Here is a 115343-nt window from a genome sequence, read left to right as displayed (position 1 = left end):
CAATCCGGATGCTCCGGATGAGCGTTGGGTAACGGACATCACCTACATCAGGACCCACGAAGGCTGGCTGTATCTTGCCGTGGTTGTTGATCTGTTCTCACGCAAAATTATCGGCTGGTCCATGCAATCCCGGATGACAAAGGACATTGTCCTGAACGCACTGCTGATGGCTGTATGGCGGCGTAATCCCCAAAAACAGGTGCTGGTTCATTCGGATCAGGGCAGTCAGTACACAAGCCATGAGTGGCAGTCGTTCCTGAAATCACACGGCCTGGAGGGCAGCATGAGCCGTCGCGGTAACTGCCACGATAATGCGGTTGCAGAAAGCTTTTTCCAGTTGTTGAAACGCGAACGGATAAAGAAAAAGATCTACGGAACGCGGGAGGAAGCCCGCAGCGATATTTTTGATTACATCGAAATGTTTTATAACTGTAGGCGTCGGCATGGTTCGAGTGATCAGATGCCACCGGCTGAATATGAAAACCTATATTATCAACGGCTCGGAAGTGTCTAGATTATCCGTGGCGATTCAAGGTTTTTAAATAACTGAAGTGGTGTTAGTTGCAACATTTCCCTCTCCTTTGTAGAAAACAAGTATCCCTCTACTCTGATATTAAGTCAAACAACATATAACCAAAAACACATATGATAAATTTCACTATTACCTTAAGGTAGGTGTGCTAACTCGGAGGTCAGATGCAAGATTGAACACCAGAGACTTCTTATCTGTTTCCGCTGGGGTGGGAACACATCATATCTGAGGGGGGAGGAGATAACGTCTGGAGTTCCAATATTTAATCGAGGGTTTTAAGATTAATTTTTAACCTTAACGTACAATAATTTTCGATATCCAAACTGACCCCTTACTGAAGCCCTGCCCATCACACCCGAGGATTTGCAACTTGATGGTCCACGCCCCTGCATCCGGTTACGCACACTGAAACAACGCCAGCGGGGAAGGGGACGACCGTCAGCGGATGAGAAGATAGCCCGGATAGTGCCGCTGCTCGATGCCGCATATGTCGATCAGCTTCGCCGCTATCTGGCCACGTTCAGAACCGGCCGTCGTCGCCCCTTGTTTGCCGTCAGCAGGAAAACAGCCTGGCTGTGGATGCAACAGGCGATCGACAGAGCCCGGGAGGAGGGGATTGAATTTGCACTCCCGGCCATCAATCCAAAGACGCTGCGGCACAGTTTTGCCATGCATCTGTTTTTCAACCACGTGCCGCCGAAAGTCGCCCAGGCCTATATGGGGCATGAACGCTATGAAAGCACGGAGGTGTATCTGAAGGTTTTTGCACTGGACGTTGCACCACAGCTGGGTGTCACATTTTCGCTGGATCACCGCGATTACAGCCATCTTCTGACACGAAAATAGAATACTTATGTATTACATAAGTCATTCATTTAGTGTTCTGCCGTCAAAAAAGGGTGGTGGCCATTACTTGCTGGTTAGGAAAAAATGCACCACACTTGTAATTACATTTGTAGTGCATGTATAATAACTGTACACGATATAACCGGAGTACGAGCAATGAGCACAATTCAAATCCGCGTTGATGACGAACTGAAAAAAGACGCCTATCAGGCCTTTGAAAAACTGAATCTGTCGCCTTCGGACGCACTTCGTCTGTTCCTGCGGTATGTTGCAGAGAACAAAAAACTCCCCTTTGCTGAAGTCTCAGTGATGGTGAGCGAAGATGATGAAGACGCTGATATTCTGGCAGTTGTTCGGGAAAGACTGAAAAATCCGGCAAGACGGATCAGGGTTAACGTTGATGACCTTTAATGTTGAATTTGACGAAAGGGCGTTTAAGGAATGGAATAAGCTCGAAAAGACGATCCGTGAGCAATTCAAAAAGAAGCTAAAAAAGCTTCAGCAAAACCCTTATGTGGAATCAGCCCGACTGCATGGTGATCTGGCTGGCTGCTTTAAAATAAAGCTGAGAGCATCTGGTTTTCGTTTGATTTACAAGGTAATCGATGACGAGATTGTTATATGGGTGGTCGCAGTAGGTAAACGGGAAGACGAAAAAGCCTATGAAACGGCCAGAAAGCGTCTTTTATAAAAGAAATACAAACGTATTGCATTTGTATTCATGATATCAGAAAAAATAACTATCACGCTCATACATAACAAAACCCACCTTGAGGTGGGTTTCGCCAGAAATATAGTTGCACGAGGAATCTTTATGGATTTGTGGTGGCTCGCTAATGACAAAAGCTGTCTGCGCCATCAGGCCTTCTGGCATAGCTGGCAGGGGCCGCTTCTTGAAGGGCAACAAAGTAACAACATCACTCTGATTGATGTGTTAGAAGGCGTACATGCATACCTGGAAGGGCATCTTGATCACTTTGAAATACCAGAAGCCTTTGTCACCAAAGAATTACCGCTAAATGTAGCGGCTCGCAATCAGCGCCGATTTGGGCTCACAATAACTGCAAATCAACTTCGTCATATCGGCAGACCGACCGCCAGCATTCTGTTGCACTGTTCATCTCAACAGGCAGTGTTTATCCGGCGTTACAGCTCTATCAGTTAGCATTGAAAAGTGTCTGAGTTCAGCGGCCTTCGATAGTGTTTGCAGGTCTAAGACAGGTAGTTTAACGTTGCACTTCGGACTTGAACCCATCGTTTGCTATGAATGGCGAAAATAAACGGTGATTTCAATGACATTTAATAAACAAAAATACAAGGTGTTATTATGTTGAAAATTTATACATCACTAATTCTGGTATACGCCTCTCTATCAATTTCGGTAGTCAATGCTGCCTCGATTCAGAAAGCATACTCAGCTAATGAAATTGCAAAAATATATTATTCTGGTGATATGAATACATCATCAATCAGTCGACTGGTCAGTGTTTTTGATGAAATTAATAAAAGTTCAGACATTAAGATAATTTATATATATATTAATAGCTATGGGGGGGATATGGACGCAGGGTTAATGGCGTCAGCGGTAATTAAAAGCTCAAGAATCCCTGTGACCACTGTAGCCATGTCAACAGTTGGCTCATCAGCGACCATCATGCTTTGCGCAGCAGACGACAGACGTTCCCTACCCGATGGATATATTTACCTTCATCCATCATATATTAATTACAATGGGGATGTAAGGCCAAATGATATTCAGGAGATGAGTAATGAGATCAGAAGGTTTAATAACATGTTCAAAAAAACATATAAAACATGCACTAATTTAACTGATGATATGATCAATAACATTCTTTATAGTGAGTCTAATAGAGTTACTTACACCCCTGAAGAGGCAAAAAAAATAAATCTTATATCTGTCATCGATAGTAACATCGTTGAGGCGGAGAAAAATTATTATGTTACCAATAATGGAACTGATGGGTAACTAAATTTTCGCCAGTAGTAAACGGCGGGCGTCCAGTTAGGGTTAACCCAAAAAGCCAATCCGGTGAGACAGTTTTTCTGTCTCATTTGACTTGTTTTATCCCATTCCGGTGTTACGTTTTCGTCATCTAAATAGCTGCGCCTAATACCGCTGCACTTTTGCCAGACCATGTTTTCCTCCGGGGAATGGACTGGCGGTTTCCATAAAATGTCTTACCTTACTCAGCAACTGCCACATTGAACGGCATTGATGGCTACGGGTTATCGTGTCATGAAGTGCCTGCCATAGCCGCTCTACGTGATTCACCCACGGCGAGTAGACTGGCTGGTAAATTATCCTGAACTTCGGATTTTGCTTCAGCCAGTGCTGCGTTTCCCGGCTTTTATAGATTATTCACCATGCCCCACCTGCTGTGGCCCTTCTTCAACAACAACTAGCCCCTGCTCAATGCCCTATTCCGGGCAACAACCCGCGCCATGCCTCGATGGGCCCGCAAACAGGGTGTGGAGGTCGGCATCTTCTGCGCCCTGCACACCTGTGGCCGCCAGCTAAACCAGCATCCGCACATTCACCTTTCTGTCACCCGCAGCTGGCTCGATATAAAACACGGCGTCTGGCGCGATATCTTCTTTAAGAAGCACGCCGTGGAGGAAATCTGGCGCGGGGCGGTTATCCGGCTCCTGGGCCTGAGCTATGATCTGATTAATCCCGGCAGCCTGTCGGGGCTGGGGCATATCCGCGATAAAAACAGTGGGAGCGCTATCTGCAGGCCCAGTACGGACGCCGCTGGAAGGTGCACTTCGCGAAGAAGACCCGGGGGGCCTGGCGAAGCGTCAAATACCTCGACCGGTATCTGAAACGACCGCCGGTGTCGGCGGCGAAGCTCAGGCACTACAGCGGCGGTGCCGTGGTGCATCACTATTACGACCACCGTACGCAGCATTACCGGAAGCAGACGCTGTCGCAGGAAGAGATGATCGGGCGCTATATCAGTCATATCCCAGCGAAGCACTTTAAAATGGTGCGCTACTACGGTTTTTTGTCTAACCGGAAACGGGGCGAGCTGCTGGCGAAGGTGTACGAAGCCCTGCAGATGGAGGCGCGGGAAAAACCGGATCAGCCGGGCTTCGCAGCGCTGATGAAGGGGTTCCTGGGTACGGACCAGTACAAATGTATCCTGTGCGGCAACCGGCTGCGATTTACCGGTGCGCAGGCTGGCAGGCATGCGTCGGAATTAGTAGCAGAAAGGCAACATAACATCGACCGGAAACGATGCCTTCTGGGACAGACTGCAGGATAAGTGCGCCTGGAAAATGGGTTTCAGGTTCAAAATACACCGGAAACGGCATTTTATTACCATAACTCACCTGTCATCACGTCATCACTGCGTTTCTGACAGGGGTTTTCATGCTCAGATTATTTTTGAAGCGCTTTTCCAGTTTCCTAACCATCAAGGGGAAAATATGGTTCGCCGGTCGGGGGATTGCCTCAGAGTGGCATATGAAAAGGGAACTACTTTCGCCAGCTTATACGACACGCTGGGCAGATATTCCTGCAGCCAAATTGACTTGAAATTGTGGCGATTTCAACTTGAAATTCTCAACATAAATAAATTAATTACAATAAGTTAGACATGAAATCGCCGTGGCGAAATTATTGACTCAAATTTCTATCAAGGACCTCGTTGATAGCTTTGTCCAGTTCATCCTGAACCACTTTTGACATACGGCTAAACTCATAAGTCAGCGTACGCCCTTTAACACGCTTGCGCGCGAACTTATCCTTTTCTTCAAAGGTCCAGAGTGCGGAAATTACTGACTTTTCCTTAGGAGGTGGAGCTATCAATGCCTGAGAGGCCTGAGATATCAATTTCAGTATACTGGCTTTCTGTTCGTCTTCTGGTCGCTCGCAGTCGCTCAAAATTGCATCATGCTGATCTGAGACAGCCTGAATGAGCCCTTCAGACGTTAAACCATTTTCACTGAGTGTTTCATTAACCTCTAACAGAATTTTATAGTCACTAAACGACAGCTCAGACTGAACCGGGAACAGAGAAATCAATTCTTGCGGTACTGCTGCCGCCTGCAGTGCCCTGGTGACCTTAGCCTGGGATAACCCCTCCAGTTCAGCAATTTCCTTTTGATTGAATCCAGATTCTTTCAGAGCCATCAATCTTAAGCCGATCTCTCGAAGGTTATGTTCTTTAGCTGTCTGGATATCTTTAGCCAGCTGGCGAGCTTCATCAGCTGATAAAAGTTCATCGGTAACCATTACATCAAGGCCTGTACGGACAAAAATCGCTGAGGCTCGCCGTCTTGAACCATCCAGTATCTCAATCCTTTCACCTTGCTGAATGCCAATACAGGGGAAGAACTGCTGAAACTTAATCGTCTGGATAATAGATTTCAGGGACTCCCTAGTCAGAGCAAGTTGATCTCTTCCGTTGGTTTCCTGGTTTACGAATGTCTTACTTTCAACGTCCGATGCAGGTACCCGAACAAACCTGAACGTTATCTTCCTGCCGGTTTTTAGGGTAAATACCTGATTTCTTTGGGTGTCAGTCATTTCGACCATTGACGCCTGGGTATTTAACTGTCTGCCAATGGTTTTTCTTTTCTCATTCGACATCACATACCTCCGTTAGTACGAATGAACTCAATACGATCAAATACGGCCTTCGCAAAATCTTCCGCTGCTGATTTTGCGCTTTTAAGCGCCTCGGTGCTTCCATCATAGGTTGTTGGATTTGCGGAAATAACTGTGTCAAAAGTCTCCCCGCAGCGCTCGAAGCCATCCAGCCTCGGCAGAACCATGTCGAGCATATCGGCACCGAATACCTCTTTGGCCTGACTATGGCAAATCTTGTGATCAGACTTGTTCAGGATTTTAGACATAAAACCGACATTTCCGATGAGATTGCAGGTGTGTCCATCCTGTTCTATCGAATCAATAAGCGCAGGAAGGCTGGCTACAAACTTCAGGGAAGAATGAAAATCAACCGTTGCCGGTGGAAGAGGGGTCAACATCAAGTCTGCCGCTCCGATGCAGTTTTTCAGGAACGCATCGAGGTGAGGTCCACTATCAAGGAAGATAAAGTCGTAGTCATACCGGAGCTTGTCGATAATGTTTTCTTTAAGCACTGCATGAATATTTTGCCCGGACAGATGTTCCTCACACAATCCCTTCCAGCCTTCAGCAAGGAATGCATCGTCAATGGAAGCAGGAATAACATCAACGCCCGGGATAATTGACGGCACGATGAAATCGGACAGTAATTCTTCACGAGACACGTTCTGGAGCATGGCCTGAGCAGCCGTATTTTCAACCAGGCCCACTGAATTCTCATGGCTCAGGAACATTGTCAGAGATGCCTGCGGATCGAAATCGATGGCCAGAATACGCAGGTCTTCGAACAGAAGCTGAGGATGAGCCCGAAAAGCATGGGATAATGAAGCGGTAGAAACTGTCTTGGAACCGCCACCTTTAAGGTTACATACAAAAATAGTGAAGGCTTTATCGAAGCGATCTCTGTACTTGGGTACTTTACGATGGAAATACAGGTCGATGACGTTCTGAATCGTCATCGCGTACTTCATCGTATTGCCGGAAGGTTTCTTTTTAAAAATGTAGCCACTGGCTTCCATTTCGGCCACAGCATACTCAACACTCCCTTTGCTGAGCTTAGGCAGCTTATACAGGGCGGCTTTGCTGTATTCCTGATAGAACTCGGTAAGATTCAATTCCTCTTTTTGCTGGCGGATACTTTCGCTCAATGATGTCAGAAGTTTACCTGCACGTGTGGCGACTTTCCGTAACTGCTCAATACTTTCCATTTATCACCTCATGACGTTTTTTGTCATTTTGAACAAAAATCATCACTTTTCAAGAGATAATTCATAATATTTTGATTTTGCTCTCACAGGAGCCGCCGAAGATTAAATGGAGAAGAGGGCACTACGTCCACAATCATTTTGTTGACCCACAGCGCAAACCGTGAGTCTGTTCAGAGCTTGCATCTGAGCAGGCGAGAGGTTGGACAAGCCCGACGGGCACGTCAGCGTGTCACGTTGGGGTATACCTCTGAGTATTAGGCGACAATTACCCCGTCCGCCGTGTTGCCTCACCAGTTAATGTTACTTTCTTTCTTCAACTAAAATGTTACCATCAGCACGAGTTCCGTAGACCAGTTCTCTGACCACCCTGACCCGCCATTCCTGTAATCTGCGCTGCAGTGTTCTGCGATGGCCTTCGGTGAATTTGCCCGGATGTGCGTCTTCAAGCTTGAGAAGTAATTCGGTGCTGCCCAGATGCGGCTCATCTTTCAGCCAGCATTCTATTTCGTTCCAGACGTCAGCAAAGGGATCTGCCCGGGTTCGCCAGTGGCGGGGTTTTGATGGAGCTGGATGATGTAAAGGATTCACTGCACCCTCCTGCCAGGCTACGGAGAGCCCCTGCAAAAACGCGGTTAAATCGCTGTTTTGTCTCCGATGGGATCCCCGACAGCTATTCGTACCAGCTGATGCTGATAGAGTCGAATGGTTTCCAGCAATTTCAAAGGGTCAAGTGCGTGGATGATATCGTCAAAATGGGCTCGAAGCTCAGCACGCAGGGTATGCAATTCTATCAGGCGGTTATAGGGCGTTTTGGGAGCGTCATGCCTGCGAACCGTTTTCCCGCCAATACGTTGCGTCTCCAGAAGCTTGAACGATGGCTGAAAGAAGTTAATAAACAATCGATTAGCCATGTACATCTGGTTCATCGCTTTTACTGCATGCTCACCGTCAAGACGACCATATCCCGCCAGCTTTCTGACCACTGAGCCATTTTTTTGCTCTATACAGGCCTGCTCGTTTTCCGGTATGGTCGGGAACGCGTTAGTGCTATACATCTGGCAGAACAGTATTCAAATAAGGCTTCGTTGATAAATTCGGCACCGTTATCAACATCAAGGCCTAGAAGCGGGAATGGCAGGATCTTTTGAACCTTATCAACGGCCCGGATGATCAATTCTGCGTTACGTGCCGGCAGCGCCACACATTCTGTCCACCCGCTGGCGATATCGGTCAGCGACAACGTCCACAAAAAGGTACCGGAGAGATGCCCGCCACAGTGCGCCACGAGGTCCATCTCCATAAACCCTGGTGAATGTCGCTCATGCTCGGTGAACATCCTGACCGGGATACTTTTGCTGACGCGGTTAACCACCCGGCTGCGTTTTTTAGCTGCGGTGGTATGTGCTTCTTTCAGCAAGCGATCGATGGAGGACGCACTGATTTTCATAAGTTGCTCGCGGAGTGCCGGATTCAGACTGATTTGCCCATGTTTCTCCATCGCCGGAATAAGCTGGGGCAGTAACGCTCTGAGCCGCTTGCCGCATAAGCGATCTGAAGCTTCCCAAAGGACAATCAGAGCCTGTTTTGGTGAGGCAACAGTGCGCGCTCGGTAACAAAAATGCTGATTCAATGCGCCGGCCAAGGTAGTTGACGTCTAATAATCCACTACACTCCCATGTTGCTCGTTTGCATGGCATTCAGCCCAGCCAGCTATTTAAGTGGAAAAACAGTATCTGGAAGGCAGCCTGACTGCCGTTGCTGCCGGAGAAGATGTCGTTCCGGCATCAGAGCTGTCCGCCGCAAACAAGCAGATCCGTGAGCTTCAGCGCCTTCTGGGTAAGAAGACGATGGAAGTAGAGATCCTGAAAGAAGCAGTGGAGTACGGACAGGCCCGAAAATGGATAGCGCATGCGCCCTTGTTGCCAAAGGACAAGGAATAGCACAGGTCAGCAGCATTATGGGCGTGTCGCGTGCGCAATTATCACTGCGGGTTCACCGTTCTGCCGACTGGCAGGACGGTCGCACTCTCCGGCGAGACGAGTAAGCGGACGCAGAGGTCCTGTCGCGCATCCTCGGTATCATCAGCGATATGCCCAGTTATGGCTATCGCCGGGTGTGGGGGATAATGCGTAGACAGCTTCGCGATGAAGGTCTGCCTCCGGTGAATGCCAAACGGGTTTACCGTGTGATGAGCGAGCATAATCTGTTATTGCTGCATGACAAACCACAACGGCCTCAGCGCGAGCATAACGGTAAAATCGCGGTAGCGAAGAGCAACCAGCGCTGGTGCTCAGACGGCTTCGAGTTCGGATGTGACGACGGCGGAAAACTGCGCGTGACGTTCGCGCTGGACTGCTGCGACAGAGAGGCCATAGACTGGGCCGCGAGCACCGGCGGCTATGACAGCATGACCGTACAGGATGTTTTAGTGCTAATACCTATGTAGATATGAGCTTCTTCAGGACTTTTATAAGCTTCAAAATCAGTAAGAAAACTGCGACATATCTCAGGGTGTTGCTCAAAATAAGACCAGATATAAGACCAGGTTTGAATCATCGCATCGGGCATAGCCCCTCTTGCTTCAAAAACGAGATATTCCCCAGCTTCAATGACAATATTTTCAAAATCGCTGTTTGATTTATCAACAGATACACCAACGGTTAAATCATAGAAGCCGGTAGCGTCAGTTTCATATGCTGAGTAAACGCCAAAAATTGGAGTATTTGGTAACTGTGTTGAGATCTGCTCTGCCACCCCCTCTGAATAGAATTTTGCCCATAGTCTAGGGATTCTTGCACTTTCAGAATTGAACTCATCAATGTTTTTCGTACGTACGCAAAGCCCCGCCACGCAGAAGCTTTTTATATGTTCAGTCTTTGGTTTCATAATGATTGTCTCTCTATGTAAATTTGAATTTGATCTTGACCCGCCATCTCCGGACAGCTTTTGTATCTTAAGTTAACGATGCCCGCTGCCGCCGGTATTCCCTCGGATATCCCAGCGCGCTGTGCGGGTGGTTTTCATTGTAATGCGTGAACTATTAGACGTCAACTAGTTTTGCCGACTGGCGCCAACTACTCTGGCCGCATCCATTGAGCGAGGTTTTAAGCCACGCTGGTTACTGCCTTCGATGTCTTCTTCCGGTAACTTTCTCCTTTTAGCTCGAACATATATCCGTGATGGATCAGCCTGTCCGCTGCCGCCACCGCCATCGTTTCATCCACGAAGATGCTGCCCCACGTGCTGAACGGATGATTGCTGGTTATGACCAGACTGCCGCGCTCATAACGATGGGCGATCAGCTCGAACAGCACACCCGTTTCCGCGTTGTCGCGTTTGACATACCCGAGGTCGTCTATCACTATCACCCGGTAGCGATCCAGTTTCAGCAGAAGCTCGTTCAGTTTCAGTTGTGTCCGCGCTTTTCGCAGCTCCTGCAGCAGCTCTCCGGCACTGTAGAACCGGGCCCGGTAGCCCAGTCCTACAACGCCATCCACGATCGCTGCCGCCAGATGGCTTTTCCCCAGGCCGCTGGCACCGAACAACAGGACATTTTCTCCGGCATCAACCCAGTCTGTCGTTTCGCAGAGCTGCCGGAACTGAGCGTTATTCAGTTCCGGCACCTGGCTGAAGTCATACTCACCCAGCGTTTTCGCCACCGGCAACCGGGCTTCCTTTTTATAGCGGCGCAGTTTTTCGCTCTCGCGCCACAGGAGTTCTTCATTGCACAGCGTCAGCAGATAGCGTGACGGGGTCCAGCCCTCTGCCAGAGCCCGTTTCTCCAGCGCATGCCATTCAGCGCTGACGCGGGTCAGACGCAGTTTGCGCAGACTACGCTCAAGGTGGTGGATATTGCTCACTGCAGACCTCCTTTGCCGCGCAACAGCTGTTCATAACTACTCAGGTTGTGCTGAACCACACTGACTGTCGGCAGCTCCTTTTCCTTTATCCCCAGGAACCGCATCAGGCGGTGCAGATCCAGCTCACCCGGGGTATTCAGCATCTGTTCCATCCCCCGTGCCACGATCGAGATATCGTCATAGCCCGCCGCCAGTTTCAGGGCGTGTACCATCAGGCGACCAGCCATCTCTGGCTCCAGATGATTGCACAGGCGACGCCACAGTTTTCGCCATTCATCGTCCGGCAGGATGTCATTTCTCAGCGTGGCATGGCAGAACGCACCAGGCTTTTTCGCCAGACTGTCGATCACATGCCGGAAGTCGATGCACCTGGCCCGGGTTTTCCCTTTTTCTGGCCTGACGCGGGCGCAGCTCATCACTTCACTGCTACCCACGTAACAGCTCAGGCGATCATCCCACAAGCGGACGCGTAACAGCTGACCGACAAGTCTGGAAGGGACGCTGTAGACGACGTGCCTGACGTTGATGGTACTGCTGCTACTGACCCTCACCGTCAGTTCGTCATAGTCGGCGCTGCGACGCAGCGGCAGTGGTTTCAGATGGGGGCGCTCTTCTTTCACCAGATCCTGGTTGTTGCGGTTGTGGCGCATGACCTGCTGAGTGATGAAGGCCTGGTATTCTTCCACGGTGCTGAAGTCGTTACTGCCCCTAAGCATCAGCGCCTGGCGGATCCGTCTTTTCAGATGCCCGTGGGCGCTTTCAACTGAACCATTTTCGTGGCCACGACCGGCGTTATTGTGCACGCCCTGCATACCGTAGTGCTGGCAGAGGGCAGCATAGCGCTCAGTCAGCTCGCGGCGACCGTCTTCACCCTGGTGTTTCCATGCTGCCCGCAGGCTGTCCGTTTTATGCTCTGTTGGTACGCCACCCAGTTGCCCGAGGGCTTCCTGCAGGCCTTCAGCCAGGGCAGAGAAGCTCTCACCACCCAGTACAACCCGCATCCAGCTCCAGTGGCTCCACTCCAGGCGGAAGTGATACAGCTTATGCGTCAATAACTTGCCACCGATGGTGACAACTACACCTTTCAGCTCGGTAAAGTCCGACAGGCCGCGCAGGCCAGGCTGATGAAGTTGCCGGAACATCACTTCCTGCTCGGCACCATACTGCAGCTTCCACTCGCGCACCCGCCGTTGCATCGTCCTGCGAAGGCTGCTGGGGTACTGACCGGGATATTTATCCTGCAGCATTTCCAGCAGGGTCGTGGGCATCAGAGCAGGTCTTTCCTTCAACAGGGGAACAAGCTCGCTGTCCCAGACGGCCTCAAGCGGATCTTTACGTGTCCGCCAGTGACGATTACCGGTTTTAGACCACTGATCTTTTTCGATCCTGCGACCTGAGCGAACAGAGATACCGGCCTTCATGGCCGAGATATGCTGGGTTACACCTTTTTTACGCTGAGTCATGTAATAACTGACCTGATGAGTATTGAGCGTCACGCCATTTCCTGTGGGATCATGAACATGGTGCTCAGATTACAAAATCGGCCAGAATAATCAGCGCTAACCGGACTGAGTTATTGTCGCCTAATACGTGAACGCTGCTGCAAGGTTTCGCAGGGCTGTTCTCACATCCGGTTTGGGCATGAACGCGATATAGTCTTCCTTCATCGTTTTCACGAACCGTTCGGCCATGCCATTACTCTGCGGGCTGCTCACCGCTGTTGTGCAGGGCTCCAGATTCAGTTCTATCGCGAACTTCCGCGTTTCATGCGCGGTATACGCTGAACCGTTATCCGTCAGCCACTGCACCGGTGTGTCGGGCAACCTGTCGCCGAAGCGTTTTTCCACCGATCTCAGCATCACATCCTGCACGGTCGAACTGTCATAGCATCCCGTGCTTGCTACCCAGTCTATGGCCTCGCGGTCGCAGCAGTCCAGCGCGAACGTTACACGCAGTTTTCCGCCGTTGTCACAGTCGAACTCGAAGCCATCTGAACACCAGCGCATATTGCTGTCTGCAACTGCGATTTTACCCTTATGTTCACGCTTCGGGCGCTCTGGTTTGTCATGCAACAACAACAGGTTATGCTGGCTCATTATCCTGTAAAGACGTTTGGCATTCACAGGTGGATGTCCCTCTGAGCGACGTTGCTTGGGCAGGATGCCCCACACGCGTCGATAACCATAACTCGGCATATCGCTGATAATGTTGAGGATAGCCGACAGTATTTCAGCGTCAGCTTCGTTATTACGCCGGTTACCGCGCCTGTCCAGCCAGTCGGCAGAACGGTTCATCCGCAGTGACAGCTGCGCACGCGACACGCCCATGGTGCGGCTGACCAGGGCTATTCCCCGTCCTTTTGCAGCAAGGGCGCGTGCGCTATCCATTTTCGCGACTGACCGTACTCCACTGCTTCTTTCAGGATCTCAACTTCCATTGTCTTCTTGCCCAGAAGGCGCTGGAGTTCCCGAACATGTTTCAGTGCTGCTGCAAGCTCAGAGGCAGGAACGACTTCCTCCCCGGCCGCAACGCCAGTGAGGCTGCCTTCCTGGTATTGTTTCTTCCACTTGAACAGCAGGCTGGGCTGGATACCATGCAGACGAGCGACGTGGGAGACATTCATTCCTGGCTCCATCGTCTGCTGGATAAAAGCGATTTTCTCCTGAGGAGTCTTACGTTTGCGGGCTTCTTGCCCTAACAGGATCCCGGTCATCTCAAAATTGGCGTTAGTGTTAGACATATATTCAAGCCTATCTCTTATCTGGAGATACAGCTACTGTCTGGTGTTTCAGGGGGCTACATCAGTACTTAAATCCTAATCTCTGCAAAAGATATATCAATGCTTATTATTTAAGTAATCGGTGATGCCTCCAATTAGTAGAGCATGTATTTTCCGATAAAAGCACCGATGACTTTTTCATGTAGCTCAACAGAGCGGGAGAAGCAGATGGTTCTGCGAGCCAGACACTTGATTCGGGTTCTCAGTGTCAGGTTGTTGCACTCAATACGCTGAGTAAAGATTTTGCCGGTCAGGTGCTTCGCTTTCGTGAGCTCTCTGACATAGCTGCCCCATTCATCTGTGGTCAGCATACCGATGTTAAAGGGGGTGAGCAGTGCCAGTAATTCGCGGCAGGTTGCATCGGTTCGTGGACCAAACGTGTATGCCAGTACACTGCCTGTTTTGGGGTCGAGTCCGTCAAGGTGGTGTAAATTCAGTTACAGCTTTCCGGTCCGGCAATGAGCCTGTTATGCGCTGATTGGCAGCGCGTCGATTACTTCGGTTTCAGCGAGCTGGTCTATCTCCGCCATGCTGTGTTGCGGCAGGTAGCGGTTCTGCAGCAACCATTCTTCATTCTGCTCCGTCAGGACCGCACCCAGAAGCCGTATGATGCTGTCTTCGTTGGGGAAGATGCCCACTACGTCGGCACGCCGTTTCACCTCTTTGTTCAGGCGCTCCAGCGTGTTGGTCGAGTGGATTTTCACCCGGTGCGCTTTCGGGAAGCCGAAGTACGCCAGCACGTCCTATTCCGCTTCGTCCATCATCTCCGTAACCGCCGGGAAGGTTTTCTCCAGTTGGGCCGCAACCTCGCGCCAGGTGGCATGAGCGCTCTTCTCCTCTGTCTGTACGAACACCTGCTGCAGAGCGGCGCGGACCACCGACTGGCTGGCCCTGCTGACCCGGCCCAGCACGTTGCGCATGAAGTGGACCCGGCAGCGCTGCCAGCTGGCAGAGAACACCTGCCGTATCGCCGCCTTCAGGCCGCTGTGCGAGTCGGAGATAACCAGCTTCACGCCTTCCAGACCGCGCTCCTTCAGGCTCAGCAGGAAGGCAAGCCAGAACGCTTTGGCTTATGACTCACCAATGCCCATCCCGATTATCTCCCGGCGACCGTCCGAGCTGACCGCGCAGGCGATTATTACCGCCACGCTGACCACCCGACCGTTCTTGCGGACCTTCACATAGGTCGCATCCAGCCACAGATAGGGCCATTCTCCTTCCAGTGGTCGCTGCAGGAAGGCCTGCACGCGCTCATCGATACCGCGGCAGATGGACGACACCTGGCTGCGGGAGATACCGGTCATCCCCATCGACTGGACCAGCGCATCGACCTTGCGGGTGGAGACGCCATTTATCCATGCTTCCTGGATAACCGCATTGAGCGCCTTCTCCGACAGCCTGCGGGCCTCGAGAAAGGGTGGGAAGTAGGTGCCTTCCCGCAGCTTCGGGATACGCAGGTCCAGCGTGCCGAGCCGGGTGTTGTACTGCCGGTCACGGTAGCCGTTGCGGTAGGTCTCGCGCTCATCGCTGCGCTCGTGAGGCTCTGCGTTGATGCGCTGAGTGACGTCGGCTTCCATGATGCGGTTGAGCATAATCTACCCTGTTTTGGTGTTATACGCATACCAGAGCCAGTGTTGCCGGGCCTTACTGCCAACAAAACTCCATTGCTCGTCGAGTTCACAGATAAGCGCCACATCAGCATGGGCCACTGGCGATGACGTTATTCGTCGTGGCGAGAGTTTTTTAAAGTCCGGATGACGGTATTGATATCCACTTTCAGCGTCCGGGAGGTATCGCGAACTCCGGCACCGTTGAAGGCCATTTCGGTGATCTGCTCTTTAACCCCCGGCTTACGGGCCTCGTATGAGTAAGTGAGCTGAAACACGCAGTGGCAGTCCTGGCAGCGGAACCGGTCGTGTCCGTTCGGGTTCTGCACGTGACGATAAACCTGAGCAGACTGACAACGGGGGCAATTAACGGTAACGCTGGCCATGAGTAAACCTCAAAGGCGAGCATTATACATCGAATTCAACCAATTAGAGGCATTACCGGCTATTTTTATCTTGCAGAGTTCATTTTCTTCTGTGCATTTTAATCCACATGTTTTGTTTTATTTGCACATTGGGGTGTTTTTTCTGCTTCCCTGCCGGCACGTAAAATAGGCAAAGGCTTGCTTTAATGTGTTTTCAGGGTGTCTATTCCATCGGTTTCTCTATAGATTACGCGACAAATTATTTTTTATTAAGTATTATTAGCTTTAACGTAGTTTTAAACTTGCTAATTGCTGATGGTGGAAGAAAATGAATAACGTCTCTTCATGGAGTGGAAAAGTTTACACAGATAATCCCTTGGGAACCTCAACAGAGATTGAGGTACAGGCAGGACAGTACCTGACAGTGCTTGCAAAAGGATGGGCGAAATATGGCAAGGAAGAGTACGCTATTATTTCACCGCAAGGGCGGATTCCAAGGTATTCAACAGACCTGAGATTATCAAAATCATCGTTGTTAGTAGTTATTAATGATATTTTTCAGCCTGTTGAGGGTTATCTCTACAAGTGGCTGGTTCCGGTATCTGGAGTGGTTAAAATTGTTTTCTCAGATAATCCTGACATGTACACAGATAACACCGGCTTCTTTGATGTTGAGATTTATATAGAAGACTGACATACCACATACCAGAAACATCTGTTTAGCCCAGCCTGATGAGGTTAAGTCTATGATAAAAATGAATATTTTGGTTTTTACTTTTTATGCATTTTGCTTTGCTACTCCAAATATTACTTTGGCAAAGGATTTTTCTCTTGGCTACAGTTTAACAAGTGCTAACGGCTATAAGATGACGGGATATAATGTCGTTATATCTCCGATTGATTCTTTTCCGGTTTCAGTATCAGGAACATTTTCACATAATGAAAGCCGATACAAACAAAAATATGCATCTCTTATGCTTGGTACTTCATTGACAAACGGTCTGGAGTTTACTCCATTTATAGGTGTTGCTGCCACATCTAATGTAAGTTATAACCAACGCCATGAGTTATATGGTCCCGCAGCAGGGTTTACTTTAGCCCATAAATTTTTAGAGAATATGATTTTATACACCGGATGTGAATTCGCTTATGTCTATTCCGATTCAGTACGGACATGTTCAGTTGGCGTTGGAATAAGCATGTGAAAATATCTGAACAAGGCAAGTAATACAGTAAACACGCTCATGCTAAAACCTTTTGATAATTAGAACTGCCACTGAATGTTGGGGTGGGATTGTTCGGAACTGCAGGTGGTGTTTGACTACCAACCGCTGTGTGCTGCCCAAGTACTTATAAAGTAACACTTCATTAGGCTTAAAATCTACATTGTTGGTAACCCAGACCGCCAAACTGAAATTTTGCTTAAAGTTCAATTTAACGTTGAAGAGAATAATTATGTGACCAAAGACTGAGTATATAAAAAGTTTCTGTGTGACGGGCTTTCCCTTCGTACGAGAAACATTGATGAGTCCAGTTCTAAAACCGCAAGAATTCCAGGTCTTTGGATTCGCTTTTACTCAGAGAGAGTGACAGAGAAGATAAACAAACTGTTACCTCATGCTCAAGTTTTTGGTGTTTACTCCGCTTATGAAACTGACGCTTCCAGCTTTTATGATTTAACCATTGGTGTCTCTGTTGATAAGACAAATTTAAATGATTCATTTTAAAATAATCCAATATGCGAAATGGAATTTATTTGCGCGTATACTCATTTATATTTTTATCTGCGGTGAATCCTCCTACGCGGAGGGGCTAATACTGCAGTTGTACTGAACCGTTATACTAGCGAGTCACGGTTGCTGACCAACGACTTACTGTGAGGCACCTGGCGCCGAACTCCTTCTTAATCAATGTTTACATACTTTGCACTTTCAGATGCGATGACGTGAAATCCAGCGTTACCCAGCAACATCGTATTTTCCTGATAGCCCATCCCTTGGGCTTTTTCCTGTAGCATGTTGGCTTTTCATTTTTAAACATTTATTTGTTTTTATTTCAGTATTTATGATTCCATCAGCACGCTAAGCTTATATTGTGTGGTAAATGCTTCTTGTACGGAAGGGCGGAAAATTAAAGTGCTATCTGCAGGTATCCTCACGATTTCTAAGCTGGTGAGACATCATCGGGAGGCACCCGGCACCACATGCTCCAGTATCTAACTAATACGTACATAGTGTTTTCAGATGCAATGATGTGAAATCCTGCATTAGCCATAAGCATCATATTTGTCTGATAGTCCCGGGCCTTATTAGCTTGGAATACTCATTTATTGAAAAGAATTCCATTATTTTAATCGGGCGTACAGCGGTAACGGATGTGCGATAAAGGTGGCTCAATATGTATCAATTATTATTGACATTAGTTTTTATTGTTGTGATTTACGTTCTGCTTGAAATACCCTTTACATCTCTGACTGATGCCAGGAAAATTACCATGTTCAATGGTGAGAAACTCCACCGAAGGTACAGGAAAATCAAAGAGATGGTGAATCGCAAAAAATAGTTTCGTGATTAAAATCGCTTTTCCGTTCAACTGGTACGTTGGAAATGCTTCGTTCTATCACTGCATAACTTAAAACCGCATGACTGTTGACCCATATCAGTTATGTGGTTTTTATTTTACAAATCTATTTATTAAAATGTATCTTTGAAAAAGTAGACTCTCTGCGGTACGCTTTGGCGTATACTTTTCCCCGATTTTTCAAGCAGCGCGCCGGACGCTTTCCGGCCCGGACGGAGCCCTGGATGACACTGATGCCTGACGATGAACCAGAGCTGATCCCTCCTTCGGCGGTCATTCCGCCGGATGAGGATTTCCTCCCGGCGCTTGCCGGTGGTGAAGTCCCGATCAGTCCCGCCCGGGCCTACCTGCTTTCCCTGAATTCGCCCCGCAGCCGGCAGACCATGGCCTCGTTCCTTTGTATTGTCGCCGGCATGCTTGGCGCTTCATCCCTGGAGTCCTGCAGCTGGGGCAGCCTGCGACGCCATCACGTGATGGCCGTTACTGAGCTGCTGCGCGACACCGGCCGGGCCACGGCAACCGTTAACACCTATCTTTCGGCGCTGAAGGGAGTGGCAAAGGAAGCGTGGATGCTGAAGCTGATGGATGTAGAGAGTTTTCAGCATATTAGGGCGGTGCGCAATCTGCGTGGAAGTCGTCTCCCGCGAGGGCGGGCCCTGCCGCCTGAGGAGATCAGGGCGCTGTTTGGTGCCTGTGAGGCTGATGACTCCAGTATCGGGGTTCGTGATGCGGCGATGCTGGCCGTGATTCTTGGCTGCGGCCTGCGACGCTCGGAGGCCGTGGGGCTGGATTTGCGTGACGTTGTCACATATGAGCGGGCACTACGTGTGCTGGGTAAGGGCAACAAGGAGCGCCAGGCCTACATGCCGGCAGGCACCTGGCAGCGGCTCAGGATATGGATCGATGATGTGCGCGGGGAAAAAGACGGACCGCTGTTCACCCGCATCCGCCGGTTTGATACCCTGACTAACGACCGGCTGACCGACCAGGCGGTGTACCATGTCCTGCAGGTGCGCCAGCGCCAGGCCGGAATAGCGAAATGCGCCCCGCACGATTTAAGGCGCACTTTTGCCACGGCCATGCTGGATAATGGTGAGGATTTAATCACGGTGAAGGATGCGATGGGCCACGCCAGCGTCACCACCACCCAGCAGTACGATCGGCGAGGGGAAGCGCGCCTGCGTACTGCGCGCGACCGTCTGGATCTGATATGAACTTAACAAGGTATCAAGATGTTAAGTTAACAAGATACCAGATTATGATGCTCGCAGGCAGCGCAATTTTCTGGAATGGTGCCGCAGCGGAACTTCCGTTAAAGTAGTTCTGTCGGCTATCCTGCTTCCCCTTCTGAACCGGGGTGGTTTGGATATGCGGGATGGCCGGTCCTTTTCGTTCTTTCGCCTGGTACCAGATGCGATTATGAGGATTATGAAGCGTGAAAATCTTCTGCAACTTCAGGTTTAAATCGTGGTGTGCCCATACGCTCCTCCTTCTATCTCAAAAGTGGATTACTATGAACTGGCTTAGATTTGGCAAGGCCTGTGTAGTCCGATTCCTCCCGGCGTTATTGAAGCCCGCAGCAAAGCGATTGACGTACAAACTGAGCCGTTCATCAGAAGCCCGAACAGTTGTCCGAACTTCAAATCGTATTTGCAAGGAGGGGTATAGATGAGCGTGTCAAATCAACGTTGTGCAGGCATAGATGTTTCAAAAGGTACTCTGGATATTGCAATCAGCAATATTGCCAGCCAGTTCACTGCTCCATATGGAACTGATGGTTTTACTCAAGTTCTCAGAGAGTTAAAGAGAAATGAAACAAGGTTGATCCTCATGTAAGCGACAGGGGTCTGGAGTTAGGTGTGGCTTGTTATCTTCAATCAGAAGGCTTTGACGTTGTCGTCATTAATCCCCGCCAGGCTCGAGATTTTGCCCGTGCAATGGGCTATCTGGCGAAGACTGATCGTATAGATGCCAGAGTATTGCTTCAGATGTCGGAAGTTATTAACCAGCACCCGGAACGGAAACAGTACATTCGTCCCTTGCCTGATGCTCACAGGTAGATTCTGGCTGCGATGGTGCTTAGACGCAGACAGCTAACAGCTATGCTTACAGCCGAGCGAAACCGATGGCATCCCTCGCATCCTCTGAGCCATGCAAGCATTAGATCAATTATTTCGGCTCTGAAGGGCGAGCTGGCACGTATTGAAGGTGAAATGGCGATTCACATCAAGGAGCATTTCAGTGCATTATCCGAGCGTTCTGAACGCAGTTAAAAGCGTTGGAACTGCCACAGTCGCCGTGCTACTGGCAGAAGTTCCGGAACTTGGCTCACTGTCACGACGAGAAATTAGCGCCCTTATTGGGGTTGCTCCAGTAAACAGAGATTCCGTTTTGCTTACTGCCGGGTCTCAACTCTGGAGCAAACAACAGAGAACCAGCGCAGAGAAATTGAAGTGGCGGGTTTTGCCATCAGACCCCAGAGATTTGTGGAAGAACATATCAGTGGTTCGGTTGCGGCATCTGAGCGGCCAGGATTTATCCGTTTGCTTGATCGCATGGAAAGTGGTGACGTGCTGATAGTCACCAAACTTGACCGACTGGGCCGCAATGCGATGGATATAAGAAAAACAGTTGAGCAACTGGCCGCTTCTGATATACGAGTGCATTGCCTTGCGCTGGGCGGTGTTGATCTCACCAGTCCTGCCGGGAAAATGACCATGCAGATCATCTCGGCTGTGGCAGAGTTTGAGAGAGACTTATTACTTGAGCGCACATACTCGGGTATAGCAAGGGCAAAAGCAGACGGAAAAAGGTTTGGCCGCCCTTCAAGCCTAAATGAAGAACAGCAACGGGCAGTGATTGATCGTTTAAACGCCGGAACCACCATCAGCGCAGTTGCTCGGGAGTTTAATACATCCCGGCAAACAATAATCCGGGTTAGAGAGGGTAATCAGAAACGCAATGCTGTATTACCGGATTACTGAATGCTTATAATTAAGATACCGACCTGAATCAGATGTAAACACAACCGATGGAGTAAAAATGAAAATACCTGCAATTTTTCCGGTCTTAGTGATGGGGCTGTCCTCATTCTTTGTATCCCAGCAAGCGATGGCGCATGCTCATCTTAAGACTGCTGTCCCCGGCGATAAAGCTGAACTAACAGAGTCCCCTAAACAGCTGGCATTGAGCTTTACAGAATCTCTTGAGCCCTCTTTTTCCAAAGCGGAATTAAAAAATGCAGACCGCGATATTATTCCGACCGTAAGCGTCACAATTAGACCGTCTGTGCAGCAGGCTCCGGTTCCGGGAAAATAGTGTCCATCATTTTTTAATGGACACTATCGCTTGAAACACCGGACATGGCTTCTTGAGGTACTTCGCCTCCACTTTGAAGAAAAACTGCCGCGCATTGAGGCCGGACGCCGGTTAGGCATCCCCAAAACCACGGCCTGCGATCTCTTTGTTCGCTTCAGGAAAGCCGGTCTCTCCTGGCCTTTGCCGCCACGGATCAACGCAAAAAACCCGGATAAACGCCTTTACCGGCAGAACTCCCGAAAATCGTCCATTCTTCCCGTAGTCCCTGCGCTCTGCGAAATCCCTGTCGCCCGCAAACGACCACGACGTCCCAACTTCCCCCGCGACTTCAAAATCGCACTGGTGGCGCAGTCGATGCAGCCCGGCGTCAGCGTGGCACAACTGGCCCGTGAAAATAACATTAACGACAATCTCCTGTTCAACTGGCGACGTCGTTATCAGCAGGAGCTGTCAGGGACTCCGGCCAGCACGCCAGCACTGCTCCCCGTGACGCTGACCGCTACCGAAAGGCAGGTCAGCCCGCTGACACCCTCTGCGGAAGAGTCTCCCTGCTGCGAACTGGTTCTGCCCGCCGGTACGCTGCGTATTAGTGGAAAGCTGACGCCAGAGCTGCTGCAGATGCTTATCCGGGAAATGCAGGGAGGATGCCGGTGATATCACTCCCTGCGGGCTCCCGCATCTGGCTGGTCGCCGGCGTGACGGACATGCGCAACGGCTTCAATGGCCTTGCTTCCATAGTGCAGAACACGTTACGGGATGACCCCTTCAGCGGTCATCTGTTCATCTTCCGGGGGCGTCGCGGCGACATGATAAAGGTGCTGTGGGCGGACCGGGACGGCCTGTGCCTGTTCACCAAACGCCTGGAACGGGGGCGCTTCGTCTGGCCGGTGACCCGCGACGGCAAAATCCACCTGACGCCGGCGCAGCTGTCCATGCTGCTGGAAGGCATTAACTGGAAGCATCCGCAGCGAACGGAACGCCCTGGAATACGCCTGTAACCTGCTGTAAAGTGGGGTTATGGAGACCTCATACCCTGATGAAAACGCCCGGCTCAGGGCGCTGCTGCAGGAGCAGCAGACCACCATCCGCAAAATGGCGGAGTATAACCGCCTGCTCTCACAGCGGGTGGCGGCGTACGCCAGCGAAATTAACCGGCTGAAGGCGCTGGTCGCTAAGCTGCAGCGGATGCAGTTCGGCAAAAGCTCCGAAAAGCTGCGTGAGAAAACGCAGCGCCAGGTGCGCGAGGCAGAGGAGCGCATCAGCGCCCTGCAGGAGGAGATGGCGGAGGTGCTGGGAGAGCAGCATGACCCGGTACTGCCCCAGCCGCTGCGCCAGTCTTCCTCTCGCAAACCGCTGCCGGCATCGCTTCCCCGAGAAACCCGCACGCTGTCGCCGGCAGAAACCGCCTGTCCGGAATGCGGTGGCGAGCTCACTGCGCTGGGCTGCGACGTATCGGAGCAGCTCGAGCTTATCAGCAGCGCCTTTAAGGTTATCGAAACGCAGCGGCCGAAGCTGGCCTGCTGCAGCTGCGACCACATCGTTCAGACACCCATGCCTTCAAAACCCATTGAGCGCAGCTATGCGGGGCCCGGCCTGCTGGCGCGCATCGTCACGGCGAAGTTCGCCGAACATGTGCCTCACTATCGTCAGTCAGAGATATACCGTCGTCAGGGTGTTGAACTGAGTCGTGCCACGCTGGGGCGCTGGTCCGGCGCGGTCAGCGAACTGATGGAGCCGCTGTACGACCTGCTTCGCCAGTACGTGCTGATGCCGGGTAAGGTGCATACCGACGATATCCCTGTGCCGGTGCAGGAGCCGGGCAGCGGCAAAACCCGCACGGCCCGGCTGTGGGTCTACGTCCGGGATGACCGTAACGCGGGGTCACAACTTCCACCGGCGGTATGGTTCGCGTACTCGCCGGACCGGAAAGGCGTGCATCCACAGCAACATCTTGCCGGGTACAGCGGTATCCTGCAGGCGGACGCGTACGGTGGCTACAACGCGCTGTACGAAGACGGCCGCATCACCGAAGCGGCGTGTATGGCACACGCCCGCCGAAAAATCCACGACGTCCACGTCCGCCTCCCAACAGATATCACAACCGAAGCACTGAGGCGCATCGGCGAACTGTACGCCATCGAGGCGGAGATACGCGGCAGTCCGGCAGAGGAAAGGCTGGCGACCAGAAAAGCCAAAGCCATACCGCGGATGCAGTCGTTGTATGACTGGATACAGGAACAGATGAAGGTGCTGTCGCGCCACTCGGATACGGCGAAGGCGTTCGCCTACCTGCTGAAGCAGTGGGACGCGTTAAACCTGTACTGCAGCAACGGGTGGGCGGAGATCGACAACAACATCGCGGAGAACGCACTACGTGGCGTAGCCCTGGGCCGGAAGAACTGGCTGTTCGCGGGTTCAGACGCGGGCGGTGAACGTGCTGCGATCCTGTACTCGCTGATCGGCACCTGCCGGCTGAATGGTGTGGAGCCGGAGGCGTGGCTGCGCTATGTCCTGGGACATATCCAGGACTGGCCGGTAAACCGGCTGCGCGACCTGCTGCCGTGGAAAAGCGATCTCACATCTGCATAAGCGTCAATACGGTCTGGATGTGACGCTTACGCATAAGCGTCAATACGGTCTGGATGTGACGCTTACTTCCGACCGGTAAACCAGCCCTTGATCCAAAAGACAAAGCGACGTTAATAGTGCCTGTGAGCACGACGCTCGATAAAGGACAATATGAAGTCGACTGGACAGCTCTTTCAGTAGATGGTCATAAAACACAGGGAAAATAGGGGGTTGGGGAGCAACGGAGCAGTAAACGCCGTTAAGAGGTCAATTTAAATGGCCATTAATTTATTAATCAATAAATTATGTATTTTCATTGAAAGCTCTCAATTCACCCTTGCTGACGGATTCCGGCACTGTAAATGAATAGCGCCCCTGCATATTGATATGCCCACACTGTAACGGTGAAAGTTTCTCAACGTCTGAATCCAGAACCGGATAGCCCTCATGCCTGAGCTGCTGAATTGCTGCATCCATGTATATCGTGTTCCACAGAACAATAATATTGAGCACCAGACCTAACGATCCAAGCTGGTCTTCCTGGCCTTCACGGTAAGCCTGCCTCAGTTCTCCCCGCTTACCATGAAAGACATTTCTGGCCACTGCGTGGCGACCCTCTCCACGGTTGAGTTGTTGCAACGTTCTTCGCCGTTTGTTTTCATCGTCGAGGTAAGTCAACATATGGATAGTTTTATCCGCGCGGCCTATTTCGGCTATAGCCTGCGCCAGACTGGTTGGCCTGTCGCCCGTTTGCAGTGTTTTCATTATGGACATTACGTTCAGTCGTCCAAGTTTGAGGGACGCAATCAGCCGCAGAATATCATCCCAGTGTGGCTCTGTTTTTTTAACAAAATTAAGCCGATGCGAAGATATCGCGTTAAACGGGCCGTAATCTGCTTTAGGATCGGTGCGCCAGAATCTGGCTCCCCCCGTGTCCGCGATCCTTGGACAAAAACGATATCCCAGCAGGCGGAAAAGCCCGAAAATAACATCGCTGTATGCACCCGTATCGGTCATTATCTGGTATGGCATTTGATCCGTTTGTTGATCCAGCACGACAGCCAGGATGACCAGGCTATCCCTGAGCGTTCCAGGAACAACGATGTCGTTTATCCCCGAATACTGATCAGATATCAGGTTGTACCATGTAACCCCACGTCCTTCTTTGAAGTATTTAGGGTTGGGGCCGGCATGTACCGTGCGCACAGGAACAACAAATCGCATACCATCGGCTGATGCCACCTCACCACCACCCCAGATATTCGCTAGGGGAACGCCACTTTGTGCTGCGACAAGAATGGCGTTGGCTGCCAGAATCGTTTCGTCCCTGATGTAATTGCTGTCTGTCCAGGTCAGACGGTCACGCTTCAGTGCCGCGACATCATTGCGTATGAAGGGCTCCGGACCGGTGTTACAGGCTTCTGCCATCAGCATGGCGCAGATGCTGATATTCAGGTCAGAGACGCGGGAACTTTGCTCAGATGAATGGGTAAAGGCACCGGTGAAATGTGTCCGGGCATCGATTTCCAGTATCAGTTCAGGCAAATCAACGCGTGGCAACATGTCGGCCACCCGCTGCCGCAATGCGATCAGTGATGGTGTTTCTTCAATGGCATCCAGAGGACTCAGGATAAGCTCAGTTTTATCGCCATTTTCCGCAAATCTGACTGCCGGGTTTTCCGGTAGTCGGTCCAGCACAGCGCGATATGTTGAATCCAGCTCTGTTACAATAGCCGACAGAGTGGCACCTGGTGCTGATGATAATCCCAGAGAGCGGCAGATTATTGGACGCAGAGCTTCCCATTCCTTACCTTCGATGAGCCCTGTCCGCGGATCTGCATAACGCCAGCTGGGATTGACATAAATATCCCGTTTTTTCAGTGTAAGCTGAAGTTCCTTGAGTGCACAAAATGTATAGGCGTGAAAATCAATACTGCCATCTTTTCTTATCACATGTTGTTGCCACGGTTTATTGATTATTTCGCGAGGTGCATCATTATCTGTTTTTTTCTTTTTTAGATTAACTTCAATCCAGCAAAGTGCTTCAATTAATGTTTCAGCTGAAGTATTGCCTTCAAAATGTATCCTGGAAAGTAAATCAGGTAAAAAACGCCGTACCGTTTTGAATTTAGCATCAAGCTCATTGAAGTAAACGTTATTAGCTGGTCGAATAATTGATGTCACATTATTTACAGCATGTTTCAGTACATCTTCAGGAATAATATTGAAAATATTATCACGAACATCAGTATCAGGTAACTTGTCGTCAAGGACCATCCGACATGCTTTTGCCAGTATTTCTGCTGCGCGATCCAGATCTTTAAGCGTTCGCTGGCGGTTCCGTTTATCTGCCTGAACAGCTTCATTGAACAGATCCCGGAGTAGTGCTTCAAGTAATTCAAGTGCATCATCCTGAGCCGTCGCCTCCATACAGCAGGAGAATGCAACAAGCGTAGCCAGTTTTCTTTTTTCTGGTAAGCGCTGAAGCGCTGTTGTTTTAGCTGTTGAGGCATAACGGGCCAGGGCAGCAATACGGGTATCCGAAACTGGCGTAATTGCTGGTAATGTCACTCCCAGGTTACGTATTGTCTGAAGGCGGCCTATCGCCTGCACCAGTGATGTGGCATTCACTTTAGTGGGGCCGGTACGTAACTGATCGAGTAACGAATAGCGGCTTCCGGCTGGAACCGAAAGAAGCTCCAGAAGCCGTTGAGCCTGAGAGTCATCAATGCAGGCCGCCAGTGAATACCAGAGCCGGTTTTCAACCCTGTTGCGTAACCGGGCTATATAGCGTTCGAGCAACGAATATCCGGGTAATAATACTTTATGTGATAAAAGCCATCCGGTACATCTTTCAAAAAGAATACCCGGACGGCTCGTTCCGGCCCAGCATAAAGAATATAACCAGCGGGTCAGTGAAAACGCCACGCGGGTGTCGGTAAACTCCGTGTAACCATATATTTTTGTAATTTCATCTATATGTTGTCGACGTTGCTTTCCTGAGTTATATATATTAACCTGCTTACTACCACTCTCAATATGTAGTTGCTCTGCCAGAAAATCAATAACAGCAACCGGAATTATTGTCGTTAAATCGGGGAAGCGACCGAGGTAACGGACTGTACATAATAATATGGCATAGCCCAACCGGTTATGGTCTCCCCGTTTTTCTGAAATATTCATCCGGTCAAAATCATCAAGGTGAAAATAGCGAGCCAGTGTTTCCTTTGTCAGTTCGCCATGATAGTTACCGTAACCTGCTTTTTGATCTTCGGAAAGAAAATTAACCGGCATCGTAAACCATCCTTAGTTCAGGGGCATCTCACGAATTTTTTTGCGATTGATGGATTGCCCAGACACGCTTGACCTGACTGATGCTGCATCCGGCCAGCGTGGCTGTGCGCTCAATGGTTAATCCGGACTGCCGAAGGGTAATGATACGCTCATGGGTCACGAGATCGGCCTTCCTGCCTGCGTATTTGCCTGCAACTTTGGCGAGCTGAACACCCTGACGCTGTCTTTCCCGCCGTATTTCGTAGTCATCTCGTGCGGTCTGAAGGGCAAGTTTCAGCAATAACTCCTGAACAGATTCAAGGACAATGCGGGAGACACCATCATTTTCTGCTACCACTTCTGACAAATCCACTATGCCTGGAATAGCCAGCCGGGCACCTTTGTCTCTGATGGAAGCAATCAGTTTTTCAGCTTCAGGAAGAGGGAGACGACTGATACGGTCAATTTTTTCGGCTATCACCACATCACCTGGCTGAAGGTCGGCGATCATGCGGAGAAGCTCAGGTCTGTCAGCTCTGGCACCCGATGCTTTTTCCCGATAAATACCGGCGATATAAAAACCACTGGCAATGGCCGTTTTTTCGATGTCAGCCTGGCGTGTCAGATCCTGCTCTGATGTACTGACCCTTTCATAGATGCGAGCAATTTTCATTTACGATAGCCAAAATGAGTATAGTTGATTTGGCTATCGTAAAAGAGGGGGCTAAAAATGGCAATCTTCGATGTAAATTGGCTGGTTAATTTTTGGCTATTTATAATAACTAGCTTCTGCAGATAAACGCTGTCCTCACTCTTGAGGAGAATCAGTAGTTAGCATTCAGAAAAATACACGGTGATTGCATAGCAGTGGCAGCCACCGCCCGCATAGCATTTAACTAACCATTATGCTTAAGCCTGACTATCCTGAAAGAATAAGCGCGTCAGTAAAGGCTGTAGTCTTATATATTAGAAACTTAAATTTACCAATAATTACAAAGCCTTAATTGGTTGTAATCACGATTGAAGAACAGGAATTATAACTATGACAATACCCGGAAAAACCTCTCTCCTTTCTACATGTGTTTACCTGGCTCTTTCTTCTGCCAGCCAGTCTTATGCTGCCTGTGACAATTATCTCCCCGACACGGGGCAAACCGTGGAGTGCGATGTATCCCCCCCCAATCCCGATCCCACCGCGATTGTCAGCGCCAGCGGCGTGACAGACGTCATCGTGAATATAACCTCCGGCAGCGAACTTAATGTCGCCGGCGCTGAAGCTATTTATCTTGGTGATGGCAGCAATATCACTAACGCCGGACAGCTGACAGGCACAACCGGCGTGCTGCTCCGGGAAGGGACAAGCGTGCTCAATAACAGCGGCGCTATCACCGGTACTACCGGGCCAGGGGTTCAGTTTAACGGCAGCGGAAATAATCAACTGACAAACAGCGGGACTATCCAGGGCAGCGCCGGTAGCAATGCGGTTGTCTTTGGCAGCGGCAATGATTCACTCATCATGAACGGTGGCACCATTACCGGCGATGTCGATTCTGGCGACGGGGCCGACAGTGTCAACATCAGCAACGGCACTATCACCGGCACCCTCCAGCAGGGCAATGGCATTGACGATTTTGTCATGAGTGGGGGCTCACTGGGCGCGCTTCAGCAGGGAGATAACAGGGATACGTTCACCATGACGGGCGGCACCATCGTGGGCGCTTTCGAAGATGGCGACGTGGCAAAGATGACCGGAGGAACCATTGGCCGTGTCAATATGAAGCTCGATAACAATATTTTTGATATGTCCGGTGGCGAGATAATCGGTAACCTGGTTACCGGCTTCGGCAATGACACCATTCTTGTCAGCGGCGACAGCGTAATCGGCGGAAACATTAGCGTCAGCGGTGGCACAGACAGCGTGACGGTCACCGGCGGCACGGTCAAAGGCGAAATAAGAATGAGCACCGGGAATGACCTGTTCCACTGGGAGAAAGGCACCATTCTGGGCAATATTATGATGGAGGCCGATAACGACCGGATCGAGTTGACGAACCTGGATGCCGTCTCTGCGGCCTCCTCCCCTCTTATAGACGGAGGTGCGGGCAATGATAATTTAGTTATGGACAACAGCGCATATGTTCACAGTACGGCAAACGTTCTGCAAGGTATTGAGCTCATTACTCTCAATAACGGTTCCACGCTGACGCTCAATAACAGTCCATTGCCGCTGGGCGATGCCAAAGACGATAACGCCAGCACCGGTTATACACTCGACGGTACCAGCACCCTCGCGATTCAAAACGCCAGCCAGACAGCGTTTAACAGTCACGTCAGCGGAACAGGTACGATAAGTACGGACACAAACGGCAGCGCCTTTAGCTTTACCGGCAACAATGCCGGGGATAATTTTGCCGGAACTCTGGCGCTGGGTGACAGTACCTTCGATCTCAATGGTCTGAATACGCAAGCGCTCAGCCAGGCCACGTTGCGGGCAGGAACTGACAGCATGACAACCGTAGGCGCTGGTGAACAGCATATCGGCGGCCTGACGTTTGCAGGCGGGACCGTCGATTTTGGTAGCGTCGCGCCGGGTAATACCCTGGCGGAAAACACCATTCAGACCAGCCGCGATCTCGATTTGAACGGCAGCGGTACGGTGAAAGTTGGCATCGACAATATGGTGAATGAATATCCGGCCGCCGCGAATAATTTGCCACTGCTCTCTCAGGATGACGCAAACACGACCATCAAACTGGCCGGTTCAGACGGCACAGTCACCGGCAACGGCGGCAGCCTGACGCTGGCCGACGCCAGTGGCAACATAATTACCGACAGTATTACCGATGCCATTCTTCAGAATGGCAATGCGGTTGCTCAGGGTACCTGGGACTGGCGTTTAAGCTCAGGTGAAAACCAGGACGGGCTGTATATCGCTTACGCCCTGAAGGAGGTGGAACTCCAGGGTACCGGCGCCGATGCCCTGATCCTCAACGGCCAGAACGCCTCAGGCAATGCGGCAGACCTGAGTGCAAAAATTACCGGCAACGGTGATTTGGCATTTGAGAATGCTGCAACCGATACGGTTTCTCTCTCTAATAAAGATAATGACTACACCGGAATAACTAATGTTCGCAGCGGTAATTTGCTAATGAATAACAACAGCGTTCTCGGCAAAACATTCCTTCTGAAAATGGCCAGCGACACCGCGCTAAATATGAATGGGTTTTCCCAGACGATTGGCAGCGTTGATACCGCCGAAAATTCGCAGATTGAAATTGCCGGCGGCAGCCTGACGGTTGACCAGGGTGGCACAATAAACGGCAGCCTGCTGGGCGCCGGAAACCTGACGCTTAATAGCGGCACGCTGGACATCAACGGCGCAAACGCCGCGCTGAGCGCCAGCACGCAAATCCGGAATGCCGGCACGGTCAATCTGACCAGCGCGGAGGGTCTGGGAAGCGGCGATATCGATAACGCCGGTCGGCTTAACCTCAATGGAGCCAGCGGCACGCTGCTCAACAGCCTGAGCAACAGCGGCGACGTGGATTTAGATACCAGCCAGATTACCCTGGTCGGGGATAACTCACAGTTCAGCGGTACGTTTAATATTAATGCAGACAGCCAGCTGACGGCGGGAGAAGCACGACATCTTGGCACTGCGGTCATCAACGATGCGGGCACATTAAATCTGACTACCGGCACCGACTGGACGCTGGCTAACAGCGTAACGGGAGCAGGCAACCTCGTTAAAAACGGAGCGGGCGTTGTCACCCTGACGCAGGCGAGCGCCGCCTATACGGGAACAACGGATATTAACCAGGGCGGCATTACCTTTGGTAGCCGCGGCCAGCCGATTACGCTGGCAACCTCAGAAGTTAATATTAATGATGGTTTCCTCGCGGGCAACGGCGCGATTGCCGGGGATGTAAATAATAAAAGCCTGCTTCAGGTCGGGAATAGCACAGCTTCGCAGGACAATGCAGCGCAGAATATCGCGACCTTTGCCGCCGTTCTGGCTGAGCCAACAACTGATGCGCTGACAATAGGCGGCAATCTGACCAACAGCGGCCAGATTCAGGTAGGCCAGACCGGGAGCGATGCCCTGGCTGGGAATACGCTCACTGTCAACGGCAACTATACAGGTAACGGCGCTCACATCGCCTTTAATACGGTACTTGGAAACGACGCCTCCACCACCGACCATATGACCGTCAACGGCGACACTGGCGGGACAACTTACGTAGCCGTGGCTAACGCCGGGGGTAGCGGGGCCAGAACTCTCAACGGAATTGAGTTGATTAATGTCGGCGGAAGTTCTGACGGCCAGTTCTTACAGGATGGACGCATTGTTGCAGGAGCCTATGATTACCGGTTGGGGCGCGGTGCGGGCGCTAACCAAAAAAACTGGTATCTGACTAATGACGCTGATGGCCCGCAAGGAGAAGTGGACCCAACCGATCCAACTAACCCTACAGAGCCGGGTATCCCTGAACCGCCTACAGGTAATAATGTCATGCTGCGCCCTGAAGCGGGCAGTTATACAGCAAACCTGATTGCGGCAAATACCATGTTTAATACGCGGTTGCACGACAGACTGGGGGAAACGCAGTACACCGACTCGCTTACTGGAGAGAAAAACGTCACCAGCCTCTGGCTCCGCCAGGTTGGCACGCATAACTCCTCCCGCTCAAATATCGGCTCGCTGAAAACTACCAGCAATCAGTACGTTGTGATGCTTGGTGGGGATCTGGCGCAATGGAGTAGCGATGGACTGGATCGCGGTCATCTTGGCATTATGGGCGGTTACGGCAACAACCAGAGCAACACTCGTTCCAGCGTGACAGGTTATTCAGCCAAAGGCCAGGTCAATGGCTACAGCGTCGGCCTGTACGGCACATGGTATGCAAACGATGCGGACAAAACAGGTCTGTATATAGACAGCTGGGCACAGTACGGCTGGTTTAAAAACACCGTTAAGGGTGAAGGCCTTCCCCAGGAAAAATACGATTCAAGTGGACTGAGCGCCTCTCTGGAGAGCGGCTATACATGGAAAGTCGGCGAATTCAGCGGCAGCAAGCAAAGCCTTAATTCAGTTTATATCCAGCCGCAGGCGCAGATAACTTGGATGGGCGTCAAGGCAGACAACCATACGGAGGGTAATGGAACCCGAATCGACAGCGACGGTGACGGAAATATCCAGACCCGCCTGGGGACCCGCGTTTTCCTGAAAGGCCACAGCAATATTGACGAAGGCAAAGACCGGGAGTTTGAACCCTTTGTTGAGGCGAACTGGCTGCATAATACCCGCAGCTATTCAACCAGTATGAACAGCGTCAGAATTAGTCAGGACGGTGCCCGAAATATTGGCGAGCTGAAAACCGGCGTCGAAGGCCAGCTTTTACGCAACCTTACGGCGTGGGGTAACGTTGGTCAGCAGGTGGGGGATAAAGGTTATTTCAATACGGAGGCTATGCTGGGAGTTAAATATAGTTGGTGATCCCAGTATTCAGCATTGAATGTCCGGGCTCATTTTGATATCGGCCCGGCAATATGTTTACTGCCCACTTTTCGGTGGGCTTTTGCTTTTCACTCAACGCAGCATACAATCAATTTGCTTGCACCTGTCCAAGAGTGACCATCGATTCGTTTACCTGATGGTATCGAATAAGTGGTTGATTTATTTTTAGCCACTTTAAATGACCGCTTAACAGCGTTTACTGTTCCGTTGCTCCCCAAACCCCAAATATACCTTTACTGTTAAGTAAAAGGCCGAAGTAGACATGTATCGTGCCAGTTTAAATGACACGATACATTTTTGAATGCGCTTGCGTTCCGGTTGTGAACAACAAACGCGCATTCAGTTATTCTGAATCATCTTTAGGGCCGAGAAAGTAAAACCCAAAAGGCAGCGACCCCACAATGGTGAACATAAGGCTGTAAATGGCCACCCATGCGCCCTGGATGATAAAGAGGGATATGTCCCAGGTTTCCATCGGCAGATTGTACTGGTCTTCTACGCCCTGGAACGCGGCTTGCGACACCACGCATACCGCAACGATAAACACACAAGCCACAGCAATAAGAAACTTTTTCCCCTCCGGGGTTTTGAGAATTTTAAACATAACAATTTCCTCATATTTTCTGAATAAACAACCCGGCCCTTTCGAACCGGGACCGGTCAGAATGTCACATTAATTTTGCCCCAGAATGTTCTTCCTGGTTCGTTAACGGAGGTATTGGCGGAGTAGCCAAAGCTACTGTTACCCGCTAGGTTGAGATGCTCGCTGTAATCCTTGTCCAGAAGATTATCGACACCGGCGCTCACTTTAAAGTACTTGTTCACGCGGTAAGCGGCGTTGGCGGAAACCACGGCAAAACCGGCGCTGCTGTCAAAATCTTTACCCACCACATTACCTTCATTAATCGCCACCCGATGCTGGCTACTGACCAGACGTATCAGCCCGGTACTGCTCCAGTTACCACTTTCCCAGGATAATCCCAGACGGGCTTCGAGAGGAGGCATTTGCGGAAGGGGTTTACCATCTTCTGTGTTCCTGCCCCAGGAATAGGCCAGACTGGCGTCGGTTTTCCAGCTGTCGGTCAGCTTATAGCTGACACCGGCTTCGCCTCCCATGATGGTGGCGTTGATGTTATCGACCTGGCTGATATATGCATCGTTGGGATCGTAGCGGAAAAGGATAAAATCATTTACGCGACCGACATAAGCAGAAACCCAGGCGTTTGTACGTTTGCCGGAATACTGTGCGCCAATATCAAGCTGGGTCGTTTTTTCGGTTTTCACTTTATCAAACGCGTCTGAGGTGCCGTCAGGCCCGAAGGTGGGGGAAAACAGTTCCCAGTAGTCCGGGAAACGTTCTGTATACCCAAGCCCGGCATACAGCATTAGCTGCATTTCTGCGAGGGTATGCTCGAAACGTACAAACCCGGCAGGAAGGGTGTCCGTTCGCTCTGAGGAGCCTTTCCCGGAAAAATTATCCACGAGGACACGATCAAGGCGAGCGCCCCCCACTAACTTGCTTGAATCAGAGGTATTCCAGGTGAGTTCACTGAAGAGACCATAATCATGGAAACGGGCATCTTTGACCCAGCTGTTATCCATTTTATTACGATGGGTATTCAGCTGGGTATCGGCGCCGCTTTTCAGCTCCACATCCGCCCACTCCCACGTGCCCATCATACGACCGCCAACAGTACGTCTGTCGACCTCCATCGCCATTGGCATATTCATATCCATTGACATGCCTGCATCCATTGAGTCACCCATGCCGCTTTCTGCCATTCCTTCCGACATACCTCCTGACATACCACCGCCGGGTGAACGAAGTGAATAGTTATCCATAATGTGGTCGGCGTAGTTGTAATAGACATTCGCTTCAAATTTCTGGAATACCTCCCCGATATTTGATTTTCCGAACCTGGCACCCAGGCTTTCTCGACTGAACTGGGAGCCGTCCATACTGCGCCCCGCATAACGCGATTCCCCGTCCCCTTTCCCTGCCGTCAGTTCAATCAGGGTATCTTTATCGGGCGTCCAGCCGAGCGCCATATCGCCGTTCCATTTATCCCATTTTGAGGGGACGCGATCGCCATTACCATCCTTATAGTCATCGGAACGCGATTTGTTACCCATGAGGCGCAAATATCCATCTTCGCTACCCAGGCTGATATCCGCATTCTCATCCCAGCGATTGTTCGAGGCAGCAAGCAGGCTGGCATTTCCCTGTACGCCGGGTTTATCAAAACGCGGCTGCTCGCGATCGAAACGAATTGTCCCTGCAGAGTTACCTGGCCCCCACAGGACCGTTTGCGGTCCTTTGGTCAACGTCAGAAGGTCAAAACTTTCCGGGGAGATATAAGAGCTGGGGGCATCCATTCGGGCCGGGCAGGCACCCAGCATTTCGCCATTATTGGTCAGGATACGCAGACGAGATCCGAACATTCCGCGGAAAACCGGATCGCCATTTGTACCACCGGCCCGTATTTGTGAAAAGCCGGGGATGGTTTTCAGGTAATCGGAACCATCACTTGCCGGGACAGGCTGACGCGGTCGTTTTGGGGACGTGACAACTTCCAGCGGCGATAAGGCGGGAGCCGTAACAACCATGACGGAATCATCCTCCATCGTTGCGTGATCGTGACTCTCCTGGGCATTAACGGCATTCGTCTGGAATGCCATCATAATCAGAACTGCAAGAGGAGTACGTACAAAGCGTTGAGTTTTCATTATTTGCCTTACTGTTTTTCTGGCGTAAGCAACCTTGCCTGTCCTGAGACAGCCAGCAGATTACGTCTGTTTTTGTGAGGAATTAATTCGCAGAAAGAAAAGCAGCAGGAGGGGCGCGGGCACGCTGAGGCGCCCAGGCGCGGAAAATCGGTGAGAAAATGGCCTGTAGATGAAGAGACAGACGAACGCAGAGTAACATCAGCCAGAGCATTACCGTCAGCACGAACTGGACGAAAGGCAGATGAATCAGTAATTGACAGTACCCACAGGCAATTTCTTCCATCGGGGACATAGCGTGTCCAGCCATTATGGGATGAACCATGGTGAGGTTTTGTTCGCAGTGTTCCGGCATAGCCATACCATGATGCTCAGGCATGGCAGTCGTAATCGCTGAACTCACACAGTCGGAATGGTGAACTAAAGATTTAGATATGACAGGCGCAATGAACAACATGGCTACTGAGAGCAATGCTATACATGCTGCAATGAAGAAGAAACGATTGCGCCCGTACAAAATGTTACCCGGTCATGACTATATGGGCGCTAGTGTATCTTATTTGATTTGCAAATGTTAACAGAACTCACCTTTTAGCTCATGATTGAAAAATCTGCTGACATGGTATGTTTAAGAGCTGCCAGTATGTCAAAAGAGTATTGAACAGCGGTAAATTTGATCTTGACCCGCCATCTCCAGACAGCTTTTGTATCTTAAGTTAACGATGCCCGCAGGCGCCGGTATTCTCTCGGGGAGTGATATCCCAGTGCGCTGTGCGGATGGTTTTCATTGTAATGATTGAACGCCTCAGCAAGGTTCTGCAACGCCGTTCGCACATTCGGTTTTGGCATGAACGCGATGTAGTCTTCCTTCATCGTCTTTACGAACCGTTCGGCCATGCCGTTACTCTGTGGACTGCTCACTGCCGTTGTGCAGGCTTCCAGATTCAGATCTGCGGCGAACTTGCGCGTGTCATGCGCCGTATACGCCGAACCGTTGTCCGTCAGCCACTGCACCGGCTTGTCCGGGAGCATCGCTCCGAAGCGCTTCTCCACGGCTCCCAGCATCACGTCCTGTACGGTCATGCTGTCATAGCCGCCGGTGCTCGCGGCCCAGTCTATGGCCTCTCTGTCGCAGCAGTCCAGCGCGAACGTCACGCGCAGTTTTTCGCCGTCGTCACATCCGAACTCGAAGCCGTCTGAGCACCAGCGCTGGTTGCTCTCTGCTACCGCGATTTTACCGTTATGCTCGCGCTGAGGCCGTTGTGGTTTGTCATGCAGCAGCAACAGATTATGCTCGCTCATCACACGGTAAACCCGTTTGGCATTCACCGGGGGAAGACCTTCATCGCGAAGCTGTCTCCGCATTATTCCCCACACCCGGCGATAGCCATAGCTGGGCATATCGCTGATGATACCGAGGATGCGCGACAGGACCTCTGCGTCTGCTTCCTCGTCTCGCCGGAGAGTGCGCCCGTCCTGCCAGTCGGCAGAACGGTGAACCCGCAGTGATAATTGCGCACGCGACACGCCCATGATGCTGCTTACCTGGGCTATTCCTTGTCCTTTGGCAACAAGGGCGCATGCGCTATCCATTTTCGGGCCTGTCCGTACTCCACTGCTTCTTTCAGGATCTCTACTTCCATCGTCTTCTTACCCAGAAGGCGCTGAAGCTCACGGATCTGCTTGTTTGCGGCGGACAGCTCTGATGCCGGAACGACATCTTCTCCGGCAGCAACGGCAGTCAGGCTGCCTTCCAGATACTGTTTTTCCACTTAAATAGCTGGCTGGGCTGAATGCCATGCAAACGAGCAACATGGGAGACGGTCATCCCCGGCTCCATGGTCTGCCGGATAATGGCAATTTTTTCCTGCGGAGTCTTACGCTTGCGGAGCTCCTGCCCCAACAGTATTCCTGTCATCTCAAAATTAGAACCAGTATTAGACATATGTTTAAGCCTATCTCTTATTTTAAGATACATCTACTGTCTGGTGTTTCTCGGGGCCGCCCCAGAACAGTAGACTGGCCCCATGAATCTCCAGACAGTTGGTATCACTTAAGTTAGTGATAGTCTTAATACTAGTTTTTAGACTAGTCGTTGGAGTTCGGATGATTGATGTTTTAGGTCCTGAGAAGCGCAGACGGCGCAGCGTTCAGGAAAAATCGCCATTGTTCAGCAGAGTTTTGAACCCGGAATGACCGTGTCGCTGGTCGCCCGTCAGCATGGTGTTGCTGCCAGTCAGCTGTTCCTGTGGCGTAAACAATATCAGGAAGGCAGCCTCACAGCCGTTGCTGTCACCAACGGTGCAAAACTGATCCACCCCAGCGGTTGAAAATTGATCCAGGGGTTAATCTGCTCCTCTGAATACAGGGGAGCTTATGATCACTTTTGAGATTCGTATGGAAATTAAAGTCCTGCACAAGCGGGGAATGAGTATCCGGGCCATTGCCAGGGAGCTGGGTATTTCGCGCAATACTGTCCGCAGCCACCTGAAAGCTAAATCTGAAAAGCCGCAGTATTCACCACGCCCGGCACCATCATCACTGCTCGATGAATACCGTGATTACATCTCTAAGCGGATCAGCGATGCGCATCCCTACAAAATTCCGGCGACCGTTATTGCCAGGGAAATCATGGAGCTGGGCTATCGTGGAGGGCTTACTATCCTGAGAGAGTTCATCCGCAAACAGACCCTGCCAGCACAGGCAGAACCGGTCGTTCGCTTCGAAACCGAGCCCGGACGGCAGATGCAGGTTGACTGGGGGACCATGCGAAACGGCAAGTCACCCCTGCATGTGTTCGTTGCTGTTCTGGGATACAGCAGAATGCTTTACATCGAGTTCGCCGACAACATGCGCTACGACACGCTGGAAGCCTGTCACCGCAATGCGTTCAGCTTCTTCGGCGGTGTACCGCAGGAAGTCCTGTACGACAATATGAAAACGGTGGTGCTGCAGCGTGATGCTTACCAGACCGGGCAGCACCGGTTCCATCCTTCCCTGTGGCAGTTCGGTAAAGAGATGGGCTTCTCTCCCCGCCTGTGCCGTCCCTTCAGGGCGCAGACTAAAGGCAAGGTGGAGCGGATGGTGCAGTACACCCGAAACAGCTTCTATATCCCGTTAATGACGCGCCTGCGCCCGATGGGGATCACCCTCGATGTTGAAACCGCAAACCGTTACGGCCTGCGCTGGCTGTACGATGTGGCCAATCAACGTAAGCATGAAACTATCCAGACCCGCCCCTGTGATCGCTGGGTGGAGGAACAGCAATCCATGCTGGCACTGCCACCGGAGAAGAAACAGTATGACGTGCAGGTTGATGAAAGCCTGATGACCTTCGACAGGCAGCCGTTGCATCATCCACTCTCCATCTATGACACGTTCTGCAGAGGAGCCGCATGATGGTCGAACTGCAACATCAACGGCTGATGGTACTTGCTGAACAGCTGCAGCTGGACAGTCTTATCGGCGCAGCGCCGGCGCTGTCGCAACAGGCGGTGGATCAGGAATGGAGCTACATGGACTTCCTGGAGCACCTGTTACATGAGGAGAAACTGGCCCGGCATCAGCGTAAACAGGCGATGTACACGCGGATGGCAGCCTTCCCGGCGGTGAAGACGTTCGAGGAGTACGACTTCACCTTCGCCACCGGCGCTCCTCAGAAGCAAATCCAGTCGCTGCGATCCCTGAGCTTCATAGAGCGTAACGAAAACATCGTGTTGCTGGGGCCATCGGGCGTGGGAAAAACACATCTGGCGATAGCTATGGGCTACGAAGCAGTACGGGCGGGCATCAAGGTTCGCTTCACAACAGCAGCGGACCTGCTGCTACAGCTGTCCACTTCACAGCGTCAGGGCCGTTACAAAACGACTCTCAATCGTGGTGTCATGGCCCCGAAGCTGCTTATCATCGATGAAATAGGCTATCTGCCGTTCAGTCAGGAGGAAGCCAAGCTGTTCTTCCAGGTCATCGCCAAACGTTACGAGAAGAGCGCGATGATCCTGACCTCCAACCTGCCGTTCGGGCAGTGGGACCAGACGTTCGCAGGTGATGCGGCCCTGACATCGGCGATGCTGGATCGGATCTTACATCACTCACACGTAGTCCAGATAAAAGGAGAGAGCTATCGACTGAAGCAGAAACGAAAGGCCGGGGTTATAGCGGAAGCTAATCCTGAGTAAACAAGGTGGATCAATATTAAACCGTTGGTGGTGACGGTTAGTGGATCACTTTTTACCCGTTGTTGACAGTTGCCGCAGGAGAACAGGTTGTACCCGCGTCGGAGCTGGCATCTGCGATGAAGCAAATTAAAGAGCTGCAGCGCCTGTTGGGCAAGAAAACCATGGAAAACGAGCTGCTAAAAGAAGCCGTTGAATATGGCCGACAAAAAAAGTGGATAGCGCACGTGCCCTTGTTGCCGGAGGATGGCGAATAAGCCTTGTCAGTCGTTGCCTCCGGGTCTCACGTGCGCAACTGCATGCCATGGCCCGTCGGTCGAAGGACTGGCAGGATCGTCGGTGCAAGCGCAAGCCTGATGATACTGACGCGCTGGCCCGTATCCATACCGTCATCGGCGATCTGCCCACCTATGGTTATCGTCGGGTATGGGCACTGCTGCGCAGACAATCAGAAACTGACGACATGGCGGTGATCAATGCCAAACGCGTATACCGCATCATGCGTCAGAATGCGCTGCTGCTTGAGCGTAAACCGGAAATACCGCCATCGAAGCGGGCGCATACAGGGAAAGTGGCCGTTGGAGAAAGTAACCAGCGGTGGTGCTCTGACGGCTTCGAGTTCAGCTGTGATAACGGTGAAAAACTGCGGGTCACGTTCGCTCTGGACTGTTGCGATCGCGAGGCACTTCACTGGGCGGCCAGTACTGGTGGATATGACAGTGAAACCGTACAGGACGTCATGCTGGGTGCCGTGGAGCGTCGCTTCGGTAACAGCCTGCCGACATCCCCCGTTGAGTGGCTGACAGACAACGGTTCAGCCTACCGTTCTTATCAGACGCGTCAGTTCGCCAGAATGATAGGACTGGAGCCTAAGCATACGGCGGTACGTAGCCCGGAAAGCAACGGGATGGCAGAGAGCTTCGTGAAAACGATGAAGCGCGATTACATAAGTATCATGCCGAAACCCGACGGGTTAACAGCGGTAAAGAACCTCGCGGAGGCCTTCGAACATTACAACGAATGGCATCCGCATAGTGCACTGGGGTATCGTTCGCCACGGGAATATCTGCGGCGACGAACCAGTAATGGGTTAAGTGATAAAAAGTGTATGGAAATATAGGGGCCAATCCAAACAGCGGTAAATTCGTAATGGCGTGTTTCATAGAGGCAGACATTAAAATCCGCTTTTAGCTCTGAACTGTCTGCTATTCTGTTCAAGAAATAGGCTTAGCGTAGGATATTTTCCGTTTTCCAAGCGGAGCCCGACTACCGTAAGCCAGGCTACCAGCGCCGGCTCGAAAGCCATTCACTTGCCGTTCCTGAGGTTCAGAAGCTGATTAGCAAAGAAACTGTCCCTCATTTTTCATGCGACATCACGGATATCCGGGGGATTTCGGCATCGAAATCTATGGATCATGATATCCGGGACATCGATGAGTTTCCCATACTAAGATGCCGTGAGCTGGCAAAACCCGTGGACTGAGGAGCACCTGCGGAAAAATATGGGGCACTGGGAATTACGGCTTGACAGGATGCGGTTTGCTGAATATCCGTGGGCAGAGCGGAGGCTCTACTGGCTGAACGACGGTGGTTCACACCATTTTGGCGCTGCCCTCTATCAGGCATGCCGCCTGGGCATTACAGTTCCGCTTACCGGCAGACTCTGTCGCTACAGTGTAAATGTGCCGATGATCACCGCTTTACGTCAGAAATGGCATCTTTATGCTATTCCAGCCGACGAAATTTTCGGCAGCTTCTTCGACGCCATGAATGCCTTTGAGTGCCCGTTTGGTCATTCCGAATTGCCGCGTAACATGCATGATACAGAGAAAACCGGTGTTGCTCTCAGTATTAGGCGACAATAACTCAGTCCGGTTAGCGCTGATTATTCTGGCCGATTTTGTAATCTGAGCACCATGTTCATGATCCCACAGGAAATGGCGTGACGCTCAATACTCATCAGGTCAGTTATTACATGACTCAGCGTAAAAAAGGTGTAACCCAGCATATCTCGGCCATGAAGGCCGGTATCTCTGTTCGCTCAGGTCGCAGGATCGAAAAAGATCAGTGGTCTAAAACCGGTAATCGTCACTGGCGGACACGTAAAGATCCGCTTGAGGCCGTCTGGGACAGCGAGCTTGTTCCCCTGTTGAAGGAAAGACCTGCTCTGATGCCCACGACCCTGCTGGAAATGCTGCAGGATAAATATCCCGGTCAGTACCCCAGCAGCCTTCGCAGGACGATGCAACGGCGGGTGCGCGAGTGGAAGCTGCAGTATGGTGCCGAGCAGGAAGTGATGTTCCGGCAACTTCATCAGCCTGGCCTGCGCGGCCTGTCGGACTTTACCGAGCTGAAAGGTGTAGTTGTCACCATCGGTGGCAAGTTATTGACGCATAAGCTGTATCACTTCCGCCTGGAGTGGAGCCACTGGAGCTGGATGCGGGTTGTACTGGGTGGTGAGAGCTTCTCTGCCCTGGCTGAAGGCCTGCAGGAAGCCCTCGGGCAACTGGGTGGCGTACCAACAGAGCATAAAACGGACAGCCTGCGGGCAGCATGGAAACACCAGGGTGAAGACGGTCGCCGCGAGCTGACTGAGCGCTATGCTGCCCTCTGCCAGCACTACGGTATGCAGGGCGTGCACAATAACGCCGGTCGTGGCCACGAAAATGGTTCAGTTGAAAGCGCCCACGGGCATCTGAAAAGACGGATCCGCCAGGCGCTGATGCTTAGGGGCAGTAACGACTTCAGCACCGTGGAAGAATACCAGGCCTTCATCACTCAGCAGGTCATGCGCCACAACCGCAACAACCAGGATCTGGTGAAAGAAGAGCGCCCCCATCTGAAACCACTGCCGCTGCGTCGCAGCGCCGACTATGACGAACTGACGGTGAGGGTCAGTAGCAGCAGTACCATCAACGTCAGGCACGTCGTCTACAGCGTCCCTTCCAGACTTGTCGGTCAGCTGTTACGCGTCCGCTTGTGGGATGATCGCCTGAGCTGTTACGTGGGTAGCAGTGAAGTGATGAGCTGCGCCCGCGTCAGGCCAGAAAAAGGGAAAACCCGGGCCAGGTGCATCGACTTCCGGCATGTGATCGACAGTCTGGCGAAAAAGCCTGGTGCGTTCTGCCATGCCACGCTGAGAAATGACATCCTGCCGGACGATGAATGGCGAAAACTGTGGCGTCGCCTGTGCAATCATCTGGAGCCAGAGATGGCTGGTCGCCTGATGGTACACGCCCTGAAACTGGCGGCGGGCTATGACGATATCTCGATCGTGGCACGGGGGATGGAACAGATGCTGAATACCCCGGGTGAGCTGGATCTGCACCGCCTGATGCGGTTCCTGGGGATAAAGGAAAAGGAGCTGCCGACAGTCAGTGTGGTTCAGCACAACCTGAGTAGTTATGAACAGCTGTTGCGCGGCAAAGGAGGTCTGCAGTGAGCAATATCCACCACCTTGAGCGTAGTCTGCGCAAACTGCGTCTGACCCGCGTCAGCGCTGAATGGCATGCGCTGGAGAAACGGGCTCTGGCAGAGGGCTGGACCCCGTCACGCTATCTGCTGACGCTGTGCAATGAAGAACTCCTGTGGCGCGAGAGCGAAAAACTGCGCCGCTATAAAAAGGAAGCCCGGTTGCCGGTGGCGAAAACGCTGGGTGAGTATGACTTCAGCCAGGTGCCGGAACTGAATAACGCTCAGTTCCGGCAGCTCTGCGAAACGACAGACTGGGTTGATGCCGGAGAAAATGTCCTGTTGTTCGGTGCCAGCGGCCTGGGGAAAAGCCATCTGGCGGCAGCGATCGTGGATGGCGTTGTAGGACTGGGCTACCGGGCCCGGTTCTACAGTGCCGGAGAGCTGCTGCAGGAGCTGCGAAAAGCGCGGACACAACTGAAACTGAACGAGCTTCTGCTGAAACTGGATCGCTACCGGGTGATAGTGATAGACGACCTCGGGTATGTCAAACGCGACAACGCGGAAACGGGTGTGCTGTTCGAGCTGATCGCCCATCGTTATGAGCGCGGCAGTCTGGTCATAACCAGCAATCATCCGTTCAGCACGTGGGGCAGCATCTTCGTGGATGAAACGATGGCGGTGGCGGCAGCGGACAGGCTGATCCATCACGGATATATGTTCGAGCTAAAAGGAGAAAGTTACCGGAAGAAGACATCGAAGGCAGTAACCAGCGTGGCTTAAAACCTCGCTCAATGGATGCGGCCAGAGTAGTTGGCGCCAGTCGGCAAAACTAGTTGACGTCTAATATCTCAGACTCGCCTGGCTTGAACGAGGCCATCCCAGAGCCAGTGCTGTTGCTGATGTACTCTCTGCTGCAGGCTTTCCGGATTTCGGTAAACAACTGAATCTGCTGTCCATACAAACGGCTGAAACAATATCCCTGGAACGACCTTAATCCCGCCTGAGTTTAAAATTTCAGTGTCGATCGGTTATTATTCTGACGGAAGCATGCTATGGCCCGGATTAATACCGACGCGAGCTGCATCGTATAACGAATTTTGATACAGGGAGTAGGCAAGCTTGACGCTGACAGATAAATCGGGCCATCTTGCATGGTGCGCCCTGGTGGCACTTGCGCTGGCCAGACAGGATGGTGGCGTTCTGTCGCCGGCACAGGAAAACCTCTTTCTCACCCGATGGCTTGCGACTGCGCTTAAGCAACGCCGGTTTTCGCGTGATGTTACACCCGATATCGAATGGCTTCTGAAGCAGGGGCGCCAGCTGGGCATCAGCGCGAAGCTGGCCAGCAAGCTGAATTACCTCTGGCGCTCCTGCACCGGTGAGTTGTCCGAGCAGAACGACCTGTTCCGGCTGACGTATGCCCTGGAAACAGCGAAAGATATGCACTGGAACTACCGTCTGCTGAGCGATCGGGAATGGTCCGGCCGAAATGCCGTGGCGCTCAGTGCGGGCGTGAACGTCATTTATCTGTCCCGGGACAACCTCGATGTCGCTTTTGACGACAGCGGCCGACAGATATATCCGCTGACAGCGCGTCTGACGGGGAATGTGGCGGGGGTGATTAAGCTGTTTAATCGCTGTGACTGGCACGCAGAGCCTGAGTCTGGTGCCTCCCTGCCCCACCAGTTTACGCTGATGGCCGGACAGGGAGTCTCAGGAAAGGATTAGTGGCGGATCTGCGCAAGGTCGTCTTCAGACAGACCGGTCATTTTCATGACGGTACTGCGATCGATACCGTTCTGCAGCATGGTACGGGCAATTTTAAGGGTAGCTTCACGCTCTCCTTTTTCAATACCGCGCTGTTCACCGAGCTGCAGGCCTTCAGCCCTGCCCTTCTCGATGCCCTTCTCGATACCCTTCTGTTCAAGCTGTTGTGCGATGGTCATGAGTGCGTCTCCGTGTTGCGGCACACGCTGTGCCAGTTCGCGTACAAAGGCTTCGGCGTCAGCTGTTTCGCCTGCCTGCACGATATAGTGTACCAGCGATATTACCTGGGATGAAGACAGATATCCGGCCAGCAAAATGGGTGCCAGCCGGTCAACCAGTTCAGCGAGGTCCCGCTGATGAATATGTTTCTGCAGCAAAGTCAGTGCGGCCATACTGCGATGGCCGGCGATTTCATCATCCGGAATGACGGTAACGTCTACCAGCGGGAAAGCGCTGCTGTAGAGCTTGCCTGCCAGCGCCGGATTGTCAAATTCATCCAGCCACCGGGTTGAATAAGGATACGGTCTGCGTTTACCCGTATAGAACAGCACCGGTATCACCAGAGGCAGTTTTTTATGCCCTGCCTCCAGGTGGCGCTGCATAGCGGCCACCGCATAGCGTATCAGGCGGAAAGCCATATGTTTGTCAGGCGTTGACTGGTGCTCGATCAGAACATGAATATATCCGTCGCCGGCTGTGGTTTTCAGACTGTAGAGGACGTCACTGAAATACTGGCGGAGATCTTCCTCTACGAACGAGCCGGACTCCAGCTTCAGTGTGCTGAGATCGCAGACTGAGCGCAGTTCTGCAGGCAGGTGAATTTCCATGAAATCCCGCGCAATATCCGGTTGCGTCAGGAACTGCCTGAACGTGGCATCGTGGGGAGTGGGTGTGCTGCTTTTCTTCTTCATCAGCCTGGCTCTGAAAAATGACCCCGATATGTTACCACTACTGGCTGCACGCTGCTCTATGAAGGTACATGCATTATCGCTAGTATCAAAATAGCTGAGAGAAGGCCGATCACCACAACATTAAACAGAGTGATTTTTAGCCTTCCGAGCGAACATGAAATTTCTTCTTTTTCTTTCCTGTTTGCCTGCTCTATGAGCCAGCGTGCATATGCATCATTTTTTTTAGTGGATGGCATAAGTTCTTTCTTCCTTGCCGGGAATGCCGGCGTTCGGTATCTAACTAACGCTGGCGCAGACTCTGATGACCGTCATTTTTGAAACTCCAGCCAGACGGGCTGTTTCCCGCAGCGATTTACCGTTGACCAGACGCAGAGTGCGTATCAGTTCATGTTTCTGCGCATCAGCTACCCTGCCCCGATATTTGCCCTCTGCTTTTGCCTTGCTTATACCTTCAGCCTGGCGACGTCGCCTGTCCTCGTAGTCTTTTCGGGCAATAGCGGCGAGCATATCCAGCATCATGCCATTTACGGCCTTCAGCATGCTACGGGTAAAGTCATCACTTACTGTGCTGGATAGCGCCAGATGGCTGGTTGGTAGATCAAGGCTGACGATGGCCAGCTGCTTGTCGGTGATTTGCTTTCTGAGGGTCTCCCAGCCCCCATCATCCAGACGGGTAAGCCTGTCGACTTGTTCAATGAGAATGATATCACCGGGTTCTGCATCTTCAAGAAGCCTGATTAGTTCAGGGCGGTTCATTGTCGTACCGGATACATTATCGATATACCAGCCAGCAATACGATGGCCATGTTGGTTTGCAAATGCCTTGAGTGCATTTTTTGCCCGACTGGCATCCTGCTCTGATGTTGATGCCCGGAGGTAACCAAAAACGAACATTATTTGCCCTTCTGGTAACATTTAAGTGGTCTTGTGTATTATGGTATCACTTATGTGGTCACAATAACATTCGTCGGTATCTTTGCTGATGGTATATATAGAGCATACCCCAATGTGACAGGCTGACGCGCCCGGTGGGCTTGTCCAACCCCTCCCCTGTTCAGAAACGAGTTCTGAACAGACTCACGGTTTGCGCTGCGGGTCAATAAAATTAAACACGATCACCCGAAATATTTTTTGGACACTTTTTCCGATCGTGCCTAAATGTCCAGGATTAATAGCATTTTTTGTGCGTTACTGAAGGGCCGCGACGAATGGACGAAAGTGGCAAAAATAATGCTGGACAGAATTACCTGTATGTCTAACTGCCGGAGGAATTAAACGAGAGGCGTAAAAAAGGCCGCTTGAGCGGCCTTAGCTGTTTTTAATAAATAGAAAATAGGCAACTATGCCAACACCTATACAGATGGGTGCATAAAACAGAAAATCATTATTGAACATGATTCACCTGCTGGATGTACGTTTAGGTTAAACATTATACCAGGCCAGATCCCGCCCAGCCAGCAGAACTGGACGGAATAACCTCCCTGTCCAGGTGGTGCGGGAATGAAACAGGAAGCAGCCAGAGTCCGCTGCTGATCTGCCCGGACACGTCGCCCGGAGCGCGGAATCTTGTTCAAATTATCTGGCTCGGTCGCAGGCGTTCCGGATGTTGGCCATCAGCTGCAGCTCAACGCCGGTGCGAACATAATTTGTTTTTTTACATGGAGTTAGGTTATTTTCATTACGAAAATTATCGGTGAGTTTTTTTGAGGGAAGCAGTCACGGCGGTGCGCTACGTGAATTCTGCGATTTTCGCAGGGGTGAAGGACGAAAGAATCTACGAGAAACATCAGAAAAAAAGACCGCTGACACGACCTTTCTTTCTTGAGTTCCTGAAATTAGCTTGCGGTTTTTTTAAAAAAATAGCTGTTCCTCATTCCAGCGTTCAGGAAATCCCATTGAAGCATAGAATAATTTAGATACCGGATATTCTTCGAATAGTGCTTGAACTTCTTCCCCAAATTTCTCAAAACCAAATGCACTCAACATTTTCTGAATAACGGCAAGTGAGGTATATATCCGATTAAGTTGATCTCGGTTTGTTACATTTGTTTTCACTAGCGGAATGTCTGGGTTAAGTAAGTTCTTCACCAGCTTAGGTGCTCGTCTGTTTCTGTTAAATAAACGAGTGTGATGACAGCAATCATTACGTACTGTATGGATGACAGTTAACCAGTCCAAAAGAGTTACATAGTCTTTTGCCCCCGCAATTCTCGATGCATATCTATCCAGTTTCAAACTTGCGATAGAATAAGGATTAAAGGCTTCTAACAGGCTTTTCAGATTACCGAAGGTTAACAACTCAATTGACACCCATCCTGGAGGCAACCCCCGGTGAAACGGACAATATTCGTTAAAGTATTTTGACCTATAATGTTCTGCAAATTCTTCTTTTGATTTTCTGAATGACATGCTTACACTGGAAACAGTTCTGATATGATTATCACTATGATTAAATAGGGATGAATCTAGATACCAAAACGAATTTTGATTTTTTCCAGTAACCCAGTAATCAAAAGAACTGCGCACGGCAATTTCAATTTTTTGTATCAATTTAAAAACCAGCAGCCGTAACCCCTGATCAAACAGATATAGCTCATGCGCTTTATCAAAAGTTGCCTCTGGATAATATCTGCGGGTAGCCTCGTCACGAAAAGGAATCAGATAGGCTTTAAATCGGTAGTAACTACATCTCTCAAGTACCTTTCGCGCATTGTCAACATCAGCGATAGTTAAACCATCTCGTTGCAGTTTCTGACACAAATCAGAGCTTGACTGGTATGGTTTTTGGTATGGAATGAGATCTGACAATTCAACAATCCTATCGAAAAGCCAAAAAAAAAGCCTCCACTCTTACGACTTGAAGTCTGGAGGAAGCTGTTGTTAGGGAAAACAATACTATACTATTGTTCTTCTTTTTTAACAAAAAGTGCTATCCAGCATAGGGACTAGGGGCGATAAGGAGGTATGTTGTGAGGTTATCCCATAAGTGCTTCACCTGCTAGAAATTTGTTAGCTGTGTTTTATTGTGGACAGAATTACCTGAGTGTCCAAGCTGGTAAGGGGATTATGTAACGGAGAGTATTTGCTAGCAGTTCTGCGACCGCACCGGTGCATTGGTGGCGAGTTAGGCCCACATCTCTTCAGTTGGCCGCTCAGCTGCAGTTGACGAAATGCCATGAGAAGTAGACGGAATGACATTTAATCATTCTATGGTATGAGTGTTATCAAGTCCCAACATGTTTATTTTTAGAAAGTGAAGAGTAATCATGTCAGGAGTGTTTATGAAATACACAATAATGGCTTCATTTTCCGTATATTTAATCCTGTCTGCGTCGCAGTCTTTAGCCGCCCCGTCCCCCTCTTGTCCTGAGGGTTTGACGTATATTGGAACAGCATATAAAGAGGCTAATGCTGAGCCTGGGAATGAAGCAAAAGTGACTGCATCCCCGCCCTTTCTTGTTCCGTTTCCCCGTAATTTTAGATTAGACAAAAGCTACAGAATGAGCGGTGGAAGATGGGCCGGTGGAAGTGCTGGAGCTGTTTCTAACGACGGGGATGTGCCAAATGGATTATATGTTATGGGCGAAGGTACTGAAGGTGGTGCTAAGGGCTGGTCAGTAGGGACACCTAAACTAAAAGTCATCGAAGAAGATGACGATGGAAAGATTGTTCAGCGGGGATACGAGATCCCATTATATTGCCACACAGGAAGTGGTGTCGCAGACCAAATGGGTCATGTTAGTTGCAATGTGAGTGCAGTGGTCTGCGCTAAACAAATGGAACCAGGGTTTTGAGTTTTAAGATAAGGGGGCGCAGGTTTTTTTGATATAAAAAGGTACTGGCCCTTAAACCCTGGAAATCAAACCTCATAAATATCATTTGTGAAGTATGAAGTATGATTTATGATTTCATATTTCCTAAGTATAGTTCCAGTGCTTCTCTGACTATGGCACTAACGTTCTTAGGTTCCTTTCCATTTCGCTTATTCTTCAGAGCTAAATCTTCTACTTTCAACAACATAGACTCATAAAGAGAAATTGTCGTTCTGCATTGTTTTTCAGGCTTCTCTTGTTCCTGTTTGGGTTTCTCTGGATCTCCATAGGGCTTGTCAGCGAGACGCTGTGCAAGTTCGTCTGCTTGTTCCGGCGTTATTACTGGACGTGAAGAGGCCTGCTGGCTGGGTTTCTTAACCATTATCCAAATACCTCTTCCATTAGTTTCTCCATTTCCGATTTTGCAGCAGTATTATCCGTTTCTAATACTCCTAAACCAGAGCTCATGCAGTCACGGTAAACCTTTCTGAAACAAATCACTGAATCCAGAGTTTTTATCGTTGGGAATTCATCGAGATATTCAAGAAACTCTTTACGCTCATTGCCTCTTAAAACAGGGTTTGTAGTGGCCATGCTTTGAAGACAATAGACTTCCAGATCTGGATTGAGGTCTCTCATACCTTCTACTTGTTGCTGTAACTCAATCAGGGTATCTAAGTCAGGCTGGGAACATTGCAGAGGTGCGATGATTTTGTGAGCAACCACACCGCTGGTAATGAACTCTCTTGAGTTACGACCTGCAACATCAACTATTACATGCTCATACTTCTCATCCAGTGCTCGTAGTGTTTGAGTCAGGTTATCGAATTTCTCTATAAGCGTGATAGCTGGCAACACTTCAGATGCCTCCCGTTCAGCAAGGTGCTTTGCCGCTGTCCGTTGGAGATCACCATTTACGAGACAAACATCTTTACCCCTGAGAGCAAGACCTATAGCAAGGTTTACTGCAGTGGTGGTTTTCCCTGAGCCACCTTTATTACCACCAATAACTGTTATCATGATAGATCCTAATTATGAAGTGTGAAGTATGATTAGTTGGGTCGTTCATTAAGTATCATACATAATAAATCATAAATAGGAAGTGTGATTTAATACTTCATACTTGTGAAGTATGATACAAATCAAGACAGACGAGCCTTAGGAATATCATTCCAGCGTGTTGTGTATGCAGGGGACAACATTTCTCTCTTCATTTGCCACTCAGGAGCGATGCCTCGTCCCGCAAACCACACTTTCCCCAGACCGGAATGGTTAATGCCGTCTACGACTTTCATCAGCTGGTTACTGTTGCTCCGGGGCTGAGTATCATCGAAGAGGTTCAGCTGAGAAACCCCGTCAGGAGTGAAATCATTGAGCATGCAACCCGCTTTTGCATATCGATGGCCATTCACCCAGATCCGATCCAGTGCTTTAATCGCTGCGGCAATGATGTCTCTGGTATCCTGCGTGGGAGTCATCAGCTTCTCACTGGCCACATTCCCGTAATACGGTTCGTTCACCGCGAACGGTGACGTTTTCACAAATACAGCAATATGCCTGCAAAACTGACGCTCGCCGCGCAGCTTCTCAGCTGCACGCTCGGCGTACTGACAGACTGCCTGCCGCATTGCTTCATACGTCGTGACGCGCTCCCCAAAGGACCGGCTGCAGACAATCTGCTGTTTCGGCGGAGGCGCATCTTCAAGCGAAATACAGCTTTCTCCGTTGAGTTCCCGGACGGTTCTCTCCAGCACAACGTTGAAATTTTTCCTGATAAATACAGGGTTCGCGCGCGCCAGCTGCAGTGCCGTAGTGATGCCCATCGTATTAAGCTTTTTTGAGATCCTGCGACCTACTCCCCAGATTTCTTCCACCGGCTGTAGTGAGAGCAGTTTCTCCGTTCGCTTTGGATTGCCTGAAGTCAGAGCAAGTACGCCACCAAACTTCCGCCATTCCTTAGATGCCCATTGTGCGCTTTTAGCCAGCGTTTTGGTCGGCCCCATCCCGACGCCGATTGTCAGCCCCGTACCGGAGCGCACGTGCTCGCGCAGCTGCCGGCCGAAGTCCTCATAATCGATGCAGCTGTCTATACCGCGGATATCCAGAAACATCTCGTCAATGCTGTACTGCTCCACGCGCGGTGCCAGCTCCTCGAGATGAGACATAACCCTGTTCGACAGCGATGCATAAAGCTCGTAATTGCTCGAGAACGTGATGACCGGCTCCGGGAATTGTGCCGTCCTCAGCTGGAACCAGGGGACGCCCATTTTAATACCCAGCCGTTTCGCTTCAGCACTGCGCGCGATAACGCAGCCATCGTTGTTGCTGAGCACCACAACGGGCCTGTTACGCAGGTCCGGACGGAACACTTTTTCACAGCTCGCATAGAACGAATTCACATCAGCGAGCGCAAACATTAGTTAGTACCCCGCGTCTTATGTATGAATGCTATCACCACGCCGAATATCTGTAGTTCCTCCGGGTAGAGGGTGGGGTAGGCGGGATTCATCGGCAGCAGGGCGATTCGGGGTTTAAGCTGCAGGCGTTTAACGGTGAATTCACCATCTGTTTCTGCGATGACAATATCCCCCTGCATGGGTTTTTCGGCCTTGTCGACAATCATCAGGTCGCCGGAGTGCAGGCCCATATCTTTCATCGAATCGCCAATGGCACGGACAAAGTAGGTCGCGCTGGGGCGACGGATACAGTAGGCGTTCAGATCCAGTTCGTCTTCGGTGTAGTCCGCTGCCGGTGACGGAAAACCTGCCGGACAGCGCTCTGTGAAAAGTGGTGCGGTGAACAGTGCTGGCTCAGATGCGGGAGCGACAAAAAGGATCATGGCTTACCTCTTAAAATACCTGTTTTTATATACAGTATTATTTAAGATATTTTCCGTCCTGCAAGGAGAATTTTACCGGCTACTGTCAGGTCATTGTTCTGGCGGATAAAACAGGCTCAGAGTTATCCACAGAAACGGTGCATAACCCTGTGAGTGGATGCCGCGTATCTCAGCGTCTGCTAGGTCAGTGGCTCAATAAGTTTCCGGCCCTGGTTACCGGGATTGCCAACTGCCCGGCTGACGGGGTGCCATGTGAAATCTCCGGCGGAAAGACTGCCCTCACGGGCAATGTCTTCCGCCTCTTTACCGGTTGTCTTTTCGCTGAGCCATTTACGTGCGGCAGCCGGTGAGTACACGAGCGGTCGCCGATCGTGAATGTCCAGCAGTCCCTCATCCGCAGCTGCCGTGACGATCAGGAATCCTTCCTGGTCATTGCCGTTTACAAATGGTTGTTTCCCGATGGCTGCGAGCAGGAGTGGATTTCCGTCCTTACGGTAAATGAAAAACGGCTGTTTCACGCCGTTTTGCTGTTTCCACTCGAACCAGCCGTCGGCAAAGACAATGGCCCGTCCGTGCTCCCAGAGTGGCCTGAACATCCGGCTGCTGGCCGCAGTTTCACTTCTGGCGTTGATGAGAGCGGGCTTGTTCCACCACTCCGGGGCATAACCCCAGTGAACAGGATCAAGATGCAGCTGCGAGCGGCGTTCACTCAGCAGCAATACCCGGGTTCCGGGCGCGACGTTGTAGCGGCCGACGGGCTCCGGATCATACGGAATATCCCGTTCAGCTTCTTCTCCGAGAAAGGCCAGGTACTCCTCGCGTGAGTTGTACTGCGTAAACCGACCGCACATTGTGTTTCTCCGCTGTGGATCTCTAATCAGGGTTCACCTCAGTTCTGAACATAGGCCGTATTTCAGGTTCCTGCCATCGTGTGGCCGCCGTGCCGCTACTGTAGCCGGGACGCTGCGAATGCAAGGGTTCACTCTGTCGGTGTCCTCACCCGGTCGCAGTTAATTTCAGAGGCATTATCCGCTGTCTTCCCGTCGTTTTCCGTCTCAATTTTCGCCGTCAAACCGTCCAGCCAGCGTCTGCTTTTTCACTGCGCTGCGGCTTGCGGCACCGCCCCTGCATTCTCCGCTTTTAACCCGGCTGTCGTATCGGCACGGCGTAACTGGCGCCGCATTTGAGAAAGGAGAATGATTATGTCCCGTTTCATCCTGGGTAACTGCGTCCATATCATGTCCGGCTTTCCGGATAACGCTGTCGATTTTATCCTGACCGACCCACCATATCTGGTAGGTTTTCGTGACCGTCAGGGGCGTACCATCGCCGGCGATAAAACCGATGAATGGCTGCAACCCGCCTGCCATGAGATGTACCGCGTACTGAAAAAAGACGCACTGATGGTGAGTTTCTACGGCTGGAACCGCGTCGATCGCTTTATGGCCGCCTGGAAACAGGCCGGATTCAGCGTTGTCGGCCACCTGGTTTTTACCAAAACCTACACATCGAAGTCCGCCTATGTGGGCTACCGCCATGAGTGTGCCTACCTGCTGGCAAAAGGCCGCCCACGTCTGCCACAAAACCCGCTGCCGGACGTGCTGGGCTGGAAATACAGCGGCAACCGGCACCACCCGACCGAAAAACCCGTAACCAGCCTGCAACCGCTGATTGAGTCCTTCACGCATCCCGGCGCGATTGTGCTCGACCCCTTTGCTGGCAGTGGCTCCACCTGCGTGGCTGCACTACAGGCCGGGCGGCGGTACATCGGTATTGAGCTGCTCGAACAGTATCACCGGGCTGGCGTTCAGCGGCTGGCCGCTGTCCGGCGTTCAATGTGCCTGCCCGCTGCCAACGGTGACTGGCTTCCGGAGGCTGCATGACGAATTACGCCGGAAACGAAGCGCTGCGTGCCGACGTTGCCGCCCTTGCAAACAGCATGTGCGATCTGCGCGCCACGCTCAATGCGCTTGAATCCCGCTACCGCTACGACGCGGAGAACCTGACGGAGCGCCTGGCCCGCCAGACAATTTGCCGCATCAACACACTTTATCCTGAAGCACACCGGCAGGCGCTGGAGCTGGACGCCAGCTTTAAAGACTGACACGGGCGGGCGGAAACGCCCGTCAGAAAACGACTCTGGAGAATCAAAATGTACGGAACACGCGAAGAACTCAGCACCCGGCTCGAAAACATGTTCACCCCCGACGAGCCGCTGGTACTGCTGGTATGGACCGAAGAAGCTTTTTACGTCGCCTGCGGTGAACTTGATGTAAAGCCGGAACCTGCCGAGATTCAGGGACTGATGGAAACAACCGGTAATACGGATATGGCTGTATATCGCAGGGAAGGCGTTACAAATTCGGGCGTATGCGACCTTCTGGTACGGCACCGTGAGGCCGTGGCACGCGAGGTAATTGTTCCCGCGGCGCTACTCATGCGCGTACTGCGGCGACAGGAAAGCGACCTGGAAAATCTCGTCGGGCAGGCATGGGAGGCGGGCCGACCCACGCCTGAATCCCTCAAACAGGCACTGCACGATGTCAGAATGCTGATGGAACGGATCTGATGCAGCCACAGGGCCGGGAGCAATCCTGGCCCTGCCGGTCCTGAAAATCAAAAGGATGTCGCCAGCTCCTCTGTTCCGGCGCGACCTCCACTGCGTTACGGCCGCGCGGTGAGTGACGTACGTGCGGCCTGCGGCTTACGCCGTGCCTCTACTTTAGCCCGAACGCTGCAAATGCAAGGGTTCACTGACGTCGATGCATTCACCCGGTCGCCGTTTGTTTAAATGCCTGTCGCGGTTCTTCCCGTCGTTATCTCGCTCAATATTCGCTCGCTAACCGTCCAGACCCTCTCCGCTGTTTACCGGCGCTGCGGCTTCATGCATCGCCCCTGCATTTTTCGCTCCCTGTCGGGCTGTCGTGTCGGCACGGCGTAAGCCGGAACTCAGACCACATCGACCTAGGAGGAATTTTTATGAGCACTACAACCACCACGCCTGCTGTCTACGTTGGCACGTATCACAAATACAACTGCGGCAGCATTTTCGGTAAATGGTTTGACCTGACGGAGTTTGACTGCCAGGAGGGTTTTTACGAGTCCTGCCAGGCGCTGCACGCCGATGAATGGGACGCCGAGTTTATGTTCCAGGACTGGGAAGGCATTCCGTCGCAGTTCGTCTCGGAATGCTCCATCGACTGGGATTTTATCGCCGCGTACAAACAGGCTGAAGAAGAGGGCAGGGAGGCCGCGTTTATCGCCTGGGCGGAGTATACCGGCGAATGTGACTATGACGCGTTTGATGATGCGTACTGCGGGGAGGCGGAAAGCGAGGAAGACTACGCACAGGAGATGGTGGAGGACAACGGCATGTTAAATGAGGTGCCGGAGCCGCTGCACAGCTATTTCGATTTTGAAGCTTATGCGCGTGACCTGTTCAGCAGCGGCTATGTGTTCCATGACGGTTATGTCTTCAGCAACTGATTATTATCCCCGGCAGGCGGTTTAGCCGCCTGTCAGCCCGCGCGCAAAACCCTGGCAGGCGCTGCCTGCCGGCGAAGTTCGCCGCGCCTGCGGCGCCGCGCATCTCCGCCAGTGCCGGATGCTCCTGTGGTGTCAGGGTATGAATACCGGTGTGCTGCAGTTGGTCGCCGTTATTTCTGTTCCGGTGCTAATACATGCGTTGCCGCTGGCAATAGTGGCCATACCGGTGGCGTACTGGTTGATATCGATTTCCTGTCGGATTTTCTTCCTGAGCGATATGACTGCGGGCGACTTCCCTTGCGGGAACCGGGGCTGTCATGCTCCGCACAGAGCCAGCATAGCTGTCTCTGCCCGGCCCCTCCGGGGCAGCGGGTTTTCATCCCTCTGTCGCAACGTCAACGGCAGGCTTGCTGCGACCGTTCCGGTCACGCCGCCCTTCACGCGCCGTATCCTGCGCTTTCTGCACCCCGGCATACTGACGCCGGGCTGTAAGGCGCAACGCCGTTTCGCGCCCGCGCGTTCCGTCGTTGCGGCGGGTTCCTGCTCATTCCTTGCCTGGTTTTTTCACCCTTTTGATTCCTTTCGCTGGGGCTGAGACAAGCACAGCCGCTGTCAGCTGTCCAGGGTAAATGGCACGCGGTAAACCGCGCCCTGGACATCCGCCATCGCCCGCGCTGGTTTACGCCCTTGCGGCGAACGGCTCTCAAACGGGTGAAGGTAACAACCAGGGGGCGCGTTCAGCAGGTCCCCGCAAAACGTCAAAACCGCGGCCCCGGCAACTCAACGGGTGATGGTTTTAAGGGCAAAACAACTGATTAAGGAGATTCATCATGACAGTACGTGGCATCAACAAAGTCATCATCGTGGGCAATCTGGGGCAGGACCCGGAAGTCCGTTACATGCCCAACGGCGGCGCGGTAGCTAACTTCAGCCTCGCCACCTCGGAGTCCTGGCGCGATAAGCAGACCGGAGAGATGCGTGAAAATACCGAATGGCACCGTGTCGTGCTGTTCGGCAAGCTCGCGGAAGTGGCGGGGGAGTACCTGCGCAAGGGTGCTCAGGTGTATGTCGAAGGCCAGCTGCGTACCCGTAACTGGCAGGACGACAATGACGTGACCCGTTACGTCACCGAAATCGTGGTCGGGCAGAACGGCACCATGCAGATGCTCGGCGGGCGTCGTGACGGCGGTCAGTCACAGAGTGCCGCACCGCAGCAGCCCGCACAACCGCAGAATTCTGCCGCTCCGGCACAACCTGCTGGCACTGTTGATAAATCCCCGAAAGTGAAGGGCGCCAGAAAAGGCCGTCAGAGCGCCGCACCGTCTCAGGAGGCTCCGCAGCCGTTACCGGACGATTATCCGCCGATGGATGATGATGCCCCGTTCTGAAACCTGATGAATACGCCCTGTCGCTGGCAGGGCAGAAGGAGAGTGCATGACTATTTATAACGCCGGACCGTTACCGGATGACACTTTCACCCGCGAACAGGCCGAAGGCGTGGCGGCGGAGTTTGAGAATGTCGCGATTGAGGATGACCAGGGAACGCACTTTCGCCTCGTTGTCCGTAAGGATGGGGAGATGGTCTGGCGCGCGTGGAATTTTGAAGCGGATGCCGGGAAATGGCTTAACCGTTACATCGAACGTTACGGTATCCGTAAAACGAAGTAAGCAGTAAGAGGTGCCCTGCCGGAGCGCTAACTCCGCAGGGCCGGACAATCATCAATCTGTGAGGTATTAACTATGTCAGTAACCGATGTTAAAGCAAAAGCACCCAAAAAAGCGAGCAGCAAAAAAATCACGAAGGCGCAGGAAGAAGCCCTGAAAGCCGCCCTTGAGGCCGCCGTCATTGAGTATGTTCCGCTGTCCGATCTCGTTAAATCCCCGCTGAACGTGCGCACTATCCCGTATTCCGTGGACAGCGTTCGCGGTCTGGCTGACTCCATCGGGGCGCTCGGCCTCCTTCAGAACCTGATTGTGCATGCGCTGGCCGACGGCAGCTACGGTGTGGCCGCAGGTGGCCGCCGACTCACCGCCATGCAGCTTCTGGCAGAAGAAAACCGTCTCCCGTCCGGTTACACCGTTGCCGTGAAGCGCGTCTCAGACGACATTGCTGCCATTGCCTCCGTCGCGGAGAACGAGCAGCGTGCCGCCATGCATCCTGCCGAGCAAATCGCAGGTTTCCGCACCTTAGCAGAGCAGGGTAAAAGCCCCGCACAGATTGGCGATGCGCTCGGCTTCGGCTCCCGCCACGTCCAGCGCATGCTGAAGCTGGCAAATCTCGCGCCGTCCCTGATGGAGAAGCTCGCGCAGGACGAACTGACCGTTGAGCAGTGTCAGGCGCTCTGTCTCGAGGACGATCCTGCCCGTCAGGTTGAGGTATTCGACAGCGTGAAGGCCAGCTGGTCAAACGCGCCCGCACACCTGATTAAACGCGCCATTACTGAAACCGAGATGCGCACCGACAGCACCAGATTCCGGTTTATCGGGCGCGAAGCGTATGAGGCGGCAGGGGGTTACGTTCGTGAAGATCTGTTCAGCCAGGACGAGGGCGACGGCACGGCAGACAGCGTGCTGGTTGAGCGTCTGGTGCAGGAGAAGCTGGAGCGTATCGCTCTGGACATTCAGCAGCGTGAGGGCTGGGCATGGAGTCGCGGACGCGCAGCCCGCATCTGGTACCACGGCGAAGACGGTAAGGAGTTCGTTCAGCCTGTTGAACCCGATCCGGTGTACACCCCTGAACAGCAGCAGCGTCTTGATGCGCTGCGGGAGCAGTACGACGCATATGACAGCGTTTGCGACGAGTCGGATGCGATCGAAGCGGACATCCTCGGCATTCAGGAGGCGGCAGAAGTCAGCGCGTGGACTGACGACATGAAGTCAGGCGCGGGGGTGATGGTCAGCCTGTACGAAGGGCAGGTGTACGTGCAGCGCGGTGTGCGCCTGAAAGCGGATATGCCGGAAGAGACCGAATCCGGCAGCGTAACGGTGCCGTTCACCTCGCGTCAGACAGATGCCGCAGAGGGGATCAGCGTCCCGCTGCTCACGAAAATGACCTCCGAGCGTACGCTGGCAGTACAGGCGTCGCTGATGCAGCAGCCCGAAAAGGCGGTAGCGCTGATGGTCTGGCGCATGTGTACCTGCGTGTTTTCTGGCTGCCTGACGACGACGCACCCGTTTCGCATCAGCCTGACCGTGTCTCACGGCAGCCTGACGGAGAATGCCCCGTCCGGTAAGAGCGGCGCAGCGTTTGACCTCCTGATGACAGAGAAAGCACGTCTGAAAGCCCTGCTGCCGGAAGGGTGGGAGAAGGACTTCACCACCTTCTTCGCCCTGAGCGGGGAGGTACTGATGTCGCTGATGGCGTTCTGCACGGCCTGTTCCGTTGACGGGGTACAGACCCGCGATATGGGGAACACCTCGCGCAGTACCCTCGATACGGTCGAGGCGGCAATCGGGTTCCACCTGCGCGACTGGTGGCAGCCGACGAAGGACAACTACTTCGGCAGCCTGAAACATCCGCAGATTGTCGCCTCCCTGAAAGAGGCGGGGCTGACGGGTGCGGCGGGGGATGCTGAGAAGATGAAAAAGGGCGATGCAGCAGGGCATGCGGAGCACTTTATGCAGCACACCCGCTGGGTTCCGGCATGGCTGAAAGGACCAGATCCCGCGGGTGAGTCCGGTGCTGACGACGCTGTTTCAGATACCGACAGCCCTGACAACGACACCACCAACACGGCACACGCCGCCTGATAACGGAGCGCCGCCCTGCGGGGCGGCGATAAGGAGATACCCATGCGCACTATTCTGACCCCCGATGTACTGAAAACGATGTCCTGTGATGAGTTTGAGGACTGGCGCGACAGCGGTGAGGACTACCGCCGTGAACTGACCCACGCCGTCATGCGTGACCTGTCCTGCCCTGAAAACTGGGGCATGAACGGCGAATACCGCAGCGAGTTCGGAGGCTTCTTTCCGGTGCAAATCCGCTTCACCCCTTCCCACGGGCAGTATCATCTTGCCGTATGCAGTCCCGGTGGTATCAGTCCCGTCTGGATGGTGGTGTTCGTTCCCGCCAGCGGTCGCCCGTTCTCCGTCATTGGTACCCTGAGCGGCTACCAGCCGGAGCTTGTCAGCCACACCGTCAGCCTGACGGCGCGTCTCGATGCGGACGGCTACAGTCAGGCCAGCATCATCAGCATTCTGGCAGCGGAGGGCGCGGCATGATCCCTTCACATCTCTCTCTGGTTCCCTTCAGCCCTGAGCGACGCGCCGCGATGGAAGCCATCGCTGAGGTTGAGCGCAGGCGGTCGCGCAGCGCGGTGTCAGCGGCGTACCCGTATGCCAGCGCCTTTTTTCGCCGGCTCACGGGCAGCACGCGCATCACTGTCAGGGAAATTAATTATTTTGCGCCGGTGCTGACGGCGCGGGAGCTGCGGGGCAGCAGGGACAGCTGGCTCAGTGCCATCGATGCCCTGATTGAAAGTCGCGGGACGTGTTGCTGGCTGCCGCTTCCCGTCGGTGCCGGTCAGCGCCTCTTTCCGGAGGTTGCCTTTCAGCAGACCGAGCGCGTTCGTTGTCAGGACGCCCTGCGGGATGAAAAAAACACCCGCCAGCGTCACAAAGAACAGTGTCAGCGTGAGCGGGCGTACCAGGCGCTGGCGGGCCAGGCAGAAATTGAGCTGGCATTCCATACCCCGGAAACAGTCAGCAGCTGGAGCGCACGCTGGTCGGGGACTGAGTTGCGCCAGTACGACCTGGAGGAGATGTTCTGGCGCTGGAGCGAGCGTTTCCCGTCACTGGCGTTAATGGAACGCTGGATGACGGAGAACCAGCCTTTCTGGACGGTGATGGCTGAAACGGATGCGCTGGCGCGGGAAAGCACTGAGTCTGCCAGGCAGCTGGAGCGCTGGTTGGTTCCGAACAAGCTGACCGCGCGGAGTCAGGTATGAAGTGGCGTTACTCACTGCGCTGGAAGCGTCCCGGTCCCTGTCCCGGTGAACCAGAGCTGGCGTCAGAAGTGGTGGAGGCAGGGAAGCCCGCACCTGAGTCCGTGATGTCACTGTGGGTGGCCGGAGCCGGATATGCAGTGTGCGTAGATTTTCTGGATGAAAGGAAGATAAGACGCTGGAGTGATGAACGAAAAGCAGCTGCCCGTTGGCGGAATCTGGAACGTCGTGTTAACAGAACTGCGCCGCTGTTTGCTGATGAACTCATTGAGCGGGAACTGGCGGCACGGCCTGAGTACTTTCGTGGAATATCACCAGCGTAAATCGGTTATATAATACGCGGATTAAAGTCTGTGAATGTATCAGTGCAACTTACCCGGAATGGAAACCATTTATGACAGAAGCTCAGTATGCCTTTACTCATTTTTTGCGAATGTTTGTTTTAATAGCTGTGATTAGCGCAGGATATGGATATCTCATCATTAGTGTTGTTATGACCAGGAAGCGGGCATTTATTTTCCAGTTTTTGTCTCTTGCCGGACTCGGTGCGTTATTTTCATTCCTGGTGTTCAGGAGTGACGGTATGTGGTCTGGTGCTCCGGAAGTGTCTCAGGCGATAGTCATCGGGATGTTTACTGCGACGGTCATTTTTTACATGTTCTGCCTGCTTATTCGTGCCGTTGGGTGGCTTATAGCCCAATGATATTCCTGGTCAGAAAGAGCATCTGCCCGGTATAATCGACGTGGCGCTTGAGGCTTTTTGCCTCATGACGTGAAGGTGGTTTGTTTCCTTGTTGTGCGGCAGAAAGCAGAAAGCCCCGAAGTTAATTCTCATTAACCACGAGGCTTAGTCTGTATGCCTGAACAACATCAGATTAGCCGCTTACCTGCCGAAAGGCAAGGAGAAGTCAGCTATGAAACTGCCACGAAGTACCCTGCTCTGGTGCGTGTTGATAGTGTGTCTCACACTGCTGATATTCACTTACCTGACCCGAAAATCGCTCTGCGAAATCCGGTACAGGGACACGAACAGGGAGGTGGCGGCTTTTATGGCCTACGAATCCGGTAAGTAAGCTACCTGGAGGCGGGGGAACCCCCCGCCTTTTCAGGTGCTGAGTTGCTCTGACATGCCTGAAGCGCCTTTATGAAGGGGTTACCGGTTAGATGGTAGCCCCTTTTTCCTTCCTGGCGCGACCGCACGCCTGAACTTCCGGGAAGGGCTGTTCCCCTCCGGGGAACGGGGGAAGGGGGACGCGCCTCCGGCGCTGCCCCTCTGCTCCCTCCGCCTTGTCCACACTCCAGCCTTTCCTGCCTGATTTTGCTGAAGTCAGAGCGCCGTGAGTTACCTGCTCATTCCTGGCTTCAGCTTCGTTTTCCCTGTGTTCTTCATCCCGGGCGCCATATCCGGCGTCCTGCTGGTTAACTTCCTCAGCTGCTGCTCCGTTATGGCCATAACCCAAAAAGCGGGCAGGGCGATGGCCCCCTTCGGCTCCCGGCCAGCGCTGCTGTCCGGTCGTCGAGCCCCACTCCGCCTGGGCGGCCGCTGCGCACCCGCCGGGCTCCGCCGAACCCCTTAGGGTTTCGGGCTGACGCTAGGGTCTGATGGCGAAGGTCAAGGGATGCGGCTTCTCCGGCCGTGCCGTCCGGAACGCCTTCACCGCGCCGGCTGATGCCGTCGCTTTAATGGCGCCACGCCGTTCCGACGTGTCGGGTGTGTGCATCCTGTTCCCCCGGTGAGGCCATCCCCCGTGCGTCCTCACGCGGAGGGCTGCTTGTAGCACCGTCAGTTCGTCATCCGAAGGGTGAAATGCACTCCGCCAAAACTTTTTGCGTGCCGCAAAAACTATCGTCTCCGCCCTTCTCCTGCCGCCCCGCCGTTGCTCCTTTGCCCTTGCCGCGAGAGAACTCACCAGGGAGATGGACAACCATCACCACAGGAGAAAACCAGGATGCACACACAAAACGTCAACGTCAAAACCGCCGCTCAAGAATCTACCGGAAGATGGGGTACAGACCCGAAAGTCCGTCTGGCCTGTGTTATCGCAGAGCAAAAGTCATACCTGCTGGAGCTGTGTCAGGTCTGGAACCTGCAACTGTCAGAGGCCGACGAGGCGGAAGAAGTCTGCAACATCCTTTGCGCCATGAGCAAAAACGTCTGGGACGAGGGCGTGCTCGACTGGATGCGTGATAAGCCGCTGCTGTCGTTCCATGTCGTGCAGCCGTGGTTACAGGCTAAAGCTCATGCCGTCCGGTTATACGGTGAAACGGGGCTGGCGGCGTGGGCGTATGCGAACCAGAGCCTGAAAAACTGCATGAACTTTGAATACGCCATGCTCGCAGAGTGAGTGCACTGGCCTGACTAAACACGGCGGCAGGGTATGCCGCTAGTCACAACGGAGAAACATCATGAGCATCAGCAACGGTAATGCGAACAGCACATTCAGCGTCGACGCATGGGAGAAAAGCGCGCTCAGCGAGCTTGAGAGCCTGCAAAACAAGGTCAGCAAAGCCCTGCTGAAGTATCAGAGCAATACGGAAAAAACGGCGCTGGGTGAAGCGGCAAGCATCGGTATGGACGAGCTGAAAGCAACGGCGATGCACATCGGTAAGGCAACACCTGCCATTCAGCAGAAAGTTGACGAGATTGCCGACATGCTGCACCTGATGGCGCATTTTTCCGGCATCACGTTCGACGAATAACCACCACGGCGAAATATCAACGCCATTAACCAGAAGGAGATAAACCATGCACTTACATCTGACCGAATCCTCCGCCCTGTTGGGAATTCAGGCCACCGCAGAGGCAGAGCGGGCGTACTGGCTGAGCCGGGAAAAGGCGGCGGTGAAAGTACCCGCCGAAATCGACGTTCACGCCTTCCATGATGCGCTGGGGCTGATGTACCCGATGAACTGGCGCAGCAGTGAGAACGGCGAGTGTGAAACCTTCATGCTGGCGGAAATGGTCTGCGGAAACGTGACCGAAATCTACGCGCGGATCGGTATCCGTTATTACCGGATGCGCGACTACAGCAACCTTGACCACGCGGAGATCCTGGCGCGCGTTAAGGAGGAAATGCAGCGCCAGAAATGAAACAGGCAGACTTTCGTCTGCCATATCACGCCGGATTTATTCGCCTAGGAACGATGAATCCGGCCTCAACTAAAAGGAAACATCTATGAATCATTTCAGTAGAGCGTCGATTGTTACACCGACCGCCCTGTATGTCCAGATCTGCGAGGCGGATAATCAGCCGCCTAAAAAGCAGGTGCGTATTAAACACAGTGATATCGACCGTGACGACATCAGCACCGAAATGCGGGCGCTGGGGAGACATATCGCAAAGTGCCGCAGAAAGGGGCGCTCCGTTCGCATTCCTGCCATGCGCGGAAGCGAGTGGGGACAGGTGTTACGCACGCTCGAACTGAAGCGCGCATTTAACTGACGGAGGTGCCGCCCCGCAGGGGGCGGCATTTAAGGAGGAAATATGTCTCAACTCAGTTTTGCCAGTTTCTTTGATCAGGCGAGAGAAGCCGCACCCTTAACACCCGCAAAACCCGTATTGCCCACCGTGAATGCACAGCCGATACCGCACCGGATGATGACAATCGACCAGACCCGCCGCCAGTTTATCAGCGTGTTCAGGGATACCGCACGCAGCCTGCGCCGCTGGGAGGTGTTCAGCGACTTTATCGCGCTGGCCGCCAGCGAGCTGGATATGGCGCGGATAAGAACGCCGGAGAATATTGAGCAGAGCCGCAAAATCTGCGCGAAGTACAGCGAGAGCGATATCAGCAACCTGCATACGCTCTTCTGCCTGATGGTCTGCGCACTGGAGGCCAAATTCCACGACTTCCTCGGCGCGATCTTCATGGAGCTTGAGCTTGGCGACGACCGCAACGGACAGTATTTCACGCCGTATCACGTCCAGTCACTGCTGGCGAGGCTGCTGATGCCGGACGTCGACGAAACGATACGTCGTGAGGGATTCGTGACCGTCAGCGATCCGGCAAGCGGTGCGGCGGGAATGATTGTGGCGTATGCAGAATATCTGCTGGAGGCGGGCTATAACCCGTCTGAGCATATGTTCGGTAGCTGCATCGATATCGATCCTGTCGCGGCCGATATGGCGTTTATTCAGCTTTCCCTTCTGGGTATTCCTGCCGAGGTGGTCACGGGAAATACGCTGACGATGCAGCTTAACAGGGTTCGGTATACTCCGGTGTACTACATCAACAACTTTGAGAAGCGCCTGGACGATCAGTGCCGTGTCAGTGCCATGCGCGAAGTTTTGCGCTGTATAAATGACGCTGCATAGCTATCCAGAAGGGCAGGGGAGTGTCCTGCCTTTCGTGGCATCAAAGGCCGCGCGCCTGCGGCGCAGAATAAGCAGGCTGCGCTGACGCGCTGCCTGCATTATTCCGGCGCGTGGTAGTCTGAAGTTCCTGCCTTTTGGTCAGGTGGTTAATATTCCTCATTCTCCTGCTGGCGATGGTCTTTATTATTCTGCTGCGGATATGGATATTATCCTTTCTTTTCCGGGCGTCGTCCCTGAAGGGACACGGCTGTCGTGAACGGAGCCGGTAAACCGTCTCCGCCCTTCGGGCGTCCATCCTGACGCAAATTCAAATTCACGCTTGCTGCATCCAGAATGGATGCGCCGCTTTCACCGTGGCGGTAATAAATTACCTCCACTCTGAAGCCCGTAACGGTAATTCGTCTTACGCCGATTTTCCGTTACGGGATGTGTGCATTCTCCTTGTGTGACTATCGCCCGATTTCATCAGTTCGCGGAGGGCTGCTTTTAGCATCAGCCAGTAAGGAAATAAAGGGGTATATAAACGCTGCGCGCCCCTTTATTTCCTTACTGTCAGCTGCTCATTGCCCCTCGCCGCTCAGTGATGAAGTCGAACGATGTAATAACCCAATGAGGAGAAAACCAGAATGCACACATTAAACGTCAAAACCGCCACTCGTGAATCAGCCGAACAATTTAAAGTCGATAAACGCCAGCGCTACTCTGTTACAGATGGTGATGAACGTCTGGATTTTATTCCTGCGCTCTTTTTTACGCCTTCTGCTGATAACATGATTGCCAGCTGGTTACGTCAGCATTCAGATTATGATGGTGGTTTCTGGCGTTACTGGATTATTCCGCAGGGCACCGGAGGAAACGTGGCTCCGAACTGTGTCAGATTCACAACCGCGCAAACAGGATATATCGCACCGGAAGGAGAACAGCGCTATAACATGGTTATTCCCGGTAATTACTTTGAAGCAGAGGTCAGTGCCGATGCTGCCGGAATTATTGCGACCCTGATGATCATGAACTGGTTGTCCTGGCAGGTTGCAGATATGGGGCCTGAATATTCGAAAGTCTGTAAACACCTCGTCGCTCGTCAGGATGCACTGAAAGACTACATCAGTATCATAAAACACCCTGAAGCAGATTTAATTTATCGGGCTATTGATTGACGAAATAAATACTGGATGAATAAAAAGACCTCCTGTTGAGGTCTTTTTACTGTTTTGCAAGAGTCTGCGTTGCATTTTTATTATTCTTTATCGCCCGATATGTTGCCTCAATTTTTCTGGCATAGACATATCTTCTCTGCGCCTGTTCTTCTGTGTTCCTGAAACCTGCATTATAAGCGCCCACGGCTTGCCAGCTGACTCCCCACTTTTTGAATGCAATTGCAAGATAGTAAGCCCCGGTGTAGATATTCATACACGGATCGGAAATAAGGTGCTCCGGCTTTATTCCATAACGAGCCAGTTCGTTAAAGTGCTGGGAGTCCACCTGCATAAGTCCGGAGCCAAAGCCCGAAACAGGATTGTAGCCTTTAACGTCTGTGCGGAAGTTCGATTCATTCCAGGAGATTGCCCGAAGCAGATCCGGATCTATATGATAATCCCTTCCTGCCAGATCAAAACAATCAGCAGCGTTCAACATTCCAGAAAAAGCCAACATTAAAAACGTAAGAGCAATCCGTTTCATTTCTTCCCTCCGGGCACCATGCCGGAAATACGTTAACCCATCCCATGCCCAGACTCAACTAATATGCACTCCTCACCACCAAAAGCACCACACCCCACGCAAAATTAAAATTTTGCTGATTAACTTTACAAGTCATGCACTTATCTTTTTTAAATTCCACTCAGTTCCAGAGTGGAAGTTTATAAGATTCATTTGCGACTACTGTATGAATCATTGGATATTCATTAATGATTCATGTACGATTCACGATATATATTTCATAACATTGTGTGATGGTGAATCGTCGGCAATCCGCCATGTGAATCGCCTACGATTCGTCATAAAACCACTGGATGAATCGCCTGCAATCCGCCGGATGTATTGACGGTGGGAAGGCGCTATTCGACAGTCAAAATAATATCCTTCCACAGCACAAAAAAAGGAGATGAGCTTTGGCAAAGATACAAGCATATGTAAGCGACGACGTGGTAAATAAAATAAATGCTATCGTCGAACAGCGTCGTGCAGAGGGGGCCAGGAAAGAAGATGTCAGTAGTTCAAGCGTTATATCAATGCTCGTCGAACTAGGTCTGCGTGTCTATGAGGCGCAAATGGAGCGCAAGGAGTCGCCGTTCAACCAGATGCTTTTCAATAAAACTATTCTTGAAGCCGTACTTAAAACACAGTTTATTTCCAGTAAGCTTCTCGCAATGGAGTCCATGAGTCCACATATTGCAGGAAACGATAAGTTTGAGTTCAGGGGAATGGTTCAGAATATTCGAGATGATGTTAAAGAGATCGTGGAAACCTTCTTTCCAGAGTCAGGTGAAGAAACCGATAATGATTAACTATATAGATGTCTTAAAAATCACATTTAACTGTGTTTTTTTAATGACAAGTACTGAAGGTAAAGGTATATTTTATCAGTGTCCTAACTAAAATTTGATTGTCGGCGAGTTTTGTCGAATCGCTGGTACCCAGGGATTGCCCCCCTAAGTACCAGCTACCCACACAGCCTAGCAAGGAGGTTATATGAGTGCGCGCGATCTTATGCGTTCTTCTGATTCCAGTCAATCACAACAAGAAGCAACAAGATTCAAAATTTTTGATAATTCTGAAATTCCTATCTGTATCAGAAATTCTTCTGGTGTCTTTGTATATTCAAATCACAATTTTTCGAATGTTATAAAAGGCTGTGAATATGACTCTGCCTACTGGTTTGAAAAACTACCTCTTGAGTTGAAATGTGCACTTCTCGAAAAAGAGGTCGATGCATTAGCTAATCCTGATATGGCAATAATAAAGAGCTTTGTTATAGAGGATTATTTTTACTGGTGTGTTCTGTTTCAGGTGGTTTGTATTAATTCTGAATCGTATATATTGTGGCATTTTATAAAAGATGTGGTTTTTAGTCAGGCCAATAGCAGATATCTTAATCACGTTATGAATGATGTTTGCGAAATTAAAAATCCTGCTTTAGTCCTTGAGCCAGGTGTTTACCAAAGCTTTTGTCTTTTCTTCAGCGGTTTTACGCATGAATTTATATCTCGATTGCTAAGTGTAACATCGGGTGCTTCAAAGAAAAGAATTTCCAAAGCTTATTCTATTATGGAAATAGACAATAAAGATGACATGATTCTATATCTCAAGACTCACTCGTTCTTACCTAGTGTTCACAGATATGCATTCGAATTAATTAATTCTAAGTGCAATCTACTTCGTAAGGCGAAATTATGAAATCTGGTTTGTTAGCGCTTTGTTAAGAAATGGGGAACTTTTAGTATATCGCTCTGAGTGCTTCTTTGGGATATTATTGCCGCATGTCTTTTTAATAAGGAGGTTGTGATGAGGAGATATAGCAGCTCTCCAGCATTGGGAAATACCGTCAGGCTCAAACTCGATTCTGTGACAGAGAGTTTATTGCGTTCTGCTACGTCGAGAAGTGGCAGAAGCCGCGGATTCGAGGTTTTTTTTAGGGTCAGAGATCACCTCAATAGATTCCCTATGTTCAGGGTTATGGATAATCCAGACTTTTCTAAGAGTTTTTTTGTGACCGTCAGGTTTGATGAGGAAACTAACTTAAAACTGATCAATGCAAAAAACCGAAGTGGATGGTGTAAGACTTATGAAGTACGGGAAAGGCTTCATGACCATCTGATCAAGTTCCCCGACTTTTACAATGCTGAAATGGTGGAGGTGATACCTAATAATTTCGACTGAATGGCATTAACGAATTATTGGCCTTTTTTATGGCTGTTTCATTAACATTTAAAGGATTAATAAATATGACTGATGTATCTGTTATTCACGCTGTACCCGCGACCCCTGCAAAGAAAAAATTCAGCAAAGTCGCGTTACTCAAAGCGCTGAAGTTTGCCCTGCCTGTCGCAGCCCTTGCTGCGTTTTTCCCTGAAACGGTTCTGGCCTCGACTGCGGGTAAAGATCTGATGTCCAGCGGCGATGCAACCGTTAAAGGAACATTTGGTAAAGATTCCAGCGTGGTTAAGTGGGTTATTCTTGCCGAAGTTCTGGTGGGCGCCGTGATGTATATGACGACCAAGAACCTCAAGTTCCTGGCGGGCTTTGCGATCCTGTCCGTATTCGTCACGGTAGGTATGTCTGTCGCAGGATACTGATATCCAGCGACAGCCGTTCAGAGCCACTTCCGACTATTAAATTCCGGTTTAATTCTGAATGCCCTTCACGAGCATTCACGGGAGGGCTTTGCCTGTAATCCGGCTGGCAGGTATTTCCATACTGCCAGCTGTACCGGAGACGGAACATATATGGCAGATGAATCTCTCAAAAAATATCGATTTCCCGAAACCCTGACGAATCAGAGCCGCTGGTTTGGCCTTCCTGTGGATGAACTTATTCCGGCCATTATCTGCCTGGGGTGGGGATTCTGGACCCAGCATTATATTCCCGGAATTATCGCTGCCGTACTGGCCTATCTCGGAATTAAAAAGCTCAAGAAAGGGCGGGGCAGTTCATGGCTGCGGGACCTGGTCTACTGGTATATGCCGACCTCACTGCTGAGGGGGATTTTTCATGATGTACCCGACTCATGCTACCGCCAGTGGATTAAATAGACAGGAATAATCAGATGGAACACGGAGCACGATTAAGTACACAGCGGGTTATTGCCATCGGCTTTATTGCCATGGGGGTGGTTATTCTGGGAAGTATCACCACCAATGTTATTCAGGCCGTCAACAACTACCGTCTTCAGAATGAGCAGAAGTCTATCGTCACGCCAATGCTTTTCAACGCGCCGTTTGCCGTGTCGCAGAACCAGGCGGATGCCTCCTACCTGCAGCAGATGGCCCTGTCGCTTATCGCCCTTCGCCTGAATGTTACCCCGGAAACCGTTGATGCCTCTCATGAGCAGCTGCTGGCCTATGTCAAACCCGCAGCGCAGAACGAGCTGAAAATCCGGCTTGCTGAGGATGCGAAGCGCATTAAGGACAACAACGTTAACTCGTCTTTCTATATGACCAGCGTGAAGGTTTATCCGGCAAGCAGCCGCGTGGACGTGCGGGGCCAGCTGAAGACCTGGATAGGCGACTCGAAACCGTATCCCGAGCTGAAACAGTACGTTCTCAAGTTCGAGCGTGAGGACGGCATCAGCTGGCTCAGTCACTTCGGAGAAATCACCGATGAACAAAAATAGTCGCCGTGCGCTGCTGGCGTTGCTGATGCTCGCTTCCGGTCAGACGGTCGCCGCACCCGCTGCGCTCTCTGCCACGATTGTTCCACTGACGAACGGCGGACAGGCCAGCATCGCGGTCAGCAACACCGACCCGAACCTTTTCACGGTCGCAGGTGACCGCGTGACGGCCCTGACCAGCCTCGACGGTGAGCTGACGCGCCAGGAACAAACGGCAAGCGGCGGTGTGATTGTCAGCACCCTCAACAAGAAGCCTTTCACGTTTATTCTGGAAACCGAACGCGGCCTCAACTTCTCGGTACAGGCTGTGCCGCGTGCGGGCGCGGGGCGAACCATCCGGCTGGTCAGCGAGCTATCCGGTACGGGCGAAGCGGCGCGCACCTGGGAAGAGTCCTCCCCCTACGAGGCCACGCTGGTTTCCCTGAGCCAGCATCTGCTGGGCGGGCAGCTTCCGTCCGGCTGGCAGGCTATCCCCGTTACGCATGAAGCCCTCAACGCTCCCGCCGGACTTTCTGCAGTCCCCGAGCGCGTCTGGGTGGGTAATCACCTTAAGGTGGTGCGCTATCGCGTCACCAACAATACCGGGATGGCCCGCAACATCGCGGAAAGCGACTTCTGGCAGAGCGGCATTCGCGGCCTGCTGTTTGGTGAAGCCTCGCGTCAGCTGATGGCGGGCGGCGCCCTGCAGGTCTTCATTATCAGCAGCGGAGGTGCGGCTGATGGCCAGCATTAATTCAGTGGTGAAGCGCAAGCAGTTTATCTGGCTGGGTATTGTGCTGGCGACCGTAGGCGTGGTGGGCGGCGGCGGCTGGTATCTGGCGGATGCACGCTACGAGGGCAGCAGCGATGCGGCAGCCGCCGACGAGCCTGCGCCCGATATGACCGGCGTGGTGGACAGCACCTTTGACCAGAAGGTGCAGCAGCATGCCACGACCGAGATGCAGGCTACCGCCTCCGAAATGCAGAAGCAGTATGCCGAAATGCGCCGCGAGCTTGAGCTGCTCAGCAAGGGGCAGGCAGGCTACCAGCACCAGATTGACAAGCTTAACCAGGACAATGCGGCGCTTTCCGCTCAGGTCAGCGCGCTGGGGGCAAAACCTGTCACCGCATCGGGTGAGCCGGCCCCGCAGCCGCCAGTGCCTGCGCCGGGGCCTGAAGGTGAGCCGCAGCCGACCGGTTTCCCGCCACAGACGGGGGCCGTCCCGCCGCCGACCGCGTTCTATCCGGGTAACGGCGTCACGCCGCCGGCGCAGGTACAGTACCAGCCCATCCCCGTACCCAACCAGCTGCGTCGGCAGTCTTTTGCCCGCAGCGACGAGAGCAAAGGTCCGTCCCTGCCGTACATCCCGTCGGGCAGCTTTGCCAAATCGATGCTGATTGAGGGGGCTGACGCCAACGCCTCCGTAACCGGTAACGAGTCCACGGTGCCGATGCAGCTGCGCATTACCGGCAGGGTGGAAATGCCCAACAGCAAAAGCTACGACCTCACCGGCTGCTTCATTGGGCTTGAGGCCTGGGGCGACGTGTCCAGCGAGCGCGCCATCGTACGCACCCGCAACATCAGCTGCCTGAAGCACGGCGTCACCATCGACCAGCCCATTGCCGGACACGTGAGCTTCCGGGGTAAAAACGGCATCAAGGGTGAGGTGGTGATGCGAAACGGCAAAATCCTCGGCTGGGCATGGGGCGCGGGTTTTGTTGACGGCATCGGTCAGGGCGTGCAGACCGCGTCCCAGCCTTCGGTCGGACTCGGCGCCACGGCATCCCTCGGCGCGGGTGACGTGATGAAGATGGGGATTGGCGGAGGTGCCTCCAAAGCCGCTCAGACCCTCAGCGACTACTACATCAAACGCGCAGAGCAGTACCACCCCGTCATCCCGATTGGGGCGGGTAACGAAGTGACCGTTGTCTTTCAGGACGGTTTTCAGCTGAAAACCATTGAAGAGCTGGCGCTCGATAATGACAGACGCAAAGCGGAGAGCGATGAACGCAGTCCGGTTCCGCCGCCGTCAGTCCCGCAGGGCGGCATGAACGGGTTCAGTACCGACCAGATGCTCAACCAGCTGGGCAGGCTTAACCAGAGCCAGTTTATGCCGAAGGCCGACTCACAATAACCCCACGTAAAGGAACCGCAAATGAACAAGACAGTGCCTGTTGCGCTCACGCTGGCCAGTCTCCTGACGCTGTCGGGATGTGCCGGTACAACGAGCGATTTTGAGTGTAACGCGACGACATCCGACACCTGCATGACCATCGAGCAGGCCAATGAGAAAGCCAAACGACTGGAGGAGGCCAGCACGGTAAAGCCGGGTGCGACATCGCTGCCACGCCTGGCTGAGGGTAATTTCCGGACCCGGTCCGTGCAGCCCCTCACGCTGGCGGCTGAACCGGTGCATGCCGTCGCATCCAGAAATACACCGCTGACGGGTACACCAACTCTCCCCCGCCCGCAGCCGCACTCAGCCTCACGGGCGCCGCTCTCCACGGTCACGCCGGTTATTGCGCCGCCGCCAGGGCGCGAGTCCATCGTGGACCCGAGGCCGCTTCGCGTCGGTGAAAAGACGGCCGGGCTGTGGATCGCGCCCTATATCGATACGCAGGACGTTTATCACCAGCCGACGCGGGTGTTTTTTGTTGTGAAACCCTCAGCGTGGGGAACCCCGCGCGTTAACTGAAACCTGAACCGCCACCGCGTGTGGCGCCCATTTTAACAATCCGTCGTTATCACGCGTGCCCTGAAACGTGAAAAGGGATGGGCGGTAGCGTGTCCGGACAGTGTGAGCAGGGAGCGTTGATGGCAGACGAACTCGATCTCCTGCAGGAGCAGGACGAATTGCTGAACCAGCTTCATATACAGGCCGCGAGGCAGCAGTCCTGCCTGGAGGGCAAAAGCCGTAAACGGTGCGAATGCTGTGGCAATCGCATTCCCCTCAGGCGGCAGCAGGCCATCCCGGGCGTACGTACCTGTACGGAATGCCAGCGGGTTCTGGAAATACGACAAAAACAGTATCTGACGTGACCGATGGGAAGAAGAAAAACCAATGTGATGGTCGTGGGGAAAACCGGTAGCGGTAAGACAGCCATCAGCGTTGATGTTATGCGGACCTTTTTATCAGAACGACAACTCCGCGACTGGCGTGAATTACGCAAAGACATTCAGAACGATGGCAAAAAACCAGGAGACGAACATCATGACAACCAGGGATAACGGTGGTCCGGGGAAAACCCGTCACCTTAACGATATTACGGCCTGCTGCGAGGCGCAGGGGATGCGTGTCATCTGTGTTAATGCCGCAGAGCGTGACTTCTGGCTTTCAGCGTCTCAGCAGAGCGCTCCCGCCCTCGACGGGAAGGCTGGGATTTCTCAACACATAATGCAACGCCAGCGTGGGCACTGTCTGTTCCTGGGTAAAGCAGGCTCAGGTATGAGCGTAACAAAACAGCAGATGACCCGGTTTTTCCTGGCGAAGTCTGACGTCAGCCGGATTAAAGCGCTGTACAGCGGAGAGGACGGGGAGAGGCTGGCGGAGGCTATCAGACACAACTGCAGCGTCTGGTTTCCGCTGAATCCCGGAGGTAACGGGAATGATGCTTAAGCTTCTGTCCGTCCTGCTGTATTGCCTTCGATGGCTTGCCTGGGCTTTTCACTATCTGATTATCTGGCCTGCCGCCACGCTGATGCTGCTGGTTGCCATGCTTTTGTGGATGGAGAACGCCACGCCCGGAGAGGCGATGGCGCAGGAAATTATGGCCGTCACGCATAACGTCAGCAGTGGCGAGTTTCGTATTGCGGCCTGCCGCGATGAACCTTTAGACCCCTTTATACCTCCAGCCCCGCAGGGCAAGTCCTCCGGCCTCACGCTGCATGATGCTCCCTCAGCCGTCTGCCATAACCGGGGCAGCGTCGTCACCGATGCTAAAGGATATGCCGGTCATGTTGACGGAGCACTGAGTGCGTTTAAGTTGCTGTGGATTGTGATGGCCATTGTGTTTTCAGGGGCGGCGCTGCTTATGGGATGCCGTCCGTATTTCTGCCTGTACGGTCAGATGCGCTCAGCGCGTTTTCGCTACGGTATCCCTGCCAGCCGCCCCGCCCCTGCGACGGAAACGGTAAAAACGGCCGACAATAAAAAGGAGGATAACCGTGAGTAATCCACTGGATACCGTCACCCGCACGGTCAACTCGCTACTGACGGCGCTGAAGATGCCCGATGCGTCCTCTGAGGCGAACGATGTCCTCGGGCAGATGCGCTTCCCGCAGTTCAGCCGTGTGCTGCCGTACCGCGACTACGATGCGGAAACCGGCCTCTTCATGAACGAGAAGACGATGGGCTTTATGCTGGAGGCGCAGCCCATCAACGGCGCCAACGAAACTATCGTGTCGTCGCTGGAAAATCTGATGCGCACCAAGCTGCCCCGCGAGGTGCCGGTGGCCGTTCACCTGGTGTCCAGCCATCTGGTGGGTCAGGATATCGAGTATGGCCTGCGCGAGCTCTCATGGACGGGGGAAAAGGCCGATACGTTCAACGCCATCACCCGCGCCTACTATCTCAGGGCCGCAGAAGAAGGGTTCCCGCTGCCCGATCACCTCAACCTGCCGCTGACCCTGCGTAACTACCGGGTGTACATCTCCTGCTGCGTCCCCCGTAAGCGCGGAAGTAAGGCCAGCGTGATGGAGATGGAAAACCAGGTCAAAATCATCCGCGCCTCGCTGCAGGGGGCGCAGATAGCCACCTGCAGCGTGGATGCGGATGCCTTCATCCGCATTGCGGGCGAAATGATTAACCACAACCCGGATGCGTTGTATCCCACCGAACGGGAACTGGACCCGCTCAAGGATCTGAACTACCAGTGCGTGGACGATACCTTTGACCTGAAGGTGAAGGCCGACTACATGACGCTGGGGCTGCGCGGTAACGGTCGCAACAGCACCGCGCGCATCATGAATTTTCAGCTGACCAAAAATCCGGAGCTGGCCTTCCTCTGGAATATGGCCGACAACTACAGCAACCTTCTCAACCCGGAACTGTCCGTTTCGTGCCCGTTTATCCTGACGCTGGTCCTTAGCGTGGAAGACCAGGTGAAGGCGCAGAACGAGGCCAACCTGAAGTTCATGGATCTTGAGAAGAAGTCCAAGACCAGCTACGCCAAGTTCTTCCCGGGCGTGGCGCAGGAGGCAAAAGAGTGGGGCGATCTGCGCCAGCGCCTGTCGTCCGGGCAGTCCTCGCTGGTGAGCTATTTTCTGAACGTGACCCTCTTCTGCCGCGATGACCAGGAAACTGCGCTGAAGGTCGAGCAGGACGTGCTGAACAGCTTCCGTAAAAATGGCTTCGAGCTGATTTCCCCACGCTTTAACCATATGCGCAATTTTCTCGTGAATCTGCCGTTTATGGCGGGCGGCGGCCTCTTTAAGCAGCTGCGCGAGTCTGGCGTGCTGCAGCGCGCCGAAAGCTTTAATGTCGCCAATCTGATGCCGGTGGTGGCGGACAGCCCGCTGGCCACTTCCGGCCTGCTGGCACCGACCTACCGCAACCAGCTGGCGTTTATCGACCTGTTCAGCCGCGGCATGGGTAACACCAACTTCAATATGGCGGTGTGCGGCACCTCCGGCGCGGGGAAAACCGGGCTTATCCAGCCCCTGATACGCAGCGTCATCGACTCCGGCGGCTTCGCCGTGGTGTTCGACATGGGCGACGGCTACAAGTCACTTTGCGAGAACATGGGCGGGGTCTACCTCGACGGCGAGACGCTGAAGTTTAACCCGTTCGCTAACGTCACCGACGATACCATCGATGAGATGGCCGAACGCCTGCGGGACCAGCTGTCCGTGATGGCCAGCCCCAACGGCAACCTGGACGAGGTGCACGAAGGTCTGCTGCTCAAGGCGGTGAAGGCCACCTGGCTTACGAAGAAAAACCAGGCGCGCATTGACGACGTGGTGGACTACCTGATGATGGCCCGCGACAGCGAGGAGTACAGCGGATCGCCAACCATCCGCAGCCGCCTCGATGAGATGGTGGTGTTGCTGACCCAGTACACCCGCGACGGGGTGTACGGCAGTTACTTTAACTCCGACGAACCGTCCCTGAAGGACGAAGCCCGGATGGTGGTGCTTGAGCTCGGCGGACTGGAGGACAGGCCGTCCCTTCTGGTGGCGGTGATGTTCTCGCTCATTCTCTACATTGAGAACCGCATGTACCGCACGCCGCGCAGCCTGAAGAAGCTCAACGTGATAGACGAAGGCTGGCGCCTGCTGGACTTCAAAAATAACAAGGTCGGGGCGTTTATCGAGAAGGGCTACCGTACCGCCCGTCGCCATACCGGGTCGTACATCACCATTACGCAGAACATCGTCGACTTTGACTCGGAAACGGCCTCTAGCGCCGCCCGCGCGGCATGGGGTAACTCGTCCTACAAAATTATCCTCAAGCAGTCGGCTAAAGAGTTCGCCAAGTACAACCAGCTGTACCCGGACCAGTATTCGCAGCTGCAGCGCGACATGATTAAGGGTTTTGGCAGCGCGAAGGACAACTGGTTCAGCAGCTTTATGCTGTCGGTTGAGCACCTGACGTCCTGGCACCGCCTGTTCGTCGATCCGCTCAGCCGGGCAATGTACTCCTCGGACGGTCCGGACTTTGAGTTTCTGCAGCAGCGACGCCGGGAGGGGCTGAGTATTCACGAAGCCGTCTGGGAGCTGGCGTGGAAAAAATCCGGGCCGGAAATGGCCGCGCTGGAGCGCTGGCTTCACGAGCATGAAGGGAAGACCATCTCATGAAAAAACACGTACTCATTAACGCCGCGCTGATTGCCGGCATGCTGGCTGCGAGCGCAGGCGTCAGCTGGCTGGTCTGCCAGCTTAACCGTCCTGTGGTTGTGGCCTTCAACATGAAATCCACGGTGGATGCCTTCTTTGACAGCGCCGGTCGCCGTTCGCTGGACGAGGCGCAGACAAAAGCACTCTCAGACCGCTTTAACGCGTCACTGGAGGCCAGCCTCCGGGACTGGCAGATCCGCCATCGTGCCCTCATCCTTGTCGCACCTGCCGTGGTGCAGGGGGCGCCGGATATCACGCGTGAAATCCAGTCTGACGTGGCCCGCCGGATGAAGGAGGGGGCGTGATGCGCGCCCTTGCCCTGGGCCTGACGCTGCTGACCGGCAGCGTGACGGCCGCTGACCTCGGGACGTGGGGCGACCTCTGGCCGGTGGCGGAGCCGGATATGCTGACCGTTATCGAAAGCCGGCTGCAGACGCTGGCGCAGTCCGGCGAGATGGACAAAAAGATGGCGGAGTTTAAGGCACGCGTGGTGCGCAACAGCCAGCGCCCGCCTGCCGTTGAGGGAATAACCCGCGCGGTGCGCTACGAGCGGCGCTGGTTTGACCCGAGCGTGCGGGTGGACAAGGCGCTTGCCGACGACAGGGGCAACGTGTTTGCTCAGGCCGGGCAGGTCTTTAATCCGCTTGATGTGGTGCCGTTTAACGAAACCCTGCTGTTTATCAACGGCGACGATGCGGAGCAGCTCGCGTGGGTACAGCGACAGAAGCCTGACACCCTGATCACCCGCATCATTCTGGTTCAGGGCAACATTCCGCAGACGTCGGAGAAGCTCGACAGCCGCATTTTCTTCGACCAGAACGGGGTGCTGACCGCCCGGTTCGGCATAAGCCAGGTGCCGGCGCGGGTAACGGCGGCACCCAGCGGGAAGCGCCTTCAGGTGGAAATTATTCCGCCCGATATGGAGCAGTATGACGCAGGAGGTGCCCGGTGAAAATGCTGACTGCGTGTCTGTTCGGGCTGCTTCTGTTGGGCAACAGCCCCGTGGCTTCGGCGGACGCCGCCTGCGAAGGGCGTTTCTTCAATCCGATCACCGATATCTGCTGGCGCTGCATGTTTCCTCTGTCGCTCGGCAGCACAAAAGTCACGGGCGGAGATTTACCGGACACGTCCAATCCCGGGAGCCCGATACAGTTTTGTCCAATGCCGCCCCCGGTATTTCAGCGCATCGGCCTGGCAATAGGGTACTGGGAGCCCATGGCCATGACCGATGTGGCGCGTTCTCCAGGCTGCATGGTGAACCTCGGTGGATTCACCATTAATCTCGGGAAAATGGGGATGGGCACCGCAAAAAAGGATGAAAAACAGGTGAACGGCGCGTTCTACCACGTCCACTGGTACAAATATCCGCTGACGTACTGGCTCAACATCATCACCTCCCTCGGGTGCCTGCAGGGCGGCGATCTGGATATCGGATACCTGTCTGAAATCGACCCGACATGGGGGGACAGCGCCCTGACCTCCATTCTGAATCCGGAGGCGGTCATTTTTGCCAACCCCATCGCGCAGGGCGCATGTGCGGCCGACGCGGTGGCCAGTGCAGCAAAAACGTCGGTTGACGCGCTGTTCTGGTGCGCCGGATCGCAGGGGTCAATGTATCCCTTTAACGGCTGGGTGAGCAATGAGTCCAGCCCCCTGCAGTCTTCCGTTCTGGTCAGCGAGCGCATGGCGTTCAAGCTGCACCGTCAGGGGCAGATAATGGAGAGCATCGGGGAGGATAAAAAGGTCTGCTTCGAGTATCCGTCACCCATTATTCCCAAAACGCGCTGGCGCTATCAGATGGTGAATATGTATCCGGACGTGGCGCAGTGCCATCCCTTCGGCCGAACGGTCATGCGCTGGGAAACGGGGCGTAACCCGCCGAATACGAAGAAAAACTACGGCTATCTGCTCTGGCGCAAGCGCAACTGCGTCTTCCTCTGAGAAAAAGGAAACTTCCATGAAAACTCTGTCCGGTCTGACGGCGGCGCTGCTGCTGTCAGCATACTGTTGCACTGCGCTGGCGTCAGGGGCTGATGAGGCGAACCGCGAGTTTATTCGTCAGCAGGAGTCTTTCAGCCAGCAGCTGAGGGGGCAGGACAACGCGCCGCTGCGCCAGATTCTGGAGCAGCAGGTGCGCCAGAACCCTCTTTCAGCAGACGACGCGCGATTTATTGGGGAGCTGAAACAGCGCCAGCGCGAGAACCTGCAGGATAAACCGACGCACGGCGCTCTCTATTTCGTCTCCTTTGCCATCCCGCAGGCGGGGCTTAAGCGCATGCTGACCGAGGCGCGCCGCTACGACATTCCCGCCACCCTGCGGGGCATGGTCAACAACGACATGAAAACGACGGCAACCGCCGTGATGGCGCTTGTTCAGGACGGTTCAGCCAGCGGTGTTGCCATCGATCCCACCCGCTTTCGTGAGTACGGGATCACCAGCGTGCCGTCCCTGGTGGTGTACTGCGAGGCGGGCCACGACGTGATTCGCGGCAATCTTCATCTGAAGCAGGCGCTGGAAAAGGTGGTGGAGAAGGGCGAGTGCAGGGATGAGGCGCAACAGCTGCTTAGTAAAGGAGAGGCCCGATGAAAAGAGCAATACTGATGCCGGTGCTGGCCATTGCCACCACGATGGCGGGCGTAAATGCATTTGCCGATGCTGACGCGCAGTACAGAGCGGGGGCTGATTTTGCCCGTCAGGTACAGGGGCAGGGGGAGAGCAGCCTGAAAAACTTTAACCCCTCAGCGTCTATCCCCAACTATACCGCCTCGCCCGGTGAGAAGAAGTACTATGGCGGCGTGACGGCGACCGGTGATGGTGCGCTGAAAGCGGACGGTACCACGGGCTGGACTACTAATGAGGCCACAAAGGCCGTCACCGACTCGTTTGTTAACAACCCGAAGGAGCCCATTTCACCCGACGCGCCGTTTATTAAGGCCAGCCAGGATGTCCAGTCCCGCGCCGATACCATCATCGGCAAAACGGGGCAGACGCAGTGCGAAGCGCAGAACATCAGCCGCAGCGAGTTCACCAACTATACCTGTGAGCGCGACCTGCTGGTTGAGCAGGCCTGTACGCGCACGGCCAGCATTACCGGCCACTACGAAAACACCACGGTGACGCGCACCTACACGGTGCCCAACAGCGACTTTACCTATACATACGACGGCAACAAGACGGTGAACTTCAGCTTCCGTGCGCCTGCAACCGGTACCGTGCTGAGCGCGTCGGTTGCCGTCCATTTTAATGACAAAAATATGTACTACGGCTTCTCGTGGTGGGGCGTAAATGCGGATTCTGTGGCTAAAAGGGATAACGGATGGGCGCTGCCCGGTGCCGCGGGGGCTGCGCTGACCGCAGGACAGTACTCTCCACAGGGGGCAATGCTCAACAAAAACTGCCTGAGCGGTAAACAATCCCGCTGTCGGGAATATGCTCAGAAGACGCTGTCCTGGATGCAGGGCGGTACGCAGGCCTGGATGACCGCCACCCTGACCATGCAGGTGACGGACAAAAAATGGGTGCCGGACGTGGTCTGGAACGAATCCTGCCCGTTCAGCAAGAGCGAAGGTACGCTCAAAAAGACCGAATGTATTGAGCCGGGGAGCACAAAAACGGTCGTGGTTGACGGGGTGTCATACCCGGTCACGCAGGCTTGCTGGAAGTACAAAGACACGTATATGACCCAGGCTGCTGACAATGGCACCTGCAAAACCTACATGGACAATCCGGCCTGTACGCTTGCCTCACGCACCTGCGCCTTCACGGCAGAAGACGGCAGCGGCTGCCTGCATGAATACGCGACGTACTCCTGTGAAACGCGTACTTCCGGTCAGGTGATGATATGCGGCGGCGACACCTTTTGTCTTGATGGTGACTGTGAGCGGGCGCAGAACGGTAAAAACAACGATTTTGCACCTGTCGTTTCGGCACTCGCCGCGCTGGCCGCTGCGGGCAAGGACGTGGCCGCCATTAACAGCGTTAACGTGCGCGCCTTTACCGGCAGCGCGAAGTTCTGCAAGAAGTTTGCGGCAGGATTCAGCAACTGCTGTAAAGACGGCGGCTGGGGCCAGGACGTCGGGCTTGCCAGGTGCAGCAGCGAGGAGAAAGCGCTGGGCAAGGCCAAAGAGAATAAGCTCACGGTCAGTATCGGTGAGTTCTGTTCAAAAAAAGTGCTCGGCGTCTGTCTCGAGAAAAAGCGCAGCTACTGTCAGTTTGACTCTAAGCTGGCTCAGATAGTGCAGCAGCAGGGACGTAACGGTCAGCTTCACATCGGCTTTGGCAAGGCCAGCAGCCCGGACTGTCGCGGCATCACCCAGACCGAGCTGCAGCAAATTAATTTTGAAGCGCTCGACTTCTCGAACTTTTTCGACGATCTGCAAAAGAACAAGAAAATCCCGGATAACGACACCCTGACGAAGCGCGTCCGCGAGGAAATCGCCGCGCAGCTGAAGAACAAACAGTAAGCCACTCATTACTCACTCAGGACTCTCCATCATGAAAATTAAAGGATTTACTGGACGCCTTATCATCAGCCTGATTGTCGCCTCACCGGTGCTTTACTGGTGCGGGAATATCGTTGATGAAACATCGCGCATCGATGTGTTTTTTATGGCGCTGATGGTTGCGCTTTTCGTGGCGGGAGTTCTGCTGGCGTGGCTGTTAAACCCGCTTTTCAAACGATAACCGACCTGCTTCGGGATAAGGAAGGTTCCAGTGAAAATGAGAAAGACAGCGTTAGCGCTGCTGCTTCTTGGCAGCGTTTTTTCCGCCACAGGAAAAGATGCCGGCTGGCAGTGGTACAACGAATCGCACAGAATGCCGGAGGACGACAAATCCTCTTCAGCACAGCCTCAGCAGGCCTCGCCGGACATCATGGAGAAGCTTGCCACGCTTCAGCAGGCCACGAAGCGCGCCATGTACGAGGCCATTCTGTATCCGGGCGTGGAGAACTTTACCCGCTACTTCCGCCTGCAGAACTACTGGACGCAGCAGGCCGGGCTGTTCTCGATGAGCGCCAAAAAAGCCATGCTCGAGCACCCCGAACTGGACTACAACCTGCAGCACAGCCACTACAACGGTACCGTGCGCAACCAGCTGGCGGCGGACTTTGCCGACCAGCGCCGCGCCATTGAAACGCTGGCTCAGCACTATGGCGTGATGTTCTTCTACCGCGGACAGGACCCGATCGACGGCCAGCTGGTTCAGGTCATTAAAAACTTCCGCGAGACGTATCACCTCAGCGTCATTCCGGTCTCCGTGGACGGTATCGTGAATCCACTCCTGCCGGATACCCGAATGGACGGTGGACAGGCCAGCCGGCTGGGTATTCGTTACTTCCCGGCGCTGATGCTGGCCGATCCTAAAAGCGGGACGGTCAAACCCGTCTCGTATGGCTTTATCAGCCAGGATGACCTGGCGAAGCAGTTCCTCAACGTTTCCACAGATTTTGCCCCCAACTTTTAATACAGGGAGAGTTCGCATGCGTAAATTCCGTTTTCGCCTGCCTGAGTTCGACGTGCCCGGATTATGGGTGCTGAGCCTCGGGATATGGTTTCACATTGTTTCCCGCCTGGTCCGGCGCGAGCCGGAGATGGCCATTCTTCTGGCGCAGATAATCGGCGTCTCGATGGCGCTCTGGGGGGGATACCGCATCATCAACCGCTGGATAGATGCCGCCCGTGAGGCCGAAAAGGCCCGTGATGCCGGAGGATGCCGACATGAACCTTAGACATACCGTGTTTACCGTGGCGCTCATGACCCTCAGTCTGGCCACACAGGCTTCCACGATGGACGAGATCAAATCGTTATGGCATCCACAGGGGGCGCGAGCGTCGGGATCTCTGCCTACATCCCCGGAAGACCCTGAAGCTAAGCCACTTCCGGCGAAGCAGCCGGTCTGGTACCGCCTAAGCAACGGGCGCCAGGTCAATCTGGCCGACTGGAAGGTCGTGCTGTTTATGCAGGGACACTGCCCGTACTGCCACCAGTTTGATCCGGTCCTGAAGTCGCTGTCGGCACGGGTGGGGTTTGGGGTGATGGCCTACACCATCGACGGTCAGGGGGATGCGTCCTTTCCCGATGCGCTGCCCGCGCCGCCGGAGGTAATGAAAACCTTTTTCCCTAACCTGCCCGTGGCCACGCCAACCACCTTTCTCGTCAACGTAAACACCCTTGAAGCCCTGCCCCTGCTGCAGGGCGCGACCGACGAACAGGGCTTTATGGCCCGAATGGATACGGTCCTTCAGATGCGCGGAGTGAAATGATGATAAACCTGTTCAGACACCGCAGTCTTCTGGGCTGCATGCTTCTCGTCTGTTCAACAACCGTTAGTGCGGACGTGAACAGCGACATGAACACCTTCTTTAATAAGCTAGGCTTTGACTCCAATACCAGCCAGCCACAGGTCTGGCAGGGGCAGGCCGCTGGCTACGCCACGGGTGGCTCACTATATGCCCGTACGCAGGTGAAAACCGTCCAGCTTATCTCCATGACGCTGCCCGACATCAACGCCGGCTGCGGCGGTATCGATGCCTATCTGGGCTCCTTCAGCTTTATTAACAGCGATCAGCTGCAGCGTTTCGCCAAGCAGATTATGTCCAATGCGGCCGGATACTTCTTCGATCTGGCGCTGCAGACTACGGTACCGGAAATCAAGACTGCTAAAGACTTCCTGCAGAAGATGGCCAGCGACATTAACAGCATGAACCTCAGCTCCTGCCAGGCGGCGCAGGGGATTGTCGGCGGTCTGTTTCCGCGCACTCAGGTCTCCCAGCAGAAGGTCTGCCAGGACATTGCCGGTGAGAGCAACATGTTTGCCGACTGGGCGGCATCCCGTCAGGGCTGCACGGTGGGGGGAAGCATGGATAAGGTCCGTGATAAGGCCAGTGATAAGGATAAAGAGCGCATAACGAAGAATATCAATGTCATCTGGAATGCGCTCGGAAAGAACCGCATGTTTGACGGGAATAAAGAGCTTAAGGAGTTCATCATGACCCTGACCGGAACAATGGTCTTTGATGAGAAGGGTAATATAACCCCGCTTCCGGCAAGAACGACCGATCGCGACCTTATTCGGGCCATGATGGAGGGGGGGACTGCACGGGTGTATCACTGTAATGACAGCGATAAATGTCTGAAGGTGGTTGCCGATGCTAATGTCACGATCAGCCAGAAAAATGCACTGAAAAATCAGATAAAAGACATCCTTTCCAGCATTCAGAATAAAGCCGTTGCCGATCTAAAGTTAACCGAGAAAGAGAAGGGATTTATCACAAGTACTACCATCCCGGTCTTCAAGTACCTGGTTGATCCCCAGATGCTGGGGGTTTCTAACAGCCTCGTTTATCAGCTAACCGATTACATCGGCTACGACATTCTTCTCCAGTACATCCAGGAGCTGGTCCAGCAGGCCCGTGCAATGGTGGCAACGGGAAACTATGACCAGGCGGTTATCGACAGCATCAATAATAACCTCAACGAAGCCACGCGGCAGATAGCCTCCTTCCAGGCACAGGTGCAGGTACAGCAGGATGCGCTTTTGGTTGTTGACCGCCAGATGAGCTATATGCGCCAGCAGGTCTCGGCACGCATGCTGCAGCGCTACCAGAACAACTATCACTTCGGGGGGGCGCGCTGATGCAGGAAATCTATGTCATCGCGGGCGGCGACTGGCTGACGCAGACGCTGAATGCCATCGTCACGTTCATGTCGACGGAGAACTGGGTTGTTATTCGGCGTATTGCGACGGCTTTCTCTGTGCTGGTTGTAGCCATTTCGTGGATACGACGGCACAACATCATGGATATGCTGGGCTGGGCAGGCGTCATTGTGCTGATGTCGCTGCTGGTCAGTGTTCGCACCTCCGTACAAATAATCGATATCAGTAATCAGACAAAGGTCTATAAAGTCGATAACGTGCCCGTCGGGCTGGCACTGCCTGCATCGCTGACCACCAAAATTGGATATGCCCTTGTTCAGGGGTATGAAATGGTCTTTTCACAGCCCGACAGCATCACCTACAGCAAAACCGGCATGATATTTGGGGCGAATCTGGTTTCACGCAGTACGGACTTTTTATCACAGAACCCAGAAATAACGACGATATTCACGGACTATGTGCAGAACTGCGTGATGGGCGATATTTTCCTGAACGGAAAATATACCATGGAAGATCTAATGAACAGCGCAGACCCGTATACGCTGATTTTCTCAAAGCCGAGTCCGCTGAGGGGGATATTCAACAACAATAATCAGTTTTTAACCTGTGAAGAAGCCGCTGCGGTAATTAAGCCAAAGCTTGCCCTGGATACTCAGACCGGAGGAAAAACATGGAGTTACTACGTGCGTCAGCTTTTTGGCGGACGTCCGAATCCTGACATTTTGTTCAGCCAGATGATCGGGGACAGCTATAACTATTTCTATGGTGCCGGTCAGAGCGCCGCGTCGATTGTCCGTCAGAATGTGACGATGAACGCTTTGCGAAATGGCATCATGAGCTATGCAGCCCGCAACGGTGACACCTCAAGCCTGCTGAATATCGCCACTACGTCATCGATGGAGAAGCAGCGGCTGGCGCATGCGACGGTCGGTCAGGTGGCATTACGCTCACTACCTATGTCTCAGACGTTGATTGTCGGTCTGACCATCGGAATATTCCCCCTGATGGTGCTGGGCGGGATGTTTAACGCCGTCACCCTTAATGTGCTGAAGGGGTACGTGCTGGCTATCATGTGGGTGCAGAGCTGGCCACTGCTTTACGCCATCCTCAACAGCTGCATGACCTTTTATGCGAAGGCCAACGGTTCACCAGTGGTTCTCTCGGAGTTGTCACAGGTGCAGATAAAATACTCAGACCTCGCTACCACGGCAGGCTATCTGTCCATGCTAATCCCACCGCTTGCATGGGGAATGCTGAAGGGACTGGGGGCGGGGTTCTCAAATCTCTACAGCCATCTGGCCTCTTCCGCTATCAGCCCTGCAGCCACTGCTGCCTCTGGTGCTGTTGATGGTAACTACTCCTACGCCAACATGCAGACAGAAAATGTGAGTGGTTTTAACTGGAATACCAATAGCTCAACAGTATTTGGACAAATGAGCCAACAGTTGGCTAACGGAGCCAGTTCGACGCAAATGCGTGATGGCAGTGTAGTGACAGATTCCAGTGGTGCTACGTCACGTATTCCTATGAGTATCAACATGACTCGTCAGATTGCAACCGCACAGCAGGCAATGGCCCGCGAGGCACAAAGCCAGTCCGAGAGTGCATTGCATGGATATAACAGTAGTTTGAGTAGCGCATGGAATACGCTCAGTCAATTTGGCTCAAACCGTGGTAGCAGTGATTCATTGACCAGTGGTGCAGACAGCACTATGAGTGCTCAGGATTCTATGATGGCCAGCAGAATGCGCAGCGCAGTAGAAAGCTATGCGAAGGGGCATAACATTAGTAACGAACAGGCCACACAAGAGCTGTCAGCGCGCAGTTCTCGAGCATCTGCTGGGCTTTATGGCGATGTTCACGCCAAAGGAAGTGCTGGATTTAAACTTCTTGGCAACGGTGGTGGTGTAGGTTTTCAGGCTGGCGTGAAAGCAGGTGTCGACTGGAGTGATGATGATACTCACCAGGCAACCAGTAGTACTCGAGGTAGCCACGATGCCCGCCATGATATGGATGCAAGAGCAACCCAGGACTTTAAGGAGGCGAGTGATTACTTTACTAGCCGTAAAGTCAGTGAATCTGGGAGCCATACGGACAATAATGCGGCTTCCCGAGCAGATCAACTTTCGGCATCGTTGAACTCAGCAAAACAGAGCTATGATCAGTACACCACAAGTCAGGCTCGTAGCCATGAATATGCTGAAATGGCGTCTCGTACAGAAAGTATGAGTGGTCAAATGAGCGAGGATCTAAATCAGCAGTTTGCCCAGTATGTCCGTAAACATGCACCTCAAGATGCAGATACATTGCTTACTAATACCAGCTCAGCAGAAATCGCAGGAAAACGTCGGGAACTGGCTTGGGGATTTGTTCAGGAACAGGTACAACCGAGCGTTGATGCATCATATTCAGCAGCTAAAGGAAATGTTGGCCATGGTATGGGGGCCATTTCTGGTGGCGGTGGAAATAGCGATGTTATTGCCGATCACCAGTCTCATCAGGCTACTATCGAACAACGTACACAGAACATTGGAATTAAGGATGATGTAAAAGGTCAAGTTGATAATATGCTCACAACATCGAGAGAAAATATAGCTGATACTCGAGGAAGTATACGAGATAAAGAAGGTGGCATAAGTCAACAGTATTCTGATCTGCAAAAACATCATAATTCAGAGCAATCTTCGCAGGCAAATACGTATAATATGGAAAAAGAGTCTCAAGAGCGGGTGCCGGGGGCGGATAGCCCTGAAGAGTTGATGAAGAAGGCTAAAGAGTATCAAGATAAACATAAGTAGTAAGGGTACGCATGGGAGAGTAGGATGAAAAATGTTTTTCAAATGTGCTTAGTGATGGTTATACAATTTGTAGCGTGTTATCTGTCAGAGCGGCCGTTGCCGGAAATACTATTTTTCGTCTTTTTTGTTTTTATATGGCAAGGGTTGTTTTTATATTTGTCTTCCAAAATTCAAGAGAAAAATAACCTTCCAGGATATGAGTGCAATAAAATAGTTTGGTATGCATTTATACCTATTGCGACATTATTCCCGCCACTACTTACCTTGTTGGCAATTGTAGTTGGGTCTTTGTATGAATTGCGAAGGGTTAGTGGATGTAAAAGTTATAAAAATTGGATTGAGTCACAAATTGTCTTAAATTCATCAGAGGATGACAATGAGGTTGAACTGGAATTCAAGTCTGTTGAGTTTGATAGATATAACCCAGCTACTGGTTTACCCATGATAGGCGGAGTGGATATATCAGGGAATCCCAGTGGCTCAACAAGGCATAATTAGAAGGTTGTTTCAATTCTAGATTGAAAAAGGAGTGAGGTTTATGGAGAAAAGGATGTTGTTAGCACTGGTCACATCTTCAGTCGCCCTTTCTGGGTGCGGAGTGCATAACGTAGAAAACACCGAACCGAGTAAATATCATCGTGCTGCAGACTATGCTTCTGATGTGGTTAAACGTTCAGGGTGTATAGGGAGAATTGACGATTTGCTTTTTAGCTCGGGGGAAATATTCGTGAATGATTATGGATTGAATTATTCATCTAGTAATGCTGGTCTTCATTGCACGAAAACCTCATTTCGAGAGTCAATGTCTCGATATTGCCAAAGTAAATCAGGTGTTTTTTTAGATGGTTGGTGCTCAGTAGACGATGTCCCTATTTTTAAGGTTGATGGATTCACTACCCTTGAAAGGGGACCATCTCAGTCTGCAGATAAATGGATTCAATCCAGCCGCCATTGGGGATATGAAAGTAAACGAGATCAACAAGTAAAGTCAGATGAGCGTCAGCGTAGCGAAATGGAAGAAAAAGAACGGGTAGTGAGAGAGAAAAACATGGAGGTTGATACTAAAGTTGGTGATTTGATATGTCGAGAGGATTACGAGGCGAAACCTTATCAATATCCTGGGGTTGCATACTACAAAGCATACGTGGAAAAAAAAAGAGAAAAATAAACTACAGTTGCGATTGGTTTGGCACGGTGGTGATAGGTTTGTAGTTAACGATATAACTAATGTGAATAATATAATCTGGTCAAGTCCTAAAGGGTGGCGCCATTGCAATTGAATTTATAACACTTCTTTAATAACTAAGCCCGCATGTTCGGGCTGTTTCTTATATTCTCCATTCTGAATGTTCATTTTGAATACCGGGCCGATGTATTCTAAACCTCAATGAGGATAATATGAGTTTTAATGCAAAGGATATGACCCAGGGCGGTCAGATCGCGAGCATGCGCATCCGTATGTTCAGTCAGATCGCCAATATCATCGTGTACTGTCTCGTCATTCTCTTCGGCGTCATTGTCGCGATTACGCTGTCGGTTAAACTGACCTGGCAGACGTTCGTGAACGGCATGGTTTATTACTGGTGTCAGACGCTGGCCCCCATGCGCGATATTTTCAAATCCCAGCCTGTCTATACCATCCGTTATTACGGCCATGAGCTGAAGTATAACGCGCAGCAAATAATGCAGGACAAATATATCCAGTGGTGCGCCGACCAGGTCTGGACGGCCTTTATTCTTGCCGCCATCATCGCGGCCGTGGTGTGCGTTATTACCTTCTTTGTCACCACCTGGATTCTGGGCCATCAGGGTAAGCATCAGAGTGAGGACGAGATAACGGGAGGGCGCCAGCTGACTGATGACCCGAGAGCGGTGGCGAAAATGCTCAGGCGCGACGGTCTCGCATCCGACATCAAAATCGGTGAGCTGCCGCTTATTAAGGACTCGGAGATCCAGAACTTCTGTCTGCACGGTACCGTCGGGGCCGGTAAATCAGAAGTTATCCGCCGTCTGATGAACTACGCCCGCCAGCGTGGCGATATGGTCATCGTGTATGACCGCTCCTGTGAGTTCGTCAAAAGCTACTATGATCCGGCCACAGATAAAATCCTTAACCCGCTGGATGCGCGCTGCGCTGCATGGGACCTGTGGCGGGAGTGCCTGACGCAGCCTGACTTCGACAACGTTTCCAACACGCTTATTCCTATGGGCACGAAGGAAGACCCCTTCTGGCAGGGGTCGGGACGTACCATCTTTGCCGAAGCCGCTTATCTGATGCGCAACGACAAGGACCGCAGCTACAGCAAGCTGGTCGACACGCTGCTTTCCATCAAGATTGAGAAGCTGCGCTCGTACCTGAAAAACTCCCCAGCGGCGAACCTGGTGGAAGAGAAAATCGAGAAAACGGCGATCTCCATCCGCGCCGTGCTGACCAACTACGTCAAGGCCATCCGCTACCTGCAGGGCATCGAAAATAACGGCGAGTCATTCACCATACGCGACTGGATGCGCGGCGTTCGTGAGAATGGTAAAAACGGCTGGCTCTTTATCTCCTCCAATGCTGACACCCACGCTTCCCTCAAGCCGGTTATCTCCATGTGGTTGTCCATCGCCATTCGCGGGCTGCTGGCGATGGGTGAAAACCGTAACCGCCGCGTGTGGATCTTCGCCGACGAGCTGCCGACCCTGCACAAGCTGCCGGACCTGGTTGAGATCCTGCCGGAGGCGCGTAAGTTTGGCGGCTGCTACGTCATTGGCATTCAGTCCTACGCCCAGCTGGAAGATATTTACGGGCAGAAGCCGGCGGAAACGCTGTTCGACGTGCTGAACACCCGTGCCTTCTTCCGCTCTCCGTCGCGCAATATCGCCGAGTTCGCCGCTGGCGAAATCGGTGAAAAAGAAATCCTCAAGGCGTCCGAGCAGTATTCCTACGGTGTGGACCCGGTACGCGACGGTACCTCGGTCGGCAAGGACATGGAGCGCGTCACCCTGGTGAGTTACTCCGACGTCCAGACGTTGCCAGATCTCTCCTGCTACGTCACGCTTCCCGGACCTTATCCTGCCGTGAAAATGGCGCTGAAGTATCAGCAGCGTCCAAAGGTGGCACCGGAATTCATTCCGCGCACCATCGACGGGAAAGCGGAGGAACGCCTGAATGCCGCGCTGGCTGCACGTGAACATGAATCCCGCAGCATCGCCATGCTCTTTGAACCGGATGCAGACGTTATCGCGCCAGAGGGCAGTGCGGAGAATGCTGGCCAGCCCCAGCAGCCCCAGCAGCCCCAGCAGCCCCAGCAGCCCCAGCAGCCCCAGCAGCCCCAGCAGCCCCAGCAGCCCCAGCAGCCCCAGCAGCCCCAGCAGCCCCAGCAGCCACAGCAGCCACAGCAGCCACAGCAGCCACAGCAGCCACAGCAGCCACAGCAACTGACGCCCGCGCCCCGCGCTGCAGACGCGGCATCCGTAGCAGGTGCGGCAGGCGCCGGCGGCGTGGAGCCTGAGCTGAAGACAAAGGCGGAAGAGGCAGAGCAGCTGCCGCCCGGCATCGATGAAAGCGGTGAAGTAGTGGATATGGCGGCATGGGAGGCGTGGCAGGCGGAGCAGGACGAACTGTCTCCTCAGGAGAGGCAGCGTCGTGAAGAAGTGAACATCAACGTTCACTGGGCGCCTGAAAAGGATCTTGAGCCGGGAGGATACATCTGATGATGAGCATCGGATCGGTAAAATCCGCCGGCAGCGCGGGCAATTATTACACCGACAAGGACAACTATTACGTTATCGGCAGTATGGGCGAGCGCTGGGCCGGAAAAGGGGCTGAAGCGCTGGGGCTCAGCGGCGGGGTGGACCAGAAGGTCTTTACGAAGGTTCTGGAGGGACGCCTGCCGGATGGCAGCGACCTCAGCCGGACTCAGGACGGGGCGAACAAACACCGTCCGGGCTACGACTTCACCTTCTCTGCGCCCAAAAGTGTCTCCGTGATGGCCATGCTCGGTGGCGACAAGCGTCTTATTGAGGCCCACAACCGCGCGGTGGAGACCGCCATTAAGCAGATAGAGGCGATGGCCTCCACGCGGGTTATGACGGAGGGCAGGAGCGAGACGCAGCTGACCGGCAACCTGGTGATGGCGCTGTTTAACCACGATACCAGCCGCGACCAGGAGCCGCAGCTGCACACCCACGCGGTGGTGGCCAATGCCACTCAGCATGGCGATGAGTGGCGAACGCTCAGCAGCGACAAAGTGGGCAAAACCGGGTTTATTGAGAATATCTACGCCAACCAGATTGCCTTTGGCCGCCTGTATCGTGCCGCGCTGAAGGATGACGTCGCGGCGATGGGCTATGAGACTGAGACGGTCGGCAAACACGGCATGTGGGAGCTGAAGGGCGTACCGACGGAGCCGTATTCCAGCCGCAGCAGGACCATCAGCGAGGCGGTCGGTGATGACGCGTCCCTGAAGTCCCGCGACGTGGCGGCGCTCGATACCCGCCAGTCGAAGCAGAGGGTTGACCCCGAACAGCGCATGGCCGAGTGGATGCAGACCCTGAAAGCGACGGGGTTTGACATTAAAGCCTACCGTGAGGCGGCAGACCTGCGGGTTGTGCAGGGGAATATTCCCGCAACGACGCCTGAAGCCATTGATATTAACAGCAGCGTCGGGCAGGCCATTGCGATGCTGAGTGACCGGCGGGCGCGGTTCACGTATTCCGAACTGCTGGCCACCACCCTCGGGCAGCTGCCCGCGCGGCCGGGCATGGTGGAGATGGCGCGTGACGGCATCGATGCGGCGATAAAAAATGAGCAGCTCATCCCGCTGGATAAAGAGAAGGGGCTGTTTACCTCGAACATCCACGTGCTGGACGAGCTGTCGGTGTCGGCGATGACCCGCGATTTACAGCGGACGGGGCAGGCCGACATTTTTCCGGATAAAAGCGTGCCCCGCAGCCGGTCATACAGCGATGCCGTGAGCGTTCTGGCCCAGGACCGTCCGCCAGTGGCCATTATTTCGGGTCAGGGCGGGGCGGCCGGCCAGCGGGAGCGCGTGGCGGAGCTGACGATGATGGCGCGCGAACAGGGGCGTGACGTGCAGATTATCGCCGCCGACAGGCGTTCGCGCAGCGCCCTTATGCAGGATGAGCGCCTCAGTGGCGAGCATATCACCGACAGGCGGGGGCTGACGGAGGGCATGGCCTTTACGCCCGGCAGCACGCTGATTGTGGACCTGGGGGAGAAGCTGACCCTGAAAGAAACGCTCACGCTGCTCGACGGCGCGCTGCGCCATAACGTCCAGCTGCTGATAGCCGACAGCGGCCAGCGCACCGGGACCGGCAGCGCCCTCACCGTCATGAAGGAAGCGGGAGTGAGCACGCTCGCGTGGCAGGGCGGTGAGAAGACGCAGGTCTCGGTTATCAGCGAGCCTGACCGGCGACAGCGGTATGACCGCCTGGCCGCTGACTTTGCCCGAAGCGTCCGCGCAGGTGAACACAGCGTGGCGCAGGTCAACGGTCCGCGCGAGCAGGCGGTGCTCGCAGGCGTAGTCCGCGAGGCGCTTAAGGCGGAAAAGGTGCTGGGCGAGCGGGAGGTCAGTATCACCACGCTGGAGCCGGTCTGGCTCGACAGCCGCCATCAGCAGGTGCGCGACCACTACCGGGAGGGGATGGTCATGGAGCGCTGGAATGCCGAAGCACGCAGCCGGGAACGCTTTGTCATTGACCGCGTGACGGGCCGCAACAACAGCCTGACGCTGCGCAACGCCCAGGGTGAGACGCGGGTGACCCGCCTGTCTGAACTCAACAGCAGCTGGTCGCTGTACCGCACCGGCACGCTGCAGGTGGCCGAAGGCGACCGCCTGGCGGTGCTGGGCCAGGCGCAGGGGACGCGGCTCAAGGGAGGCGATACGGTGACCGTTAAGGCGCTCGGGGAGGCGGGGCTCGTCGTCAGCCTGCCGGGGCGTAAGGCGGACGTGGTCCTGCCCGCCGGTGACAGTCCGTTTACCGCCGCGAAGGTGGGTCAGGGCTGGGTGGAGTCGCCGGGCCGCTCGGTGAGCGACAGCGCCACGGTCTTTGCCTCGCTGTCGCAGCGCGAGCTGGATAACACCACGCTGAACAAACTGGCGCTCAGCGGCAGGGCGGTGCAGCTCTATTCCGCACAGACGGCGCAGAAAACGACGGAGAAGCTGTCACGTCAGTCTGCCTGGAGCGTCGTTTCTGAACAGATTAAGGATGCGGCGGGGCATGACAGGCTCGATGATGCGCTGGCGCACCAGAAGGCCGGGCTGCACACCCCGGAGCAGCAGGCTATCCATCTGGCCATTCCGGTGCTGGAGGGGAACGGCCTGGCGTTCACGAAGCCGCAGCTGATGGCCGCCGCGAAAGAATTTGAGCAGGACAGCCTCAGCCTGCAGGTCATCGAAAAGGAGGCGGACCGGCAGATACGCAGCGGCGCCCTGCTGTCGGTGCCGGTATCGCCTGGAAACGGCCTGCAGCTGCTGGTCTCACGCCAGTCGTACAATGCGGAGAAAAGTATCCTCCGCCACGTTCTGGAGGGAAAGGAGGCCGTCACCCCGCTGATGGATAAGGTTCCGGACGCGCAGCTGGCGGGCCTGACCGACGGGCAGCAAAACGCCACGCGCATGATACTGGGATCCCCCGACCGCTTTACCCTGGTGCAGGGCTACGCCGGGGTGGGTAAAACCACCCAGTTTAGGGCCGTCATGTCGGCCATCGGCACGCTGCCGGAACGGGAGCAGCCGCGGGTTATCGGCGTGGCCCCCACCCACAGGGCGGTGAGCGAGATGCGCGACGCGGGCGTACCCGAAACGCAGACGCTGGCGGCCTTTATTCACGACACGCAGCATCAGCTGCGCGGCGGCGAACGACCGGACTTCAGCAACGTACTGTTTCTCGTGGATGAAAGCTCGATGGTCGGTAACGCCGACATGGCGAAGGCGTACAGCCTGATTGCCGGGGGCGGGGGACGCGCGGTCTCCAGCGGCGATACCGACCAGCTGCAGTCCATTGCCCCGGGCCAGCCCTTCCGCCTGCTGCAGAAGCGCAGCGCCATTGACGTGGCGGTGATGCAGGAGATTGTCCGCCAGACGCCGGAACTTAAACCTGCCGTCTACAGCCTGATTAACCGCGATATCGGCAGCGCCCTGACGACCATTGAGAGCGTGGCGCCGGCACAGGTGCCGCGCAGGGCGGATGCCTGGCAGCCGGACAGCTCCGTCATGGAGTTCAGCCGCGAACGGGAGGAGGCCATCGCGAAAGCCGTGGCGGCCGGCGACATGATGTCCGGCGGGCAGCCCGCGACGCTGCTGGAGGCCATCGTGAAGGACTACACGGGGCGCACGCCAGAGGCGCAGGCGCAGACCATCGTTATCACCGCACTGAACGCCGACCGCCGCCAGGTGAACGCCATGATTCATGAAGCCCGTCAGGGTGCCGGCGAGGTGGGCGAAAAAGAGGTCACGCTGCCGGTTCTCACGCCTGCCAATATCCGCGACGGGGAACTGCGGCGCATGGCAACGTGGGAGGCATCCCGTGACAGCCTGGTTCTGCTGGACAGCACCTATTACAGCATTGAGGCGCTGGACGGGGAGGCGCACCTGGTGATGCTGAAGGATGCGCAGGGCAACACCCGCAGCCTGTCGCCCGCGCAGGCTGCGACAGAGGGCGTCACGCTCTACCGTCAGGACACCATTACCGTGTCGGAAGGCGACCGGATGCGCTTTTCGAAAAGCGACAACGAGCGGGGCTTCGTGGCCAACAGCGTCTGGTCGGTCAGTGAGATAAAAGGTGACAGCGTCACGCTGTCGGACGGGAAACAGACCCGTACGCTCACGCCGTCAGCCGAGCAGGCAGAGCAGCACATCGACCTGGCCTATGCCGTCACCGTTGAAGGCTCACAGGGAGCGAGCGAACCCTTCTCCATCTCCCTGCAGGGCACGGACGGCGGACGTAAGCGGATGGTGAGCTTCGAGTCGGCCTACGTGGCGCTGAGCCGCATGAAGCAGCACGCGCAGGTCTATACCGACAACCGGGACAAGTGGGTGGCCGCGATGGAAAAATCGCAGGCGAAAAGTACGGCGCATGACATTCTGGAGCCGCGCGGCGACCGCGCCGTCGCGAATGCCGTCCGCCTGACGGCGACGGCAAAAGCGCAGGGTGAGGTGCCTGCCGGTCGCGCCGCGCTGCGCCAGGCCGGGCTGCAGCCTGAGGGCTCAATGGCGAAATTTATCTCGCCGGGGCGTAAATATCCGCAGCCGCACGTGGCGCTCCCGGCCTTCGACCGCAACGGCAGGCAGGCGGGCGTCTGGCTGAGCGCCCTGACGTCCGGAGACGGGCAGCTTAAGGGGCTCGCTGGTGAAGGCCGGGTGATGGGCAGCGGGGACGCGGCGTTTGCGGGTCTGCAGGCCAGCCGTAACGGCGAGTCGCTGCTGGCGCGGGATATGGAAGAGGGCGTGCGGCTCGCGAGGGAGAATCCGCAGAGCGGCGTGGTGGTGCGGCTCGAAGGCGAGGTGCGACCGTGGAACCCCGGCGCCATTACCGGCGGTCGGGTCTGGGCCGACGGCCTGCCCGATGGCACCGGTACGCAGCCCGCAGAAACGGTGCCGCCGGAGGTGCTGGCACAGCAGGCCCGGGAGGCTGAGGTGCAGCGGGAGCTGGATAAGCGTGCCGAAGAGGCGGTCCGCGAGATGGCCCGCAGCGGCGACAGGCCGGCCGGAGGGGCTGACGTCGCCGTCCGGGATGTGGTGCGGGATATGGATCGGATAAAAGAAACGCCAGCATCTCCCCTCACGCTGCCGGATGCGCCGGAAGAACGCCGCCGGGATGAGGCGGTGTCTCAGGTGGTGCGCGAGAGCGTGCAGCGGGACCGCCTGCAGCAGATGGAGCGCGAAACGGTGCGAGACCTTGAGCGTGAAAAGACCCTGGGAGGCGACTGATATGCGCGCTGAAAACCATCCGCTCTTCCCCCTTGTGGTGGTGGCCGACTGCTGGCTGCAGCGTCTGCTTGTGTGGACGCCGGGCCAGACCGACCTTATCAAAACCGTGGCGCTCCTCCTGATGGTGGCCGACCACATCAGCATGCTGTGCGGACTGGATAATGACTGGCTGCGTCTTGCCGGTCGGGGAGCGTTTCCGCTCTTTGGCCTGGTCTGGGCCATGAACCTCGCCCGCCATCCGCAGATTCAGCAGCGCGCCCTGAACCGGCTCTGGATATGGGCCGGGGTGGCGCAGGGCGGCTGGATACTGGCCGGGCTGCGCCCGGACCTGGGCAATATTCTGTTTGCCTTTGCGGTCAGCGGACAGGCACTGGCGCTGATACAGCGGCACGGGCCGCGCACGTGGCCGCTCTCCCTGATGCTGGTTCTGGCCTGGCTGCCGTTTTCGGCGGGAAGCTACGGGCTGGCGGGGGTAGTGATGTTGATGCTGGCCTGCGGCGTATGTATGACGGGCCGGCGCACCACGCGCACGGGGCTGGCGCTGTGTCTGGCACTGGCGATACTCGCGCTGAATGCCGCGGACAGCCCCGCCTTTGCCATCGCGGGTCTGGTAATACCCGGCGTTACCCTGACGGTGCTGAGTCGGACCTGTTGCCGCGTGCCGAGGTTCTGGCCGCGCGAATTTTTCCCGCTGTTCTACGCGGTGCACCTTGCCGTCATCGGACTGATGGTGATGTGATATCTGCCGTGTCAGAATAGGGTCAGTCAGGGGAGTATACGTGAAACAGATTTATCCGGAGGCAGGATGACAGAGCAGGGGCGCCCCACGCTGACGCTGCGCCGCAAAGCGGAGCCAGAAGGTCAGCGTGCAGTAAGCAACAGTGAACCGGACGGTGCGGGTCCGGGCCGGGTCACGCGTAAAAAGACCGTGGTGGTGAACACGACGCCTGCCTGGAAGGTCAGGAAGCAGGCGGTGGATGAGAGCGCGAAAAAGGCGCAGGCGGACGAGAAGGCCGCCAGAAAAGCAGAGAAAGCCCGGCAGTGGGCTGAGCGACAGGCCCAGGAGAGGGAGGCCATGCGGGCGGCCAGGCGCAAACCTGCCCCGGAACCGGTGTACCGGAAGGTCATGCCGCTTGCGGACGCGCTCGCGCTCCTGAAGCGTTGCTGGCCAGCCCTGGTGACGGACGGCCAGCCGCAGCTCCTGGCGGTCAACATCCGGGAGGCAATGGTCAATGACATTCGCCGGCGCGGGCTGGAGATTTCCGTGAAGACGCTGAAACGCTGCCTTGCCGCCGTCACCCGCTCGGATGCGTATCTGGGCGCCATGACGGTGGGCGCGTGGCGTAAAAACCTTGCCGGTGAACCGGTCGCAGCGGTGAGTGCGGAGGAGGCGGCGTATGCCGTGGAGCGCAGGGCTCAGGAGCACGCTAAACGACAGCGCAGGGCGGTCAGAAGCGTCGCCACCCGTGCACGGAACGAACTGATAACAACCGAGAAGAGAAAAACACAGGATGAACATGAATAAAACCCTTTCAGTCATGCTTGCCGCAGGCCTTCTGGTCTCCGGCGTGGCGGGGGCAGCAGAGAAACCTGCCGTTGCCTTTACCCCGGAGCAGGAAGCCCGCATTGGTGAAATCGCGAAAGACTACCTGCTGGCTCATCCGGAAGTGCTGGTTGAGGTCAGCCAGAAGCTGCAGGCCCAACAGCAGGAGAAGCAGCAGCAGGCGATGACGGCCGCCGTGGTTCAGAATCAGGCAGCGCTGCTGAACGATAAAGGCACACCATCATATGGTCCTGCTGATGCGAAAGTGACGGTCGTTGAATTCTTTGATTACCAGTGCATCTACTGTGCCCGCCTGGCGCCGGAACTGGAGAAGGTAATAAAAGCTAACCCGGACGTGCGCTTTGTGTTCAAGGAATTCCCGATATTTGGCCAGCGCTGGCCGGCGTCGCTCAGTGCGGCGAAAACCGGGCTTCAGATCTGGAAGCAGAAGGGGGCCGATGCTTACCTTAACTATCACAACGCGATTTACGCTACCGCACACAACGAGGGTAAGCTGACCGATGCTGATATCAGCGCGGCCGCAAAAGCCGTGAAGTTCGATGCGAAAACAGCCCCAGATGTTCAGGGGACCCTGGATGGCATAAACACACTTGCGCAGCAGCTGGGCTTCAGCGGTACCCCGGCCCTAGTGGTTCTCCCGTCAGCCGGCGCCAGTGCTGATAACGTGACGGTTATTCCGGGATACACCAGCGCGGAGGCCCTGCAGCAGGCCATCAGTCATGCTGCCGGTGATACCAAAAAATAATCAGGCGTCCGCCAACTGATACCGCTAAAAGAGACTGACGCCTTCGCCGTGCTCAGTTGTCCAACCCCGGAGAAGGGTAAAAGCAAGTTTTCCCCGTCTCCGGCGTTTCTGGCTAACACATCCGAACAGTATTTCTGAGGTTATTTAATGCGTAAGTTCACCTTTCGCCAGCTGGCCGTGTCCGGTCTGGTATGTCTTTCGCTGAGCTGTATTCAGCCTGCAGCAGCGGCATCCTCCGTTCAGGTCGGCTTTTCACCTGAAGGCAGCGCGTTGCAGCTGGTCCTTAAGACGATTGAGTCAGCACAGCAGGAAATTCGGCTGATGGGCTACTCATTTACGTCTCCGGAGGTGGTTAGTGCGCTTGTCAGGGCAAAACGTCGTGGTGTGGATGTGAAGATAGTGCTTGATGAAAAGGGCAACCGGAGCAAAGCCAGCCAGGCGGCGATGAACGTCGTGGTGAACGCGGGAATTCCGCTGCGCACCAACGGTCGCTACGCCATCATGCATGACAAAGTCATTATTGTTGATAATCATACAGTTGAGGCTGGTAGCTTTAACTACACTCGCTCTGCTGCATCGCGGAATAGCGAGAATGTGCTGGTTATTAATGAGGTGCCGGAAGTGGCACAAACCTACCTTCAGCACTGGCAGTCGCGCTGGGACGGAGGAACGGACTGGCATTCTTCATACTAAGTCGCATCGTCATTTGATCCGCAATCTACATCCATCCAGGTGAGTCATGCGCCAACATGGCTCACACTTACGCGTAAAGTTAAGTCGCTGATTTCAGATATCTGTAGTATTCTCTGCAAACGATCCAAGTTTGATCCTTGAGGAGGCAGAGATGTCGCAGATCGAAAATGCAGTAACTTCCTCATCGAAAGAAAAGCGTTCTTACCGAAAAGGTAAGCCGATGTCGGCGAGTGAAAGACAGCTTGCCGCGATTGCGCGTAAACGTGAAACACATAAAGAAGTGAAGGTTTTTGTTAAAAATCCTCTTAAAGATTGGATGATTACGATCTGTGAAGAGGAAGGGCTCACTCAAGCTCAGTTTATTGAGACCTTACTCGAACGTGAACTTTCTGAACGCGGCGTTCTCGATGTAAAGACTTCACATTCTTGAACGTTTTCTCATTGGATGCTAGATTACTGATCGTTTTAGTGAATTCTTGGTTGGCCACGCCATAAGGTGGCAGGGAACTGGTTCTGATGAGGTGTCTACCCGGTACCAGAAAAGCAAAAACCCCGATAATCTTCACCAGGTTTGGCGACTAAGAGAAGATTAACGGGGCCTACTTAAACTGTATAGAAGCTGTTGCTCTATGCAGGGAGTATAGTTTTATGCTCAGAAAACTGCAATACCCGTTTCTGTGCCATTTACTCCTTCCGTGCAACATAAGTGCGGGAAGGTGTGACTGACGCCCAGACCCTGTTCTCCCATTACCGTCAGGTCAAAAACCCGCATCCGGCATTCACGCCGCGTGAAGGAAAGAAGACTCTGCCGTTCTGCCGTAAGCTGATGGCGAAAGCCGAAGGCTTCACGTCCCGTTTCGATTTTTGCGTCCACGTGGCGTTTGTGCGATCGCTGGGTAAGCGTCACCGCATGCCGCCGGTGCTGCGCCGTCGTGCCATCGATGCGCTGCTTCAGGGGCTGTGCTTCCACTATGACCCGCTGGCCAACCGCGTCCAGCGCTCCATCACCAATCTGGCCATCGAGTGCGGGCTGGCGACGGAGTCAAAGAGTGGGAACCTCTCCATCACCCGCGCCACGCGGGCGCTCAGGTTTATGGCAGAGCTGGGGCTGATAACCTACCAGACGGAGTATGACCCGCAGATTGGGTGCAATATCCCGACCGATATCACCTTCACGCCGGCGCTGTTCTCGGCGCTCGACGTCTCAGACGTGGCCGTGGTGGCCGCGCGCCGCAGCCGCGTCGAATGGGAAAACCAGCAGCGCAAAAAGCAGCACCTCCAGCCGCTGGGGATGGACGAGCTGATAGCGAAGGCCTGGCGTTTTGTGCGCGAACGTTTCCGCAGCTACCAGACCGAGCGCAAGTCGCACGGGCTGAAGCGTGCACGTGCCCGCCGTGACGCGGGCAGAACCCGCCAGGACATTGTCACCCTGGTGAAACAGCAGCTGACGCGCGAGTACGCCAGCGGCCGCTTTACCGGCGGGCTGGACGCAATGAAGCGCGAGCTTGAGCGGCGCGTGAAAGAGCGCATGCTGATGTCGCGCGGGAACAACTACTCGCGTCTGGCCTCCGTCCCCATATAACCCCCCTTCGTGAAAAATCCGGCTGACGCCGGAGGATTTCGCACGCCCGCAGCACGCCGGCGCTCATTATCTGAGCGGAACGGTCGCCAGCTGCACCGGCATTCCCGTCATCCGGCCATCAGAACGGCCGTCAATCTGACCGGCGAAGCCCGTTGCGGTCGCTGAATTTATTTACCCACAATTAACTGCAAGGGCCCTTTCCGTAAGGTTACAACCGTATAGCTTACAGAGCGCTAGCCGACGTGATTTCAAAGTGCGTGGTTTCCTTTAAAAACCTGCTCTGTACTCCTTTTAAATAAATAAGATTACTTCTTATAAATAAATAACCTGTTCATCGCCTGCCCTCTGGACAGGCTCAGAAGAATGCACGCCCTTGCAGCGGACTTAACGTCCGCGCCGGTTCGGTGAACATCTCAGGTTGGTCCCGCCGCGTTGCAGCGGGCGCTGTCGCGCGCTTATAGTTACAACATACTAAAGATTTCAGAAGAGTCACCGTGCACAGCGGCAGCACCTGAGCCGGGACCCACCCCTGAAAAGCGCCGCCGCCCCCGGCCCAAAGGGCCGGGAATGATGTCGCTTTTAATGATGGATGTTGTAACTAGGCTTTTGAGTCGCTGTAAGTGGTATTGCTGGAAGTTTCGAGTGACACGCCCGTAAGCAGCCCTGACGGCCCGCTAACGCGGAGATACGCCCCGACTGCGGCTTCGCCTTGTCGTGACCACTCCGATGGCGCACATCAGCTTCTGCGTTGCTTCTGGCTGGGTTGTTCTGGTCTGGCAGGAGGGGGGTTATTACGGCTTTAGCCGTAATACTTTTTTTGTCCTCGCTTCGCTGCGGGGCCTCCGGCGCTTTGCGCCTCCATGCCGTTTCACGGCATAATCACACCTGACGCCACGTATCGTTTAAGGAAGAGCAGAATGGAGTATTCACACGCCTTCATGCGACAGCATGAAGAGATGTGCCAGGTGGTGGGCAGCATTGTTTTTGCGCTGGCCGAAGCCGGCCATGATTCGCGCCGCGAAAACATTGTCGCCGTGGTGCACAGTGAGATTGCGGAAACAGGAAAACGGGAGCCTGACCAGGTGCTTTATCTGCAGCTGGCCATCGACCTGCCGGAACAGGCCCACTTCCTGCCGGGGCAGGGAAACTGCTAACGTCAGGGGAAGACACCAGAATGTCACGAACGGTCGAAATACTGCAGTACACCTTACACAGCGACAGCGGTGACGGTTTTCACCGAATAATGCGGTATATCAGCGTTCCGCTTCATCAGCGCCACGGCATCGATGTTGTGTGGTCTACTCCGGCTCTGCATGATCCGGATTACTACATTCTGGTGCGCGCTTTTGACAGCCCGGAAAATATGTCTGCTGCGCTTGATGCTTTTTATGCAGGCGATGACTGGCGCCATGGTCCGCGAGAAGACATTATTCCTTGTATCGACAGCTGCATCAAAACGGTGATAAGGCTGCCTGCGGAAAGCGTGGAAAAGCTTCGCGGCAAACATAACCTGTCTCCCTCTGGTCTGAAAGGAAACAACGCTCTGCCGCTGGCGGGAGAATATTGATGAGAAGTATGGAAAAAACGGGCCATCTGGCATGGTGTGCCCTTGTTGCCCTGCACACGGCGCGGGAAGACGGACTGGTGCTGTCAGAGTCGCAGGAAAACCTGTTTATCAGCCGCTGGTTTGCGCAGGCGAAAAAACAGCGCCGGTTCTCGCGTGACGTGGCTACCGATATTGACTGGGTAATTCGTGAGGGCCATACGCTCGGCGTTCGTGCGCGGCTGCGCCATAAGCTGGATTATCTCTGGCGCAGCTGTACAGGCGAACTGTCAGAGCAGAACGATCTTTTTCGCCTGACCTACGCGCTGGAGCTGGCGAAGCAGTACGACTGGGTGTATCACGTCCTGAGCGACAGTGAGTGGAGCGGCCGGCGTCAGATTCAGCCGACGGCGTCGGTAAACAGCATCTTTCTGCTGAAAAGCGCGCTGGAAATCGGTTTTAATGATGACGGGACGCAGGTTATGCCGGTTCCGGCCAGAATTGGCGGGCGCGCTGAGGGGCTGAATGCGCTGCTGAAAACCTGTGGCTGGGAGGCCGTCAGCAACGACGACCAGTGGATACTGATGACTATCCGCACATGCTGAAATGCACCGGATTTTAATCAGTTATTCTGTACACCTCTATCCCTGATACTTTTGTCTTCCTGATTTCCGGAGCGGTTCAGTTACGTTGCTCCCGAAACCCCAAATCCAATCTTCTCTCCACACCGCAACCTACAACTTTGCAGTGAGCAGGATTTACCCTGATTTTCGTTTATTGCGTTTTCCGTTTATTTCGTATAACCTCAGTTATAACAGTTGCCGTCATATCAAAACCGAAACCGTAAAACCGAAAAACCGAAAAACCGAAAAACCGAAAAACCGAAAAACCGAAACCGAAACCGAAACCGAAACCTAAACAATTGGAATACTAAACAATGACAAACTCAATTCTTGATAGCCTTAGCCTTCCGGCTAAAGGGGAGATTGAGGCAGCTGTACGTGGACAAAGGGAGCTTGCCGCCTACCTCTCCACAAAAATGGAAACACAGGAAATTTCGATTCAGGATGCAGATAACGTAACTCATCAAATCGAACTACCTACGTCTTCACTGACGTTGCTTATGTCGATTTTGGGTGAACTGGCACTTGGTAACGCGGTGCAAGTCGTTCCTGTGCATGCTGAATTGACCACGCAGGAAGCCGCCAATATTCTGAATGTTTCACGCCCTCATATGGTGAAACTGCTGGAAGATGGGAAGCTTCCTTTTCATAAAACAGGTCGCCATCGCCGCGTGCTTTTCGCCGATTTGATGAAGTACAAGGATCAGCGAGATAGCGATAGCAATAAAGCTATGCAGGAGTTGGCAGATCTAAGCCAAGAGCTTGGACTTTACTAATGAACCACACACCTTATCCTGTAGTTTTAGATGCTTGCGTACTGTACCCGTCATTTCTACGGGATTTACTGATTCGATTGGGGCTGACCGGATTGTACCAACCAAAATGGTCAGCCAGTATCGAAAATGAGTGGCAACGTAACCTGTTAGCAAACAGAACGGTTCTAACTGAAGATCAAATTAAACGCACTGCCACGCTAATGAATAAAGCCATTCCTGATGCGTTGGTCACCGGCTTTGAGCCTCTGATTGATAGCATTGATTTACCTGATGTAGATGATCGGCATGTTGCCGCAGCTGCTGTCCGTAGCAATGCTGAAATCATTGTGACGTTGAATCTTAAAGATTTTCCGGCACCTGCTCTTGATGCCTTTGGTATCGAAGTGTTGCATCCTGACGATTTTGTTATGGATTTATTTGATTTAAATAGAGCACTTGTGCTTTCGGCCGTAACTACGCAGCGCAGTAGTTTACGGAAACCGCCCGTGTCGGTTGATGAATATTTAGAAGCGTTGCTAAGGCAAGGTATGGCGCAAACCGTAAAAGAATTAAGCAAATACCGCATGCTGATTTAGGGCGTTAAGTAGCCGATAAAGCTACTGGCTATAGCTTGATGGTTAGGAGACTGGAAAATCGTTTCAAAAATATCCTGACCATGAAAACCGCTATCAGAAACGCAGTGATGACGTGAGGCCGTGTGAGTTATGGCAATAAAATGCTGTTTCCGTCGCATTTTTAACCTGAAGCCCGTTTTTCAGGCTAACCTATCCTGCTGTCTGGGCCAGAAGCCATCGTTTCCGGTCGATGTTATGCAGCCTTTCAGCCACTAAATCCGTGGCGTGTCTTCCGACCTGCGCGCCGGTAAAACGCAGTCGGTTGCCGCACAGGATGGATTTGTACGGGTCCGTACGCAGGAACGCTTTGATCAGCGCGGCGAAGCCCGGCTGCTCCGGTTTTTCCGCGCCTCCATCTGCAGGGCTTCGTACACATTCAGGAGCAACTCCCCCCGTTTCCGGTTAGACAAAAAGCCGTAGTAGCGCACCATTTTAAAATGCCTGGCCGGCACGTGACTGATATAGCGCCCGATCATCTCTTCCTGCGTCAGCGTCTGCTGCCGGTGCTGCTGCGTACGGTGGTCGTAATAGTGGTGCACTACGGCGCCGCCGCCGTAGTGCCTGAGCTTCGCCGCCGACACCGGCGGCCGCTTCAGGTAGCGACCCAGGTATTTGACGCTCCGCCAGGCGCCGCGGGTCTTCTTCGCGAAGTGGACCTTCCAGCGGCGTCCGTACTGTGTGGCGCAGCAGCCTGATGACCGCCCCGCGCCAGATTTCCTCCACGGGCTGCTTCTTAAAGAAAAGGCTGCGCCAGACGCCGTGCTTAACATCCAGCCCGCCGCGGGTTACGGACAGATGAATATGCGGATGCTGGTTGAGCTGGCGGCCGTACGTATGCAGGGCGCAGAAGATGCCGACCTCCACGCCCTGTTTTCGGGCCCAGCAGAGCATGGCGCGGGTGGCGGCGCCGAACAGGGCGTTGAGGAGAGGCCAGTTGTTGTTAAAAAAGGGCCACAGCAGGTGGGGCATGGTGAAGGTTATGTGCAGCCAGTCGCAGTCGGGCAGAATGTGGCTCTGCTGCGAGACCCACTGCTCAGTGGCTTTAAAACCGCAGGAGCTGCACGCTTTTGACTTACAGCTCTGGCAGAAAAAGCGGGAGTGGGTGCAGTCGGCCGATGCGCAGCAGTAGCGGCGGACTCCCATACTGGCGGTGCCACAGGCGAGCATGCGCTCGACGCAAAGGCGGGCCCATGGGCTGACGCCGTCGCCGTTCGAACCTAGGTACCTGTTCCAGCCGTCATCGACGGTTAAGAGCAGTTTTGCAGGGCGTGGAATATACATGCCGCAGAGTATAAAACGGTGCTCAGGACATGCAAACCATCGGAACCGCGAAGCGGTGACGCTCGCCCTGAAAGGGCGCTACTGTTCATGGATTTTAGCATCTTCATCCAGTCCCATTAATACTGAGAGAGCTTATACGCACCAACGGAGAGCAGAAGTGTATCGATACTTTTACGGGGCATCATGGAGAAAGGCCCTGAGGAAAATATCGTCACATCATACATATTCAAATCGGGTTATGGCAACTCAGGGGCGGGAAGTTGGCTGGGTGTTCGATTTGCAGCCGTCAGGCTGCCCTGTTCGCACGCCGGCTGACGGAGGTGTAATCCGGGCAGTGCGGTAACAGTTTCATCAGAGAGAAAGGGAATCAATAAATCTCTGAGGAGCCCTCTGGGTCAGCCGAATACGCGTTTAATTACCAGAACAGTGCTGATTGCAAGGTCAGAATAGCACTGAGGTCGATCACGTGATGTTGGGGCAGCGTCATACCAAGCATAAATGGCTTCCGCATCCAGCCAGAAGGTCAGAGAGCCACGTTGAATGAGGGCTTTGTGGTATGAAGGCCAGTTGGTGATATTGAATGTTTGCTTTGCCACGGATCGACCTGGGTTGTCAGGATATACGTGATCTGCTCTGTCAGCTCAGCTAAAGTTCGATTTAAGCAATAAAGCCTGTAAATTACTCAGTCTGGTTAATAATCAATAAGGTTTTCTATGATTAACCATAATAGTGTTTAGGAAAAATGATTTCTTATTTAAAAAAGAACAATTAAATGTTTGATTATATATTAATTGAATTAATTACGTTGAGTTGTTGATTGTAATCGGTAAAATTAACACGAAATTTACAAAAACTTCCTATTCCGCTTTCGAGATGATTTTTGTCTGCCTCATGCGGTAGCTATATCCAAATTCCAGCGCGCTTCATCTTTGCAACCTAATGTTGTTGCGGTTGATTGCCATAGCAAAGCGTACCAGAGCAGCAACAGCGGAACCTGGATCGTCGATTAATCTCATCCTACTTCAAGCTTCAGATATGTTGGCCTAGTCAGTTCATCCCGGGCACATAGCGATCTTTGTTAGCGGGGATTATTAGTCTCATCCTTGAGACTCACGCTGCGGGCCAGCGCTTGCCGCCTTTCTGCAGCTTGAATTATTCATATATAACAATGCATTAATGGTATCCCGATTATGAACAGACTGAATATTTTCCGCCTGAGCCTTCAGGTGCTTTGCCTCACCGCGATGGCACTGCTGGCAGGCTGCGGGTCATCTTCACGAGACACACCTACCCAATACAGTCTGCTGTTCCAGGCGCATCCGCAAATTAACCAGTCGGCACCTCTGAAAGTGCGCGTGTTGTGGCTGAAATCCGATGCGGATTTCATGTCGGCTGATTTTAACTCTCTGCAAAACAACGCGCAGAGCATGCTGGGCGCCAACCTACTGGACAGCGAGCAGTTCTTCCTGATGCCGGGTCAAACCAATAATATAATCGTCGGGCATAACAACCCTGGCGTGCGCTACATCGCCATCATGGCGGAATACCAGGCGCTGGATGGCAAGAGATGGCGTCTCTCTCTACCTTTACCGCAGTCTTCAGACAGCTTTTTTTATGAGGTCTGGAAGGGGGCGGATGATGAGCTACATGCCGAAGTCATTGCCGATATCAGCGGCATCCGCGTGGTGAAAAACTTACAGCGCCGGAGACAGGAGCCAACATGAGCAAAGCAGAAAAAGTGGTCTGGACTGAAGGCATGTTCCTGCGCCCGCACCATTTCCAGCAGTCTGAAAGCCACCTGCACAGCACCCTGCGTGACTGGGGTCTGGCACAGCGCCCCTATCTGTGGGGGCTGCACGATATCGAATTCGACGAGGCGATGCTGCGCCAGGGCAAAGTGGCGCTGGTCTCAGCCAGCGGGCTGCTGCCTGATGGCACCGCCTTCTCGTTTCGCGATGCGCGTCAGTCACCGCCACCGCTAAGCATTCCGGACAACCAAACCAACGTGAAAGTGGTGCTGGCACTGCCGGTACGGCGCGGCGGGCGCGAAGAGGTGATTTTCAGCGAAGCGGGAGATTCCCTAGCGCGCTTTATCAGCTTCGAACGCGAAGTAGATGATTTCAACACCATCTCGGTCGGGCAGGCGACCGTGCAGTTCGGGCGCCTGCGCCTGCGGCTAATGCTGGAGAGCGAACTGACGGCGGAATGGACGGCGATTGGCGTGGCGCGTGTCAGCGATAAGCGCAGCGACAACCAGCTGCACCTCGACGGCAGCTATATCCCGCCGATGCTTAACGCCATCAGCCAGCCGCTGCTGTACGAATATGTCGGCGATATTCACGGCCTGCTGGAGCAGCGCAGCCAGCAGATCAGCCAGCGCCTGCAGCAATCCGGGCGCTTCAATACCGCTGATATGGTCGACTTTATGCTGCTGGCACTGATCAACCAGCAGTTGGGCCACATCAGCCATGTTAAAAATCTGCCGCTACTGCACCCGGAAGCGCTGTTCCAGCAGTGGCTGGCCTTTGCCAGCGAGCTCACCAGCTGGACGCCGCAGCGCGGGCCGCACAATACGCTGCCGGTGTATAACCATGATGATCTGGCAGGTTGCTTCGGGCGACTGACGCAGATGCTGCGCCAGGGGCTGTCGCTGGTGATGGAAGAGAGCGCCATCCAGCTGCCGCTGACCGAGCGCTCCCACGGCCTTAATGTGGCGACGGTTACCGAAGCTTCAATGGTGCGCGAGTTTGGCTTCGTGCTGGCGGTGCGCGCTAACGTACCGGCCGAAGTGCTGCAAATCCACTTCCCGGCGCAGATGAAAGTCGCCCCGGTGACCAAAATTCGCGATCTGGTGCAGCTGCAGCTACCGGGTATGGTGCTGCGTGCGATGCCGTCAGCACCGCCGCAAATCCCCTGGCACGCCGGTTACAACTACTTCCAGCTGGAGAAGGGAGGGGTGTTATGGAAAGAGATGGAAAAGTCCGGGGCCTTTGCCCTGCATCTCGCAGGGGAGTTCCCGGGGCTGGAGATGGAATTCTGGGCAATCCGCAGTCAAGGGGTCTGAGCAGGGAATGAATCATCATGAAACATGAACTATACGCCGATGCGCAAGCTTGGGTTTCCGGGGCCAACAGCCATAACCCCTTGGTGGCGGCTGCCAATCCGCTGTTGAATGCTATCCCGCAAATCCGTAATTCGGTTTCCCACCCCGATCCCGCCGGCTTACGCCTGCGCCTGATCGATGAGATCCGCCAGTTTGAGATAAACTGCCAGCGCGCCGGGTTGCCGTATGAAGCGATTATCGGCGCCCGTTACTGCCTGTGCACCGCGCTGGATGAAGCCGCTGCGCTCACTCCGTGGGGCGGGGGGGGCGTCTGGCCGGGCAGCGGCCTGCTGGTGACGTTTCACAATGAAACTTGGGGTGGTGAGAAATTCTTCCAGCTGCTGGCTCGCCTATCGCAGACGCCGCGTGAACAGATTGCGCTGCTGGAGCTGATTAACTTCTGCCTGCAGATGGGCTTCGAAGGACGTTACCGGGTCATGGATAACGGTCGCTCGCAGCTGGAAACCATCAAGCAGCGCCTGTTGCAGATGATCCGCTCAGTGCGCGGGAGCTATGCGCCGCCGCTGTCGGTCCACCGGAAGGATCACCCTGTGACGCGCAAGCTTTGGTGCCCGGTGGTGCCGCTCTGGGCCTGCACCGCAGTGGTGGGTTTCCTCGCCTGCCTGCTCTACATCCTGCTCAACTGGCGTCTTGGTTATTACACCAGCCCGGTGCTGGCCTCGGTTTATCAGACCGCGCTCCCGGAAGTCACTATCCACGATCCGGCGCCAGCGCCGCCTACCGCGCTGGACCTGAAAACCTTCCTGAGCCCGGAGATCGAACAGGGTCTGGTGTCGGTTCGTGACGAAGCCGATCGCAGCGTGGTGACGCTAAAAGGTGATGGCCTGTTCAGCTCTGCCGGCACATCGGTAAGCGACGGCTACGCCAGTGTGCTCAACCGCATCGCGGCGGCGATGAACAAAGTCAGCGGGCGCCTCCTGGTGGTGGGCTACAGTGACAATGTGCCAATCCGCAGCGCCCGTTTTTCCTCGAACTATGAACTCTCGCTGGCGCGTGCGCAGTCGGTCACTGAACAGCTTCAGAAGCATCTCTCCCAGCCGCAGCGCGTCAAAGCGGAAGGGCGTGGGGATAGCAACCCCATCGCGCCGAACAACAGCGCCGCCAACCGCGCGCGCAATCGTCGGGTCGAGATCACCCTGCTAGTGGCACCGGGAAATACGCATGCCCAGTTTAACGGCCAGGTGCAAGGAACTCACTGATGCTGAATCTTCTGTTTGCCGTCTTAACCAACCGCCTGCTGTGGGGCTTTGTTGGTATAACCGCGCTGTCGCTTATTATCTGGGTGATTGGTCCGGTGTTTTCGATTGTCGATTCACGCCCGCTGGAGCCGGAAGTCAATCGCCAGATCAGTATTGGGCTGCTCTACCTGGTGTGGGCACTGGGCAACGTGGTGCCGCGCCTCTATAACAGCTGGCTGAACCGTAAGCTGATGGGCAGCCTGAAAACCACCCTAGGGGAGTCGCCAGATGGGGAGATCCCCTGTCTTACCAGCGAAGAACGGGGGCTGGTGGAGTGCTTTAACGAAGCCTCCGAGCTGCTGAAAAAAGCACACTTCTCTCACGACAGCGGCCGCTCTCCGTTCTGGGCGCAGCGCTTCAGCCGTCAGTATCTATATCAGCTGCCGTGGTACGTGATTATCGGCGCACCCGGGGCGGGTAAAACCACAGCACTGGTTAACTCCGGCCTGCAGTTCCCGCTCGCCGACCGCTTTGGTAAGTCCGCGCTGCGCGGCATTGGCGGCACGCGCAACTGCGACTGGTGGTTCACCAACGAAGCGGTGCTTCTGGATACTGCCGGGCGCTACACCACCCAGGAGAGCCAGCAGGAGGAGAACGCCAGCGAGTTGCAGGTCTTTATCGGCCTGCTGCGCAAATATCGCAGCCGCCAGCCGATCAACGGCGTGATCGTCACCGTCAGCATCTCCGACCTGCTGACCCTGTCGGCGGAGGCGTCGCAGCAGCAGGCGGTGGCACTGCGCCAGCGCCTGATGGAGCTGCACGAACAGCTTGGCATTCGCTTCCCGGTCTATGTACTGGTGACAAAAGCGGATCTGTTGAAGGGCTTCCGCGCTTACTTCGCCAAATTCAATAAGGCGCAGCGCGAGCAGATCTGGGGCTTCACCTTCCCGTGGGATAAAGCGCGGCTGGCCGATCTCGATCTGATGGCGGCCTTCTCTCAGGAGTTCGCCCTGCTGCAGCAGCGGCTAGATGCAGGGCTGCCGGACACGCTACTGCAGGAGAGCGATGCCAAAGTGCGCGCCGAAAGTTTCCTCTTCCCGCAGGAGTTCGCCGCGCTGCGCCCGCTGCTGGCCGACTACCTTGATACCGTGTTTGCCCGCTCCAACTTTGAAACCCAGTTCTCGCCGCGCGGAATCTATTTCGCCAGCGGCACTCAAGAGGGGCTGCCGTTTGACCGCGTGATGGGCGAACTGAATAGCGCCATGCAGCTGCCGCAGGATGACAGCGGCGTTCAGGGCAGCTGGCAGCAGGTCAGTAAAGAGGCGCCAATCCCCGGCAACAAAGGTCAGAGCTTCTTCCTGAAGGATATGCTGCAAAAAGTGGTGTTTGCTGAAGCCTGTCTTGCGGGCAGCAACCGCTGGTGGGAATTGCGCAACCGCGCGCTTCTGTGGTCCGGCTATATCGCTCTGGCCGCCGTAGTGGTGCTTGCCTCGCTGCTGTGGTTCACCAGCTACGTCAACAACAAAAGCTACCTGCAGCAAGTCCAGGCGCGGGTGCCGGAAGTGGTGCGCCAGAGCACGGCGCTGCAGAGCAGCGACCCGCGCGATCTCTTTGCGCTGCTGCCGTTCCTTAATAGCGTGCTGCACCTGCCGGAGAGCGACGAGTTTGACCTTAACTCACCGCCGCTGAACCGCCGCATGGGGCTGTATCGCGGAGCGGAAGTCAGCGATGCCACCCAGGCGCTGTACCAGAAATCGCTGCAGCAGATACTGATGCCGCATGTGGCGCAGCTGATTACCACCTGGCTGCGTAACGATAACGGCAGCGATGTCGAATACAGCTATGAAGCGCTGAAAGCGTATCAGATGCTGTATCAGCCGAATCACTACGACGGCAAATTCCTGCACGCCTGGATGATGTGGAATATCCAACGCACTCTGCCGCAAAACGTTACTCATGCGCAGGTGAAACAACTGGAGTGGCATCTCAGCCAGCTGTGGGAGAACCAGATTCAGGCCTCGCCGTATGCCCGGGATGATGCGCTGCTAAAGCGCGAACAGGCGCTGATTAATCAGATGCCGCTGTCGCAGCGCGTTTACGGACGCCTGAAGCGCCTGCTGGAACGTGATGACAGCTTACGGGCAGTGTCGCTGGCCTCGCTCGGCGGGCCGCAGAGCGAACTGGTGTTTTCGCGCAAGAGCGGGCGCTCGATTGCTGACACAATCCCGGGGCTGTACACCCCGGACGGTTACTGGAACAGCTTCGACAAAAACATCGCTGCGGTTACCAAATCGCTGCATGACGATGACCTGTGGGTGCTCGGCGGTCAGGTAAAGGGCGAGACGCAGCAGCAGACCGATGCGGCAGTGCGCCAGCTCTATATCAGCGACTATATTCGCCAATGGGACGGACTGCTGCAGGATATCCAGCTCAACAGCAGTGCCGACTTGGCGCAGCGAATCAACAGTGCGCGGCTGCTCTCCAGCAGCAGCTCGCCGCTGCGCAAGCTGGTGATTAACCTCAGACACTATCTGGTGCTGGAAAAAGTGCCGCAGGGCTTTGAAAAAGCCGCTAAACCCGCCTACAGCGTCAGCGATAACAGCGCCACGCGGACCCTGCAGGGGCTGTTCCGCTCGCGCCAGAACAGCACTGGCGCGGCGGTACAGCAGACGCCGGAGCAGGCAGTGGCTAACCACTTCGCGCCGATTATTGACCTGGCCGATCCGCTGGAGGAGGGTGGGATAATCATCGCCTTCGACGACTTCCTTAAGCAGATTGACGACCTGTATCGCTACCTGACGGCGGTGCAGGACGCCGCCAACAGCGGCATGTCTCCGCCGGCGGGTGAGGCGATCAGCCACCTACACGCTAGTGCGGGCAGGCTGCCTAGCTCGCTGCAAAACATGTTTACCAGTATTGCGGTCGGCGCCAGCAGCGATACCCAGCGCAGTGATCTCGACAACGTGCGTAAACGCATCAACGTCGAAGTCGGCAGCTTTTGCCGCCAAGCGATAGCCGGGCGTTATCCGCTGGTGCGTTCCGGGCGCAGTGAAGTAACCCCGGACGATCTGGCGCGCATGTTCGCCCCGGGCAGCGGCCTGATGGACAGTTTCTTCCGCGACAACCTGGCCAACAAGGTTGATACCACCCAGTCGGCGTGGCGCTTTACTCCAGGCATTGATGGCAAAACCCTGCCGGGCGGCGAGAGTATTCTGCGCCCGTTCCAGCAGGCGCAGAGTATTCGCGACTCCTTCTTTGCCAACGGCTCTACCACGACGTCATTCCGCGTGACGGTGCGCACTGTGCGGATGGATAACGACATCCTCACCATGACGCTGGATGTTGACGGTCAGCTGCTGCGCTACAGCCACGGCCCGCAGGCGGTAAAGCTGATGAGCTGGCCGGGCAGCGGCGGCACCAACCAGGTGCGTATGCAGCTCGGGCTGGCCAACGGCACCACCTTGACGCTGGTGACCAACGGCTCCTGGGCGCTGAACCGCTTCTTTGACCGCGCCCAGCAGAGCGCAGGCAGCAGCAGCCTGAGCCGCCAGGCCACCTTTAATGTCGATGGTCACAGTGTGACGTTGGAGTTCACCCCGAACAGTATCCGCAATCCGTTCCAGCTTCCCGGGTTCTCGTGCCCTTAGCCGTGAGGAGAAGATAATGAGCCAGACGTACGTGATTAGCTGGTACGGCAAATTGCCCAGCGCCGGAGATTTTCTCAAGCGCCGCTTTCCCAATGTGCTGTTTAACCAGTGGAGCGACTGGTTTCAGGTTGGCCTGCTTAACTGGCAGAACGGTGAAGAGCAGCCTTCAGTTTGCCAATACCCCGGTATGGAATTTCGTGGTGCCCCCCATGTTGGGCAACCAGCAGGTGCAGATGGGCTGCCTGCTGCCGGTTAAACACAGCATGTGCCGCCGCTACCCACATCTGCACAGCGGCAACTTCACAAGCCTGCTTTTTCCGATGCTGTTCGACACGGCGACGGGTGCCAGAACCGCTCGGAATAGCCTTTATCCGCCGATATTTGAATAGGAAATCCGATGAATATCGATACGCTTCTTATCCCTGTCAGCAGCGAGCAGCCCTGCGGCGAAAACCTCGAATATGACGCCGACTATATGGCGATGGAGCAGGCATGTACGGGTAAAGCCGAGCAGCAGTTTGGCGATACCATCATCCCGGCGGAACCCGCCGACTGGAACAAAGTCGAGCATCTGGCCCTCAGCCTGCTGGAGCGCAGTAAAGATCTGCGCGTGATGCTGGCGCTGACCCGCGCCTGGACCCAGCTGAAAGGGCTGCGCGGTTATGCCAACGGCCTGCTGCTGGTGCAGCAGGCGCTGCTGCTCTATTGGGAGCCGCTCTGGCCGCTACTGGAACAGGACGGGCAGCACGACCCGTTCTACCGCGTTAACGCGCTGGCGGCGCTGAGTGATAAATCTGCGCTCAGCACCGCCCTGCGTCAGGCCGCGCTGATACGCCATGCGTCCGATGAGATCAGCCTCCGTGATGCCTGTTCTCTGCTCGACGGCAGCAAGACCGACTGCCCCGGCTATCCCGGCGGTTTGACCCGCCTGCAGTATGAGCTGGCGCGCGGCGGTCCAGGCCCTGAAGCGGTGGTGCTG

107 protein-coding genes and 22 pseudogenes (1 of these 129 running past the window's edge) are annotated in these 115343 nt (G+C 54.0%); 97 read left to right on the top strand and 32 right to left on the bottom strand.

Annotated elements, in window-relative coordinates; all coding sequences use genetic code 11:
* The 6 genes and pseudogenes from V4835_RS00640 to V4835_RS00615 all read left to right on the top strand — a co-directional run.
* Positions 1 to 514 (top strand): IS3 family transposase gene (locus V4835_RS00640; protein ID WP_320723715.1) (it extends 634 nt beyond the left edge of the window). Within the gene, positions 1 to 514 belong to an annotated coding region that runs on past the window's edge; the region does not span the whole gene.
* 483 nt (positions 515 to 997) lie between these two features.
* A complete protein-coding gene (locus tag V4835_RS00635) occupies positions 998 to 1378 on the top strand; it encodes a tyrosine-type recombinase/integrase (protein ID WP_407065537.1) in 381 nt (126 codons plus the stop codon).
* Between the two features lie 156 nt (positions 1379 to 1534).
* Positions 1535 to 1789: a type II toxin-antitoxin system RelB/DinJ family antitoxin gene (locus V4835_RS00630; RefSeq protein WP_172689070.1), complete on the top strand. Its 255-nt coding sequence runs from the start codon at positions 1535 to 1537 to the stop codon at positions 1787 to 1789.
* The gene (locus tag V4835_RS00625; protein ID WP_000143805.1) at positions 1779 to 2069 is read left to right on the top strand and encodes a type II toxin-antitoxin system RelE family toxin; all 291 of its coding nucleotides are present in this window, start codon (positions 1779 to 1781) and stop codon (positions 2067 to 2069) included. Before V4835_RS00630 ends, V4835_RS00625 begins: the two co-directional genes overlap by 11 nt.
* 105 nt (positions 2070 to 2174) lie before the next feature.
* Positions 2175 to 2420, top strand: a pseudogene (locus tag V4835_RS00620) (hypothetical protein); the annotation flags it as partial.
* A gap of 285 nt (positions 2421 to 2705) precedes the next feature.
* Positions 2706 to 3365 (top strand): ATP-dependent Clp protease proteolytic subunit, encoded by a 660-nt coding sequence (locus tag V4835_RS00615; protein ID WP_172689069.1) that lies wholly within the window; start codon positions 2706 to 2708, stop codon positions 3363 to 3365.
* A 141-nt stretch (positions 3366 to 3506) separates the two neighbouring features.
* Here the strand turns inward: V4835_RS00615 and V4835_RS00610 are convergent.
* Positions 3507 to 3758: pseudogene (locus V4835_RS00610) on the bottom strand (transposase); the annotation flags it as partial.
* On the opposite strand from V4835_RS00610, the pseudogene V4835_RS24335 reads away from it, so the two are divergent.
* Together V4835_RS24335 and V4835_RS00595 are read left to right on the top strand one after the other, a co-directional pair.
* Positions 3758 to 4665, top strand: a pseudogene (locus V4835_RS24335) (IS91 family transposase); the annotation flags it as partial. The pseudogenes V4835_RS00610 and V4835_RS24335 sit on opposite strands and share 1 nt — an antisense overlap.
* 152 nt (positions 4666 to 4817) lie before the next feature.
* A pseudogene (locus V4835_RS00595) lies at positions 4818 to 4937 on the top strand (DUF4113 domain-containing protein); the annotation flags it as partial.
* A gap of 81 nt (positions 4938 to 5018) precedes the next feature.
* On the opposite strand, the gene V4835_RS00590 reads toward V4835_RS00595, so the two are convergent.
* From V4835_RS00590 to V4835_RS00570, 5 genes are all read right to left on the bottom strand, one after another.
* Positions 5019 to 5993: a ParB family protein gene (locus tag V4835_RS00590; protein ID WP_172689068.1), complete on the bottom strand. Its 975-nt coding sequence runs from the start codon at positions 5991 to 5993 to the stop codon at positions 5019 to 5021.
* A complete protein-coding gene (locus V4835_RS00585; RefSeq protein WP_172689067.1) occupies positions 5993 to 7198 on the bottom strand; it encodes an AAA family ATPase in 1206 nt (401 codons plus the stop codon). The genes V4835_RS00590 and V4835_RS00585 overlap by 1 nt, the downstream gene beginning before the upstream one ends.
* A gap of 300 nt (positions 7199 to 7498) precedes the next feature.
* Positions 7499 to 7786: a hypothetical protein gene (locus V4835_RS00580; RefSeq protein ID WP_172686961.1), complete on the bottom strand. Its 288-nt coding sequence runs from the start codon at positions 7784 to 7786 to the stop codon at positions 7499 to 7501.
* 44 nt (positions 7787 to 7830) lie between these two features.
* A complete protein-coding gene (locus V4835_RS00575) occupies positions 7831 to 8181 on the bottom strand; it encodes a hypothetical protein (protein WP_172686962.1) in 351 nt (116 codons plus the stop codon).
* 17 nt (positions 8182 to 8198) lie between these two features.
* Positions 8199 to 8645 carry an integrase catalytic domain-containing protein gene (locus tag V4835_RS00570; RefSeq protein WP_279750606.1) on the bottom strand — a complete coding sequence of 149 codons (447 nt, stop codon included), beginning with the start codon at positions 8643 to 8645 and terminating at the stop codon, positions 8199 to 8201.
* A 224-nt stretch (positions 8646 to 8869) separates the two neighbouring features.
* Here V4835_RS00570 and V4835_RS00565 point away from each other — a divergent pair.
* Positions 8870 to 9629: pseudogene (locus tag V4835_RS00565) on the top strand (transposase); the annotation flags it as partial.
* Here V4835_RS00565 and V4835_RS00560 read toward each other — a convergent pair.
* The 7 genes and pseudogenes from V4835_RS00560 to V4835_RS00530 form a co-directional block, all read right to left on the bottom strand.
* The gene (locus tag V4835_RS00560) at positions 9596 to 10084 is read right to left on the bottom strand and encodes a GyrI-like domain-containing protein (RefSeq protein WP_172689064.1); all 489 of its coding nucleotides are present in this window, start codon (positions 10082 to 10084) and stop codon (positions 9596 to 9598) included. The pseudogene V4835_RS00565 and the gene V4835_RS00560 sit on opposite strands and share 34 nt — an antisense overlap.
* Positions 10085 to 10302: 218 nt before the next feature.
* Positions 10303 to 11058: an IS21-like element ISEc10 family helper ATPase IstB gene (gene istB, locus V4835_RS00555; RefSeq protein WP_039817893.1), complete on the bottom strand. Its 756-nt coding sequence runs from the start codon at positions 11056 to 11058 to the stop codon at positions 10303 to 10305.
* A complete protein-coding gene (gene istA / locus V4835_RS00550) occupies positions 11055 to 12554 on the bottom strand; it encodes an IS21 family transposase (RefSeq protein ID WP_039817891.1) in 1500 nt (499 codons plus the stop codon). Before istA (V4835_RS00550) ends, istB (V4835_RS00555) begins: the two co-directional genes overlap by 4 nt.
* 90 nt (positions 12555 to 12644) lie before the next feature.
* Positions 12645 to 13771: pseudogene (locus V4835_RS00545) on the bottom strand (IS3 family transposase); the annotation flags it as partial.
* A gap of 161 nt (positions 13772 to 13932) precedes the next feature.
* A pseudogene (locus tag V4835_RS00540) lies at positions 13933 to 14241 on the bottom strand (IS1 family transposase); the annotation flags it as partial.
* 63 nt (positions 14242 to 14304) lie between these two features.
* Positions 14305 to 15429: pseudogene (locus V4835_RS00535) on the bottom strand (IS256-like element ISEae1 family transposase); the annotation flags it as partial.
* A gap of 6 nt (positions 15430 to 15435) precedes the next feature.
* Positions 15436 to 15830, bottom strand: a pseudogene (locus tag V4835_RS00530) (IS1 family transposase); the annotation flags it as partial.
* Between the two features lie 307 nt (positions 15831 to 16137).
* Between V4835_RS00530 and V4835_RS00525 the strand changes: the two are divergent.
* The 11 genes and pseudogenes from V4835_RS00525 to V4835_RS00480 all read left to right on the top strand — a co-directional run.
* Entirely contained in the window at positions 16138 to 16503 is a 366-nt protein-coding gene (locus V4835_RS00525; RefSeq protein ID WP_172686965.1) for a LecA/PA-IL family lectin, read from the top strand.
* A gap of 52 nt (positions 16504 to 16555) precedes the next feature.
* A complete protein-coding gene (locus V4835_RS00520) occupies positions 16556 to 17014 on the top strand; it encodes a hypothetical protein (RefSeq protein ID WP_172686966.1) in 459 nt (152 codons plus the stop codon).
* 282 nt (positions 17015 to 17296) lie between these two features.
* The gene (locus V4835_RS24330; RefSeq protein WP_406601062.1) at positions 17297 to 17536 is read left to right on the top strand and encodes a GyrI-like domain-containing protein; all 240 of its coding nucleotides are present in this window, start codon (positions 17297 to 17299) and stop codon (positions 17534 to 17536) included.
* 1077 nt (positions 17537 to 18613) lie between these two features.
* Positions 18614 to 19603 carry a tyrosine-type recombinase/integrase gene (locus tag V4835_RS00515; RefSeq protein ID WP_320723615.1) on the top strand — a complete coding sequence of 330 codons (990 nt, stop codon included), beginning with the start codon at positions 18614 to 18616 and terminating at the stop codon, positions 19601 to 19603.
* A gap of 454 nt (positions 19604 to 20057) precedes the next feature.
* Positions 20058 to 20777 (top strand): annotated as a pseudogene (locus V4835_RS00510) (IS110 family transposase); the annotation flags it as partial.
* A gap of 2 nt (positions 20778 to 20779) precedes the next feature.
* Positions 20780 to 21373: pseudogene (locus V4835_RS00505) on the top strand (recombinase family protein); the annotation flags it as partial.
* A 58-nt stretch (positions 21374 to 21431) separates the two neighbouring features.
* Complete coding sequence (locus V4835_RS00500) at positions 21432 to 21707, top strand: copper resistance protein CopC (RefSeq protein ID WP_172686968.1); 276 nt, start codon at positions 21432 to 21434, stop codon at positions 21705 to 21707.
* 30 nt (positions 21708 to 21737) lie between these two features.
* Positions 21738 to 22361: an IS66-like element accessory protein TnpA gene (gene tnpA, locus V4835_RS00495; protein WP_172689084.1), complete on the top strand. Its 624-nt coding sequence runs from the start codon at positions 21738 to 21740 to the stop codon at positions 22359 to 22361.
* Positions 22358 to 22705 carry an IS66 family insertion sequence element accessory protein TnpB gene (gene tnpB / locus V4835_RS00490; RefSeq protein ID WP_172687051.1) on the top strand — a complete coding sequence of 116 codons (348 nt, stop codon included), beginning with the start codon at positions 22358 to 22360 and terminating at the stop codon, positions 22703 to 22705. The genes tnpA and tnpB overlap by 4 nt, the downstream gene beginning before the upstream one ends.
* Before the next feature lie 19 nt (positions 22706 to 22724).
* Entirely contained in the window at positions 22725 to 24296 is a 1572-nt protein-coding gene (gene tnpC / locus V4835_RS00485; protein ID WP_172689085.1) for an IS66 family transposase, read from the top strand.
* Positions 24297 to 24397: 101 nt separating this feature from the next.
* A pseudogene (locus V4835_RS00480) lies at positions 24398 to 24502 on the top strand (copper resistance protein CopC); the annotation flags it as partial.
* Between the two features lie 76 nt (positions 24503 to 24578).
* On the opposite strand, the gene V4835_RS00475 reads toward V4835_RS00480, so the two are convergent.
* A complete protein-coding gene (locus tag V4835_RS00475) occupies positions 24579 to 27569 on the bottom strand; it encodes a Tn3 family transposase (RefSeq protein WP_331411008.1) in 2991 nt (996 codons plus the stop codon).
* Between the two features lie 28 nt (positions 27570 to 27597).
* The gene (locus V4835_RS00470) at positions 27598 to 28221 is read right to left on the bottom strand and encodes a recombinase family protein (protein ID WP_000684988.1); all 624 of its coding nucleotides are present in this window, start codon (positions 28219 to 28221) and stop codon (positions 27598 to 27600) included.
* Positions 28222 to 28590: 369 nt separating this feature from the next.
* Between V4835_RS00470 and V4835_RS00465 the strand changes: the two genes are divergently transcribed.
* On the top strand, positions 28591 to 33045 hold the full coding sequence (locus V4835_RS00465) for an autotransporter outer membrane beta-barrel domain-containing protein (protein WP_318155651.1): 4455 nt from the start codon (positions 28591 to 28593) through the stop codon (positions 33043 to 33045).
* A gap of 364 nt (positions 33046 to 33409) precedes the next feature.
* On the opposite strand, the gene V4835_RS00460 is transcribed toward V4835_RS00465, so the two are convergent.
* The 4 genes and pseudogenes from V4835_RS00460 to V4835_RS00445 all read right to left on the bottom strand — a co-directional run bounded on the left by V4835_RS00460 (position 33410) and on the right by V4835_RS00445 (position 37708).
* Positions 33410 to 33670 carry a DUF2534 family protein gene (locus tag V4835_RS00460; RefSeq protein WP_172686970.1) on the bottom strand — a complete coding sequence of 87 codons (261 nt, stop codon included), beginning with the start codon at positions 33668 to 33670 and terminating at the stop codon, positions 33410 to 33412.
* A 56-nt stretch (positions 33671 to 33726) separates the two neighbouring features.
* Positions 33727 to 35793 carry a TonB-dependent copper receptor gene (locus V4835_RS00455; RefSeq protein ID WP_272755952.1) on the bottom strand — a complete coding sequence of 689 codons (2067 nt, stop codon included), beginning with the start codon at positions 35791 to 35793 and terminating at the stop codon, positions 33727 to 33729.
* 82 nt (positions 35794 to 35875) lie between these two features.
* The gene (locus tag V4835_RS00450) at positions 35876 to 36262 is read right to left on the bottom strand and encodes a DUF2946 domain-containing protein (protein WP_272755976.1); all 387 of its coding nucleotides are present in this window, start codon (positions 36260 to 36262) and stop codon (positions 35876 to 35878) included.
* Between the two features lie 239 nt (positions 36263 to 36501).
* A pseudogene (locus V4835_RS00445) lies at positions 36502 to 37708 on the bottom strand (IS3 family transposase).
* Between the two features lie 188 nt (positions 37709 to 37896).
* Here V4835_RS00445 and V4835_RS00440 point away from each other — a divergent pair.
* The 9 genes and pseudogenes from V4835_RS00440 to V4835_RS00405 form a co-directional block, all read left to right on the top strand.
* Positions 37897 to 38081 (top strand): annotated as a pseudogene (locus V4835_RS00440) (transposase); the annotation flags it as partial.
* Between the two features lie 85 nt (positions 38082 to 38166).
* On the top strand, positions 38167 to 39189 hold the full coding sequence (istA, locus tag V4835_RS00435; RefSeq protein ID WP_279750628.1) for an IS21-like element ISSen3 family transposase: 1023 nt from the start codon (positions 38167 to 38169) through the stop codon (positions 39187 to 39189).
* Complete coding sequence (gene istB / locus V4835_RS00430; RefSeq protein WP_001531258.1) at positions 39186 to 39968, top strand: IS21-like element ISSen3 family helper ATPase IstB; 783 nt, start codon at positions 39186 to 39188, stop codon at positions 39966 to 39968. The genes istA (V4835_RS00435) and istB (V4835_RS00430) overlap by 4 nt, the downstream gene beginning before the upstream one ends.
* A gap of 59 nt (positions 39969 to 40027) precedes the next feature.
* Positions 40028 to 41085 (top strand): annotated as a pseudogene (locus tag V4835_RS00425) (IS3-like element ISEc36 family transposase); the annotation flags it as partial.
* A 288-nt stretch (positions 41086 to 41373) separates the two neighbouring features.
* A complete protein-coding gene (locus V4835_RS24325) occupies positions 41374 to 41448 on the top strand; it encodes a hypothetical protein (RefSeq protein WP_318155675.1) in 75 nt (24 codons plus the stop codon).
* On the top strand, positions 41423 to 41830 hold the full coding sequence (locus V4835_RS00420) for a DUF6685 family protein (RefSeq protein WP_331411007.1): 408 nt from the start codon (positions 41423 to 41425) through the stop codon (positions 41828 to 41830). Before V4835_RS24325 ends, V4835_RS00420 begins: the two co-directional genes overlap by 26 nt.
* Before the next feature lie 77 nt (positions 41831 to 41907).
* Positions 41908 to 43407, top strand: coding sequence for an IS21 family transposase (istA, locus tag V4835_RS00415; RefSeq protein WP_039817891.1), 1500 nt, complete (start codon positions 41908 to 41910; stop codon positions 43405 to 43407).
* Positions 43404 to 44159, top strand: coding sequence for an IS21-like element ISEc10 family helper ATPase IstB (istB, locus tag V4835_RS00410; protein WP_039817893.1), 756 nt, complete (start codon positions 43404 to 43406; stop codon positions 44157 to 44159). The genes istA (V4835_RS00415) and istB (V4835_RS00410) overlap by 4 nt, the downstream gene beginning before the upstream one ends.
* Positions 44160 to 44498: 339 nt before the next feature.
* Positions 44499 to 45107 carry a DUF2913 family protein gene (locus tag V4835_RS00405; RefSeq protein ID WP_172686974.1) on the top strand — a complete coding sequence of 203 codons (609 nt, stop codon included), beginning with the start codon at positions 44499 to 44501 and terminating at the stop codon, positions 45105 to 45107.
* On the opposite strand, the gene V4835_RS00400 is transcribed toward V4835_RS00405, so the two are convergent.
* The 3 genes from V4835_RS00400 to V4835_RS00390 form a co-directional block, all read right to left on the bottom strand.
* Complete coding sequence (locus V4835_RS00400; protein WP_172686975.1) at positions 45104 to 46057, bottom strand: Rpn family recombination-promoting nuclease/putative transposase; 954 nt, start codon at positions 46055 to 46057, stop codon at positions 45104 to 45106. The genes V4835_RS00405 and V4835_RS00400 overlap by 4 nt on opposite strands.
* A gap of 276 nt (positions 46058 to 46333) precedes the next feature.
* A complete protein-coding gene (locus V4835_RS00395) occupies positions 46334 to 46951 on the bottom strand; it encodes a recombinase family protein (protein WP_172689087.1) in 618 nt (205 codons plus the stop codon).
* 957 nt (positions 46952 to 47908) lie between these two features.
* Positions 47909 to 48865, bottom strand: coding sequence for an Abi family protein (locus V4835_RS00390; protein WP_172686976.1), 957 nt, complete (start codon positions 48863 to 48865; stop codon positions 47909 to 47911).
* Between the two features lie 473 nt (positions 48866 to 49338).
* Between V4835_RS00390 and V4835_RS00385 the strand changes: the two genes are divergently transcribed.
* Entirely contained in the window at positions 49339 to 49851 is a 513-nt protein-coding gene (locus V4835_RS00385; RefSeq protein ID WP_172689088.1) for a hypothetical protein, read from the top strand.
* 106 nt (positions 49852 to 49957) lie between these two features.
* On the opposite strand, the gene V4835_RS00380 is transcribed toward V4835_RS00385, so the two are convergent.
* The 5 genes from V4835_RS00380 to V4835_RS00360 form a co-directional block, all read right to left on the bottom strand.
* Entirely contained in the window at positions 49958 to 50251 is a 294-nt protein-coding gene (locus tag V4835_RS00380; protein ID WP_172686978.1) for a CopG family transcriptional regulator, read from the bottom strand.
* Positions 50251 to 50889: an AAA family ATPase gene (locus V4835_RS00375; RefSeq protein ID WP_172686979.1), complete on the bottom strand. Its 639-nt coding sequence runs from the start codon at positions 50887 to 50889 to the stop codon at positions 50251 to 50253. The genes V4835_RS00380 and V4835_RS00375 overlap by 1 nt, the downstream gene beginning before the upstream one ends.
* A gap of 122 nt (positions 50890 to 51011) precedes the next feature.
* Positions 51012 to 52286: a Y-family DNA polymerase gene (locus tag V4835_RS00370; protein WP_318155586.1), complete on the bottom strand. Its 1275-nt coding sequence runs from the start codon at positions 52284 to 52286 to the stop codon at positions 51012 to 51014.
* Positions 52286 to 52708, bottom strand: coding sequence for a translesion error-prone DNA polymerase V autoproteolytic subunit (umuD, locus tag V4835_RS00365; protein ID WP_172686980.1), 423 nt, complete (start codon positions 52706 to 52708; stop codon positions 52286 to 52288). Before umuD ends, V4835_RS00370 begins: the two co-directional genes overlap by 1 nt.
* A gap of 179 nt (positions 52709 to 52887) precedes the next feature.
* Positions 52888 to 53559, bottom strand: a complete 672-nt coding sequence (locus V4835_RS00360; RefSeq protein ID WP_172686981.1) for an SOS response-associated peptidase family protein — start codon at positions 53557 to 53559, stop codon at positions 52888 to 52890.
* Between the two features lie 351 nt (positions 53560 to 53910).
* Here V4835_RS00360 and V4835_RS00355 point away from each other — a divergent pair, with 351 nt between their 5' ends.
* The 19 genes and pseudogenes from V4835_RS00355 (at position 53911) to V4835_RS00255 (ending at position 66613) form a co-directional block, all read left to right on the top strand.
* Positions 53911 to 54591 (top strand): DNA methylase, encoded by a 681-nt coding sequence (locus V4835_RS00355; RefSeq protein ID WP_172686982.1) that lies wholly within the window; start codon positions 53911 to 53913, stop codon positions 54589 to 54591.
* Positions 54588 to 54812: a hypothetical protein gene (locus V4835_RS00350; protein ID WP_172686983.1), complete on the top strand. Its 225-nt coding sequence runs from the start codon at positions 54588 to 54590 to the stop codon at positions 54810 to 54812. Before V4835_RS00355 ends, V4835_RS00350 begins: the two co-directional genes overlap by 4 nt.
* Before the next feature lie 48 nt (positions 54813 to 54860).
* Positions 54861 to 55277 carry a DUF1380 family protein gene (locus V4835_RS00345; RefSeq protein WP_172686984.1) on the top strand — a complete coding sequence of 139 codons (417 nt, stop codon included), beginning with the start codon at positions 54861 to 54863 and terminating at the stop codon, positions 55275 to 55277.
* A gap of 410 nt (positions 55278 to 55687) precedes the next feature.
* Positions 55688 to 56194, top strand: coding sequence for an antirestriction protein ArdA (locus V4835_RS00340; RefSeq protein WP_172686985.1), 507 nt, complete (start codon positions 55688 to 55690; stop codon positions 56192 to 56194).
* An 830-nt stretch (positions 56195 to 57024) separates the two neighbouring features.
* Positions 57025 to 57582: a single-stranded DNA-binding protein gene (gene ssb, locus V4835_RS00325; protein ID WP_172686987.1), complete on the top strand. Its 558-nt coding sequence runs from the start codon at positions 57025 to 57027 to the stop codon at positions 57580 to 57582.
* 46 nt (positions 57583 to 57628) lie between these two features.
* A complete protein-coding gene (locus V4835_RS00320; RefSeq protein WP_172686988.1) occupies positions 57629 to 57862 on the top strand; it encodes a DUF905 domain-containing protein in 234 nt (77 codons plus the stop codon).
* A gap of 72 nt (positions 57863 to 57934) precedes the next feature.
* The gene (locus V4835_RS00315; RefSeq protein ID WP_172686989.1) at positions 57935 to 59944 is read left to right on the top strand and encodes a ParB/RepB/Spo0J family partition protein; all 2010 of its coding nucleotides are present in this window, start codon (positions 57935 to 57937) and stop codon (positions 59942 to 59944) included.
* Between the two features lie 42 nt (positions 59945 to 59986).
* Positions 59987 to 60418 carry a conjugation system SOS inhibitor PsiB gene (gene psiB, locus V4835_RS00310; RefSeq protein WP_172686990.1) on the top strand — a complete coding sequence of 144 codons (432 nt, stop codon included), beginning with the start codon at positions 59987 to 59989 and terminating at the stop codon, positions 60416 to 60418.
* Entirely contained in the window at positions 60415 to 61143 is a 729-nt protein-coding gene (locus tag V4835_RS00305) for a plasmid SOS inhibition protein A (RefSeq protein WP_331411006.1), read from the top strand. Before psiB ends, V4835_RS00305 begins: the two co-directional genes overlap by 4 nt.
* Positions 61140 to 61463 carry a theronine dehydrogenase gene (locus V4835_RS00300; RefSeq protein ID WP_172686991.1) on the top strand — a complete coding sequence of 108 codons (324 nt, stop codon included), beginning with the start codon at positions 61140 to 61142 and terminating at the stop codon, positions 61461 to 61463. Before V4835_RS00305 ends, V4835_RS00300 begins: the two co-directional genes overlap by 4 nt.
* A gap of 71 nt (positions 61464 to 61534) precedes the next feature.
* On the top strand, positions 61535 to 61843 hold the full coding sequence (locus V4835_RS00295) for a hypothetical protein (protein WP_172686926.1): 309 nt from the start codon (positions 61535 to 61537) through the stop codon (positions 61841 to 61843).
* Positions 61844 to 61996: 153 nt separating this feature from the next.
* A pseudogene (locus tag V4835_RS00290) lies at positions 61997 to 62146 on the top strand (DUF5431 family protein); the annotation flags it as partial.
* On the top strand, positions 62088 to 62213 hold the full coding sequence (locus tag V4835_RS00285) for a type I toxin-antitoxin system Hok family toxin (protein WP_223540704.1): 126 nt from the start codon (positions 62088 to 62090) through the stop codon (positions 62211 to 62213). The pseudogene V4835_RS00290 and the gene V4835_RS00285, both read left to right, overlap by 59 nt.
* 876 nt (positions 62214 to 63089) lie before the next feature.
* Entirely contained in the window at positions 63090 to 63485 is a 396-nt protein-coding gene (locus V4835_RS00280; RefSeq protein ID WP_279750548.1) for an ammonia monooxygenase, read from the top strand.
* A gap of 61 nt (positions 63486 to 63546) precedes the next feature.
* Positions 63547 to 63840, top strand: a complete 294-nt coding sequence (locus tag V4835_RS00275) for a hypothetical protein (protein WP_172686993.1) — start codon at positions 63547 to 63549, stop codon at positions 63838 to 63840.
* A gap of 46 nt (positions 63841 to 63886) precedes the next feature.
* Positions 63887 to 64231: a hypothetical protein gene (locus V4835_RS00270; protein WP_172686994.1), complete on the top strand. Its 345-nt coding sequence runs from the start codon at positions 63887 to 63889 to the stop codon at positions 64229 to 64231.
* 85 nt (positions 64232 to 64316) lie between these two features.
* Complete coding sequence (locus V4835_RS00265) at positions 64317 to 64583, top strand: hypothetical protein (RefSeq protein WP_172686995.1); 267 nt, start codon at positions 64317 to 64319, stop codon at positions 64581 to 64583.
* Positions 64584 to 64625: 42 nt separating this feature from the next.
* On the top strand, positions 64626 to 65456 hold the full coding sequence (locus V4835_RS00260; protein WP_320728313.1) for an N-6 DNA methylase: 831 nt from the start codon (positions 64626 to 64628) through the stop codon (positions 65454 to 65456).
* Positions 65457 to 66082: 626 nt separating this feature from the next.
* A complete protein-coding gene (locus tag V4835_RS00255) occupies positions 66083 to 66613 on the top strand; it encodes an antirestriction protein (protein WP_172689097.1) in 531 nt (176 codons plus the stop codon).
* 46 nt (positions 66614 to 66659) lie between these two features.
* On the opposite strand, the gene V4835_RS00250 is transcribed toward V4835_RS00255, so the two are convergent.
* On the bottom strand, positions 66660 to 67136 hold the full coding sequence (locus tag V4835_RS00250; protein ID WP_172689098.1) for a transglycosylase SLT domain-containing protein: 477 nt from the start codon (positions 67134 to 67136) through the stop codon (positions 66660 to 66662).
* A gap of 431 nt (positions 67137 to 67567) precedes the next feature.
* Between V4835_RS00250 and traM the strand changes: the two genes are divergently transcribed.
* The 34 genes from traM to V4835_RS00080 all read left to right on the top strand — a co-directional run bounded on the left by traM (position 67568) and on the right by V4835_RS00080 (position 100426).
* Entirely contained in the window at positions 67568 to 67963 is a 396-nt protein-coding gene (traM, locus tag V4835_RS00245) for a conjugal transfer relaxosome DNA-binding protein TraM (RefSeq protein WP_040218546.1), read from the top strand.
* Between the two features lie 184 nt (positions 67964 to 68147).
* A complete protein-coding gene (locus V4835_RS00240) occupies positions 68148 to 68852 on the top strand; it encodes a hypothetical protein (protein WP_071667437.1) in 705 nt (234 codons plus the stop codon).
* A gap of 108 nt (positions 68853 to 68960) precedes the next feature.
* Positions 68961 to 69335: a TraY domain-containing protein gene (locus tag V4835_RS00235; protein WP_040218544.1), complete on the top strand. Its 375-nt coding sequence runs from the start codon at positions 68961 to 68963 to the stop codon at positions 69333 to 69335.
* Between the two features lie 65 nt (positions 69336 to 69400).
* Positions 69401 to 69751, top strand: coding sequence for a type IV conjugative transfer system pilin TraA (gene traA, locus V4835_RS00230; RefSeq protein WP_071667438.1), 351 nt, complete (start codon positions 69401 to 69403; stop codon positions 69749 to 69751).
* 150 nt (positions 69752 to 69901) lie between these two features.
* Positions 69902 to 70207, top strand: coding sequence for a type IV conjugative transfer system protein TraL (traL, locus tag V4835_RS00225; RefSeq protein WP_045911931.1), 306 nt, complete (start codon positions 69902 to 69904; stop codon positions 70205 to 70207).
* A gap of 14 nt (positions 70208 to 70221) precedes the next feature.
* A complete protein-coding gene (gene traE / locus V4835_RS00220) occupies positions 70222 to 70788 on the top strand; it encodes a type IV conjugative transfer system protein TraE (protein WP_025759824.1) in 567 nt (188 codons plus the stop codon).
* Positions 70775 to 71518 (top strand): type-F conjugative transfer system secretin TraK, encoded by a 744-nt coding sequence (gene traK, locus V4835_RS00215; RefSeq protein ID WP_331411005.1) that lies wholly within the window; start codon positions 70775 to 70777, stop codon positions 71516 to 71518. Before traE ends, traK begins: the two co-directional genes overlap by 14 nt.
* Positions 71505 to 72899, top strand: a complete 1395-nt coding sequence (gene traB, locus V4835_RS00210) for an F-type conjugal transfer pilus assembly protein TraB (RefSeq protein WP_063132065.1) — start codon at positions 71505 to 71507, stop codon at positions 72897 to 72899. The genes traK and traB overlap by 14 nt, the downstream gene beginning before the upstream one ends.
* A gap of 21 nt (positions 72900 to 72920) precedes the next feature.
* Complete coding sequence (gene traV / locus V4835_RS00205) at positions 72921 to 73460, top strand: type IV conjugative transfer system lipoprotein TraV (RefSeq protein ID WP_320723621.1); 540 nt, start codon at positions 72921 to 72923, stop codon at positions 73458 to 73460.
* 119 nt (positions 73461 to 73579) lie between these two features.
* Complete coding sequence (locus V4835_RS00200; protein ID WP_320723622.1) at positions 73580 to 73804, top strand: TraR/DksA C4-type zinc finger protein; 225 nt, start codon at positions 73580 to 73582, stop codon at positions 73802 to 73804.
* Between the two features lie 3 nt (positions 73805 to 73807).
* Positions 73808 to 73993 (top strand): hypothetical protein, encoded by a 186-nt coding sequence (locus V4835_RS00195; protein ID WP_016674194.1) that lies wholly within the window; start codon positions 73808 to 73810, stop codon positions 73991 to 73993.
* Positions 73977 to 74381 (top strand): hypothetical protein, encoded by a 405-nt coding sequence (locus V4835_RS00190; protein WP_058670650.1) that lies wholly within the window; start codon positions 73977 to 73979, stop codon positions 74379 to 74381. Before V4835_RS00195 ends, V4835_RS00190 begins: the two co-directional genes overlap by 17 nt.
* On the top strand, positions 74371 to 74937 hold the full coding sequence (gene traP, locus V4835_RS00185; RefSeq protein ID WP_058670651.1) for a conjugal transfer pilus-stabilizing protein TraP: 567 nt from the start codon (positions 74371 to 74373) through the stop codon (positions 74935 to 74937). Before V4835_RS00190 ends, traP begins: the two co-directional genes overlap by 11 nt.
* Complete coding sequence (gene traC, locus V4835_RS00180; RefSeq protein ID WP_320723623.1) at positions 74930 to 77560, top strand: type IV secretion system protein TraC; 2631 nt, start codon at positions 74930 to 74932, stop codon at positions 77558 to 77560. Before traP ends, traC begins: the two co-directional genes overlap by 8 nt.
* Positions 77557 to 77904, top strand: a complete 348-nt coding sequence (gene trbI / locus V4835_RS00175; protein WP_060446830.1) for a type-F conjugative transfer system protein TrbI — start codon at positions 77557 to 77559, stop codon at positions 77902 to 77904. The genes traC and trbI overlap by 4 nt, the downstream gene beginning before the upstream one ends.
* Positions 77904 to 78551: a type-F conjugative transfer system protein TraW gene (gene traW / locus V4835_RS00170; RefSeq protein WP_060446831.1), complete on the top strand. Its 648-nt coding sequence runs from the start codon at positions 77904 to 77906 to the stop codon at positions 78549 to 78551. The genes trbI and traW overlap by 1 nt, the downstream gene beginning before the upstream one ends.
* Positions 78552 to 78553: 2 nt before the next feature.
* Positions 78554 to 79540, top strand: a complete 987-nt coding sequence (gene traU / locus V4835_RS00165; protein ID WP_320723635.1) for a conjugal transfer pilus assembly protein TraU — start codon at positions 78554 to 78556, stop codon at positions 79538 to 79540.
* A 16-nt stretch (positions 79541 to 79556) separates the two neighbouring features.
* Positions 79557 to 80186 (top strand): type-F conjugative transfer system pilin assembly protein TrbC, encoded by a 630-nt coding sequence (gene trbC / locus V4835_RS00160; RefSeq protein WP_049047529.1) that lies wholly within the window; start codon positions 79557 to 79559, stop codon positions 80184 to 80186.
* Complete coding sequence (traN, locus tag V4835_RS00155; protein WP_060446833.1) at positions 80183 to 82063, top strand: type-F conjugative transfer system mating-pair stabilization protein TraN; 1881 nt, start codon at positions 80183 to 80185, stop codon at positions 82061 to 82063. The genes trbC and traN overlap by 4 nt, the downstream gene beginning before the upstream one ends.
* Before the next feature lie 31 nt (positions 82064 to 82094).
* Positions 82095 to 82283 (top strand): conjugal transfer protein TrbE, encoded by a 189-nt coding sequence (gene trbE, locus V4835_RS00150; RefSeq protein WP_025759809.1) that lies wholly within the window; start codon positions 82095 to 82097, stop codon positions 82281 to 82283.
* A gap of 36 nt (positions 82284 to 82319) precedes the next feature.
* The gene (gene traF / locus V4835_RS00145) at positions 82320 to 83063 is read left to right on the top strand and encodes a type-F conjugative transfer system pilin assembly protein TraF (RefSeq protein ID WP_060446849.1); all 744 of its coding nucleotides are present in this window, start codon (positions 82320 to 82322) and stop codon (positions 83061 to 83063) included.
* A 16-nt stretch (positions 83064 to 83079) separates the two neighbouring features.
* Positions 83080 to 83328 (top strand): type-F conjugative transfer system pilin chaperone TraQ, encoded by a 249-nt coding sequence (gene traQ, locus V4835_RS00140; RefSeq protein ID WP_008324126.1) that lies wholly within the window; start codon positions 83080 to 83082, stop codon positions 83326 to 83328.
* Positions 83318 to 83863, top strand: a complete 546-nt coding sequence (gene trbB / locus V4835_RS00135; protein WP_060446834.1) for a type-F conjugative transfer system pilin assembly thiol-disulfide isomerase TrbB — start codon at positions 83318 to 83320, stop codon at positions 83861 to 83863. Before traQ ends, trbB begins: the two co-directional genes overlap by 11 nt.
* Entirely contained in the window at positions 83863 to 85236 is a 1374-nt protein-coding gene (gene traH, locus V4835_RS00130) for a conjugal transfer pilus assembly protein TraH (RefSeq protein WP_045379406.1), read from the top strand. The genes trbB and traH overlap by 1 nt, the downstream gene beginning before the upstream one ends.
* Positions 85236 to 88055: a conjugal transfer mating-pair stabilization protein TraG gene (gene traG, locus V4835_RS00125; protein WP_320723624.1), complete on the top strand. Its 2820-nt coding sequence runs from the start codon at positions 85236 to 85238 to the stop codon at positions 88053 to 88055. Before traH ends, traG begins: the two co-directional genes overlap by 1 nt.
* A 24-nt stretch (positions 88056 to 88079) precedes the next feature.
* Positions 88080 to 88553 (top strand): surface exclusion protein, encoded by a 474-nt coding sequence (locus V4835_RS00120; RefSeq protein ID WP_172689108.1) that lies wholly within the window; start codon positions 88080 to 88082, stop codon positions 88551 to 88553.
* A 52-nt stretch (positions 88554 to 88605) separates the two neighbouring features.
* A complete protein-coding gene (locus V4835_RS00115) occupies positions 88606 to 89223 on the top strand; it encodes a hypothetical protein (RefSeq protein WP_320723625.1) in 618 nt (205 codons plus the stop codon).
* 230 nt (positions 89224 to 89453) lie between these two features.
* A complete protein-coding gene (traD, locus tag V4835_RS00110; RefSeq protein WP_331411004.1) occupies positions 89454 to 91754 on the top strand; it encodes a type IV conjugative transfer system coupling protein TraD in 2301 nt (766 codons plus the stop codon).
* Entirely contained in the window at positions 91754 to 96994 is a 5241-nt protein-coding gene (traI, locus tag V4835_RS00105) for a conjugative transfer relaxase/helicase TraI (protein WP_320723627.1), read from the top strand. Before traD ends, traI begins: the two co-directional genes overlap by 1 nt.
* 1 nt (position 96995) lies before the next feature.
* On the top strand, positions 96996 to 97733 hold the full coding sequence (gene traX / locus V4835_RS00100; RefSeq protein ID WP_172687017.1) for a type-F conjugative transfer system pilin acetylase TraX: 738 nt from the start codon (positions 96996 to 96998) through the stop codon (positions 97731 to 97733).
* 66 nt (positions 97734 to 97799) lie between these two features.
* The gene (gene finO, locus V4835_RS00095; protein ID WP_008324922.1) at positions 97800 to 98519 is read left to right on the top strand and encodes a fertility inhibition protein FinO; all 720 of its coding nucleotides are present in this window, start codon (positions 97800 to 97802) and stop codon (positions 98517 to 98519) included.
* Positions 98512 to 99303 (top strand): DsbA family protein, encoded by a 792-nt coding sequence (locus tag V4835_RS00090; RefSeq protein ID WP_008324924.1) that lies wholly within the window; start codon positions 98512 to 98514, stop codon positions 99301 to 99303. The genes finO and V4835_RS00090 overlap by 8 nt, the downstream gene beginning before the upstream one ends.
* A gap of 147 nt (positions 99304 to 99450) precedes the next feature.
* On the top strand, positions 99451 to 99996 hold the full coding sequence (locus V4835_RS00085) for a phospholipase D family nuclease (protein ID WP_016589852.1): 546 nt from the start codon (positions 99451 to 99453) through the stop codon (positions 99994 to 99996).
* Positions 99997 to 100147: 151 nt separating this feature from the next.
* On the top strand, positions 100148 to 100426 hold the full coding sequence (locus V4835_RS00080; protein WP_008324932.1) for a replication regulatory protein RepA: 279 nt from the start codon (positions 100148 to 100150) through the stop codon (positions 100424 to 100426).
* A gap of 35 nt (positions 100427 to 100461) precedes the next feature.
* Here V4835_RS00080 and V4835_RS24320 read toward each other — a convergent pair.
* Positions 100462 to 100565, bottom strand: a pseudogene (locus V4835_RS24320) (replication protein RepA).
* 79 nt (positions 100566 to 100644) lie between these two features.
* On the opposite strand from V4835_RS24320, the gene tap reads away from it, so the two are divergent.
* The 7 genes and pseudogenes from tap to V4835_RS00050 all read left to right on the top strand — a co-directional run bounded on the left by tap (position 100645) and on the right by V4835_RS00050 (position 105095).
* Positions 100645 to 100722 carry a RepA leader peptide Tap gene (gene tap / locus V4835_RS24315; RefSeq protein WP_011201829.1) on the top strand — a complete coding sequence of 26 codons (78 nt, stop codon included), beginning with the start codon at positions 100645 to 100647 and terminating at the stop codon, positions 100720 to 100722.
* A complete protein-coding gene (gene repA, locus V4835_RS00075; protein WP_172687019.1) occupies positions 100703 to 101578 on the top strand; it encodes an incFII family plasmid replication initiator RepA in 876 nt (291 codons plus the stop codon). Before tap ends, repA begins: the two co-directional genes overlap by 20 nt.
* 917 nt (positions 101579 to 102495) lie before the next feature.
* Positions 102496 to 102732, top strand: coding sequence for a DUF2767 family protein (locus V4835_RS00070; protein WP_172689051.1), 237 nt, complete (start codon positions 102496 to 102498; stop codon positions 102730 to 102732).
* 20 nt (positions 102733 to 102752) lie between these two features.
* Positions 102753 to 103076, top strand: a pseudogene (locus tag V4835_RS00065) (NIPSNAP family protein); the annotation flags it as partial.
* A gap of 68 nt (positions 103077 to 103144) precedes the next feature.
* Positions 103145 to 103726 carry a DUF2913 family protein gene (locus V4835_RS00060; RefSeq protein ID WP_272755928.1) on the top strand — a complete coding sequence of 194 codons (582 nt, stop codon included), beginning with the start codon at positions 103145 to 103147 and terminating at the stop codon, positions 103724 to 103726.
* Between the two features lie 332 nt (positions 103727 to 104058).
* Entirely contained in the window at positions 104059 to 104520 is a 462-nt protein-coding gene (locus tag V4835_RS00055; protein WP_172687022.1) for a helix-turn-helix domain-containing protein, read from the top strand.
* Positions 104520 to 105095 carry a PIN domain-containing protein gene (locus V4835_RS00050; RefSeq protein ID WP_172687023.1) on the top strand — a complete coding sequence of 192 codons (576 nt, stop codon included), beginning with the start codon at positions 104520 to 104522 and terminating at the stop codon, positions 105093 to 105095. The genes V4835_RS00055 and V4835_RS00050 overlap by 1 nt, the downstream gene beginning before the upstream one ends.
* 189 nt (positions 105096 to 105284) lie before the next feature.
* On the opposite strand, the pseudogene V4835_RS00045 reads toward V4835_RS00050, so the two are convergent.
* The 3 pseudogenes from V4835_RS00045 to V4835_RS00035 all read right to left on the bottom strand — a co-directional run.
* Positions 105285 to 106415: pseudogene (locus V4835_RS00045) on the bottom strand (IS91 family transposase).
* A 119-nt stretch (positions 106416 to 106534) separates the two neighbouring features.
* Positions 106535 to 106600: pseudogene (locus V4835_RS00040) on the bottom strand (hypothetical protein); the annotation flags it as partial.
* Positions 106601 to 106716: 116 nt separating this feature from the next.
* Positions 106717 to 107011: pseudogene (locus V4835_RS00035) on the bottom strand (transposase); the annotation flags it as partial.
* A 594-nt stretch (positions 107012 to 107605) separates the two neighbouring features.
* Between V4835_RS00035 and tssJ the strand changes: the two are divergent.
* The 6 genes and pseudogenes from tssJ to V4835_RS00005 all read left to right on the top strand — a co-directional run.
* Positions 107606 to 108139 carry a type VI secretion system lipoprotein TssJ gene (gene tssJ, locus V4835_RS00030; protein WP_172687024.1) on the top strand — a complete coding sequence of 178 codons (534 nt, stop codon included), beginning with the start codon at positions 107606 to 107608 and terminating at the stop codon, positions 108137 to 108139.
* Entirely contained in the window at positions 108136 to 109479 is a 1344-nt protein-coding gene (gene tssK, locus V4835_RS00025; RefSeq protein WP_172689052.1) for a type VI secretion system baseplate subunit TssK, read from the top strand. Before tssJ ends, tssK begins: the two co-directional genes overlap by 4 nt.
* A 17-nt stretch (positions 109480 to 109496) precedes the next feature.
* Entirely contained in the window at positions 109497 to 110738 is a 1242-nt protein-coding gene (locus V4835_RS00020; RefSeq protein WP_172687026.1) for a DotU family type VI secretion system protein, read from the top strand.
* Positions 110738 to 114364 carry a type VI secretion system membrane subunit TssM gene (gene tssM / locus V4835_RS00015; protein WP_331411003.1) on the top strand — a complete coding sequence of 1209 codons (3627 nt, stop codon included), beginning with the start codon at positions 110738 to 110740 and terminating at the stop codon, positions 114362 to 114364. The genes V4835_RS00020 and tssM overlap by 1 nt, the downstream gene beginning before the upstream one ends.
* A 16-nt stretch (positions 114365 to 114380) precedes the next feature.
* A pseudogene (gene tagF / locus V4835_RS00010) lies at positions 114381 to 114753 on the top strand (type VI secretion system-associated protein TagF).
* 8 nt (positions 114754 to 114761) lie between these two features.
* A partial coding sequence (locus V4835_RS00005) for a type VI secretion system protein TssA (protein ID WP_331411002.1) occupies positions 114762 to 115343 on the top strand: 582 nt, incomplete at its 3' end.

This window comes from Enterobacter cloacae complex sp. CARB60 (assembly GCF_036487345.1).
GTDB classification, from domain to species: domain Bacteria; phylum Pseudomonadota; class Gammaproteobacteria; order Enterobacterales; family Enterobacteriaceae; genus Enterobacter; species Enterobacter asburiae_D.
This window is presented reverse-complemented; position numbering and strand designations above follow the sequence as displayed.

What these genes read in the sequence shown, in the direction of transcription:
- V4835_RS00630 (WP_172689070.1), top strand. Translation starts at nt 1,535, where the DNA reads ATGAGCACAATTCAAATCCGCGTTGATGACGAACTGAAAAAAGACGCC.
- V4835_RS00625 (WP_000143805.1), top strand. Translation starts at nt 1,779, where the DNA reads ATGACCTTTAATGTTGAATTTGACGAAAGGGCGTTTAAGGAATGGAAT.
- V4835_RS00615 (WP_172689069.1), top strand. Translation starts at nt 2,706, where the DNA reads ATGTTGAAAATTTATACATCACTAATTCTGGTATACGCCTCTCTATCA.
- V4835_RS00590 (WP_172689068.1), bottom strand. Translation starts at nt 5,993, where the DNA reads ATGTCGAATGAGAAAAGAAAAACCATTGGCAGACAGTTAAATACCCAG.
- V4835_RS00585 (WP_172689067.1), bottom strand. Translation starts at nt 7,198, where the DNA reads ATGGAAAGTATTGAGCAGTTACGGAAAGTCGCCACACGTGCAGGTAAA.
- V4835_RS00570 (WP_279750606.1), bottom strand. Translation starts at nt 8,645, where the DNA reads ATGAAAATCAGTGCGTCCTCCATCGATCGCTTGCTGAAAGAAGCACAT.
- V4835_RS00560 (WP_172689064.1), bottom strand. Translation starts at nt 10,084, where the DNA reads ATGAAACCAAAGACTGAACATATAAAAAGCTTCTGCGTGGCGGGGCTT.
- V4835_RS00525 (WP_172686965.1), top strand. Translation starts at nt 16,138, where the DNA reads ATGAATAACGTCTCTTCATGGAGTGGAAAAGTTTACACAGATAATCCC.
- V4835_RS00520 (WP_172686966.1), top strand. Translation starts at nt 16,556, where the DNA reads ATGATAAAAATGAATATTTTGGTTTTTACTTTTTATGCATTTTGCTTT.
- V4835_RS00515 (WP_320723615.1), top strand. Translation starts at nt 18,614, where the DNA reads ATGACACTGATGCCTGACGATGAACCAGAGCTGATCCCTCCTTCGGCG.
- V4835_RS00500 (WP_172686968.1), top strand. Translation starts at nt 21,432, where the DNA reads ATGAAAATACCTGCAATTTTTCCGGTCTTAGTGATGGGGCTGTCCTCA.
- tnpC (WP_172689085.1), top strand. Translation starts at nt 22,725, where the DNA reads ATGGAGACCTCATACCCTGATGAAAACGCCCGGCTCAGGGCGCTGCTG.
- V4835_RS00475 (WP_331411008.1), bottom strand. Translation starts at nt 27,569, where the DNA reads ATGCCGGTTAATTTTCTTTCCGAAGATCAAAAAGCAGGTTACGGTAAC.
- V4835_RS00470 (WP_000684988.1), bottom strand. Translation starts at nt 28,221, where the DNA reads ATGAAAATTGCTCGCATCTATGAAAGGGTCAGTACATCAGAGCAGGAT.
- V4835_RS00465 (WP_318155651.1), top strand. Translation starts at nt 28,591, where the DNA reads ATGACAATACCCGGAAAAACCTCTCTCCTTTCTACATGTGTTTACCTG.
- V4835_RS00460 (WP_172686970.1), bottom strand. Translation starts at nt 33,670, where the DNA reads ATGTTTAAAATTCTCAAAACCCCGGAGGGGAAAAAGTTTCTTATTGCT.
- V4835_RS00455 (WP_272755952.1), bottom strand. Translation starts at nt 35,793, where the DNA reads ATGAAAACTCAACGCTTTGTACGTACTCCTCTTGCAGTTCTGATTATG.
- istA (WP_279750628.1), top strand. Translation starts at nt 38,167, where the DNA reads ATGATCACTTTTGAGATTCGTATGGAAATTAAAGTCCTGCACAAGCGG.
- istB (WP_001531258.1), top strand. Translation starts at nt 39,186, where the DNA reads ATGATGGTCGAACTGCAACATCAACGGCTGATGGTACTTGCTGAACAG.
- V4835_RS00400 (WP_172686975.1), bottom strand. Translation starts at nt 46,057, where the DNA reads ATGAAGAAGAAAAGCAGCACACCCACTCCCCACGATGCCACGTTCAGG.
- V4835_RS00395 (WP_172689087.1), bottom strand. Translation starts at nt 46,951, where the DNA reads ATGTTCGTTTTTGGTTACCTCCGGGCATCAACATCAGAGCAGGATGCC.
- V4835_RS00385 (WP_172689088.1), top strand. Translation starts at nt 49,339, where the DNA reads ATGAAATACACAATAATGGCTTCATTTTCCGTATATTTAATCCTGTCT.
- V4835_RS00380 (WP_172686978.1), bottom strand. Translation starts at nt 50,251, where the DNA reads ATGGTTAAGAAACCCAGCCAGCAGGCCTCTTCACGTCCAGTAATAACG.
- V4835_RS00375 (WP_172686979.1), bottom strand. Translation starts at nt 50,889, where the DNA reads ATGATAACAGTTATTGGTGGTAATAAAGGTGGCTCAGGGAAAACCACC.
- V4835_RS00370 (WP_318155586.1), bottom strand. Translation starts at nt 52,286, where the DNA reads ATGTTTGCGCTCGCTGATGTGAATTCGTTCTATGCGAGCTGTGAAAAA.
- umuD (WP_172686980.1), bottom strand. Translation starts at nt 52,708, where the DNA reads ATGATCCTTTTTGTCGCTCCCGCATCTGAGCCAGCACTGTTCACCGCA.
- V4835_RS00360 (WP_172686981.1), bottom strand. Translation starts at nt 53,559, where the DNA reads ATGTGCGGTCGGTTTACGCAGTACAACTCACGCGAGGAGTACCTGGCC.
- V4835_RS00355 (WP_172686982.1), top strand. Translation starts at nt 53,911, where the DNA reads ATGTCCCGTTTCATCCTGGGTAACTGCGTCCATATCATGTCCGGCTTT.
- V4835_RS00350 (WP_172686983.1), top strand. Translation starts at nt 54,588, where the DNA reads ATGACGAATTACGCCGGAAACGAAGCGCTGCGTGCCGACGTTGCCGCC.
- V4835_RS00345 (WP_172686984.1), top strand. Translation starts at nt 54,861, where the DNA reads ATGTACGGAACACGCGAAGAACTCAGCACCCGGCTCGAAAACATGTTC.
- V4835_RS00340 (WP_172686985.1), top strand. Translation starts at nt 55,688, where the DNA reads ATGAGCACTACAACCACCACGCCTGCTGTCTACGTTGGCACGTATCAC.
- ssb (WP_172686987.1), top strand. Translation starts at nt 57,025, where the DNA reads ATGACAGTACGTGGCATCAACAAAGTCATCATCGTGGGCAATCTGGGG.
- V4835_RS00320 (WP_172686988.1), top strand. Translation starts at nt 57,629, where the DNA reads ATGACTATTTATAACGCCGGACCGTTACCGGATGACACTTTCACCCGC.
- V4835_RS00315 (WP_172686989.1), top strand. Translation starts at nt 57,935, where the DNA reads ATGTCAGTAACCGATGTTAAAGCAAAAGCACCCAAAAAAGCGAGCAGC.
- psiB (WP_172686990.1), top strand. Translation starts at nt 59,987, where the DNA reads ATGCGCACTATTCTGACCCCCGATGTACTGAAAACGATGTCCTGTGAT.
- V4835_RS00305 (WP_331411006.1), top strand. Translation starts at nt 60,415, where the DNA reads ATGATCCCTTCACATCTCTCTCTGGTTCCCTTCAGCCCTGAGCGACGC.
- V4835_RS00300 (WP_172686991.1), top strand. Translation starts at nt 61,140, where the DNA reads ATGAAGTGGCGTTACTCACTGCGCTGGAAGCGTCCCGGTCCCTGTCCC.
- V4835_RS00295 (WP_172686926.1), top strand. Translation starts at nt 61,535, where the DNA reads ATGACAGAAGCTCAGTATGCCTTTACTCATTTTTTGCGAATGTTTGTT.
- V4835_RS00280 (WP_279750548.1), top strand. Translation starts at nt 63,090, where the DNA reads ATGCACACACAAAACGTCAACGTCAAAACCGCCGCTCAAGAATCTACC.
- V4835_RS00275 (WP_172686993.1), top strand. Translation starts at nt 63,547, where the DNA reads ATGAGCATCAGCAACGGTAATGCGAACAGCACATTCAGCGTCGACGCA.
- V4835_RS00270 (WP_172686994.1), top strand. Translation starts at nt 63,887, where the DNA reads ATGCACTTACATCTGACCGAATCCTCCGCCCTGTTGGGAATTCAGGCC.
- V4835_RS00265 (WP_172686995.1), top strand. Translation starts at nt 64,317, where the DNA reads ATGAATCATTTCAGTAGAGCGTCGATTGTTACACCGACCGCCCTGTAT.
- V4835_RS00260 (WP_320728313.1), top strand. Translation starts at nt 64,626, where the DNA reads ATGTCTCAACTCAGTTTTGCCAGTTTCTTTGATCAGGCGAGAGAAGCC.
- V4835_RS00255 (WP_172689097.1), top strand. Translation starts at nt 66,083, where the DNA reads ATGCACACATTAAACGTCAAAACCGCCACTCGTGAATCAGCCGAACAA.
- V4835_RS00250 (WP_172689098.1), bottom strand. Translation starts at nt 67,136, where the DNA reads ATGAAACGGATTGCTCTTACGTTTTTAATGTTGGCTTTTTCTGGAATG.
- V4835_RS00240 (WP_071667437.1), top strand. Translation starts at nt 68,148, where the DNA reads ATGAGTGCGCGCGATCTTATGCGTTCTTCTGATTCCAGTCAATCACAA.
- V4835_RS00235 (WP_040218544.1), top strand. Translation starts at nt 68,961, where the DNA reads ATGAGGAGATATAGCAGCTCTCCAGCATTGGGAAATACCGTCAGGCTC.
- traA (WP_071667438.1), top strand. Translation starts at nt 69,401, where the DNA reads ATGACTGATGTATCTGTTATTCACGCTGTACCCGCGACCCCTGCAAAG.
- traL (WP_045911931.1), top strand. Translation starts at nt 69,902, where the DNA reads ATGGCAGATGAATCTCTCAAAAAATATCGATTTCCCGAAACCCTGACG.
- traE (WP_025759824.1), top strand. Translation starts at nt 70,222, where the DNA reads ATGGAACACGGAGCACGATTAAGTACACAGCGGGTTATTGCCATCGGC.
- traK (WP_331411005.1), top strand. Translation starts at nt 70,775, where the DNA reads ATGAACAAAAATAGTCGCCGTGCGCTGCTGGCGTTGCTGATGCTCGCT.
- traB (WP_063132065.1), top strand. Translation starts at nt 71,505, where the DNA reads ATGGCCAGCATTAATTCAGTGGTGAAGCGCAAGCAGTTTATCTGGCTG.
- traV (WP_320723621.1), top strand. Translation starts at nt 72,921, where the DNA reads ATGAACAAGACAGTGCCTGTTGCGCTCACGCTGGCCAGTCTCCTGACG.
- V4835_RS00200 (WP_320723622.1), top strand. Translation starts at nt 73,580, where the DNA reads ATGGCAGACGAACTCGATCTCCTGCAGGAGCAGGACGAATTGCTGAAC.
- V4835_RS00195 (WP_016674194.1), top strand. Translation starts at nt 73,808, where the DNA reads ATGGGAAGAAGAAAAACCAATGTGATGGTCGTGGGGAAAACCGGTAGC.
- V4835_RS00190 (WP_058670650.1), top strand. Translation starts at nt 73,977, where the DNA reads ATGACAACCAGGGATAACGGTGGTCCGGGGAAAACCCGTCACCTTAAC.
- traP (WP_058670651.1), top strand. Translation starts at nt 74,371, where the DNA reads ATGATGCTTAAGCTTCTGTCCGTCCTGCTGTATTGCCTTCGATGGCTT.
- trbI (WP_060446830.1), top strand. Translation starts at nt 77,557, where the DNA reads ATGAAAAAACACGTACTCATTAACGCCGCGCTGATTGCCGGCATGCTG.
- traW (WP_060446831.1), top strand. Translation starts at nt 77,904, where the DNA reads ATGCGCGCCCTTGCCCTGGGCCTGACGCTGCTGACCGGCAGCGTGACG.
- traU (WP_320723635.1), top strand. Translation starts at nt 78,554, where the DNA reads ATGCTGACTGCGTGTCTGTTCGGGCTGCTTCTGTTGGGCAACAGCCCC.
- trbC (WP_049047529.1), top strand. Translation starts at nt 79,557, where the DNA reads ATGAAAACTCTGTCCGGTCTGACGGCGGCGCTGCTGCTGTCAGCATAC.
- traN (WP_060446833.1), top strand. Translation starts at nt 80,183, where the DNA reads ATGAAAAGAGCAATACTGATGCCGGTGCTGGCCATTGCCACCACGATG.
- trbE (WP_025759809.1), top strand. Translation starts at nt 82,095, where the DNA reads ATGAAAATTAAAGGATTTACTGGACGCCTTATCATCAGCCTGATTGTC.
- traF (WP_060446849.1), top strand. Translation starts at nt 82,320, where the DNA reads ATGAGAAAGACAGCGTTAGCGCTGCTGCTTCTTGGCAGCGTTTTTTCC.
- traQ (WP_008324126.1), top strand. Translation starts at nt 83,080, where the DNA reads ATGCGTAAATTCCGTTTTCGCCTGCCTGAGTTCGACGTGCCCGGATTA.
- trbB (WP_060446834.1), top strand. Translation starts at nt 83,318, where the DNA reads ATGAACCTTAGACATACCGTGTTTACCGTGGCGCTCATGACCCTCAGT.
- traH (WP_045379406.1), top strand. Translation starts at nt 83,863, where the DNA reads ATGATAAACCTGTTCAGACACCGCAGTCTTCTGGGCTGCATGCTTCTC.
- traG (WP_320723624.1), top strand. Translation starts at nt 85,236, where the DNA reads ATGCAGGAAATCTATGTCATCGCGGGCGGCGACTGGCTGACGCAGACG.
- V4835_RS00120 (WP_172689108.1), top strand. Translation starts at nt 88,080, where the DNA reads ATGAAAAATGTTTTTCAAATGTGCTTAGTGATGGTTATACAATTTGTA.
- V4835_RS00115 (WP_320723625.1), top strand. Translation starts at nt 88,606, where the DNA reads ATGTTGTTAGCACTGGTCACATCTTCAGTCGCCCTTTCTGGGTGCGGA.
- traD (WP_331411004.1), top strand. Translation starts at nt 89,454, where the DNA reads ATGAGTTTTAATGCAAAGGATATGACCCAGGGCGGTCAGATCGCGAGC.
- traI (WP_320723627.1), top strand. Translation starts at nt 91,754, where the DNA reads ATGATGAGCATCGGATCGGTAAAATCCGCCGGCAGCGCGGGCAATTAT.
- traX (WP_172687017.1), top strand. Translation starts at nt 96,996, where the DNA reads ATGCGCGCTGAAAACCATCCGCTCTTCCCCCTTGTGGTGGTGGCCGAC.
- finO (WP_008324922.1), top strand. Translation starts at nt 97,800, where the DNA reads ATGACAGAGCAGGGGCGCCCCACGCTGACGCTGCGCCGCAAAGCGGAG.
- V4835_RS00090 (WP_008324924.1), top strand. Translation starts at nt 98,512, where the DNA reads ATGAATAAAACCCTTTCAGTCATGCTTGCCGCAGGCCTTCTGGTCTCC.
- V4835_RS00085 (WP_016589852.1), top strand. Translation starts at nt 99,451, where the DNA reads ATGCGTAAGTTCACCTTTCGCCAGCTGGCCGTGTCCGGTCTGGTATGT.
- V4835_RS00080 (WP_008324932.1), top strand. Translation starts at nt 100,148, where the DNA reads ATGTCGCAGATCGAAAATGCAGTAACTTCCTCATCGAAAGAAAAGCGT.
- tap (WP_011201829.1), top strand. Translation starts at nt 100,645, where the DNA reads ATGCTCAGAAAACTGCAATACCCGTTTCTGTGCCATTTACTCCTTCCG.
- V4835_RS00070 (WP_172689051.1), top strand. Translation starts at nt 102,496, where the DNA reads ATGGAGTATTCACACGCCTTCATGCGACAGCATGAAGAGATGTGCCAG.
- V4835_RS00060 (WP_272755928.1), top strand. Translation starts at nt 103,145, where the DNA reads ATGAGAAGTATGGAAAAAACGGGCCATCTGGCATGGTGTGCCCTTGTT.
- V4835_RS00055 (WP_172687022.1), top strand. Translation starts at nt 104,059, where the DNA reads ATGACAAACTCAATTCTTGATAGCCTTAGCCTTCCGGCTAAAGGGGAG.
- V4835_RS00050 (WP_172687023.1), top strand. Translation starts at nt 104,520, where the DNA reads ATGAACCACACACCTTATCCTGTAGTTTTAGATGCTTGCGTACTGTAC.
- tssJ (WP_172687024.1), top strand. Translation starts at nt 107,606, where the DNA reads ATGAACAGACTGAATATTTTCCGCCTGAGCCTTCAGGTGCTTTGCCTC.
- tssK (WP_172689052.1), top strand. Translation starts at nt 108,136, where the DNA reads ATGAGCAAAGCAGAAAAAGTGGTCTGGACTGAAGGCATGTTCCTGCGC.
- V4835_RS00020 (WP_172687026.1), top strand. Translation starts at nt 109,497, where the DNA reads ATGAAACATGAACTATACGCCGATGCGCAAGCTTGGGTTTCCGGGGCC.
- tssM (WP_331411003.1), top strand. Translation starts at nt 110,738, where the DNA reads ATGCTGAATCTTCTGTTTGCCGTCTTAACCAACCGCCTGCTGTGGGGC.